This window comes from Candidatus Nitrosotenuis uzonensis, from assembly GCF_000723185.1.
Taxonomy (GTDB): Archaea; Thermoproteota; Nitrososphaeria; order Nitrososphaerales; family Nitrosopumilaceae; genus Nitrosotenuis; species Nitrosotenuis uzonensis.
This window is the reverse complement of the sequence record NZ_CBTY010000008.1, coordinates 57,672-169,864: the sequence shown is the minus strand read 5'-3', so window position 1 is coordinate 169,864 and position 112,193 is coordinate 57,672. Positions and strand designations below refer to the sequence as shown.

General features: G+C 43.3%; 131 protein-coding genes and 1 tRNA gene (2 of these 132 cut by a window edge). 64 read left to right on the top strand and 68 right to left on the bottom strand.

Going from position 1 to position 112,193, the window contains the following annotated elements; genetic code table 11:
- The 3 genes from NITUZ_RS03480 to NITUZ_RS03470 form a co-directional block, all read left to right on the top strand.
- Window positions 1-149, top strand: partial view of a menaquinone biosynthesis family protein gene (locus tag NITUZ_RS03480; protein ID WP_048195344.1) — the final stretch only. The gene continues 682 nt to the left of window position 1, outside the view; only the last 149 of its 831 coding nucleotides appear in the window; its start codon lies beyond the left edge, outside the window; the stop codon is at window positions 147-149.
- Window positions 150-408: 259 nt separating this feature from the next.
- On the top strand, window positions 409-693 hold the full coding sequence (locus NITUZ_RS03475) for a hypothetical protein (RefSeq protein WP_048195337.1): 285 nt from the start codon (window positions 409-411) through the stop codon (window positions 691-693).
- Window positions 694-724: 31 nt separating this feature from the next.
- Entirely contained in the window at window positions 725-1,027 is a 303-nt protein-coding gene (locus NITUZ_RS03470) for an MTH1187 family thiamine-binding protein (RefSeq protein WP_048195335.1), read from the top strand.
- On the opposite strand, the gene NITUZ_RS03465 is transcribed toward NITUZ_RS03470, so the two are convergent.
- From NITUZ_RS03465 to NITUZ_RS03455, 3 genes are all read right to left on the bottom strand, one after another.
- Window positions 1,024-2,121 carry a radical SAM protein gene (locus NITUZ_RS03465; RefSeq protein WP_048195333.1) on the bottom strand — a complete coding sequence of 366 codons (1,098 nt, stop codon included), beginning with the start codon at window positions 2,119-2,121 and terminating at the stop codon, window positions 1,024-1,026. The two genes, NITUZ_RS03470 and NITUZ_RS03465, sit on opposite strands and share 4 nt — an antisense overlap.
- Window positions 2,122-2,187: 66 nt before the next feature.
- Window positions 2,188-2,802, bottom strand: a complete 615-nt coding sequence (locus tag NITUZ_RS03460; RefSeq protein WP_048195331.1) for a hypothetical protein — start codon at window positions 2,800-2,802, stop codon at window positions 2,188-2,190.
- A gap of 93 nt (window positions 2,803-2,895) precedes the next feature.
- Entirely contained in the window at window positions 2,896-3,546 is a 651-nt protein-coding gene (locus NITUZ_RS03455) for a hypothetical protein (protein ID WP_048195330.1), read from the bottom strand.
- Window positions 3,547-3,648: 102 nt separating this feature from the next.
- On the opposite strand from NITUZ_RS03455, the gene NITUZ_RS10125 reads away from it, so the two are divergent.
- Both NITUZ_RS10125 and NITUZ_RS03450 read left to right on the top strand, forming a co-directional pair.
- Entirely contained in the window at window positions 3,649-3,819 is a 171-nt protein-coding gene (locus NITUZ_RS10125; protein WP_177309448.1) for a hypothetical protein, read from the top strand.
- Window position 3,820: 1 nt separating this feature from the next.
- Window positions 3,821-4,405: a tetratricopeptide repeat protein gene (locus tag NITUZ_RS03450; protein ID WP_048195328.1), complete on the top strand. Its 585-nt coding sequence runs from the start codon at window positions 3,821-3,823 to the stop codon at window positions 4,403-4,405.
- On the opposite strand, the gene NITUZ_RS03445 is transcribed toward NITUZ_RS03450, so the two are convergent.
- Both NITUZ_RS03445 and NITUZ_RS03440 read right to left on the bottom strand, forming a co-directional pair.
- A complete protein-coding gene (locus tag NITUZ_RS03445; protein ID WP_048195326.1) occupies window positions 4,392-4,874 on the bottom strand; it encodes a tetratricopeptide repeat protein in 483 nt (160 codons plus the stop codon). The two genes, NITUZ_RS03450 and NITUZ_RS03445, sit on opposite strands and share 14 nt — an antisense overlap.
- Window positions 4,875-4,932: 58 nt before the next feature.
- Window positions 4,933-5,157 (bottom strand): tetratricopeptide repeat protein, encoded by a 225-nt coding sequence (locus NITUZ_RS03440; protein ID WP_048195324.1) that lies wholly within the window; start codon window positions 5,155-5,157, stop codon window positions 4,933-4,935.
- Between the two features lie 98 nt (window positions 5,158-5,255).
- On the opposite strand from NITUZ_RS03440, the gene NITUZ_RS03435 reads away from it, so the two are divergent.
- Window positions 5,256-5,639, top strand: a complete 384-nt coding sequence (locus tag NITUZ_RS03435; RefSeq protein ID WP_052370056.1) for a response regulator — start codon at window positions 5,256-5,258, stop codon at window positions 5,637-5,639.
- Here NITUZ_RS03435 and NITUZ_RS03430 read toward each other — a convergent pair.
- Window positions 5,636-5,881, bottom strand: coding sequence for a hypothetical protein (locus NITUZ_RS03430; protein ID WP_048195315.1), 246 nt, complete (start codon window positions 5,879-5,881; stop codon window positions 5,636-5,638). The genes NITUZ_RS03435 and NITUZ_RS03430 overlap by 4 nt on opposite strands.
- A 107-nt stretch (window positions 5,882-5,988) precedes the next feature.
- Between NITUZ_RS03430 and NITUZ_RS03425 the strand changes: the two genes are divergently transcribed.
- Together NITUZ_RS03425 and NITUZ_RS10395 are read left to right on the top strand one after the other, a co-directional pair.
- Complete coding sequence (locus tag NITUZ_RS03425) at window positions 5,989-6,432, top strand: Lrp/AsnC family transcriptional regulator (RefSeq protein WP_048195313.1); 444 nt, start codon at window positions 5,989-5,991, stop codon at window positions 6,430-6,432.
- 50 nt (window positions 6,433-6,482) lie between these two features.
- On the top strand, window positions 6,483-7,085 hold the full coding sequence (locus tag NITUZ_RS10395) for a DnaJ domain-containing protein (RefSeq protein WP_048195308.1): 603 nt from the start codon (window positions 6,483-6,485) through the stop codon (window positions 7,083-7,085).
- On the opposite strand, the gene NITUZ_RS03415 is transcribed toward NITUZ_RS10395, so the two are convergent.
- Together NITUZ_RS03415 and NITUZ_RS03410 are read right to left on the bottom strand one after the other, a co-directional pair.
- Complete coding sequence (locus NITUZ_RS03415) at window positions 7,074-7,448, bottom strand: hypothetical protein (protein ID WP_048195302.1); 375 nt, start codon at window positions 7,446-7,448, stop codon at window positions 7,074-7,076. The genes NITUZ_RS10395 and NITUZ_RS03415 overlap by 12 nt on opposite strands.
- A 38-nt stretch (window positions 7,449-7,486) precedes the next feature.
- Window positions 7,487-7,693, bottom strand: coding sequence for a hypothetical protein (locus NITUZ_RS03410; RefSeq protein WP_048195300.1), 207 nt, complete (start codon window positions 7,691-7,693; stop codon window positions 7,487-7,489).
- 186 nt (window positions 7,694-7,879) lie between these two features.
- Between NITUZ_RS03410 and NITUZ_RS03405 the strand changes: the two genes are divergently transcribed.
- From NITUZ_RS03405 to NITUZ_RS10240, 4 genes are all read left to right on the top strand, one after another.
- On the top strand, window positions 7,880-9,205 hold the full coding sequence (locus NITUZ_RS03405) for an HD domain-containing protein (protein WP_048195298.1): 1,326 nt from the start codon (window positions 7,880-7,882) through the stop codon (window positions 9,203-9,205).
- Between the two features lie 66 nt (window positions 9,206-9,271).
- Window positions 9,272-9,697, top strand: coding sequence for a hypothetical protein (locus tag NITUZ_RS03400; RefSeq protein WP_052370055.1), 426 nt, complete (start codon window positions 9,272-9,274; stop codon window positions 9,695-9,697).
- Window positions 9,698-9,737: 40 nt separating this feature from the next.
- Window positions 9,738-11,015 (top strand): NRAMP family divalent metal transporter, encoded by a 1,278-nt coding sequence (locus NITUZ_RS03395; RefSeq protein WP_244443800.1) that lies wholly within the window; start codon window positions 9,738-9,740, stop codon window positions 11,013-11,015.
- 125 nt (window positions 11,016-11,140) lie between these two features.
- Entirely contained in the window at window positions 11,141-11,284 is a 144-nt protein-coding gene (locus NITUZ_RS10240; RefSeq protein ID WP_048195293.1) for a DUF5679 domain-containing protein, read from the top strand.
- Window positions 11,285-11,305: 21 nt separating this feature from the next.
- Here the strand turns inward: NITUZ_RS10240 and NITUZ_RS03385 are convergent, their stop codons facing one another.
- Window positions 11,306-11,557 (bottom strand): hypothetical protein, encoded by a 252-nt coding sequence (locus tag NITUZ_RS03385; RefSeq protein WP_048195290.1) that lies wholly within the window; start codon window positions 11,555-11,557, stop codon window positions 11,306-11,308.
- Between the two features lie 215 nt (window positions 11,558-11,772).
- Between NITUZ_RS03385 and NITUZ_RS03380 the strand changes: the two genes are divergently transcribed.
- On the top strand, window positions 11,773-12,036 hold the full coding sequence (locus NITUZ_RS03380) for a hypothetical protein (protein WP_048195288.1): 264 nt from the start codon (window positions 11,773-11,775) through the stop codon (window positions 12,034-12,036).
- 92 nt (window positions 12,037-12,128) lie between these two features.
- On the opposite strand, the gene NITUZ_RS03375 is transcribed toward NITUZ_RS03380, so the two are convergent.
- Window positions 12,129-14,318 (bottom strand): SNF2-related protein, encoded by a 2,190-nt coding sequence (locus tag NITUZ_RS03375; RefSeq protein WP_420887309.1) that lies wholly within the window; start codon window positions 14,316-14,318, stop codon window positions 12,129-12,131.
- A 420-nt stretch (window positions 14,319-14,738) separates the two neighbouring features.
- On the opposite strand from NITUZ_RS03375, the gene NITUZ_RS03365 reads away from it, so the two are divergent.
- The gene (locus NITUZ_RS03365; RefSeq protein WP_048195286.1) at window positions 14,739-15,620 is read left to right on the top strand and encodes a DMT family transporter; all 882 of its coding nucleotides are present in this window, start codon (window positions 14,739-14,741) and stop codon (window positions 15,618-15,620) included.
- 41 nt (window positions 15,621-15,661) lie between these two features.
- Window positions 15,662-16,360, top strand: coding sequence for a PAC2 family protein (locus NITUZ_RS03360; RefSeq protein ID WP_048195284.1), 699 nt, complete (start codon window positions 15,662-15,664; stop codon window positions 16,358-16,360).
- 164 nt (window positions 16,361-16,524) lie between these two features.
- Here the strand turns inward: NITUZ_RS03360 and NITUZ_RS03355 are convergent, their stop codons facing one another.
- Window positions 16,525-17,184, bottom strand: a complete 660-nt coding sequence (locus tag NITUZ_RS03355; protein WP_048195281.1) for a hypothetical protein — start codon at window positions 17,182-17,184, stop codon at window positions 16,525-16,527.
- 58 nt (window positions 17,185-17,242) lie between these two features.
- Window positions 17,243-19,366: a PKD domain-containing protein gene (locus tag NITUZ_RS03350; RefSeq protein ID WP_155991302.1), complete on the bottom strand. Its 2,124-nt coding sequence runs from the start codon at window positions 19,364-19,366 to the stop codon at window positions 17,243-17,245.
- 265 nt (window positions 19,367-19,631) lie between these two features.
- On the opposite strand from NITUZ_RS03350, the gene NITUZ_RS03345 reads away from it, so the two are divergent.
- From NITUZ_RS03345 to NITUZ_RS09645, 4 genes are all read left to right on the top strand, one after another.
- The gene (locus NITUZ_RS03345; RefSeq protein WP_155991299.1) at window positions 19,632-20,537 is read left to right on the top strand and encodes a carboxypeptidase-like regulatory domain-containing protein; all 906 of its coding nucleotides are present in this window, start codon (window positions 19,632-19,634) and stop codon (window positions 20,535-20,537) included.
- Window positions 20,538-20,620: 83 nt separating this feature from the next.
- A complete protein-coding gene (locus NITUZ_RS03340; RefSeq protein ID WP_048195278.1) occupies window positions 20,621-20,857 on the top strand; it encodes a hypothetical protein in 237 nt (78 codons plus the stop codon).
- 18 nt (window positions 20,858-20,875) lie between these two features.
- Window positions 20,876-21,475, top strand: a complete 600-nt coding sequence (locus NITUZ_RS03335; protein ID WP_048195276.1) for a hypothetical protein — start codon at window positions 20,876-20,878, stop codon at window positions 21,473-21,475.
- 60 nt (window positions 21,476-21,535) lie between these two features.
- Complete coding sequence (locus NITUZ_RS09645; protein ID WP_052370053.1) at window positions 21,536-22,477, top strand: cupredoxin domain-containing protein; 942 nt, start codon at window positions 21,536-21,538, stop codon at window positions 22,475-22,477.
- On the opposite strand, the gene NITUZ_RS03320 is transcribed toward NITUZ_RS09645, so the two are convergent.
- A complete protein-coding gene (locus NITUZ_RS03320; RefSeq protein WP_048195274.1) occupies window positions 22,474-22,716 on the bottom strand; it encodes a hypothetical protein in 243 nt (80 codons plus the stop codon). The genes NITUZ_RS09645 and NITUZ_RS03320 overlap by 4 nt on opposite strands.
- A gap of 107 nt (window positions 22,717-22,823) precedes the next feature.
- Between NITUZ_RS03320 and NITUZ_RS03315 the strand changes: the two genes are divergently transcribed.
- Window positions 22,824-23,141 carry a hypothetical protein gene (locus NITUZ_RS03315; protein WP_048195272.1) on the top strand — a complete coding sequence of 106 codons (318 nt, stop codon included), beginning with the start codon at window positions 22,824-22,826 and terminating at the stop codon, window positions 23,139-23,141.
- Here the strand turns inward: NITUZ_RS03315 and NITUZ_RS03310 are convergent.
- Window positions 23,138-23,974 (bottom strand): hypothetical protein, encoded by an 837-nt coding sequence (locus NITUZ_RS03310; RefSeq protein WP_048195269.1) that lies wholly within the window; start codon window positions 23,972-23,974, stop codon window positions 23,138-23,140. The genes NITUZ_RS03315 and NITUZ_RS03310 overlap by 4 nt on opposite strands.
- A 100-nt stretch (window positions 23,975-24,074) precedes the next feature.
- On the opposite strand from NITUZ_RS03310, the gene NITUZ_RS03305 reads away from it, so the two are divergent.
- Genes NITUZ_RS03305 through NITUZ_RS03290 form a run of 4 tightly spaced genes read left to right on the top strand, consistent with a single transcriptional unit; the run spans window position 24,075 to window position 27,320 of the window.
- Window positions 24,075-24,500, top strand: coding sequence for a type II toxin-antitoxin system VapC family toxin (locus NITUZ_RS03305; protein WP_048195267.1), 426 nt, complete (start codon window positions 24,075-24,077; stop codon window positions 24,498-24,500).
- Window positions 24,501-24,504: 4 nt separating this feature from the next.
- Complete coding sequence (locus tag NITUZ_RS03300) at window positions 24,505-24,876, top strand: response regulator (RefSeq protein ID WP_048195265.1); 372 nt, start codon at window positions 24,505-24,507, stop codon at window positions 24,874-24,876.
- Window positions 24,877-24,905: 29 nt separating this feature from the next.
- Window positions 24,906-25,952, top strand: a complete 1,047-nt coding sequence (locus NITUZ_RS03295; protein ID WP_048196010.1) for an ABC transporter permease — start codon at window positions 24,906-24,908, stop codon at window positions 25,950-25,952.
- A complete protein-coding gene (locus NITUZ_RS03290) occupies window positions 25,953-27,320 on the top strand; it encodes an ABC transporter permease (RefSeq protein WP_048195262.1) in 1,368 nt (455 codons plus the stop codon). It begins immediately after the preceding gene.
- On the opposite strand, the gene NITUZ_RS03285 is transcribed toward NITUZ_RS03290, so the two are convergent.
- Genes NITUZ_RS03285 through NITUZ_RS03270 form a run of 4 tightly spaced genes read right to left on the bottom strand, consistent with a single transcriptional unit; the run spans window position 27,317 to window position 29,681 of the window.
- On the bottom strand, window positions 27,317-27,640 hold the full coding sequence (locus tag NITUZ_RS03285) for a hypothetical protein (RefSeq protein ID WP_048195260.1): 324 nt from the start codon (window positions 27,638-27,640) through the stop codon (window positions 27,317-27,319). The two genes, NITUZ_RS03290 and NITUZ_RS03285, sit on opposite strands and share 4 nt — an antisense overlap.
- 3 nt (window positions 27,641-27,643) lie before the next feature.
- A complete protein-coding gene (locus tag NITUZ_RS03280; RefSeq protein ID WP_239654967.1) occupies window positions 27,644-27,964 on the bottom strand; it encodes a hypothetical protein in 321 nt (106 codons plus the stop codon).
- Between the two features lie 55 nt (window positions 27,965-28,019).
- The gene (locus NITUZ_RS03275) at window positions 28,020-28,409 is read right to left on the bottom strand and encodes a Mov34/MPN/PAD-1 family protein (protein WP_048195259.1); all 390 of its coding nucleotides are present in this window, start codon (window positions 28,407-28,409) and stop codon (window positions 28,020-28,022) included.
- Window positions 28,410-29,681, bottom strand: a complete 1,272-nt coding sequence (locus tag NITUZ_RS03270) for a coiled-coil domain-containing protein (RefSeq protein ID WP_048195256.1) — start codon at window positions 29,679-29,681, stop codon at window positions 28,410-28,412.
- 71 nt (window positions 29,682-29,752) lie between these two features.
- Between NITUZ_RS03270 and NITUZ_RS03265 the strand changes: the two genes are divergently transcribed.
- Window positions 29,753-30,238, top strand: coding sequence for an SRPBCC family protein (locus NITUZ_RS03265; RefSeq protein ID WP_052370085.1), 486 nt, complete (start codon window positions 29,753-29,755; stop codon window positions 30,236-30,238).
- A gap of 7 nt (window positions 30,239-30,245) precedes the next feature.
- The gene (locus NITUZ_RS03260; protein WP_048195252.1) at window positions 30,246-30,563 is read left to right on the top strand and encodes a hypothetical protein; all 318 of its coding nucleotides are present in this window, start codon (window positions 30,246-30,248) and stop codon (window positions 30,561-30,563) included.
- Here the strand turns inward: NITUZ_RS03260 and NITUZ_RS03255 are convergent.
- On the bottom strand, window positions 30,560-33,211 hold the full coding sequence (locus tag NITUZ_RS03255) for a polysaccharide deacetylase family protein (protein WP_177309446.1): 2,652 nt from the start codon (window positions 33,209-33,211) through the stop codon (window positions 30,560-30,562). The genes NITUZ_RS03260 and NITUZ_RS03255 overlap by 4 nt on opposite strands.
- Window positions 33,212-33,284: 73 nt before the next feature.
- Between NITUZ_RS03255 and NITUZ_RS03250 the strand changes: the two genes are divergently transcribed.
- Window positions 33,285-34,076 carry a hypothetical protein gene (locus NITUZ_RS03250; RefSeq protein ID WP_048195250.1) on the top strand — a complete coding sequence of 264 codons (792 nt, stop codon included), beginning with the start codon at window positions 33,285-33,287 and terminating at the stop codon, window positions 34,074-34,076.
- 2 nt (window positions 34,077-34,078) lie between these two features.
- Here the strand turns inward: NITUZ_RS03250 and NITUZ_RS03245 are convergent, their stop codons facing one another.
- From NITUZ_RS03245 to NITUZ_RS03225, 5 genes are all read right to left on the bottom strand, one after another.
- A complete protein-coding gene (locus NITUZ_RS03245; protein ID WP_048195248.1) occupies window positions 34,079-35,968 on the bottom strand; it encodes a glycosyltransferase family 2 protein in 1,890 nt (629 codons plus the stop codon).
- 313 nt (window positions 35,969-36,281) lie between these two features.
- Window positions 36,282-37,001: a hypothetical protein gene (locus tag NITUZ_RS03240; protein WP_048195246.1), complete on the bottom strand. Its 720-nt coding sequence runs from the start codon at window positions 36,999-37,001 to the stop codon at window positions 36,282-36,284.
- Between the two features lie 87 nt (window positions 37,002-37,088).
- Entirely contained in the window at window positions 37,089-37,859 is a 771-nt protein-coding gene (locus tag NITUZ_RS03235; protein WP_244443799.1) for a ParB/RepB/Spo0J family partition protein, read from the bottom strand.
- A gap of 156 nt (window positions 37,860-38,015) precedes the next feature.
- Entirely contained in the window at window positions 38,016-38,981 is a 966-nt protein-coding gene (locus NITUZ_RS09640; RefSeq protein ID WP_155991293.1) for a hypothetical protein, read from the bottom strand.
- A 155-nt stretch (window positions 38,982-39,136) separates the two neighbouring features.
- Complete coding sequence (locus tag NITUZ_RS03225; protein ID WP_048195243.1) at window positions 39,137-39,487, bottom strand: hypothetical protein; 351 nt, start codon at window positions 39,485-39,487, stop codon at window positions 39,137-39,139.
- 160 nt (window positions 39,488-39,647) lie between these two features.
- On the opposite strand from NITUZ_RS03225, the gene NITUZ_RS03220 reads away from it, so the two are divergent.
- Window positions 39,648-40,322: a DNA processing protein DprA gene (locus NITUZ_RS03220; RefSeq protein ID WP_048195241.1), complete on the top strand. Its 675-nt coding sequence runs from the start codon at window positions 39,648-39,650 to the stop codon at window positions 40,320-40,322.
- A gap of 5 nt (window positions 40,323-40,327) precedes the next feature.
- On the top strand, window positions 40,328-40,978 hold the full coding sequence (locus NITUZ_RS03215) for a phosphoribosyltransferase (protein ID WP_155991290.1): 651 nt from the start codon (window positions 40,328-40,330) through the stop codon (window positions 40,976-40,978).
- A 72-nt stretch (window positions 40,979-41,050) separates the two neighbouring features.
- On the opposite strand, the gene NITUZ_RS10340 is transcribed toward NITUZ_RS03215, so the two are convergent.
- Both NITUZ_RS10340 and NITUZ_RS03210 read right to left on the bottom strand, forming a co-directional pair.
- On the bottom strand, window positions 41,051-41,176 hold the full coding sequence (locus NITUZ_RS10340) for a hypothetical protein (protein WP_275040822.1): 126 nt from the start codon (window positions 41,174-41,176) through the stop codon (window positions 41,051-41,053).
- Between the two features lie 44 nt (window positions 41,177-41,220).
- Window positions 41,221-41,316 (bottom strand) — tRNA-Ser (locus tag NITUZ_RS03210).
- Window positions 41,317-41,409: 93 nt separating this feature from the next.
- Here NITUZ_RS03210 and fen point away from each other — a divergent pair.
- Both fen and NITUZ_RS03200 read left to right on the top strand, forming a co-directional pair.
- Window positions 41,410-42,438, top strand: coding sequence for a flap endonuclease-1 (fen, locus tag NITUZ_RS03205; RefSeq protein ID WP_048195237.1), 1,029 nt, complete (start codon window positions 41,410-41,412; stop codon window positions 42,436-42,438).
- 266 nt (window positions 42,439-42,704) lie between these two features.
- Complete coding sequence (locus NITUZ_RS03200) at window positions 42,705-43,061, top strand: hypothetical protein (RefSeq protein WP_048195235.1); 357 nt, start codon at window positions 42,705-42,707, stop codon at window positions 43,059-43,061.
- A gap of 2 nt (window positions 43,062-43,063) precedes the next feature.
- Here NITUZ_RS03200 and acs read toward each other — a convergent pair whose 3' ends face one another.
- Together acs and NITUZ_RS03190 are read right to left on the bottom strand one after the other, a co-directional pair.
- Entirely contained in the window at window positions 43,064-44,965 is a 1,902-nt protein-coding gene (gene acs / locus NITUZ_RS03195; RefSeq protein WP_048195232.1) for an acetate--CoA ligase, read from the bottom strand.
- Between the two features lie 57 nt (window positions 44,966-45,022).
- Window positions 45,023-45,970 carry a CdvA-like protein gene (locus NITUZ_RS03190; RefSeq protein WP_155991287.1) on the bottom strand — a complete coding sequence of 316 codons (948 nt, stop codon included), beginning with the start codon at window positions 45,968-45,970 and terminating at the stop codon, window positions 45,023-45,025.
- A gap of 127 nt (window positions 45,971-46,097) precedes the next feature.
- Here NITUZ_RS03190 and NITUZ_RS03185 point away from each other — a divergent pair, with 127 nt between their 5' ends.
- The 6 genes from NITUZ_RS03185 (at window position 46,098) to NITUZ_RS03160 (ending at window position 50,521) form a co-directional block, all read left to right on the top strand.
- On the top strand, window positions 46,098-46,373 hold the full coding sequence (locus NITUZ_RS03185; RefSeq protein ID WP_048195230.1) for a hypothetical protein: 276 nt from the start codon (window positions 46,098-46,100) through the stop codon (window positions 46,371-46,373).
- 31 nt (window positions 46,374-46,404) lie between these two features.
- Entirely contained in the window at window positions 46,405-48,018 is a 1,614-nt protein-coding gene (locus tag NITUZ_RS03180; RefSeq protein ID WP_048195228.1) for an FAD-dependent thymidylate synthase, read from the top strand.
- Window positions 48,019-48,052: 34 nt separating this feature from the next.
- Window positions 48,053-48,448 (top strand): peptide-methionine (R)-S-oxide reductase MsrB, encoded by a 396-nt coding sequence (gene msrB / locus NITUZ_RS03175; protein ID WP_048195226.1) that lies wholly within the window; start codon window positions 48,053-48,055, stop codon window positions 48,446-48,448.
- 97 nt (window positions 48,449-48,545) lie between these two features.
- Window positions 48,546-49,556 (top strand): homoserine dehydrogenase, encoded by a 1,011-nt coding sequence (locus tag NITUZ_RS03170; protein ID WP_048195224.1) that lies wholly within the window; start codon window positions 48,546-48,548, stop codon window positions 49,554-49,556.
- Window positions 49,553-50,029, top strand: a complete 477-nt coding sequence (locus NITUZ_RS03165) for a PUA domain-containing protein (RefSeq protein WP_048195222.1) — start codon at window positions 49,553-49,555, stop codon at window positions 50,027-50,029. The genes NITUZ_RS03170 and NITUZ_RS03165 overlap by 4 nt, the downstream gene beginning before the upstream one ends.
- A gap of 204 nt (window positions 50,030-50,233) precedes the next feature.
- The gene (locus NITUZ_RS03160; RefSeq protein WP_244443798.1) at window positions 50,234-50,521 is read left to right on the top strand and encodes a toxin-antitoxin system YwqK family antitoxin; all 288 of its coding nucleotides are present in this window, start codon (window positions 50,234-50,236) and stop codon (window positions 50,519-50,521) included.
- A gap of 108 nt (window positions 50,522-50,629) precedes the next feature.
- Here NITUZ_RS03160 and NITUZ_RS03155 read toward each other — a convergent pair whose 3' ends face one another.
- From NITUZ_RS03155 to NITUZ_RS03115, 9 genes are all read right to left on the bottom strand, one after another.
- Window positions 50,630-51,223: an Ntn hydrolase family protein gene (locus NITUZ_RS03155; RefSeq protein WP_420887306.1), complete on the bottom strand. Its 594-nt coding sequence runs from the start codon at window positions 51,221-51,223 to the stop codon at window positions 50,630-50,632.
- A 50-nt stretch (window positions 51,224-51,273) separates the two neighbouring features.
- Window positions 51,274-52,632 carry a M20/M25/M40 family metallo-hydrolase gene (locus tag NITUZ_RS03150; RefSeq protein WP_048195220.1) on the bottom strand — a complete coding sequence of 453 codons (1,359 nt, stop codon included), beginning with the start codon at window positions 52,630-52,632 and terminating at the stop codon, window positions 51,274-51,276.
- Entirely contained in the window at window positions 52,632-53,495 is an 864-nt protein-coding gene (locus NITUZ_RS03145; protein WP_048195218.1) for an NAD(P)H-hydrate dehydratase, read from the bottom strand. Before NITUZ_RS03145 ends, NITUZ_RS03150 begins: the two co-directional genes overlap by 1 nt.
- Before the next feature lie 32 nt (window positions 53,496-53,527).
- Window positions 53,528-54,049 carry a hypothetical protein gene (locus NITUZ_RS03140; RefSeq protein ID WP_048195212.1) on the bottom strand — a complete coding sequence of 174 codons (522 nt, stop codon included), beginning with the start codon at window positions 54,047-54,049 and terminating at the stop codon, window positions 53,528-53,530.
- Window positions 54,050-54,122: 73 nt separating this feature from the next.
- A complete protein-coding gene (locus NITUZ_RS03135) occupies window positions 54,123-54,917 on the bottom strand; it encodes a tRNA (adenine-N1)-methyltransferase (protein WP_048195209.1) in 795 nt (264 codons plus the stop codon).
- Window positions 54,918-54,957: 40 nt separating this feature from the next.
- Complete coding sequence (locus NITUZ_RS03130; protein WP_048195995.1) at window positions 54,958-55,455, bottom strand: response regulator; 498 nt, start codon at window positions 55,453-55,455, stop codon at window positions 54,958-54,960.
- A 40-nt stretch (window positions 55,456-55,495) separates the two neighbouring features.
- Entirely contained in the window at window positions 55,496-55,876 is a 381-nt protein-coding gene (locus NITUZ_RS03125) for a response regulator (protein ID WP_177309445.1), read from the bottom strand.
- A gap of 210 nt (window positions 55,877-56,086) precedes the next feature.
- Window positions 56,087-57,964: an arginine--tRNA ligase gene (locus NITUZ_RS03120; protein ID WP_048195205.1), complete on the bottom strand. Its 1,878-nt coding sequence runs from the start codon at window positions 57,962-57,964 to the stop codon at window positions 56,087-56,089.
- Between the two features lie 2 nt (window positions 57,965-57,966).
- Window positions 57,967-58,659: a phosphoglycolate phosphatase gene (locus tag NITUZ_RS03115; RefSeq protein WP_048195204.1), complete on the bottom strand. Its 693-nt coding sequence runs from the start codon at window positions 58,657-58,659 to the stop codon at window positions 57,967-57,969.
- A 76-nt stretch (window positions 58,660-58,735) separates the two neighbouring features.
- Between NITUZ_RS03115 and NITUZ_RS03110 the strand changes: the two genes are divergently transcribed.
- Window positions 58,736-59,839, top strand: a complete 1,104-nt coding sequence (locus NITUZ_RS03110; protein ID WP_048195202.1) for an OBG GTPase family GTP-binding protein — start codon at window positions 58,736-58,738, stop codon at window positions 59,837-59,839.
- Between the two features lie 488 nt (window positions 59,840-60,327).
- Here the strand turns inward: NITUZ_RS03110 and NITUZ_RS03100 are convergent, their stop codons facing one another.
- A complete protein-coding gene (locus NITUZ_RS03100; protein WP_048195198.1) occupies window positions 60,328-60,609 on the bottom strand; it encodes a hypothetical protein in 282 nt (93 codons plus the stop codon).
- 15 nt (window positions 60,610-60,624) lie between these two features.
- Entirely contained in the window at window positions 60,625-62,196 is a 1,572-nt protein-coding gene (locus tag NITUZ_RS03095) for a collagen-like domain-containing protein (protein WP_048195196.1), read from the bottom strand.
- A gap of 114 nt (window positions 62,197-62,310) precedes the next feature.
- Between NITUZ_RS03095 and NITUZ_RS03090 the strand changes: the two genes are divergently transcribed.
- On the top strand, window positions 62,311-63,396 hold the full coding sequence (locus tag NITUZ_RS03090; RefSeq protein ID WP_048195190.1) for a tetratricopeptide repeat protein: 1,086 nt from the start codon (window positions 62,311-62,313) through the stop codon (window positions 63,394-63,396).
- On the opposite strand, the gene NITUZ_RS03085 is transcribed toward NITUZ_RS03090, so the two are convergent.
- Window positions 63,397-64,200 (bottom strand): sulfurtransferase, encoded by an 804-nt coding sequence (locus NITUZ_RS03085; RefSeq protein WP_239654972.1) that lies wholly within the window; start codon window positions 64,198-64,200, stop codon window positions 63,397-63,399.
- Window positions 64,197-65,828 carry a nitrite/sulfite reductase gene (locus NITUZ_RS03080; RefSeq protein WP_244443815.1) on the bottom strand — a complete coding sequence of 544 codons (1,632 nt, stop codon included), beginning with the start codon at window positions 65,826-65,828 and terminating at the stop codon, window positions 64,197-64,199. The genes NITUZ_RS03085 and NITUZ_RS03080 overlap by 4 nt, the downstream gene beginning before the upstream one ends.
- A gap of 390 nt (window positions 65,829-66,218) precedes the next feature.
- Between NITUZ_RS03080 and NITUZ_RS03075 the strand changes: the two genes are divergently transcribed.
- From NITUZ_RS03075 to NITUZ_RS03055, 5 genes are all read left to right on the top strand, one after another.
- Entirely contained in the window at window positions 66,219-67,037 is an 819-nt protein-coding gene (locus NITUZ_RS03075) for a sulfide-dependent adenosine diphosphate thiazole synthase (RefSeq protein WP_048195178.1), read from the top strand.
- A 5-nt stretch (window positions 67,038-67,042) separates the two neighbouring features.
- Window positions 67,043-67,834 carry a DUF6775 family putative metallopeptidase gene (locus NITUZ_RS03070; RefSeq protein WP_048195176.1) on the top strand — a complete coding sequence of 264 codons (792 nt, stop codon included), beginning with the start codon at window positions 67,043-67,045 and terminating at the stop codon, window positions 67,832-67,834.
- 17 nt (window positions 67,835-67,851) lie between these two features.
- Entirely contained in the window at window positions 67,852-68,835 is a 984-nt protein-coding gene (gene trxB / locus NITUZ_RS03065; protein WP_048195174.1) for a thioredoxin-disulfide reductase, read from the top strand.
- Between the two features lie 77 nt (window positions 68,836-68,912).
- Entirely contained in the window at window positions 68,913-70,337 is a 1,425-nt protein-coding gene (locus NITUZ_RS03060) for a sensor histidine kinase (protein WP_155991284.1), read from the top strand.
- 59 nt (window positions 70,338-70,396) lie between these two features.
- Window positions 70,397-70,786 (top strand): response regulator, encoded by a 390-nt coding sequence (locus NITUZ_RS03055; RefSeq protein WP_048195172.1) that lies wholly within the window; start codon window positions 70,397-70,399, stop codon window positions 70,784-70,786.
- 3 nt (window positions 70,787-70,789) lie between these two features.
- Here NITUZ_RS03055 and NITUZ_RS03050 read toward each other — a convergent pair whose 3' ends face one another.
- The 4 genes from NITUZ_RS03050 to cofE form a co-directional block, all read right to left on the bottom strand.
- Entirely contained in the window at window positions 70,790-71,776 is a 987-nt protein-coding gene (locus NITUZ_RS03050; RefSeq protein ID WP_244443797.1) for a PLP-dependent cysteine synthase family protein, read from the bottom strand.
- Between the two features lie 15 nt (window positions 71,777-71,791).
- Complete coding sequence (locus NITUZ_RS03045; RefSeq protein ID WP_048195164.1) at window positions 71,792-72,025, bottom strand: sulfurtransferase TusA family protein; 234 nt, start codon at window positions 72,023-72,025, stop codon at window positions 71,792-71,794.
- 118 nt (window positions 72,026-72,143) lie between these two features.
- Window positions 72,144-73,061: a PHP-associated domain-containing protein gene (locus tag NITUZ_RS03040; RefSeq protein ID WP_081844846.1), complete on the bottom strand. Its 918-nt coding sequence runs from the start codon at window positions 73,059-73,061 to the stop codon at window positions 72,144-72,146.
- Window positions 73,062-73,106: 45 nt separating this feature from the next.
- Entirely contained in the window at window positions 73,107-73,835 is a 729-nt protein-coding gene (gene cofE / locus NITUZ_RS03035) for a coenzyme F420-0:L-glutamate ligase (protein ID WP_048195990.1), read from the bottom strand.
- A gap of 153 nt (window positions 73,836-73,988) precedes the next feature.
- On the opposite strand from cofE, the gene NITUZ_RS09975 reads away from it, so the two are divergent.
- Window positions 73,989-74,165, top strand: a complete 177-nt coding sequence (locus NITUZ_RS09975; protein ID WP_155991281.1) for a hypothetical protein — start codon at window positions 73,989-73,991, stop codon at window positions 74,163-74,165.
- Window positions 74,166-74,172: 7 nt separating this feature from the next.
- Here the strand turns inward: NITUZ_RS09975 and serB are convergent, their stop codons facing one another.
- Window positions 74,173-74,823 (bottom strand): phosphoserine phosphatase SerB, encoded by a 651-nt coding sequence (gene serB / locus NITUZ_RS03030; RefSeq protein ID WP_048195162.1) that lies wholly within the window; start codon window positions 74,821-74,823, stop codon window positions 74,173-74,175.
- A 103-nt stretch (window positions 74,824-74,926) separates the two neighbouring features.
- Between serB and NITUZ_RS03025 the strand changes: the two genes are divergently transcribed.
- On the top strand, window positions 74,927-75,217 hold the full coding sequence (locus tag NITUZ_RS03025; RefSeq protein WP_048195160.1) for a hypothetical protein: 291 nt from the start codon (window positions 74,927-74,929) through the stop codon (window positions 75,215-75,217).
- A 2-nt stretch (window positions 75,218-75,219) separates the two neighbouring features.
- On the opposite strand, the gene NITUZ_RS03020 is transcribed toward NITUZ_RS03025, so the two are convergent.
- The gene (locus NITUZ_RS03020) at window positions 75,220-76,440 is read right to left on the bottom strand and encodes a PEFG-CTERM sorting domain-containing protein (protein WP_155991278.1); all 1,221 of its coding nucleotides are present in this window, start codon (window positions 76,438-76,440) and stop codon (window positions 75,220-75,222) included.
- A gap of 113 nt (window positions 76,441-76,553) precedes the next feature.
- Here NITUZ_RS03020 and proS point away from each other — a divergent pair, with 113 nt between their 5' ends.
- The gene (gene proS / locus NITUZ_RS03015; protein WP_048195158.1) at window positions 76,554-77,999 is read left to right on the top strand and encodes a proline--tRNA ligase; all 1,446 of its coding nucleotides are present in this window, start codon (window positions 76,554-76,556) and stop codon (window positions 77,997-77,999) included.
- Between the two features lie 32 nt (window positions 78,000-78,031).
- Complete coding sequence (locus NITUZ_RS03010) at window positions 78,032-79,000, top strand: oligopeptide/dipeptide ABC transporter ATP-binding protein (RefSeq protein ID WP_048195156.1); 969 nt, start codon at window positions 78,032-78,034, stop codon at window positions 78,998-79,000.
- Here the strand turns inward: NITUZ_RS03010 and NITUZ_RS03005 are convergent.
- The gene (locus NITUZ_RS03005; protein WP_048195154.1) at window positions 78,986-82,510 is read right to left on the bottom strand and encodes a chromosome segregation SMC family protein; all 3,525 of its coding nucleotides are present in this window, start codon (window positions 82,508-82,510) and stop codon (window positions 78,986-78,988) included. The two genes, NITUZ_RS03010 and NITUZ_RS03005, sit on opposite strands and share 15 nt — an antisense overlap.
- A gap of 130 nt (window positions 82,511-82,640) precedes the next feature.
- On the opposite strand from NITUZ_RS03005, the gene NITUZ_RS03000 reads away from it, so the two are divergent.
- From NITUZ_RS03000 to NITUZ_RS02985, 4 genes are read left to right on the top strand one after another with little or no spacing between them, the layout of a single operon-like run.
- The gene (locus NITUZ_RS03000) at window positions 82,641-83,378 is read left to right on the top strand and encodes a carbon-nitrogen hydrolase family protein (protein WP_048195152.1); all 738 of its coding nucleotides are present in this window, start codon (window positions 82,641-82,643) and stop codon (window positions 83,376-83,378) included.
- Between the two features lie 40 nt (window positions 83,379-83,418).
- Window positions 83,419-84,357: a deoxyhypusine synthase gene (locus tag NITUZ_RS02995; protein ID WP_048195150.1), complete on the top strand. Its 939-nt coding sequence runs from the start codon at window positions 83,419-83,421 to the stop codon at window positions 84,355-84,357.
- A 29-nt stretch (window positions 84,358-84,386) separates the two neighbouring features.
- Window positions 84,387-85,118, top strand: coding sequence for a proteasome assembly chaperone family protein (locus NITUZ_RS02990; RefSeq protein WP_244443796.1), 732 nt, complete (start codon window positions 84,387-84,389; stop codon window positions 85,116-85,118).
- The gene (locus NITUZ_RS02985) at window positions 85,119-85,757 is read left to right on the top strand and encodes a LysE family transporter (protein ID WP_048195148.1); all 639 of its coding nucleotides are present in this window, start codon (window positions 85,119-85,121) and stop codon (window positions 85,755-85,757) included. It begins immediately after the preceding gene.
- Here the strand turns inward: NITUZ_RS02985 and NITUZ_RS09970 are convergent.
- From NITUZ_RS09970 to NITUZ_RS02970, 3 genes are all read right to left on the bottom strand, one after another.
- Window positions 85,728-85,967: a hypothetical protein gene (locus tag NITUZ_RS09970; protein ID WP_048195146.1), complete on the bottom strand. Its 240-nt coding sequence runs from the start codon at window positions 85,965-85,967 to the stop codon at window positions 85,728-85,730. The two genes, NITUZ_RS02985 and NITUZ_RS09970, sit on opposite strands and share 30 nt — an antisense overlap.
- Window positions 85,948-86,277, bottom strand: coding sequence for a DNA-binding protein (locus NITUZ_RS09800; protein ID WP_420887308.1), 330 nt, complete (start codon window positions 86,275-86,277; stop codon window positions 85,948-85,950). Before NITUZ_RS09800 ends, NITUZ_RS09970 begins: the two co-directional genes overlap by 20 nt.
- Window positions 86,278-86,356: 79 nt before the next feature.
- Entirely contained in the window at window positions 86,357-86,605 is a 249-nt protein-coding gene (locus tag NITUZ_RS02970) for a hypothetical protein (protein ID WP_048195144.1), read from the bottom strand.
- Window positions 86,606-86,684: 79 nt separating this feature from the next.
- Here NITUZ_RS02970 and dinB point away from each other — a divergent pair, with 79 nt between their 5' ends.
- Window positions 86,685-87,779, top strand: a complete 1,095-nt coding sequence (gene dinB / locus NITUZ_RS02965; RefSeq protein ID WP_048195978.1) for a DNA polymerase IV — start codon at window positions 86,685-86,687, stop codon at window positions 87,777-87,779.
- Here the strand turns inward: dinB and artG are convergent.
- From artG to NITUZ_RS02940, 5 genes are all read right to left on the bottom strand, one after another.
- Window positions 87,776-88,693, bottom strand: a complete 918-nt coding sequence (gene artG, locus NITUZ_RS02960; protein ID WP_081844844.1) for a thaumarchaeosortase — start codon at window positions 88,691-88,693, stop codon at window positions 87,776-87,778. The genes dinB and artG overlap by 4 nt on opposite strands.
- A 58-nt stretch (window positions 88,694-88,751) precedes the next feature.
- The gene (locus NITUZ_RS02955; RefSeq protein ID WP_048195142.1) at window positions 88,752-89,756 is read right to left on the bottom strand and encodes a magnesium transporter; all 1,005 of its coding nucleotides are present in this window, start codon (window positions 89,754-89,756) and stop codon (window positions 88,752-88,754) included.
- 83 nt (window positions 89,757-89,839) lie between these two features.
- Window positions 89,840-90,385, bottom strand: a complete 546-nt coding sequence (locus tag NITUZ_RS02950; protein WP_048195140.1) for a hypothetical protein — start codon at window positions 90,383-90,385, stop codon at window positions 89,840-89,842.
- 12 nt (window positions 90,386-90,397) lie between these two features.
- Window positions 90,398-91,789 (bottom strand): FtsZ/tubulin family protein, encoded by a 1,392-nt coding sequence (locus NITUZ_RS02945; protein ID WP_048195138.1) that lies wholly within the window; start codon window positions 91,787-91,789, stop codon window positions 90,398-90,400.
- A gap of 182 nt (window positions 91,790-91,971) precedes the next feature.
- Window positions 91,972-93,132, bottom strand: a complete 1,161-nt coding sequence (locus tag NITUZ_RS02940) for an Nre family DNA repair protein (protein WP_048195136.1) — start codon at window positions 93,130-93,132, stop codon at window positions 91,972-91,974.
- Window positions 93,133-93,223: 91 nt separating this feature from the next.
- Here NITUZ_RS02940 and NITUZ_RS02935 point away from each other — a divergent pair, with 91 nt between their 5' ends.
- Complete coding sequence (locus NITUZ_RS02935; RefSeq protein WP_048195135.1) at window positions 93,224-94,150, top strand: cobalamin-binding protein; 927 nt, start codon at window positions 93,224-93,226, stop codon at window positions 94,148-94,150.
- A gap of 299 nt (window positions 94,151-94,449) precedes the next feature.
- Here NITUZ_RS02935 and NITUZ_RS02930 read toward each other — a convergent pair whose 3' ends face one another.
- Window positions 94,450-94,932, bottom strand: coding sequence for a hypothetical protein (locus NITUZ_RS02930; RefSeq protein WP_052370047.1), 483 nt, complete (start codon window positions 94,930-94,932; stop codon window positions 94,450-94,452).
- Window positions 94,933-95,135: 203 nt separating this feature from the next.
- Here NITUZ_RS02930 and NITUZ_RS02925 point away from each other — a divergent pair, with 203 nt between their 5' ends.
- Window positions 95,136-95,429 carry a hypothetical protein gene (locus NITUZ_RS02925; protein ID WP_155991275.1) on the top strand — a complete coding sequence of 98 codons (294 nt, stop codon included), beginning with the start codon at window positions 95,136-95,138 and terminating at the stop codon, window positions 95,427-95,429.
- Here NITUZ_RS02925 and NITUZ_RS02920 read toward each other — a convergent pair.
- Complete coding sequence (locus tag NITUZ_RS02920) at window positions 95,420-95,782, bottom strand: hypothetical protein (RefSeq protein ID WP_048195970.1); 363 nt, start codon at window positions 95,780-95,782, stop codon at window positions 95,420-95,422. The two genes, NITUZ_RS02925 and NITUZ_RS02920, sit on opposite strands and share 10 nt — an antisense overlap.
- 116 nt (window positions 95,783-95,898) lie before the next feature.
- Here NITUZ_RS02920 and NITUZ_RS02915 point away from each other — a divergent pair, with 116 nt between their 5' ends.
- Complete coding sequence (locus tag NITUZ_RS02915) at window positions 95,899-96,498, top strand: hypothetical protein (protein ID WP_048195133.1); 600 nt, start codon at window positions 95,899-95,901, stop codon at window positions 96,496-96,498.
- Window positions 96,499-96,515: 17 nt separating this feature from the next.
- On the opposite strand, the gene NITUZ_RS02910 is transcribed toward NITUZ_RS02915, so the two are convergent.
- Window positions 96,516-97,796, bottom strand: coding sequence for an MFS transporter (locus NITUZ_RS02910; protein ID WP_244443795.1), 1,281 nt, complete (start codon window positions 97,794-97,796; stop codon window positions 96,516-96,518).
- Window positions 97,797-97,886: 90 nt separating this feature from the next.
- Window positions 97,887-98,402, bottom strand: a complete 516-nt coding sequence (locus NITUZ_RS02905; RefSeq protein WP_048195131.1) for a hypothetical protein — start codon at window positions 98,400-98,402, stop codon at window positions 97,887-97,889.
- Between the two features lie 76 nt (window positions 98,403-98,478).
- Here NITUZ_RS02905 and NITUZ_RS02900 point away from each other — a divergent pair, with 76 nt between their 5' ends.
- The 5 genes from NITUZ_RS02900 (at window position 98,479) to NITUZ_RS02880 (ending at window position 101,934) form a co-directional block, all read left to right on the top strand.
- Entirely contained in the window at window positions 98,479-98,868 is a 390-nt protein-coding gene (locus NITUZ_RS02900) for a hypothetical protein (protein WP_048195129.1), read from the top strand.
- A 37-nt stretch (window positions 98,869-98,905) separates the two neighbouring features.
- The gene (locus tag NITUZ_RS02895) at window positions 98,906-99,778 is read left to right on the top strand and encodes an NAD(P)-dependent oxidoreductase (RefSeq protein ID WP_048195127.1); all 873 of its coding nucleotides are present in this window, start codon (window positions 98,906-98,908) and stop codon (window positions 99,776-99,778) included.
- 160 nt (window positions 99,779-99,938) lie between these two features.
- Window positions 99,939-100,145, top strand: a complete 207-nt coding sequence (locus tag NITUZ_RS02890; protein WP_048195125.1) for a hypothetical protein — start codon at window positions 99,939-99,941, stop codon at window positions 100,143-100,145.
- Window positions 100,146-100,637 carry a tetratricopeptide repeat protein gene (locus tag NITUZ_RS02885; RefSeq protein WP_048195123.1) on the top strand — a complete coding sequence of 164 codons (492 nt, stop codon included), beginning with the start codon at window positions 100,146-100,148 and terminating at the stop codon, window positions 100,635-100,637.
- A gap of 79 nt (window positions 100,638-100,716) precedes the next feature.
- On the top strand, window positions 100,717-101,934 hold the full coding sequence (locus tag NITUZ_RS02880) for an NAD(P)/FAD-dependent oxidoreductase (protein WP_048195121.1): 1,218 nt from the start codon (window positions 100,717-100,719) through the stop codon (window positions 101,932-101,934).
- Here the strand turns inward: NITUZ_RS02880 and NITUZ_RS09635 are convergent.
- Genes NITUZ_RS09635 through NITUZ_RS02865 form a run of 4 tightly spaced genes read right to left on the bottom strand, consistent with a single transcriptional unit; the run spans window position 101,931 to window position 107,693 of the window.
- Complete coding sequence (locus NITUZ_RS09635; protein ID WP_052370045.1) at window positions 101,931-103,088, bottom strand: hypothetical protein; 1,158 nt, start codon at window positions 103,086-103,088, stop codon at window positions 101,931-101,933. The two genes, NITUZ_RS02880 and NITUZ_RS09635, sit on opposite strands and share 4 nt — an antisense overlap.
- Window positions 103,076-104,902: a hypothetical protein gene (locus NITUZ_RS09630; protein WP_155991272.1), complete on the bottom strand. Its 1,827-nt coding sequence runs from the start codon at window positions 104,900-104,902 to the stop codon at window positions 103,076-103,078. Before NITUZ_RS09630 ends, NITUZ_RS09635 begins: the two co-directional genes overlap by 13 nt.
- Before the next feature lie 60 nt (window positions 104,903-104,962).
- A complete protein-coding gene (locus tag NITUZ_RS02870) occupies window positions 104,963-105,187 on the bottom strand; it encodes a hypothetical protein (RefSeq protein ID WP_155991268.1) in 225 nt (74 codons plus the stop codon).
- Between the two features lie 49 nt (window positions 105,188-105,236).
- The gene (locus tag NITUZ_RS02865) at window positions 105,237-107,693 is read right to left on the bottom strand and encodes an ABC transporter substrate-binding protein (RefSeq protein WP_048195119.1); all 2,457 of its coding nucleotides are present in this window, start codon (window positions 107,691-107,693) and stop codon (window positions 105,237-105,239) included.
- 111 nt (window positions 107,694-107,804) lie between these two features.
- Here NITUZ_RS02865 and NITUZ_RS02860 point away from each other — a divergent pair, with 111 nt between their 5' ends.
- On the top strand, window positions 107,805-108,437 hold the full coding sequence (locus NITUZ_RS02860) for a restriction endonuclease (RefSeq protein ID WP_048195113.1): 633 nt from the start codon (window positions 107,805-107,807) through the stop codon (window positions 108,435-108,437).
- Here the strand turns inward: NITUZ_RS02860 and NITUZ_RS02855 are convergent.
- The 3 genes from NITUZ_RS02855 to NITUZ_RS02850 are packed head-to-tail and all read right to left on the bottom strand — an operon-like array spanning window position 108,421 to window position 110,712.
- Window positions 108,421-110,160: a DUF2070 family protein gene (locus NITUZ_RS02855; protein ID WP_048195107.1), complete on the bottom strand. Its 1,740-nt coding sequence runs from the start codon at window positions 110,158-110,160 to the stop codon at window positions 108,421-108,423. The two genes, NITUZ_RS02860 and NITUZ_RS02855, sit on opposite strands and share 17 nt — an antisense overlap.
- A 6-nt stretch (window positions 110,161-110,166) precedes the next feature.
- Window positions 110,167-110,340, bottom strand: coding sequence for a preprotein translocase subunit Sec61beta (locus NITUZ_RS09795; protein WP_081844843.1), 174 nt, complete (start codon window positions 110,338-110,340; stop codon window positions 110,167-110,169).
- 48 nt (window positions 110,341-110,388) lie between these two features.
- Entirely contained in the window at window positions 110,389-110,712 is a 324-nt protein-coding gene (locus NITUZ_RS02850) for an Sjogren's syndrome/scleroderma autoantigen 1 family protein (RefSeq protein WP_048195105.1), read from the bottom strand.
- A 101-nt stretch (window positions 110,713-110,813) separates the two neighbouring features.
- On the opposite strand from NITUZ_RS02850, the gene yciH reads away from it, so the two are divergent.
- Both yciH and NITUZ_RS02840 read left to right on the top strand, forming a co-directional pair.
- Entirely contained in the window at window positions 110,814-111,122 is a 309-nt protein-coding gene (gene yciH / locus NITUZ_RS02845) for a stress response translation initiation inhibitor YciH (RefSeq protein ID WP_048195103.1), read from the top strand.
- A 2-nt stretch (window positions 111,123-111,124) separates the two neighbouring features.
- Complete coding sequence (locus tag NITUZ_RS02840; RefSeq protein ID WP_048195101.1) at window positions 111,125-112,096, top strand: CPBP family intramembrane glutamic endopeptidase; 972 nt, start codon at window positions 111,125-111,127, stop codon at window positions 112,094-112,096.
- On the opposite strand, the gene NITUZ_RS02835 is transcribed toward NITUZ_RS02840, so the two are convergent.
- Window positions 112,085-112,193, bottom strand: partial view of a transcription initiation factor IIB gene (locus tag NITUZ_RS02835; RefSeq protein WP_048195099.1) — the final stretch only. Its footprint extends 800 nt past the window's final position; the window shows 109 of its 909 coding nt (coding positions 801-909); its start codon lies off the right edge, out of view — the gene reads right to left on this strand; its stop codon occupies window positions 112,085-112,087. The two genes, NITUZ_RS02840 and NITUZ_RS02835, sit on opposite strands and share 12 nt — an antisense overlap.

Sequence of the window (112,193 nt, the reverse complement as noted above, 5' to 3'; positions counted from 1 at the left end):
TTATCAAAAAATTTGTCAAAATGTACGTAAACGATGTCACGGTAGAGATGGGCAGATCTGGTGAAGAGTCAATAAGGAAACTGTTCAGCATGGCATCTGAAAGCGGAATCATCAAGCCATTTGAATTGAAGATAAACCCGATGAGATAGGACGGAGCTAAACACAGTTCGCACACGAACAGGTCAAGGCTGCCTGCAATGTCAACCACCACTGACATTACAAGTGTGTTAGCTCCATAACGGAATAGGGCTCACAGAAGATAAAGCTGATCAGGACAATCCCACAAAAATGTACAGTTTGAAATCCTAAACTAAACAGCTGTTTTAGAACAATGCTGCAAAATCTCTCATTCTGAACAGCTGTTCAACCAAGAGATTTGTATAATAATTACAAAGACCAACCATAACCATGGTGCTAATCGACAAAAAGATCCTAGCAGGCGGCATTGCCCTGCTCTCAGTTGGCCTTGCACTTTTGATTTATTTTAGCTCAACTATGCCAATAGGCAATGCGGGTATGAGTGAGGAGGAAGCGCTCAAGCTTATGATTGCCGAAAGGGAGAATCGCGACTATTCCACACTGGCATCAATAATGACAGGGATCGGGTTTTTGCTTGTTCTTATCAGCTTCGGAGCAAGAAGGAAGAAAAAAGGTGGAGCTACAAAGCCTGTAGAGGAAAAGCCCCCGGCCTAAAGATTTTAAGCAAATTTTGTAGACATGCCCCATGATACACGCTGAGATAAGCATCTACCCCATAGGCACCGACAACACAAGTCTTAGCTTTTACATTGCAAAGGCAGTTGATTCTATAAAAGAATTCAAATTGGTAAAACACCAGTTAACCCCGATGGGAACCATTCTAGAATCTAACAGGCCGGAGAGCATCTTTGAGGCGGCAAGAGCCATGATGGAGACAGTACACATGCTTGGAGTCAAGCGTGTTGAAGTTGTTCTGAAAATAGACTCACGGCAAGACAAAAACCAGACCATGCAGGAGAAGGTTGACTCTGTCAGAAGACAGCTCTAAAAAGATCTAATCTCTTTGAAGAATGTGTCGCGCTGGACAGGCTTGCGACCGATCTCTTTTACCATTGTTGCAAGCTCCAGAACGGACGAGTTTGTAGGCTTGCCGGCAGCCTTGTATATTTCCTCTGAGAATGCAGTGCCTACAAGGTCGCTACCGCCGTTTGAGAGTGCTACCTGCGCAAGTTTCTTGCCGAATGCGACCCAGTATACAGAAATGTTGTTAAGTACGCCTGCAAGCATCAGTCGCGAGGTCGCAATTATCTTCAGATCGTAAATCGATGAGCATTCGTGCTCTACTTTGTGTTGCTGCTCTAGCTCTGTATTATCAAGACTGAACTTGAGCGGAATGAACGTGATAAATCCACCCGTCTTTTTTTGCAACTCTCTTATCTTTACCAGATGATCAATTACGTGCTCTGGTTTTTCTATGTGCCCATATAGCATAGTCACATTGCTTTTGATTCCAAGCTTGTGTGCCTGCTCTATCGTATCAAGCCATTCTTGGCCAGTGCATTTGCCACGCACTATCTGGGCCCTTACCTCAGGATGGAACAGTTCAGCTCCGCCCCCTGGCATCGAATCAAGTCCGGCATCCTTGAGCCTACTTAGAATCTCTTTTACAGAGTTTTTCGTAAGCTTGGAAAGATAGAATATCTCGGCGGCCGTGAATGCCTTTATCGACATTTCCGGATGGTTCTTTTTGATAATCCTCATCATGTTCTCATAATAGTCAAGTTGAAGTTTGGGGTGGAATCCTCCCACAATGTGTACTTCTGTTGCGCCCATCTGCTTTGCTATTGCCACCCTTTTTTCAATCTGCTCCGGCGTCAGCGTGTATGCGTCAGACTCGTCGCCTTTTCTATAAAATGCACACATCTGACAGCTTGCTGCACATACGTTGGTGTAATTCATGTAATAGGATGCTGCGAATGTTACCTTTTCGCCCACAAGTTTTTTCCTTACAAAATCGGCTGAAGCACCAACCAGAAACAAGTTCTCATCTTTCATTAGCTCAAGGCCGTCATTGTAAGAGAGTTCCTCTCCAGCTAGCGCTCTTTCCACTGCCTTGGACTCTTTTATCAGATCACGTAACAATACATGTTGCGCGGAATTTGTAAATATAAAAGAAACTAAACCGCATCGGCATCTCTTGTGATTTGCCTATTTGCGGTTGTAGTGGATTTCACCGTATTTTTGCTTTTTGAGCTCTTCTGCCTTCTTTTGCTGCTCTAGTGCAAGCTTTTCTTTTGCTGCCTGATCAGATGCGCCCAGTTTTTTGAGCGTGTTCATGCGATTCTGATTCTCCTCTTTGAGGTATTTCAGATCCTTCTCAGGAGTTGTCGGGAGCGTCTTTTTGTACTCTTGGATTCGCTTTTCGTGATCAGCCCTGTCCTTCTCAAGCGCCACTTGTACCTTGCTTGGGCCGACTGCTGCCTTTTTGGCTGCAATTTCTTCAGCTGCCTTTGCCTTCAGTGCTGCAAGATATTCTGCTGCTCTTGGGATTGACTGTTGTTTGGTTTCCGAGCCAGACATCTTCTCTAGCTCTTTTGCGGCTTCCATTTTCTTGGCTTGCATCTTTTCCCGGATTTCAGCAGCCTTTTGCTTTTGTGCTTCAAGTCTGTCTGCTCTTTCCTGGTCAAGCTTTGCCCTCAGTTGCTCATGCTTCAGCTTTGCCTCTTTGTGGGTGTCAACTGTTTGTGCATAAGATAGTCCAACTGGGCCAACTACTGCGGCCGTCAAAAGAAGTATCGAAGTTAGGATACCTAATTTTTGCATGTCTGTTAACCGATTATCTGCATATAAAAATAATGCGACTAAACTCTACAATTGCAATATTAAAACCAAGATACACTAACTAAAAACCCAAGATTACTTTGTGGGCGGGATTGATTGCTTGGCCTTTTGCTCTTCAAATTTTTGCTCTTCTTTTTTGGCCTTTTCTTCTAGCATCTTACGCATTTCTTTGATTTCTTGCTCTGCCTTTTTGCGCTTTTCCTCAAGCTGCTTTTGGTACTGTTTTTGCTCCTCAAGTGCTTTTTCTTTTGCCAGTTTTGCCTTTTCCTGGAGTTCCTTTGCCTTTCTTTCAATTTCTTCTTTTGTATTGGTCTGTTTTTTTGTCTCTAGATTCTGTTTTCTTTGTTCATTTTGCTCTTCTGACTGCTGCCTGAACTTTTCTTTTATCTCGTTGATAATCTGAAGTTGCTGTGTCCTCTTTTCAAGAATCTGCTGCCTTTTTGCCTCCTGTTCCTCCTTGAGCTGTTTTTGTTTTGCTTCAAGCTCCTGCTGCTGCTTTGCGCGCTTTTCCATAGCCTCTTTCTTTTTTGCCTCTATCTCGTTTGCCATGGCCTTGCGCTTTTCCTCTACCTGTTTTGCCTTTTGGGCCTGCTGTGCCTCGTATTCCCTGATTTTTTCTGTCACGGTCTGTTTTTTTGTATCAGTCTGGGCAAACGAGTCTCCCATCGGAGCCAGCACTGCAGAAGCCACTAGTGCTGCTGCAAGAAAAAGTGCCAGCTTGTTCATATTTTGAATCTGTCCAAATCCAGTTAATAACGTATCTTATAGTGTATTTAAAAATAAAAAACAGCCATCAAAAGTTAAGTTAGGCAATCGGCAAATACAAGCATGGTAATGCCTCTTGTCGATGAGCACAAACCAAAATGCTATTTGTGCAACAACTCCTTTGACAGTATAGAAAAGCTAAGGGAACACCAAAAAGCAGAACACCGTGAATTCTTTGAGCACCATGAAAACCTAAAACGAGAGCCAGCCCCGGGCGATGTAACCGTGTTTTGATATGCCAGACTTATTTGAGAGCGCAAACAAGCTGTTCGTTGAGAAAAAGTTCCATGATGCGATTACCCTGTACGACCGCATTCTATTGGAAGACCCAGACAACATTGAGGCACTCAACAACAAGGGCTACGCCCTAAGCAAGACAAAGAATTATTCTGAGGCTCTTGCCTGCTATGAGAAGGCACTACTCATCAAAGCAGATGACAAGACAGTTTTGATAAACAAAATATCTGCTCTGCGCAAGACCAAAAGATATGATGAAGCTTTAAGATACTGCGAGTACATACTCAAATTATTCCCACACGATAACATCACACTATACCATAAAGAACGCATTTTGTACTCGCTTGGCAGATATTCCGAATCAATAGATTGTTGCAATAAAATTCTAAAATCCTACCCGAGGAACGAGGAGGTTCTACTGGACAAAGCATCATGTCTTGCAAGGATCAACGCGGATGATGCCATGTCTGTCCTTGAAGAATGCATATCAACAAACCCGAAGCTGCGGTACAAAATAAGAAATTCTAGCGCGTTTGCAGAAATTTCATCAGATGAACGATTTTTGAAAATCATTTCTGAGTAAAGTTTTCTTTCAGAATTTTCTGTGCAATATCTTTGCTGATTAACGCAATGTCATAGTCTTTATCTATGCTCAGTGCCTTTTTGAAGTTCTTTAGCGCATCTTTTATCTTTCCTTTCTCGCCTAGCGAGAGTCCTTTGTATGCAAGTGCCATGGCGCATTTTTTATCAATTCTTAGCGCCCTATCATAGCATTTTATTGCCTCATCGAACATTCCAAGACTGTGTAGTACTGAGCCGGTATTTACAAGCGCGGTGATGTTCTTTGTGTCAACTGCAAGCGCCTTCTGAAAGCATCGCAATGCCTGTCTTAGCCTTCCGAGATTTTGTAGTGCCACCCCCTTGTCTATCAGTGCATCAGTGTTCGTTGGGTTTTTTTTCAATATCTTCGAGTATATCTTCAGTGCTCCGACAAAGTCTCCGTCTTCACACATGTCTGCTGCCTGACTAAGCATTCTTTCAGCGTCTGCCAATTCCTTGTTTACAAGTTAGTTTGATTATAAGCATAGTTATGATTTTGCAATTGGACTTTCATGATGCGAACCTGTCAGCAGGGTCAATTTCCAGAGCCTTGTTAAAGCATTCTAGTGCCTCATCATACCTGCCAAGACTTCGCAGTGCAGCCCCTTTTTTGTTCCAAATATCGGCATTTTTCTGATCAAGTAGGAGCGCCTGCTCAAAATATGATAGTGCTTCCTCTAACAATCCTGCTTGGAGCAATTCGGTGCCCTTTCTGAGCAGTTCCTGTGCATTCATACATTATACCTGCATTCATTGTTTTTATCCTATGAGGATGTCTGTTCGTATAGAACAGACTAGTGTTAATGCGACGGAGGAGTATAGCTTTATCGGCCTTGAGAATACTAATTGCGGAAGACAATCAGTTTACTGCGTCCCAGTACGAGCGCATCTTGCGCAAGTATGGCCACGAAGTCATCGTTACGCGTGACGGCCAGGAATGTCTCAAAAAATACAAAGAAAGTCTAGGCAGAACCGAATTTGACTCCATAGACAAATCCCCATTTGATGTAGTCGTGTTGGATCAGTCGATGCCAAAAAAGAACGGCTCAGAGGTTGCCACCGAGATTCTAAGCGTAAGACCGGCCCAGAAGATTGTATTTGCCTCAGCCTATGCCCTATCAGCTAACAAGGTCTCAGAATCTCTGGAGGAAAGGGTAGAATATCTGCAAAAACCATTCTCACTTAATGCGCTTGTGAGTAAGATTGAGGCAGCCTAGGCCTCTGCCCTCTGAAACCTCTGACACTTGCAGTCACCTACAAGGCACGACTGGTAATTTCTCAGGTGGTCATACAGTAAGTGCGAACAATCAGAGTTCTGGCACGTCCTCAATCTCATCTCCTTTCGTACCACGCTCTGAGCTATCATGTTTGCTTTTTCCTTTGTGTAGTGATGTTTTGTAAGATAATACCGAACTATTTTCCTATAAAGCCGGCCAAAGTCAAATCCCTTTTCTATCATAAAACTAGTATGCTCGTGGATGAATTTATTGTACGTTCAACGCACGATAAAAATTCATTTGAAAATCCATGACAACTTTTAATATTTGTAAAGACGTAACAATATAGATGAATCTTGATAAGACAGATGTAAAGATCCTAAAGAACTTGCTCGTGGATGCTCGTCTTTCATCCAGACAGCTTGCGCTAAAGCTTGGCATGTCCACTGTGACAATACTGACGAGAATAAAAAAACTAGAACAGGAAAAAATAGTCAAAGGATACACTGCGATAATAGACCATGAAAAACTAGGCTATGACCTTACTGCCATAATCGAAATTTACACTAAAAAAGGCAAAATGGTAGAAATTGAAAATGAGATTGCAAGCCTTGAGAACGTTTGTGCAGTATATGACGTTACTGGTGAATCAGACACCGTACTGGTCGCAAAATTCAAGAATCGTGAAGAGTTAAGCAAATTTGTCAAGATGCTATCATCAAAGCCGAATGTAGACAAGACTGTGACAAACATTGTTCTTAACACTGTAAAGGAAGACTTTAGGCTCGTCTAGGCAGCAATATGCGAAAATTAAATAATATTTTCTGACAAACTCTAACTAAAATGCGCCTCATTTTTGCAGCACTTGCATTGGCATTGCTTTCAACCATAGTATTACAGAGCCAGAGCGCATATTCACAACAGGGTGGCCTTGTGGTAGAAAGACCCACGCGCGGCTCCGAGGAGATATCAGAATACTATAACGTAAACGATGTAAGACTTGCTATGGCAATAGTGGGAGCTGCTGTAGTAGGTGTATTCCTGTATTTGGCAAGAGAGATAATTTTACGACGCAAGACTGAATACGAGAAAAAAAACTATGCATCAAAACAAAATCGCGATTATGAAAAGTATCACTCAGATTGGAATGCAGATGATGAGGACTTTATTGGCCCAAGAAAAAGAAAAAGTGCGGATGAATTTAGGAAAATGTTTGATGAGGCAACACTGCCCAACTATTACAACGTACTTGGAGTCTCAGTTGATGCAACACTTGAGGAGATTAAAAGAAAATACAGGCAGCTTGTAAAAGAATACCATCCAGACAGAACAAAAGACGCCAAGAGTGCGGAAAAGTTTGCTGAGATCACAAGCGCGTACGAAGTTCTCTCCGATGAGGAGCAACGAAAGATGTATGATTCTTATTTTAAGACATCAGTTGGGTAGTTCAGTGCCGACCACGACCAGGTTTAGCTCAAGTTCGTCATTTTTTTGTACATAGTTTGTCAGATGCGCAAATATTTTTAGAACAGATCCATCTATTCTTATTTCTATTTTCTCAAAATCCGAGTTCGGGCCTAACATCGCACTTGAGAGCATACATATAAGAGATTGGTCTTTTGTATGTGCCTTTATTTTGAATGCCATCTTGTCTGCAAAGTACACCCCTCCACGTGTTGTCGGTTTTGTTACCGGGACATCAGAGTATGTCATGCTCGCAGTTGCTCCATACTGTCTGCCGTGCAGCAACAGATTGCATGCAAGAAGCCTTTCTGTCAGCTTCAATAGCTCGTCAGGATGTAGCTGCATGAATTTGCATTAAAAAAATATTTTATTGAGTGTTTTGCCTATAGCTGAACAACTCCGGACTGCAAGGCTTTTAGTTTGAGCATCAGGTCGATCTTGGCTTCCTTGCATGCAAGCCTTGCCTCAGACTGTGAGAGCCCGTATTCTACCTGTAGTTTTTTATGAATCAACGCCTTGTCAGACCAACCTTCGTCCAATAGCTTCAAAACGGCCATCTTTATCTTTGACTTGTTTTGTTTTGCGCTCATATACTATGATCAATATGGTTTGAACTAGAATGCTTGTGTGTACGCAAAAAGTGAGTGATTGTTTGTATGAATTAAAAACACATGCGGATTGTCCATTGTAAAAATCGCAAAAAACTACATAAATTACATAAAAATTACGCAGCCCACAGCTACAGATTTAAAACTGAGCTGCTCATCGATAGACTAATGCAATTATTTGCCAATACGCAGTCGCTGCGAGATGAGATCATCAATTTGGCAGCATCATGCGGGTTGGACAAGCCTTGCTATGTCAGAATGCTAGATTATACCATATCACTGTTCGAATCACAGGGTCTTGGAAAAGACTACTATGGATACCACAACATATCGCACGAGCTTGAAGTCACCTATGTCTCTCTCATAGTCCTAAAATGGAAGAGCATACTAAATAACATAAGAAAAGAAGACTTCAAGTACCTCTATGCCGCAGCCTTGTTCCATGATTTTGATCCACAAAAAAGTGTGGACAAGCCGCACGAGGACAATGTAATAAAATTCCTAACTTGCGATAACAACGTAAAGCAGCTTTGTCGTGATGCAGACCTTGATATCGACATAGTAAAAGCGCTCATACTGAGAACAACATATCCATGGAAAGGAGTATTGAAAGAAAATGCAGAAAGACAGATTCACGAATTCTTTTCTGCCTCACCAATAACAAAGAACGATAAGAAAATGCAGGAATACTATATGCAGCTTGGCTGGCTTCTTTCGGTGGTCGACAGGGTGAGCGGATACGCGCTTGGTGATTTTGTAAAGGCCATGGACATGGCAAAAAAGAATGCGCATGCACTTGCATGGCATCCATCCTTCATAGTGAAAAGATCTGTTGCGTATTTTGAAGACCTGCTAAACGATGAATCCGTCATGTGCGAGACAGTATTGCGAGCCCTGCCAAAGCACATGAGGAAAAACTTTATGGATGTAGTCACGGGATTTTTGAATTTAAGACAGCAGGAAATAAAAATTCAATCAGAGTACATTTATGAAAATCTCAGACTTGTTCCGAGAATTGAATCAATGAAGATAAGAGATGACCCACAATTTCTTGAGATGCTGCTTGAAATTTACAACGAGCTTCCAATACCTTTACAGTTTGACAGAATGCACTTTGAGAAGACGATGAAAGATCAGAAAACAATTCTTAACACGTTAAGGCTTGGAAGTGTAGACGGCCCTATAATCGGATTTGCCAAAGGCGGGCCGCTTGAGAATTATACTCTAAGACCAGAAATCACGGATGAAAACTATGGCAAATTCAACACGGTATTCCTCGAGCCGATTGCACTCAAGATGGGATACTGGGGTCTACACGGAGGAAGTGAGATGAGACACTTGTTTACAATGCAGGCTCATTCCATGAACTACAAGTACCTGACAAGCTTTGCTCTGCGAGACGTCATTCAAAAAAGAATAGAAAAGCATGAAAAGGCCGAGTTTGTTGCAAAGTTCGATCCTGAAAGATGGGACTATTACAGAGTAGAGCTCTAATTTTGTCACTTGCTCAACGATTTTAATATCCAAACTCTTTAGTAGTGCAGATTTTTTTATTCAAGCGTGTTAAAATATGCCATATTTTTTCTTGCCATGGTCATGCTTTTTGTCCCGTTTGGAAGCGCTTTTGCCCTCGACGGAGTTCAGAGGGCCGAGCTAAAAAACGCACGCCTTGTAAACACGTTTGGCGAGCCGCTCTCACAGAACATAAACACCAACCAGCAAATACAAGTCTCTGCAGATATTACCAACAAGCAGAACACTCCGCAAATATTCGTCTATATCGTGGTAATTCAGGACTCGAACAGCATAACTCAAAAGCTGACATGGATATCAGGCTCGCTTAATCCCCAGCAAACATTCTCGCCGGCAATTTCCTGGCTCCCAAACACGCCTGGCACGTATACTGCCCACATATACGTCTGGGACAGCATACCGAATGCAAGCGCACTGACAAGGTCGCTTGAGCTAAAATTCATTGTAAGCTAAATACCTACGATTAAAATGCCAACACTTGGTAACTATGGCGTTGAGCGGAAGGCAACGAGACTTTCTTAGGACTTTTGGTCCGGGTATGCTTTTTGCGAGCACCGCGATCGGTGTATCCCATCTGATCCAATCTACAAGAGCAGGTGCCGAATACGGTTTTTTGATGATTGGCGTAGTTTGCATAGCAAATCTACTCAAGTATCCTTTCTTTGAGTTCAGCTCGCGCTATTCCAATGTCACTGGAACAAGTATCATAGACGGATATGGTAGGCTTGGTAGGCATTTTTTGATCATGTATCTTGTGGTCACTCTTGCGTCCATGTTCATCATCACAGGGGCAGTAGGTTTTGTCACGGCGGGATTTTTTGAGAATCTTTTTGGTGTGCAGTTTCTTGGAATTTGGTCAATTGTTATACTCTTTGGTGTATGCTTTGTCATATTATGCACTGGAAAATACAATACACTTGATGGTGTAATCAAAACAATTAGTGCAGTCATGATAGTATCCACTACGGCTGCGTTTCTAATAGCTCTGACCAACGGACCTGTCCATCAAACAGAGCAGCACATTATGCCGGAGATATTCACGCATGCAGGAATTCTGTTTCTTGTGGCACTGATTGGCTGGATGCCTATGCCAGTAGATATTTCAAGCTGGCACGGCCTGTGGACACTTGAGAGGATAAAACAGACAAAGTTCCGGCCCAGCCTAAAGTCGACGCTGCTTGACTTTAACATAGGATACCTTGTCACGTCCGTTCTTGCAGTATTTTTTGTGGTGCTCGGAACCTACTTGTTTTTTGGTTCCAGCGAGGCACTGCCAAATAACAACGCCCAGTTTGCCGAAAAGGTAGTCACCATGTACACCCAGACAATAGGCAGCTGGAACTATCTAATAATTGCAGCAGCTGCTTTTAGCGTCATGTTTGGGACCATAGTCGCAGTCTTTGACGGATACTCTAGGGCCGTGCAGAGGACAGTACTGCTTTTAAAAAACAATTCCAAAGACGTGCAAAATGCCTCAGAATATAGAAAAATCTACTTTATAGTTCTAGTGTCACTTGCAATTGGCTCATCAATACTTGTTATTCCGTTTGGCCGTAACCTAAAAGAGCTTGTAGATTTTGCCACGGCAGTATCATTTGTCATAGCTCCAATTATTGCAGTCTTTAACTACAAGCTGGTATCAAGAAAATATCTCAACGACGGCGTGCCGCCAGTGTGGCTCAGAGCGCTTGCAGTTGCAGGAATAATATTTCTCACAGGATTTGCAGCATTCTTTTTACTCATACACTTCCTTCCAGGATTTGTGATCTGAGGGAAAGGTCAGTTTATCTGGAAATCATGGTCAAAAATCAATGACACGACAGGCGTGCCAATCTACCTTGGTGTTAAATAATTTTCACAGCCTTTCGCTAATATCAGATCTGACTAGTAGAAGGCATCATGATAGGCTATTGCGTAAAATGCAGAGCAAAACGCGAAATGTCAGGCATCAAGCCAGTCACACTAAAGAACGGCAAGCCTGCAACGAAGGGAACATGCCCGGCATGTTCTACAGCTATATTTAGAATCGGAAAGGCATAAGGGCCTTTTCTTCCTTTTTTACTAATAGTCCCACTCAGGAGTATTACCGTTCCACAAGGACCTTAGTGGTCTTGGATCCTTGTTAATCTCCTCTTTTATGCGATTCTCAAGGGCAAAGAACATGTTCTCAAGTGCGTCAACCCCTCCATCTAGAAAGAGCTCTTTTCCTATTTCGATTATTCTCTCCTTTTTGGCCTGAACCTCGGGGGTATTGGGATTCTGCAGGCAGAATGTCGCAAGATCAATCATTTCTTCTTCTAGCATGAAATCCATTGCAAATTCTCCTCAGATGCCAGATATAGCCATTTTGCTAAGAACCGATTTTAATTGCACAATATTTAGTTGCAGTACAGTACTGTTTTTTAATCGTCTTGTGATTTCTTTAGGCGATTAGATTGTTTTCATAATTTGTCCAGAGTACGAACGTATGCAACAGATCTGAAAGGTAATACTAAAGCCTTTTATGAAGTTATGAGTGGTTAGCAGATATGAGACTTTTTGCTTTGACGGCAGCTATAATTCTTGTACTGTCAATTGGAATTATTCCACCACATAGCGTCGAGGCAGCAAAGGATGAAATTCTGTCAAAAGACAGGCAGGAAAAAGCAAAAGATGAGATGAAGGAAAAGAAGATCAAGTCCAAGATTGATGGCGCGCCAAAAAACATTGAAAAAATTTGTTCAAAAAAGATAGATTCGAAAAGTTCTACATACAGCCAAACACTGAAAAAAATTCAGAAGCTTTTTTGCTAGATTGTGATCAATTATTTCAGCTCAAACACATATTACATACTTGCCAAATGTAAGGAAATTTTGTATGAAAAATTAAATTTCTAAAACGCTAACTAGACAGATCTCAGTACGGATTTTATCCTGTCCTGGATTTGTGCCAGTATGAGCTCTGCCTTTTCTTTGTTTTCAAATGATTCTACCTTGTTGTCCATTATTGCATCAATCTCGTAGCTTTTATCTACCAATATCTTTGCCACATGCTCATCTAGCGTACCATTGCCAATCAGATAATATGCAAAGACGGTATTTTTTTGCCCGAGCCTATGCAATCTGTCTTCTGCTTGCAGATGTATTGCCGGACTCCAATCAAGCTCTGCAAATATCACATATTTTGCTCTGGTGAGATTAATTCCTACATTGCCAGCTCTCAGTCCTGCAATCATCAGTTTTGTCTCTCCATTCTGGAAAGAGTCTATTTGCTGCTGCCTTTCCTTGTCAGTTTGTCCTCCTATTATTGACGCGGGCTTGAACTCGCCAAGACTCTGATGTAAAAGTGTGTGTATTGCTTTGTGGTGGCAAAATACTACAACGCTTTCCTCAATTTCCATTATGTTCTTAACAAAGTTGATCACATGCGGCAGCTTGGCAATTCCTGCTGCCTGCCTTTCACTCTGAATTGCACGTTGGTATGCAGTCGAGGCGTCAAATGCAGTCTGCGCCTCCTTTCTTTCGTCTTCGAGTTTTTTCCAGATTTTTGCAAGCTCGCTGTTATAGTATGTAATGTCTGCATCGATTATTTCCTTGTAACGTATCTTTTCTTTTAGCTCAGCCAGCACATCTGTTTTTTTCCTTCTTAACATCACGTGTTTTTGAAGCATGTTTCGCAATGACTCGCGCTTGTTTTCAAGCACTATTGCCTTGCCTTTCTCGTTGATGTAGCAAAAATACTCACAGAACTCTTTGAAGCTGCCTAGTAGGCCAGGCCGCAGTATATCTACAATCGGCCATATCTCAGAGCCTCGGTTATAAATTGGTGTACCAGAGAGACCGATTCTGTATTTTACGGATTCGAGTGCAGAGAGCTTTTTTATTGCCTGGTATTTCTGTGTAGTTTTTGAGCGAAGGTTCTGTACCTCATCGCACACTATTGTGCGCAGATTCAGCTTTGCAAGATCTTTGTATCTTTTGAAAAGCAGTTCATAATTTATTATGTAAAAATCATATCTTCCAAGATCTTCTGATTTCCCAACGCGTATTATAGTAGAAGTCGGCACCTCATCATCAATTATTCTGCCATTTCTGCTCTTTCTTTTCATGAATTTCTCAATTTCCCTCTGCCAATTCTGTAACGTTACCAGAGGGGCAACAATTAGTGCAGGGAACGTGTTTTGTTCTGTTGCAATGTATGATAGTGTTTGTACTGTATTATGGGCAATCATGCCATTAACGATATAGTTATGCGTTTTCGGCACTGAAAGATCATACACAAATCCAGAATAGTATTTTGTTTTGATTTCTTTAATTGGGCACCAATGAATTGATTCCAATTTTAGATTTTGCAATTCAGGGGCAAGTTGATCAGATGACGTATTTTGCGACGCAGTGCGAGTTGTCTTTTTACTCATTCCTTGTGTGTGTTTATATGGTACGAGTAGATTCAATGTACGAATGTACGTCCCAGCATATGCAGTTTGAGTAATCTGAGTTGGTATGGATGGTTTTTTCTGTGCAACAGGTAGTGTTCTTGACGGAACTGCGATTTTGTCATCGAGTGTTAGGCTAGCGGCATGCTTCCAACCATACTTGGTAAGAAATCTGTGTTTTTTTGTACATTCTACACTAGAGCCATCCCATAAAATCAACTCTACTATCTGTTCATTTATTCTCTGTCGAAATACTCGGTCTACTTTCTTTCCTATTATTTTTTTACCATCAAATGTTTGAACTATTATTGGAGATTCTAGCTCTCCCCATGCCTCATCTTCATTTTGTTCGATTATTGAAGATCTTGTCCAAAGATCCAGAATTCGTATTGGCCCAGTAGCTGTCTCAACTAGTGATGTACCGGTCACGCATTTTCCAAGTCCCATCTCGTCGGCAAGCAGTGCATTGCCAGAAGATTTTATCAGAAAGTCAAGGCCCTCCCTCTGAAAGTTGAGCAGGTTTCCACGGAACTGTTTTCCCGGATTTGCAAGGTTGAGCTTTTCGATTCGCTTTGGTTTTTGTTTTACCTGTTTTGCAGAAGGCGGCAGCTTTCGTTGCCATATGTTCTTGGAGAGTATCTCAAGAGGGTATCTGTCCATTATCCATTTGATCTGCTGAATGTTTTTTGGATCGTCTGGGACGATCGCCTCATGTTCTCCGTCGCCATACCATGCCTGAGGAATGATCCGCGATACCATGGCAACGGCCCGCTCGCCGGTCACTTTCCAGCTCCACGTGCCAGAAAACTTGTCCATTACATATTCCAGAGTACCAAAACTGGTCATGGTATTGATTATCTCCGTTGGGTAGTTTTTTCGATTTATGAATCTTAGTTTGTAAACATTTGATCGTCGCACTTAGCTATGAATAATTATAGAAAAACGCTATAAACACGATAAATATTGAATAAACCCTTATCTTGTAAGCTATTTTTTCAACTAAACAGCCAAGTTTACAGAATTTTAGATGATAGCAGTGTATTTGCTTTGAATTTTATTTTGCGTAGACGGATTTGGTGCATGTTACGAACGCCTCTTAGCAGCAGAAATACCGGGTACGTCTTTGCATTCATCTCAGCTGCACTATTTGGCTCGATCTCCACTCTTGCCAAGCCGTCAGTAGAGTCGACTGACCCGCTGCTCCTTGCAGCCATTGTTTCTGCAATCGCATCTATCGCATTTACACCGCTCACAATAAGACGCAAATCTCCAATAAGTAAAAGGGATATGAGACTGATAATCCCAATAGCAATACTGGGAGCAATTATTGCCCCAAGTCTGTACTTTGTGGGCCTGAAGACTGCGGCCGCATCAGATGCTGCAATACTTTCAAACTCTGAGATAGTGTTTACAGTGCTTATTGCCATAATCGCATTCAAAGAAAGACTCAGGCCACTTGGCTACGCATCGATGGCAATAGTAATGATAGGAGTTGTTCTCATCACCACCAAGTTTGACATAACAAACCTTGCAATTGATGCAACTAATCCTGGCACCATACTAATAGTATTCACCATGCTTTGCTGGGCAATTGATAACAATCTCAGCAGGATTGCGACAAGAACCATAGACGTGAGCCGCCTTGTACATCTAAAATCTACTATAGGGGCAGCCGTAATAGCAGGGATCGTACTTGCCCTTGGCATACCGCTTGAGGTGCCACATGAAAGACTCTTTCACATTATACTATTAGGCGTTGTCGGCTTTGCAGCACCAATGCTGCTATTTTATCTTGCGTTAAAAAGCATCGGCACAGTTAGGACCATCTTGGTGTTTTCTACATCATCAATATTTGGAGTAATATATGCTGCCGCCTTTCTTGGCGAGCATCTTGGCACGCATCAGATTATGGCATTGAGTCTTATGCTGGCAGGCTTATTCTTATTAAAAAGATCCGACTAGTTCTACTCAACATTTTAATCGCTTGCACGTTCAGTGAACGTATGAAGTTCACCCAGATACAAGAGCCATCACTTGAAAAGCCCCTCATGATAGCAGCTCTACAGGACATGGGAAATGTGGGCAGCATAGTCATCGATTTTGTCAACAAATCAAAAAGGACCATACCATTTAGGACCGCAGAGGCAACGCATCCATCATACGTGCTAGACAATGGCGGGTACATAGAGATTCCAAAGGAGATCTGGGAATACAGGTATGATCAGAACATCATAGTGTTTGGCGGTGGCGTAGGCCAACCAAAGACGGATGAAGATCTGCACGCATTATGCCAAGACGTAATCGATGTCGCAAAAAAACACTCTGTCAAGTTCATCTACACGCTTGGTGGATTTCACACCATGCGCCAGATAAGAGGCGACCACCAAACGTTCATCACAACTACATCAAAGGAGCTCACAGCACAGCTACAAAGGCTTGATGTGAATATGACGCCTTCAAAGTCAGTCATTACTGGATTTAACGGGCTCATACTAGGGTATGCAAAACAAAACGGTATCCATGGCATAGGCCTGTACGGCGAGCTTGATGAGCCGTCAATTCCGCAGTATAAGACGGCAAAGAGTGTAATCACAACGCTTGCAAAGCTTACATACCAGAACTTTGGCGATACCATCGAGCTTGACATCATGGCAGCTGATATTGAAAGGAAGTTAAAGTCAGGCTGGAATTACGATATCTGATCAGTTGTGCTTGTGCATGTCTGCCTGTATGTGGCAGTCACAGGAGCATAGCTCTGTCTTGTGGTCGTTCTGGCAGTCAATACACTCATAATGCTTGTGTTTTTCACAGCTTGAGCAGATCATCTACGTATAGACTTGGGTCAACGTCATATTTTAGGACTGTGCTAAATGTCAATTTCGCTCTTTTCAAGTATGGACAAAGTAAGATTGTAATACGATACTGGGTCTATTTCCTTTGCAAAGTCCTTGTCTATATTGATAAGATATATTGAATTCAGCTTTGCGTTGAGTATCTCATCATATTCTATTGGCGGATTTTTGTAGAACCTATCGCACAGTGACTTTATCTTTTTTATCTCCAACTCGTCCCTCACCTGGGGCGGATTGAGAAAGATCTGGTGTACTGGCAGGATTCCAATCACAGGGGTTGCAAGCGCAAAGTTATCACAATACTTGCTATATCTTGCAATCTTGCTCACAATCCTGGACACATAATAGTCAATTGTATCAAGTGCGTGCTCTGGTGGGGTAAATCCAGTTTCTATCTCTATTATCGAGACATGATGGTCTTTTTTGGCATAAAGGTCACATACAAGCGAGTCTGAAATCTGTTTTTCAACGTCTACTGTGTAACCTCTTGCTACAAGGTTTGCAGCGCAGATAAGCTCCAAAACAGAATGGTTTATCTTCACAAGGTTCTGCGTATACAGGTCAATTAGCCTCTGTCTTACATAATTGAGTTTTGGCATTTCGTCTTTGTCAAGTTGAGATGAGAGGCGGTTGGTTATCGTATAGACATCATCACGGAATTTTTCTAAATCCAAAATCCATTACCACTTGGTTATTGCAATAGATTAGTGTATTGTTAAAAGATGAGTGTGTCTAGATTGGCTCTCTGACACTCTTTACCTTGGCAATTGCTGTTGGGTCACCGTTGATTGGTGTAACAGTAACTGTAACCATGTCCTTGGCTGTTCTTCCAGTGCTTGGGTCAGTTACAGTAAGCTCGAATGTCAGTATCTTCTTCTGACCGTTTGCTACCTCTGGTGCCTCAAATGATGGCTTTGCAAGTGTTGTAGATGAGAGTGTTACGGTCTCACCTGTGATTTGTTTCCAGCTGTATGAGAGCTTGTGTCTGAGTGGATCTTTTCCAGAACCGGATAGAGTCACTGTGCTGTGTTCTTCCACAGTTTGATCAGGTCCTGCGTTGGCAGAGATTGCCTTTGTCTCCTCACCCTTTACTGTGATTGTGACAGTTGACGGTTCGCTGTCTGCCTGACCGTCATTTGCAATTAACTGGAATGTAAGCTGTGTTGTCACTGCAACTTTGGGTGCTGTGAATGATGTCTGCAATTCGGTGTTGGTTGACATTGTTACTGATGGTCCTGATACTTGGTTCCACAGGAATGTCAATGGGTCATCATCCTCATCGAATGCTGAGCCAGACAACACCACTATTGCTCCAAAGTCCACTTCTTGGCCGCTACCTGCATCGACAGTTGGAGGTGTGTTTACTGGTAGTACTGTGACTTTGACTGTATCCTTTGATGGATAGCCATTTTCATCTGCTACTCTGAGCTCAAAGACAAGCACTTTGACCTTGCCGTTTGCAACAACAGGTGCAGTGAATGTCGGCTGCGGCTGGTCAACTGCTGATAGCTCGACTGCCTCGCCTCCTATTTGTTTCCAAGAATAGGTCAGTACGTCGCTGTCTGGGTCAGAGCCTGAGCCAGATAGCGTTACCTCGGTTTGCTCGTCTACGACTTGGTCAACGCCTGCATCAGCTGATGCACGTACGTTATCAGACATTACGTTAACTGTGACCTTGTCAGAATCAGAGCCACCATACGGGTCAGTAACTGTTAATTCAAATTCAAGTGATGTGGATGCACCACCAGAAACCTCTGGAGCAAGAATTCTAAGTTCTGGTCGATTCTCGTTGATTAATTCAACTGTAGTACCCTTTGTCTGTTTCCAAGAGTATTTCAAAATATCACCATCTGGATCAGAGCCTGAGCCTGTCAAGTAGACAAGTCTTCTTGGAAGTGTGTTCTTATCAGGGCCTGCATCGGCAGAAGGATCATCGTTGATTGGTTTTACTCTAACTATAACAATATCAGTTGCCGAGCCGCCGCCTTCAACATAACAAGTAAGTCTGAATGCAGTTGGAATTATCGAACCGTTTGGAATCTCTGGTGCGACAAATGTTGGGTCTGCATCAGAAGTTGATGATAAGAGCACAAATGGTCCGAGTGTTTGAGACCAGCTAAGTTGTGTTTCTCTGTTCAGTTTGTCGTTGCAAGAGCCAGACAGTTGTACATTGGAGCCCTCATTGACAGTCTGGTCTGGGCCAGCGCTTGCCGTAATCAGCGTTGGTTTGCCCGCAGTCATCTTGATTACTACTGCATCTCTGGCAATTCCGCCAAAGCCATCAGCTACTGTAAGTTGGAATCTCAAAGTAGCAGTGCTTCTTGTGATAGTACTAGTATCAAATGTCGGGGTTTGTGAGTTTGGATCATCCAAGTCCACAATTGGACCGTCAATCTGTGACCAGTGGTAAATTAATGGGTCACCGTCAGGATCAAAGCCATCACCTTGAAGTGTGACCTCATCTCCCTTTTCCACTGATTGGTCTGGACCAGCATCAGCAGTTGGAGGCTGGTTTCTTGGCATAACAGTAATCTTGATAATATCAGTATCAGTTCCGCCGTACGGGTCGGTAACTCTAAGCTCAAAGGTAAGGATTTTCACTTTGCCGTTTTCAACCTCAGGGGCAACAAAGGATGGTTCCGGATCTGTTGTAGATGAGAGTTTTACTGTCTCTCCGCCAGTCTGTTTCCATTCGATTGTAAGCGAGTCCTCATCTGGGTCAATTCCTTCCCCGGTAAGCGTTACATAGTCGCCAGACTTTACAATATTCTGGGTTACAGTAGCTGCAAACGCCATAGGCATTACTGCGCTAAAAACAATTACAGATAGCAGTATTGTGTAGAATTTTAATTGCAACGTTTCTACGTTGAAAATCACACTGATTAAAAGCTTTCGTTCAATTTGGGACAATTTTTAGATCAAATTTGTTGTCTACGATCATTTGTTAGCTGATCCAGCTGATCTATGTAAGTTCGATCAATTATCAGTGATCCTTTTTTCACAAATCGATCTGATCATGATGCAAATGATCAAAAGGTGCAAAGTTACTCAAAAATAACTGATTTTTGGCTGTTTTCATTTTGATATTGGTGGTTAACAGAAAACAGTAGGAGATATGATGTTGAAAAACATCGTGCTGATTTTAGCCGTACTTGGGCTAGTCCTATTTGGCGCAACTACTGCGTACGGGGCTACCTTGTGGGACTTTGTGGTTTCTGCAAAGTTCGATAGCGAGAGAATCAGCCTGTACGAAAAACCAACCATAACAGGCAAGGTCTTAAACCATGCGATGAAACCTGTTCCAGGTGCAGATGTCCAGATCAGATTTGCAGGCGCCTCTGTTACAACCACTACCAATGCAACGGGCGTCTTTTCACACCAGTTTGCCGAACAAACAATTCCAGGCACATTCATAGTCAACATTTACGTAAAGGACGGCGAGAAGAGAGCTGTCGCCAAGACCACATTAAGGGTTGGAGAAGAGCAGGTCACCTTTAACGAGTTATACTACAAATCAGAGGATGTTGTAAATGGGCAGGACAACCCATACAGGGCCCTGCAGTTAAAGCATTATCAAAAACATCTTGAAGAGCAGCAAAAGCGCTTGCAAAAGCAGATTGAAATAGAATCAAAAAAGCTCATACTTGAAGAAAAACGCCAGATAGCACAATTAAAGCTTGAAGAGGCAATCAGGCAAAAACAGCCAGGATACGGGATTTATTCAGGGTACAAGTACGACGACTATATATCAAGCCTGAACCCGAAGGCAAAGAACACAATTACCAGTCAGCTAAACTACACAAAGAACGCATTTGAGGAAGCCCAGTACGCAATGAAACAGGTGCTAGATAACGGTGGCACATTACAGGAGGCAAGAGAAGCATACTTTGCAAAACTTGCAATAACAAAGGAACAGTTAGAGTCATTTGATAACTCGACGGCAAAGAACACCTCCGAAGTAAAAAAACAGGATCCGAAGAGCCCAAAGAAAGTAGTCGGACTCTCAGTGAAGGGCAAAAAACAGTAAACCGTTGCGATGCCAAATTGGAACTGCTAAAAGCGATCAATTTCCGAGATAGATATAATCAAAGCTAAAGAAACGCCGGCATGATGTCCACTAGCATCAGCCTTGGTAAGGGAATAGGCAAGCATCTATCTTCAATACTAGTTGACGAAGACGGAGTCTCACTTGAGAACATATGGCAGACCATAACGGACTTTGGGATAAACAGGGAGGATCTGAAAAAGCTCAACCCGACATACCAGGAGCTCTTTGAGATCTATTCTGCGATAAGGGCATACAGAATAAGCGTCAAGTACCTAAAGGAACTCAAAAACAAGTTCTAGCTGGCATAGGGAGAAAAAATGCTGGATATATCAGACCTAAAAGAAAAGATGATCCTATTAGGGATAACTGCGGTAGTATTCCTACCGCTCAGGCTTTTGGCAAGCCATTATCTGTTTGATCACTGGCTTGGCAACCTAGGAATAGCTACTCTAATCTCAGTTACACTCATAGTCCTAATCAAAAAGGAAAAACTTGGCAGGCTTGGCATTATTTTTAAAAAACAGATAACAAAGACGCTATGGAGCAGGTCTGCTAAGATAATCGTCTGCACGCTGGTCATCTTTATGGTGTATTTTGGCACAACCATACTACTAGTAGACAGAGGAAACACCATATACTATGAGGATAAGTTGATCCTCTCAGATGCAATAGCGCAAAAAGATGTGGATAGAGTAACGCTTGAAGGACTTAGTGGGCCAGCAATCGCACACGAGGTGCCACTGCTTGCGTATTTTCATTATATGGAGTATATTTTTTCAATCTCATACGCCATGTTAAATGACGCAACCAGTGGGTGGCTTGTCAACCTGCACCTAATCATGTTCATGGAGCAGGTGGAAATACTTGGGTTACTCTGGTTCTTTAAAAGATACTTTAGACCTGCAATTATCAGTTAATCCGTGTTTGTCTATTTTAGACAGACAAATTCAGAATATAGTTGCAGATAAAAGCAGATCATGCGTGTGTTTGTCATTGCGACGCTTGTTGCTGCAGCGATACTGCTATCATATGTAATGCCAGTTGATGCAAGTGGCAAGAATCTAGAAATAACAATACCAAACGGAGCATCGGTGCAGGATGAGCTTGTCACGTTCCATCCAGAAATACTGCCATTTGATCCTCACGATACCATAACATGGAAAAACAAGGACAGTACAGTGCACAGTGTCACTAGTGGAATTCCCGCACATCCTGACTATTCTGGAATATTCTTCAAAACAGGCGACATCGAGTCATCCAAGTCATCTACTATAGGAACTGAAAACCTGACAAATTTTGCATATTATTACTTTTGTCAGATTCACCCATGGATGACAGGAAAACTCGTTCTTGCGACAGCTCCAGAGTCACTGCCGGAGACGGTCAATGCCATAGTTGCAGAAAAAGAGTATTGGAAGGGTACCGACATAGTAATCACAGGCACTGTGGCATCCGATTTTGCAAAGACCCCGTACCAGTTACTAGTTTACCAATACCCAGACAGGTTAATCGATGTGCTTGACGCAAAGTTTGATGATGATGCATCATACTCGCAGACGATTCAAACTGACGGACTTGTTGCATCAAAATATACAGTAAGACTTGTCTATGGCCTTCCAACACAGATTGCCACAAAGACGTTTGAGCTGAGTGAGACAAGCACAAGCATACCAAAATGGATAAAAAATGAAGCTAGATGGTGGGCCTCAGGTACCTTGCCAGATTCAGAGTTTGCCAAGACAATAGAGCATCTTGCAAAAGAAAGGATACTCACATTACAAAAAAATGATTCAAGTGCAAGCATCATTCCTACATGGTTTAAGGTAAATGCAAGTTGGTGGGCGGAAGGCCGCATAACAGATTCAGAGTTTGCCAAGGGCCTGCAATATCTTGTGAATGCAGGAATAGTGCAGATTTAGGACTTGGTTTTCAGATAGAGTCTAACTGCCTCAAGGTGAGAGCAATTTGCCTTTATGCCCTTTCCGTGGTGAAACTTGTAAAAGTTCTTGAATCCAAGGCAGTCACATGAGTCATGTGTGACCATATACGATTTCTGCGGATCAGATGAGGAACGCACCTGAAAGAGATCATCGTCTACCTGTACCACGTTTCCCTCATCTACGAGTTTTTGCGCCTTCTTGATTGTGCCTGCGCTCAATACAGAGTGTATGACTTTGCTCCTAGAATAGATTTCGTTATTCGTTAATTTGTAGAAATAATTTATGCAGATAACACATAAGTCGAATCTGACAAATTTTGTTTTAGTTGGAGCGAAAATTCAATCAAACGCCCGGTGATACCAACATAGCTATACTGGGTTATCTAACAAAGGTAGGTACTTGGATGAATCTGCGGCAGATCACCACCGGGACACCCGGTTCCGATCTTAACAGGGAAAGACTGCGAACCATACTTGAGAGTTTTGCTAAAAAGGGGTTTGTCGAGATTCGTGAGAGTCAGAATCCAAAAGCAAAGTTCGAGTACAAGATAACCGAGAAAGGCAAGAACACATTCCAGAGATGCGTCAACTTTGATCCCGATGTAAGATATGTCATTGGCCTGCGCGAGTTTGGCGAGCCCTAGTTTATCCACAGCATCGAATAGCCCTGCTCGTCCTCAAATATAAGATCCATGTCAAAGTCAAGATTGAGTCTTTGCATAATCGAGGATAGCTGTGATGATTGTAGCTGCTCGTCGTAGTTTTTTGATATACATAGAACCCGAAAGATTGCTTTGCCGCTCTTTCCAAGATCATCTGTAAACTGTTCCAAGGTCTGAACCGATACATAGTCAAAGAACTTTACTATAAAGTCCCCACGCTTTGTTGATACTATAACGTCAATTTTTTGTCTGCCTATTGTCTGGTCCACCCTATATGGGAGTTTTTTTCTGTCCGTCTTGCCACCAAGCAGTGATTGAAGTTCTGGGAAGACAAGACAGGAGTGATTGAGTATCTTGTCTATTCTGTCGTTCCCCTCTGGTATCGAAGTCTCAAAGTTCACCAAATATGACTGCCTTATCAGCTGATTCTCGATTGCGCGTAGTTCCTTGCGGTATGCATGACCGCGGTATGTAATCCACAGAAACAGAAATGAGAGCAATCCTATCACAAGACCGTTGCTTGCCATCAGCCACACTTGTGTGGTGTAAAGGTTCAGTATGCTCTGCGTGGAAAATATCTCATCAGAGTTAGGATCAAAGACAAGTTCCACATTCCCAGACTCGTCTTTGATTTCAATTATCTGTCCATGCTTGCCTATTTCCTGATGAAAATAATATTGTGAAAGTGAGATGACCACTGAAAGTGAGAGAAGCCCGATTATCACCATGACAAGTGTAACCCGATGCCATACGCTCAGGTTCTCTATTGCAATGTCTAGTTTTTCTGCAAGCGATTTCTCGCCGTTATCGGACACAAAGCTCAGATTTTCCCGTTTTTATTTAACCACTTGTTACAAATTGTAACATGATACAATTTTTGCAAAATTCCTTTTATAGCCAATTCCAAGTATACTCATGGAAGCAGGACGTGTACAAACGGTAGTTTTAGATTCGAACGTATTCATCAAGGAATTCCAAGAAGGCAGAGTATTAAGACCAATTGCAAGGCGAATGAAAAAATACAGATCAAAACTTGTCATACCAGAAACGGTTCTGGGCGAGGTAAGCAGAATTACTGGAACCGATCCGATTGCCACCATGGAACATGTGTACCAGTATTGCAAACAGCCCATCACAATAGACAGGACAGACGAAATAATAGAAGAATCAAACAGAATATCCCAAAAATATTACGAATGTCACAGTCCAGACAATATGATTTTGGCCACGGCAAAAATCACCGGTTCGACTCTGGTTAGCTTTGACAGGGACTTGCTGCAAACTGCAAAAATGGAAGGGGTGCAAGCATTCCTTCCACGTAACTTTATTCGATGGGGATAATTGCATGAAGGCGCTGGTACTAGAAGATAATGGCAGAGTTGTTGAACTGTACAAGAAAATATTTGCAGAAAAAGGATGCGAGGCGGACTTTGCACGCAATTCGGCACAATGCCTCGAATATGTCCGCGCCAGAAGCTGTTACGACTTTGTCATCCTAGAAAACCCTACCGAAATGGGCGAAGCTAATCTTGAGGACAAGCTCAGAGACACAAAGCCCCAGCAAAGAGTGTTCTTCCTCTCTCCATACATGAGTATGCGTAAGGAAGGCTTTGAGCACCTAAAGGATACCTTGGATCTCATAGACAAGCCGTTTGCCATGATAAGTCTATTATCTTACATTGAGATAAAGGAAGATAACACACCAAATACATTATAAGCAATTTTTCGCAGAATTTTGCAATGGGCATCAAGCGCTACTTTGCCACGAGAGTTGCAATCTTGTTTGCCGTACTTTTGGCAACTTTATTTCTCACCATACTTCTTGTTGGCTCAAACATGGATACCATAATGAAAAAAGGAATTGCAATACAAGTAAGGGCCGAGATTGTTGAGAACAAGGCGCTTGCCTCAAGCTTCAAGGACACAGTAGAGCTTGACGCATATGTACAGACACAGATAGAGCAGCGCATGCGGAATCTTGGACTTGACAGTCCATGGTATTCCCCAAACAGAATCGGACTTGCCATGTATAAGATTTTGATTTTAGATTTTGGCCATGCTACATTTTTGACAAGCGATAGTGGCTCATCAGCTGTGGGCGAGATAATACTTGAAAAACTTCCAAGGACAGTGCTTTTGTTCACCACTGCCACAATAATAATTTCAGTCATAGGGATATTCATTGGTGCTGCGGCAGGAAGCAAGCCGCGCTCAAAGACGGACAGACTCACATCATCGTTTGCCATAATTAGCAGTAGCTTTCCTGTGTGGTGGGTCGGCATGATAATGATATTTGCATTTTCATTTTCCTATAGTATCTTTCCTGCAAGGGCAACACCTCTCATCGCCCCCTCCGATCCAGGCTATGTGCCCGCACTGTTGTATCACATGATGCTGCCACTAATCACCATAGTGTTAATCGGGTTTGGCACCTGGGCCTATCTTGTCAGGAACTTTATGGTTGGGATAATGCAGGAGGACTTTGTATTTGTCAAGAAGGCAATAGGAATAAGCCAAAGAAAGATACTTTTTGGCAGTGCTCTGAAAAACGCTGCCCCGCCCATTGTCACAGTTCTTGCGCTCAGTCTTTCAGGCTCGCTTGGTGGTGCAATAATTACAGAGGCAGTATTTGACTGGCCCGGCATGGGAAGGCTTTATTTTGAAGCAATAAGTGTGATGGACCTGCCGGTGATAATTGGCGCCACGTATGTACTCACCGCATTCTTCCTTGTAAGCATATTCATCTCGGATCTACTTTACGGGTATTTGGATCCAAGGATAAGGACAGGTTAGATATCGATGCTCACTTCCTCTCAGCTAAAAGAGAGTTTCCTGAAAAACAGAATAGGTCTTGTTGGCATAGTAATTCTGGCAGGGCTGATAGTAGTTTCTGCACTTACGGTAGTGTTTGTGCCGCTTGAGACATATAGACAGTGGAACAACCCTGCAAGCTGGACATTGATGCCAAAATCTGCGCTTCCTGCATGGGTAAACTATTTTTCGGACAAAAAAATTCCTGAGCATCAAATAATTGAGGGCTCACAGACAATACTGCAAAAATCGCAATCCACATACACTCTCATACAAAGTTTTGAATCAGATTACGCATTCGATTATTTTCCTGACGATCTCATACTGCAGTACAAGGTGGCGTATTCTGGCTCATCAATAATTCAGATTCACGTGATAAGACCCGACGGCATTCAGATTGACCTTTACAGGGCCTCGATACCTTTTGCGGAATCTGAGACAGTCTTTTCCGACAGGGTCTTTTCGGCAAATGAGATGATAAGAAAAAACCTACGATTGCAAACAGCAGCATTTTCGTTTCCAACAGAAGGATTGTCAGCTAGCGAGATAGTTTTCTCAAAGACGGATTTAAATGAGGTGTTAAAAGGCAGGTACGTCTTTTTAGTCAAGATAACGGGCACGGATGAGAATAGCATACTAGGCTCCCAGATGATTATAGGTGGAAAAGTCTTTGGCATTATAGGTACGGATGAGCTCAGACGCGACTTGTCAATAGGTATTTTGTGGGGCATACCGGTGGCATTATTCATCGGTATAGTAGTTTCTGTAGGATCTGTAGTTGCAGGGCTAGTCTTTGGAGTTTATGCCGGATACAAGGGTGGAAAGACAGACGAGTCTATGATGAGATTTAATGACATAATCTATGCACTGCCAGCACTGCCTTTTCTTATCATACTTTCTGTCACGACATCAAATAGCATATTTTTGCTCATAGGATTCCTGATGATTTTTGGTTGGGTCGGTGTTGCCAAAGTCTCTCGCAGTATGGCGCTACAGATAAAGACAAGGCAGTTCGTGGATGCTGCCAAGGTAATGGGTCAGAAGGATTCAAAGATAATCACAAGGCACATAATTCCGCAGATTCTCCCCTACGCCCTTGCAAGTATAGCAATATCGGTTCCTGCGGCAATCACGACCGAAGCGGGTCTGAGTTTTCTGGGGCTTGGTGATCCCTCTTTCCCAACATGGGGCCAGATATTGCACGATGCAAAATCATATGGTGCTGCGGCAAGAGGCCTGTGGTGGTGGATAATGCCTCCAGGAATAATGATCGCTCTGACAGGCCTTGCTTTTGTCTTTATTGGAAACGCACTGGAATCAACTGCCAATCCTAAACTTGGGCGCCGCTAGTTGGCAAAATCAAAACTACGTATTATTTGAACTGCTTGGTCGTTTAATTTTATAGTGTATGCAGCTGCATTTGGATCAGTCATCTGTGAGAGTGTTTCGGCAAATGCAGTTTTGTCCTTGCCCCTCTCATACATTCCGCCCGTTTCCTTGATGCAAAGGGGGAATTTTTTCAGGTTGAGCCCGTTCTGCACAAGATATGCGATGAACCTGCGGTAACGGTCGGTCTCATACCAGTCCACCTGTTTTTCCTCGCATGCAGCTATCCATGTGTCAATCGAGTTCTGATAAATTGCCTTTTGCCTTAGCTTATCAAGCGACATAACTTAGAAATCTGCGCGTTTCATCTTTGAGCCGCATCTTGGGCATGTAGCTCCCTTAAATCGGTGGTTGCACGTAAGGCAGACATATTTTACTCCAGAGCCTCCCTCGGAATTGAATCCAAAGAATCCTCCGCCGCTTCCGCCCCCATCACCGCCATATCCTCGCATTCGACTCATGTATCGTCTGCGTATCAAAAGCGGAAGCGCTATGAATATTGCAAGTGCAGCTGCAAGTCCGTATGGAAACGGCAATATCATTTGGAGTCCGATGCTAACAGCAAGAGAAGCGAAAAGAACAATCAGGTAATTTTTGTAGCTGTACAACACAGTCAATCGCTTAAAAAACCTTATAAAGTTTTGTAGTCATTTTTCCAGCTTGTCATTCAAAAATTATCGGTAGTGCGTTTCCGGCACTATCCCACGCAAAGATGTCCTCGTCCTTCTCGTACGGGGACTGTACGATGATTGCTACTAGTCCAAAGAAGTTGTGCATGTCAGTAACTGAAGGGCTGGCAGAGCCACTAGGATGCGAGTGAGCTATTCCCACATATGAGAGATCAAATGGCAGAAACGATTGCGGAAATCCTGCAAACGTCTGGTCGCTGTATGAGAATGGAGGTATTACAAGCCCATCTACTGTGATCGTCCCCTTCTTTGATTTGCCCCTCAGTATCAGTATGCCTTCTGAAGGATGTTTCATTTTGCAATAAGATAGGATGCTGTCCTTGACATCTTTTTTCAGCACTACCTTGCGCTCTATTTTGCCCATTCACTTTACCACCACGTACTTTCTTCCGAGAGTCTTGTATAAAATCTCGGAGAGTTCTTCAAGTAAATGCTCGCTCTGCCTTGTTTGCTGCTCGATTTCCGATTCTAGGCTGCGTATTTTGGATGTAGTGTTGTCCAGATCCTCCTTTGCATCTGATAATCTTTTTTCAAGATCTGCAAAATGATTTTGGTCAAACGATCCTGCCTGCTCTTTTGCAGCGCGTATTTTCTTTTCGTGTTCTTCTTTTCTCCTGATAAGCTGATCAAGTATCGATATGAGATGAGTTATTTGGCCTACAGTTTTTTCGCTCTCCTTGACCGATACAGTTCCAGAAATCACTCCTTTCATGCACGATTCTAAAATTGTGATTATCGCGTCTTTTTTTGTAGCCTCAAGTGTTCCGGAGGGGGTTTGAATAAGTGACTCTAGCAGCACCTTTAGTTGTTTGTCAAGCGATGTGACGTACACATACTTGCCCAACGGACGCGATATCTTGGAAAACTCATCGTCGATTTCCTTGTAGGTGCGATTTCTTTCCTCATCCAGTCGTTTCAGGTTACTCTGCAGGCTGAGAAATTGTGCGTATTCTTTTGACGATTTGAGTTCTTGTAGTTTTTTCTCAGTGCCTGCAATTAGATTTTCGTATTGTTTTAGTGACTCTTTGTGCTTTGCAAGGCCTGATATTTTTGTAAGTAGGTCTTCAGATAGCGACGTCAGACTCGCTATTTTTTCTTTGATTATGTTTTCGGATGACTCAAAGTCTTTTATCTCCTGTATCATTTTCAGAATTATTTGGTGATTTGTAGTAACTGTTTCAAGATGCGCTTTTAGATCATTTGCATATTTTTTTGCAAAAATGTGAACTATGCGACTGTTCTTTCCAAGTACATCTCCGATTTTTTTAAGTATGTGCGAGCACACCTCGGTAGACTTTAACATGGACTCGTAGTTTCGGACATCCGGAATCGTGGTTTTTGCCTCTTTGGTGATGGTCTCGACTATTTCGGCTTTGCCCCTAACGGCAATTACTTTGATCCTGTTGTCCACATCATCAAGATTCAGATCATCGTCTTTGAGATTATTAATTATCCGAAAGATTGACTGTATTTCTTTTTTTATTGTCTCAAAGCGAGGTTTGCTCTCCTGAGCTGCTATGTCCTGTCTTGATTTTTTGTGTTCCTCAAGGGCGTGCATAATTTCAGATATTTGTATTTCCTGCGCCAGTGTTGCCTTTTCGGTTTCCTCTTTTTTCTTGCCCCATCCAAACACCATAGAGTGACTAGAGTCTTAACAAATGTATATCTGTCGCCTTAAAATTTAAGGAACTTTGCCTTGATGTGGATGTGAGTCATTTAGTTTATGGGGCCAGCAAGGACGGACACTATACAGGAACGGTAACGCAGTCAGTCATCGTAGCGGTGTCTGTACCTGCAATTTGGCAGGAAATAAGTAATATTGCAGGCCTTGCAGGATGGGTGAGCGATGTGAAAAAGACAGTGTTTCTATCGAAGACAAAAAAAGGCCTAGGCGCATCAAGAAAAATATTCTTTGCAGACGGCAGCCAAGTTGTAGAATACATAGTGGGTTGGCAAGAGGAAAAATATCTCTCATACATTGCAACATCCGGCCTGCCTCTTGAGGGATATCATGCTACCATATCTATTGCAGCAAAAGGGAAAAAATCATCCATAACATGGACTTCGTTTTTGATAAGTCGCGGATCAGACAGGAAAGAGTTTGAAGAGTTCCTGTCCTTTATGGACTCGTTCTACAGAGATTCGCTCAAAAACCTCAAGGAAAAGCTAGAAAAGCAGCACGCATCAATATGATTGTAAGATGAGCGATACCAGATTTACTTTGATAGGCATAGGACTTATTTTTGCTGGATTTATTGTGCTCGGAGTCTTGGGCCAGCATCACTACAACCTTGCCATACAATCGCAGCAGTTTGGCGAATGTTTTGAATACAAAGATGGAACACAGGTACCAGTCGATTGCAATGTTGCAATGCAGGATAGAAACTGGTTCTTTGCACTGGTCATAGCACTCATAGGTGGAGGAATATTCTTTCTGGTAAAGGGAGTTAGGGGAAAATGGGATCAAGACGTCAAAGAAAAAGACAAGGTGGGCCCAGATAGTTCTTTTCCAAGTTAGACCCTGATTATTCCATTCTCAATCAGATATTGGATTCCTTTTACAAAATCAGCATCAGTTATCTTTCCCTCAGACCACCAGCCCGCGTTGTTTTTTATCCAGCTTGGAATGTTTTTCGTTCCACCAGTGCCTGCCTGGGTTGGAGGAATCTTGAGTACTTTGTGCTCTATTAGAAATTCCAATCCAGTTGTAAACTCTGAATCAGTTATCTTTCCCTCAGACCACCAGCCCGCGTTGTTTTTTATCCAGCTTGGAACTGAAATCATGCTGTCATCTAGCATAGATGGAATCATCTCAAGAAAGACAATTGACATTCCGCTTGACCTCATATCAGAGATGAGGGACTTTAGCAGATCAATTTTTCTCTGATCAACCTCATTTTGGAATGTTTGATGCTTTACTGCAAAGTCAGATGCCTGCAAGCTTATTACTGCAAAGCCATGCTGCTTTACCACCATCTGCACTTTGGTGAGTGCCTTTTGTTGCACTGTGCCGCTAAGGAACGGATCATCGCTTATGACGTTCTCAAAGTAAGCCGTACTTGGAACATGTCGGATGGAAGAGTCCTGATATGGGGGCTTGTCAACCACAATACTTGCACTGAAGAACTTTATCCCTGCCTGCCGAGCAGCCTCGATTGTTTGAGACGAGAACGCATCGTAGGGAGGTGCAAAAACGCTTGCCCTGACCCCAAAGACGTCTGAGATCTTTTTATTTGTCTGTAACACGCTCGCAGCCTGCCTCTCCGCATCAAATGCAGAATGGTCCAAGTATTCCCATCCCCGGCTACCAATTCTGACGGAGGATGTGTTCAGTTTTTCTTTGATTGCATTCACAGTCTTTGGGTCATCTCCGATAAATTTGCCTATTACCGTAAGTGTCAGAGGTGTTTTGCTCTCAGCAAACGTGTTCATAACTGTATTCTGTACGTCGTTTAGCCAGAAGTCTTGCACGTTATCAAGCCGGAATGCCACGCAGTTACAGTTAGGTATCTGTTCTGGTTTGTCATCATTTGGTTTGACAGCTTGCGGTGCATCATAATCCTGAATTGAGCCTATTGGCAATATTTTGATATTCTTTGATTTTATTGTGTCAATTAGCGCTCCTAGTCGCTCTACGCTTGTAGAGTTGACCTTGTTAGTATACCCATTATCGTATAGTGAAAACTCGTATGGGTGCATCATCACCACGGCATATCCATAATCAAATATGCTCTCATCAATTTTGTTTAGGATTTGCTCATTTGGAACATGCTCCCATATTCCGGTGGCAGTGTTCAGTATTGCAGTGTAAGGCACTATTGGAAACTGGTAAAACTTGGACTTTGTAAATGGGGTCGGCTCCTTTACTGTAGCAGCTGAGCTGATGTGTGTAAAACCGTTGTCTTTGAGTATCTGAATTGTAGTCTCATCAAAAACGTTTTCTGGAGGTATGAATGTGGTGGGAGTAACGCCAAAAACGGATCGAATTCTCTGGTTGGTGTCTCCAATTAGTTTTTCCTGATCTGGCTTTGGCATCTGCGTCATTACCCTGTTGTTCCAGCTGTGGCTGGCAAGCTCCAGATTGCCGTTAGCAAGACCGAGCTTTATCGTGTTTACCAGATTTTGATCAGTACCAATTAGGCTGCCAATTATCCCTATGGTCAATGGTACCTGTTTTTTCTCAAACGTAGACATTACCGCAATTTGTGCAGGTGCTAGAAAAAAGTCCTGCACATCATCAAGCCTGAATGCCACGCAATTGCAGTTAAGATGATCAGAGTTCAGCTCAGGATTGTTAATGTATACCTTGACGATGCTGGTGGACTCTGTAACAGGCATCAGTTTTGTGGTAACTGTCTTGAGGCTTCCAGAAGAATCTTTTGATTTTATGTAGAGCTGGTAATTGTTCACTTTGAGCTTTGAAAAGTATGCAAGCCCCCTCTCAGTTACTTCAGATTGTGCCACTTTGTTTTTTTGTCTGTCATACAGCTCTGCCACAAATGAGCCGTCTTGCTTTGTTACCTTGTTTGTCGTACTGTTGTATACTTCTACAGTTATCAGTTTGTCCACTAGCACTGGCCATGCAGTAGTTATCTTGAATTCCTGCGCCACATTAGGTTGAAGTTTTATCGGGGCAGTTTTGAATAATATGTCTTTTGCAAGAGAGACTTCAGCATAATAGTGATCACCGTCTCGAATGGAAGGATGAAGCCAGACTCTTAGCGTATTCCCGTTAATATCAGTTTTAGAGTATGACCAAGCAATTCCATCATGCGACTTTATAGTGACAGCGGCGCCGGCAATAGGAGTCTGGCCGTCTTTGTAGAATATGTTAAGACGCATTCCTCCCGTGTTTTTGATTGTGATCTCAAGGTCTTCTTGCGCTTTTTTCATGTCAATGAATCCGACGCCTGCATACATGCTGTTCATGTAGACTTCGACTTTGTATCGGTGGTTTAATGGCAGTGAGCTTATTGCCAGAGGATTCTCGTTAAGAGGAGATAATTCTCGAAGTGGAAGTGTATCAAGTCCTCTGAACACTTTGAGTACAAGTCCCTGAGGAACAACTCTATCCCCGTTCTCGCTTTTTATTGAAACGTTCAGTGTGCCAGTACTTTGTGAGAACGCCTCATGTGGTACTGCAAAAATGCAGGCAGATAAAATCAAAATAAACGCAAAAAGGAAGTGTTTATGTGAATGCGATATCATGTTTTTATATGTCAATTTCTAATTAGTAGGATTGAAACGCATTACAATATTTCTCTTGCTAAGCTTTGTGGCGTTGGCAACGATAATTGATGCTGACGCAGCTATATCAAAGACGGCAAAAAAGATCTGCGGAGACATGCTATGCTCCGAGGTCAAAGCGTGCCCCAAGGATCAGATCCGTGATCCGATTGACAGAAAGTGCTATCCAGGCTCTGCAGGCTGGAAGATAACAGGATACTTTTTACCGCTCGAGAAGGATTACCCTGCAGACAGGATGGTTTGGACGTATGTCAGCGGCCAGAAGCGAGGAGGGTCGTTTGATTATTCGGAGAATAACTCGACGTATTATCTAAAACAGTTCAAACAGACGTTTCTTAATGAAGTTGCAATTCAGGGCTCAGGAATGACAAGTGACGGCAGGATACTGCAGAGCTGGCAGAACGACTTTATCAGCCCAGATGGGCAGAGAACTCGATTTTACCATTATGGGAGCTGTGCTGCCACATTTACCGGTGTGTGCCTTCCAGTTTCTACAAGCTCACTGAACGAGCCACTCATAATGGTAGCAGTAACACATGGGAGTACCAATATGACAGACGGCGTGATTGAACATGGCACGCTTTTGCGCATACCTGACATACCATCTCCTTGGAATGCCAGAACGTATTGGGCAGTAGACATTGGAGAGTGGAGAGACAAACACATAGACATCTTTACAGGTTATGGCAAGTCTGCAAGGGATGCAGCATACAAGATAACAAAATTGCCTCCGCAGGAAGACAGTCGCGTTCTTGCAGTAGGATTCAAGGAAGCAAAGCCGTAGATTTACTGCTGCACTCTCTTTGCGCTTGTCCACTTTGCTTTTAGTTTGAATACTTCCTCTATTACCGCTTTTAGTTGCAGTATGTCAGTTAACTGCTTGTAGCCTATGACCATCAGCGTAGAGTATAGAATGAGTCTCTTGTCATCCTTGTCCATTCTAACTGCCATGGCAGAAAGAAGATGTTGCAGTATGATGTACAAGCCCAATGTATACGCTATGTAAAGATAGTTTCCAAGTATGATCTGATATACTGCAAAGCCCAGCACGAGCAAGCTTGCCGACGGTATTAGTAGCATGTGTATTGCCATCAACGGGTATGCAAACTTTTGCAGATAGCCAAATCTGGGGTTCAGCAGTATGTCAGAGTGTCTCCTTAGCACCTGCAGATTGCCACGATACCATCGTTTTCTTTGCTTGTAAAAATCTATGAGTGTATTTGGGCCCTGCGTATATGCAGTAGCCATATTGCTTCCGCTCACTATCATGCCGGAGCGGAGCACTTTCATTGTGGCATCAAAATCTTCTACCAGTGTTTCCTTGTGGTACGCTCCAGCCTCCTCAAGCTTGTCTTTTTTGAATGCGCCCAGTGCGCCAGGCACTATTGTTATTGCGCCAAAATAGTCAAGACCGCGTCTCATGATCTGTATGCCAGAGAGGTATTCAAGGGCCTGACACCAAGTCAAGATGTTAACTCGGTTTCTTATCTTGATGTTTCCTGCAACGGCTGCGACATTTTCGTTTGAAAATGACTTTGCAAGCTGTTTTAGCGACGAGTATCCTATGATAGTGTCAGCATCAAGTATTACTATTATAGAGCCCGTAGCGTAAAGCATCCCTGCGTTAAGTGCGGATGCCTTGCCACCGTTTTCTTTGTGGATTACTTTGATTTTATCTTTGTATTCGGACATGATCGAAAATGTCTGATCTTTGCTGCCGTCATCGATTGCAATTATCTCTTTGTCAGGATAGTCGGTCGCTATTAGCGACTCTATTGTTGTTCTGATCACTTTCTCCTCATTGTATGCAGGTATTAGAACACTCATCCTTGGATATTCTGTAGGCGCTTGCAACAATGATTCTCGTGCTATACTCCTTATTGCAAGAGGCACAAACAGCATTGTTTGCCAGAACGAGAGTGTGAGCCCCCAGATAAAGACCGTCTGTATTATTGACATAGCTCCGCTTGAATACCCGTCATATGCAATTATAGTTCCAAGTCCGAACGGCATTATCATCACGCTTATTGAAAATAATGATGCGCCCTTGCGTCCGTACTTGTACTGCACTTGCGGTGATGTCTTGGATACTATCTGAAAGAATACGAGGATTGCGGCAAGCGATATTGCGATTATACTAAGAGTGCTGAACATGCTATAGGCAGTAAATATCAAAAGCGAAAAGATTACAATTGCCAGTAGGACTAGTACCGGGTCCGTCTTGGCTTTTTCCTTGCTGTGTTTGTGCTGTTGACGTGCAATTGGTGATTTCGATGATTGAGATGGCTCTGGTACAAGTGTCGATTTTTCCTGTGCTTGCTGTTCTGGCGCAGTATTGCCAGCTTGTAGTTCTGGCATGGTTTTTAGTTTCCTATCAAAGCATGCAAGATGCATCCACTCATTTTGGTGCCTTACGACCCTGTCCTGAAGGTGAAGTTCATCATTACAAACATAACATCGATGTGGAGGAGCCTGTTTTGGAGCATTAGCCGGAATCTTTGGTACGGATAGCTGTGTTTTTAGCTGTTCTGATTTTGCCAGAACGTAACGAATGTCAGAGTTGTAGAGATTCTTTCCGCTTTTGATTGTCTTTTCTATATAGGATAGTCTACCAACATCCCCGATCCTGGCCTTTTGGAGGTGTTCTACTATTTTCAGTATGTTTTCAGCATCCACATGTTAAATTATATTGTTATTTTTAAGACGATTTGGAACTCTTTAATTTGACAATTATAAGCAAAATCGCAAATTAGTTTAATGGCACTATCAGTAGCAAACCAGTCTTTGATCTATAGAGTCAAAATTGATCGCATTCTCAATTACGGATAGCCGCAGGATATATGTGAACTATTGTGTATTTTTTTATTATCACAAAACGCGTAACTATGCTCATGAGAAAGGTAAGCCCATCAAAGGATGCATTTTACATAAGATGCATCGCGTTGGTAGTATCACAAATAAACTGCGATGGAATGGCCGATTCCGCAAATTAGGATTGCGTGTCTGCATTATCGTTAGACTTGTTTGCTAGCATCTGCAGTGCTTTGCTTATTTTTCCTGATTCATCGTTGATTCCCATCTTTTTTAATTCCATCTTTATGGTAAGCAACGGATCGTCAACCTGTTTTGCTGTTTGTTTTTGTTCAACATATTTTAGTTCCTCTCTTACCGCCTCAATTTGCTGCATTTTTGCCAACAGTTGATTTTTTGTCTTCTCTATTAGCGATTGTTGATACTCAAATTTTTCCTTGATTTTGCCATATTCGACTTCCAAATTGGAGAGAACAGCATGAATATCTTTCTCGCCTACATATTTTGGATTTAGCTTTTCAAGTTCGTGCCTGCTTTTTGGTGTGTCCTGAAAGCAATTCAGCTCTTCGGCAAAACGTTTTTCCTGCTCCAATATTTTCTTGATGTTTTCGGTTTTTTGCTTCAACAACACATTCACAAACTTCATGTATTGATTTGTATTGCTCATCTGATCTTTCATTTCTTCTGTTTTTTCTTGTACTATTTCCTGTTTTGTGACAGGTTTGATCTTGTTTGAGAAAAAAATCGTTCTATCGCTTACATTCATGGGATCGGCAGCTTCGATCTTGCTGCCAACTCCTGTTATGTGCGACCATTCATCTTCGGCTGAAACATTCTGATTGTATTTTTTCTTTACCTCGTCTTCGTTATTAGTAATCCTGTTGATGTGTTTTGCCAATGAGGTAATTCGGACTATCCGAATATGACACATATGTTATCTGAAACGAACAAACAGTTTATGGCGTCTTAGGCAGCTAAGGTAAGATTATCGCCTATGGTTTCGTTTGGCAAGCCACGAAACGACTATCTGCTGAGCAAGCTTTTCTGGCTCTTCCTCTCTGTATAAAGACTCTTTTTCAAGTTTTTTAGCATATGTTGATGGAAGCGTCACAGGGACTGTCTTGCGTATTGCAAGAAGCCTTGCTTGTCTGAGCAGTTTTTTGTGGTTGGCCGAAGGGTATCTTGCAAGAACCCTGAGGTATGCCTTTTGAGTTCTAGCGTCAAGTGCAGATATTCTCTGTGCTATTTTAATTGCCTTTGGAACATTTGGAATTATAGAATGAAGCTTTATTGCAACGCTGCTAGATATTGTGCCCGGAACCAAATTCTTTATTTTCTCAGGTAATGCTGCAAAGCCAACGTATTTTTTAAAAGTCTTGCGTGTTATCCCAAGAGATCTGGCACCTACTGTAATTCCCATCTTTTCTGCAAGAAAGCTGCACGATTTTGCCATATCTTTTGGATTCATATTTTTTCGGTGAAGATTTTCAATAACGGATGCAGCCTTGGCATTTTCAAGATCGTAGCCTTTTGTAAGTACGAGGACTGGGATTTTCTTTGCCTTTAGCAGTTTTAGCGCAGCAAGTCGGCGTTGACCAGACATTAGAAGAAATTGACCCCTACCATTCTTTTGAACCAGCGGAGGGTTTTGCAGGCCTTCATTTTTAATTGATCTGGCAAGCTCACGAATGCCTTCTCTGTCAAGCGAGCGTGCCTGTGCTTCATCCCACACATGGACTTGTTTGATCGGTACCATCTTTACTCGGTATTGGATTTTCTGGTGGAATCTTTGCGGCATCAGTCGACATAGTAATGAAAAACAAGATAGTAAATGGTTAGGTTAAATTGAATTTGCCATTGTGTGATTAATTTTTCTCTGTTTGGGTGACAAATTTGCCAAATGCAATATGCATCAGAACACGGTGCGGATGCCAGAAAGTAGTTTTGTTCTTCCTGTAATTCCAACCAAGCTCAAGAGCGCAATCCCCATCACTATCATAGTTATTGGTCCAAACTCTGGTGTAACATGTATAGGTATGACGTCATCTTTCGGTCCTGTCCACTCTGATTTCTTATCAGGAAGTCCGATTCCAAGTATTGTTATTTGTACGTCAACAGGCTCGTCAGATTTTAGCGCAGTTGTAGAATGTGTTGCGGTTCCATCATGCGTATGTGCCTCAGGCTCGCTTAGAACATTTACCCCAGATTGCATTGCGGTTAATGCATAATTTACATGCGCTACTTTGCCATTAGAATCGACAAAATCAATTGCAATCAACATTGACTGGTCTTGCGTTGGTGCAGTGGCAATCATATCTACGTTGATTGTGCCGTCAGATGATATTGCCTTTATCAGAGCCCCGTTCTCTACCTTTTCGGGATGAAGCGTTGTCTCTATTGGAGCGCCGTCGATTTCTGCAAAAAAACTCACAGTCGGATGCCCGGCTTCCTGCGGAGTGAATTTGCCATAATAAAGACCCGCCACATGCTCGTCTTCAACCATATCTAGTATTGTTTTTTTTCCGTTTAGTGTGATTGATACATCAAGGCTGTCTGCAAGACCAGAAATGCCTCCCATATGTTCTGAGTGATCCATCTTATTGTGTGAAGAGTCGTCCATTTCATGTCCAGAATGATCAGAGTTGTCATCATGTATAGAATGATCCTTATCAGAAGATGCTTTTTCCTCATCAGATGCATGTGTTATCATTACAGTTATCGCGTTTTCCATTCCTATGATAGGAGGCTCCCGGTCCCACCCAATCTCCATCTTATAGTCTCCCACCACTTCGGATTTGTGTGCATACACGGAGTCGAGCGGCATAGCATACATAGAAGCAATAACCGCGGCAAGTAAAAGCAAATATTTTCCGTTCAACAGATATGATTTAAAAAAATCTCTAATTAATCATATGGTAGAATCATCAAACATCATAAAACAAAACCGCCAGGTAAGGGATTTGCTGGGAAGTGGTAACACCCTACCAAATTGCAGATGAATTCCAGTCTGATTAAATGCCAGGTCATTGGGTTTCAGGCAAATCCGCTATGACATGAGGACCACTGTGGTAGATAATGCTGTGTAGGTTTGCCATTCTCAAAGTTCAGCCAATCCGGCATGTCTGCAATGTCATCCAAGGCCAAGCTTGCCCCCAAGCCGACAAGGGCTGGCTTTTCAGATAAGATGCCTGCCACCGTCAAAGCTGCTCCAACCAGACCATGATGAATTCTGTAGCCCCCAATGTAGACTTTGGGCGGGTTTGGCTTGGAGTTCCAATCTTTTGTCAATCGGCTGCCCAATCCGTAGCCGTCGTTAAATGTCCTGAACGGCCTTGCTTTGCGGCTGCCTGCATTCCAGACCTTGGTTTTTGCAAGTCTTTTCATATATAGATTAGTGGCTTATTTACAGATAAACTTGTATGTGCGATCCAAAATATGATCTACCGTGAAACGTGCTTTGCATATTGGCAAATAGAGTTGATAAAGCAAACTTTAATCGTAACAGTCAATAATAAATCAATTATGGGATGGAAGTGACGGAGTTATGAAAAGCATTTCCACATCAGATCTGCTTGGACGTCAACTAAATGATGTCGAAACAAAATATGCTCCACAAGTTCTATATGTCGAGGGGCCCCTGCAGATTCCGCTTCCCTGCCAAAGGGTGTCTATTGTAGGTTCAAGAAAGGCGTCCATACAGGGTACTGAAACTGCCAAATTTATCTCAAAAACTCTTGCCGAAAATCGAGTTGTGATAGTTAGCGGACTTGCAGAGGGGATTGATACTGCTGCACATGAGGCGGCAATACAGTCAGGTGGCAGCACCGTGGCTGTTCTTGGAACCCCGCTAGACAAGGCATATCCAAGAAAAAACCTCCAATTGCAACAACGTATAATGAGCGAACATCTGGCGATATCTCAATTCCAGGTGGGACATGCCACAAGACCAAAGGATTTTGTAATCAGAAACCGAACTATGGCGCTAATATCTGATGCCACCATAATAGTGGAGGCAGGCGATAGCAGCGGTTCGTTGCATCAGGGATGGGAAGCGCTAAGGCTTGGCCGCCCGCTATACATCTGGCAGTCTATTTTTGACATGCCTGGCTTGACATGGCCTGAAAAGATGCTAAAGTATGGCGCAATACCCCTTGCCGATCCTCAAGAGATATTCGAAGTTCTGCCTTCCTCTCTTAAAGTGCCACTGGTATTTCAGTAACCATCATGCGTATTTCCAGACTAGAGTTCTTTTCTCTCCTATCCTATTCCACACGTGGGACCTCACCTAAAGAACTGGATTCAAAGACTTGGAGAAATGCAGTAAAAAACGACTTGTTTGTTTCCAACAATTCTGATTCTAAATTAACATCTGAACTTATCGCTGATGAGATAGCAAAAAATTCTACCGTGTCACCGTTTAATGATTATTTCAAGCCAGATGTCATACTGGTGCCTATTCCACGCAGCACATTGATGCAGCCTGGAACCCTCTGGGTTCCCAAGCGTCTTGCCAGCGCATTGTCTGCAAGGAACTTGGGTAAGATATTCGAATGCCTGGAACGAGCAACGCCGTTACCTAGGACATCAAAAAGTAATGCTGCAGACAGGCCAAAAGCCGTTGATCATTACAATACCATGAGCGTTCAAACCATTTTGTCAGAACCGAGTGAAATTCTTCTTGTGGATGATGTTGTGACAAGAGGAGCCACAGCTATTGGTGCAGCAAACCGGCTAACTGAAGCATTTCCAAATGCCAGAATTCGCCTGTTTGCGGCATTACGGGCTGTGAGTCCGCCAGACATCTTCAAGAATATTTACGATCCTCGTCTTGGAATTATTGATCTCAGAGGAGATCAGACATATAGACGACCCTAATCGTCTTGACGGTTTTTTTTGGATCAGCATCCAAATTCCATGGATTTTATGCACCTGGTCACTGCGGCGAATCTAAAATGCGACAAGTTCCACAGTAGAACTAGGCAAGGCGTTTTCAATGCGTTTTAGGACTGATGCAATCCTCTGGTCATAGTTGTGAATGTCTATCTTTAGGCGGTTTTTGAGGGTCTGCTTCAAATCTAGCCATATTTGGCATGTAGGGTTTTAACCCTTATTGAAAGCGCCAGGTAAGGGATTCGAACCCCTGAGTGCGAATGCACAACCGCTGCCCTGTGTGTGATCTCGAGGCGGTCGCCGTACCGCTTGGCTAACCTGGCACTTGATCAGTATCTCATCTGCCCCTATATAGCACATCAATCCGCTTTCGCACAGTCACTAAATACAAAAACAAGAGGAACCACCATAAAATAATGGGCCTAGACTTGAAAGGTCTTTTATCATCAAGAGAAAAGACCAAGCTTGAATCATTCTCTTCAAAAGTGATTGCAGTGGACGCATACAATACCATATACCAGTTCCTTTCAATAATTAGAGGTCCTGATGGCACGCTTCTATCAGACAGCAAGGGTAGGGCCACAAGTCATCTTAGCGGCCTTTTTTACAGGAATGTCAATTTTTTATCGCTTGGCATAAAGCCAGTGTACGTTTTTGATGGGAGGCCGCCATCCCTCAAGTCTGCAGAAATCGAGCGCAGAAAACAGATAAAAAAAGAGGCCACAATCAAATACGAAAAAGCAGTAGCGGAAAGAAACTTTGAAGATATGCGCAAATATGCACAACAGACGACCGTAATGCAGGATGGAATGGTAGATGATGCAAAATATTTGTTGGAACTTTTCGGCATACCGTACATACAAGCTCCATCAGAAGGAGAGGCTACTGCGGCGCACCTAACAAAGACGGATCTGGCATATGCCGCTGCAAGCCAGGACTATGACTCTATACTGTTTGGTGCAAAAAGACTGGTGAGAAACTTTACCAACAGTGGGAAAAGAAAGCTGCCAAACCGTAATACCTACATCGAGGTAGAACCTGAGATCATTGACACACAGAAAGTGCTCACAGAGCTTGATGTTACAAAAGAGCAGCTAGTAGACATTGGAATCTTGATTGGTACCGACTTTAACCCTGACGGATTTGAAAGAGTCGGCCCCAAGACTGCACTAAAATACATAAAAGAACATGGCAGGCTTGAAGATATACCACAGATTCAAGACCAGCTTGAGAAAATCGATTACAATCAGATAAGAAGGATCTTTTTGGAGCCAAAAGTAGCTGAGATATCAGAGATAAAATTCAACACCCCAAATTATTCAGAGATAACCAATTATCTTGCAGGCGAGAGGGATTTTTCAAAAGACAGAATAGAGTCGTCTTTGAGCAGGCTGCAGAAGGCAACACAGAAGCGAAGTTACACACTTGAGCAGTGGTTCAATTAAAGAAATATCTGAAAATAATCATAAAACAGGTGAGCGCTAACTAGTCAATAGTTAGATCTAGGTCCAAACTTTCTCCTTTTTTAACTCTGACCAAATCCGTTTTAGATGACTTGAAAATAATCGTATAAGGTAGGAAAACATGTGAAGATAAACAATTTTTCTGCATTTTGAACATGACAACAGATAATGCTCACTTTGAAATCATTGTATTTTCCAGTTAGAATCATGCGTAAAATTTTTTAACACATTTCCAAGAATCAATTTAAATGAAAATTCAGCTAATTGCAATAGTTGCGGTTGCGACACTTGTCGCATCAATAGTTCTTACAGGTGACGCTTTCGCGCAAAAATCACAAAAAAACGACCTAAAGGCCATTTCCGACAATTATAAAAAGGCAGTTCAGAAAGCGCAGGCCGACTTTCAGGCTGCAGTCAAAAAGGCAAACGCAGATGCAAAGACAGCCATAGCTAAAGGAATACCGATAAACGAGATAAACGAAAACTCCAAGAATGCAATCCAGAAGGCAAGGATGGACCTAAAGGCTGCGATTGCAAAAGCCCAAGAGGATGCAAAAGCAAGCCTCATGAAGGCAAAGGCAGCAATCGAGGCCCGTGCAAAATAATCTTATCCCATCTGTTTTTTTAGATCATCAAATGCCGCTTGCACTTCATTTACCGCGGCCCCGTCCTCAAGCGTGCTTACATCGCCAATCTTTTCATTGCTTGCGATTGCCTTGAGAAGACGTCTCATTATCTTGCCGCTTCTAGTTTTAGGCAGCTTTGACACAAAGTACAGCTGCTGCGGCGTTGCAATCGCCCCAATATCATCACGAACTGCCTTGATTATCTCGGCACGAAGCTCGTCAGTTACCTTGACTCCCTCCTTTGGAACTACAAATGCAATTATCACTTCGCCCTTTACAGCGTCTGGAACACCACATACTGCTGCCTCTGATATCGACCTGTGGGAGACAAGGCTGCTTTCAAGCTCGGCTGTGCCTATTCTGTGTCCTGCCACCTTGAGTACGTCATCGGCCCGACCAAGCAGCCAAAAGTAGCCGTCCGAATCCTTTATTGAATAATCGCCTGTATAATAGCAGTCTTTGTATTTTGACCAGTAAACGGTGCGATATTTTTCATCATCACCCCACAGACTCAGAAGCATTCCTGGCCACGGCTTTCTGATTATCAAGTATCCCTTGGTATCAGGCGGAACTTCAGAACCATTCTCATCAACAACTGCAATGTCAACGCCAGGTATTGCAAATGCTGCAGAGCCAGGTTTGAGCGGAATTGTCTCAAGTCCTGGAAGAGGAGATAACATCATTCCGCCTGTCTCAGTCTGCCACCACGTATCAATTATCGGACACCTGCTTTTGCCTATTGTTTTATAGTACCACTTCCAGACTTCAGGATTAATCGGCTCTCCCACCGTACCAAGAAGCCGAAGTGAGGAGAGATCATACGAATTCGGTATTGCATCTCCGAACTTCATGAACATTCTAAGCGCAGTAGGCGTTGTGTAAAATATTGTGACTCGATATCTTTGCAGTATATCCCACATTCGTGCAGGGGTGGGATAGTCCGGCGCACCTTCATACATTACCATTGTTGCGCCGCAGATAAGAGGCCCGTATGCGACATAGCTGTGACCAGTAACCCATCCTATGTCTGCAGTGCAAAAATAAATGTCGGATTCTTTTATATCAAATGCCCACCTGAATGTCGAGTTGATATGTGTCAGATATCCTCCAGTATCGTGTAACACTCCTTTTGGTTTGCCTGTGGTACCAGATGTGTACAGAATGTAAAGCGGATGCTCGCTTGGTAGCTGTTCGGCATCGCATTTGTCTGTAGCATTTTTTACAAAATCATCCCACATGATATCCTTGTTGCCCAGAGTTATTTGGTTGCCAGCCCTTTTCAAGACAACCACTTTTTCTACAAAATTAAGTCCGTCTATTGCGCTATCTACGGTATCCTTGAGCTTTACAATAGAGCCTCTTCTGTACCCGCCATCAGCAGTTATTATGACCTTTGATTTAGAGTCAACCACGCGATCCTTGATTGAAGATGCGCTAAACCCTGAAAATATTACTGTGTGGATTGCGCCTATTCTGGCACATGATAGCATCGCGACTATGAGCTCAGGCACCATAGGAAGATAGATTGTAACCCTGTCCCCTTTGCCCACACCGGCTGACTTTAGTGCGTTGGAGAACCGTTGTACATGGTCGTGAAGCTGCCCATACGTTATCACCTTTCTGTCCTCGTTTTCGCCTTCCCACAGTATGGCAATTTTCTGCCTGTTTTGGTGAACGTCAAGCGCGTTGTACGAGGCGTTGATTGTACCTCCCACAAACCACCTTGCAAACGGCGGATCCCATTGAAGTATTTTATTCCATTTTTTGAACCAGGTCAGTTTTTGGGCTTCTCGTGCCCAGAAAGCAACATAGTCTTCGGATGCCTCTTTTCTAACAGCAGTATTATTGTTCCCAAGACCGATTGTGAAAGTCTCAGAATGCACGATATGATTTGTGAGTAGTTATTTGTAAATGTTATAAAAATAGGATGTGGGCCTTCTCTATTGGGCTTCCATTTTGGCGAACCAGTCTGATCCGGCATCAGGTGTGCTGACACTATTCACAGCAGGAGCAGATTGCGCGACCGCGCCACGCCATGCTACCACTTCTTTATTTTGTACGGCCGAAGAAGAGGCTGCACTTGGCTGTGCGGTTACCGGTTCAGGAGCAGATGTCGTATCTGCAGTCTGCGGTGCACCCTGCGATGATGCGCTTGCAGTCTCAGGAGTCTTTGTTTCGTCCACATAGGAAGGCACTGATGGAGTCTCCACCTGTTGGCCTGCCGTCGTGTCAGTTACCAGATATGATACTGCTGAATGCTGTATCTGTTCTCTCTGATTTACCTGTACTTGGGCGCCATCAAGCGATATGTCTGCGATTCTTCTTTGGATGTTAAGGATTTCTGCCTTTTCGTGGTCAATGTGCTCCATTATCTCTCCCGTATGGGTCTTGATAAGATCGTACTTTGACTCTGTGATCTCATTACTCTTGAACTGCACCTTTGCATCAAACAATAGAACCTTTACGGATTTGAGCTGTTCATTGAGTGCTTCAAGTCTTGCCGACAATCTAGTCGAGATGTCTTTCTCGGCTTCTTCGAGCGATAGCAGCTTTGACTTGTACTTCTCATGTATGATTTCAGCATCTTCCCGCATTTCGTCATTTTCGGATACGATGTCGATTAGAGCTTTGAGTCTTCGAATGGTCAGTCCTTTTTCCCTGAGGAATCTCTGGGCATCGAGCCTCCATTTCGGTATATAGATTACGACATCGCCTTGAACAACCAGTTGTTCAAATGGGACCTGCTTTAGTCCTTCAAGACCACAGTCGATTCCCACGGTCTGTATGCTTCCGTCAATGTCAGTTATCGTTCCGATAACCTTGCCGACGGCCGTTCCATACATGTCCTTGACGTTCTTGCCGATAATCTCTATCTCGTCCTTGTTCATTGACAAGGACTCTGGCGTTTTATATAACCGGGAAAATGTTAACAAGCTTTCTAGTTTTGGTAAGAACAATTTAACAAAGTCAGGATTTTTCGCAATTTTAAAATCCGGTCTTGGTCAAAATCAACTCATGATAGACAAAAGCGGTCTGGACCAGATATTGCACTTTGTCTCAAAAAGGTGGATAGAGATTAGCAAAGATCCAAACAATGCGGCACTGAGAGATCTTCCAAGCAACTTTTGGATGAACTCGGTTGGAGGAAAGGCAGGCAATGGCCATTGGATGACGATGCTCCTATACACCGAAAATGAAAGCGACGCGAACGCGCTAAAAGAAGTGCTCCTAAGATGGCAGGCAAAAGGAAGATCAGCCACGCCGGATCTAATCCAGATCAAACGAAAATAGTTTAATTACAATCCTCCAATTCTTGATTTCATTGACAGAATTCACACCGTCCGAAAAAGAGATCCTGCTCAAACACTTTTCAAATGCGGATGATTCTGTCTTTGCCATAACCACCCCACGCCAGGTGGATCGCGGCGCTCTCATGTCCAGATACAGTAGGACGGACAAGAGCATGCGACGAATTTTTCTTGATGAATTTCTTGCAAATGAAAACCGTGGCGACGAATTTTATAACAAAGTACTAATCGAGTACGGCGATGATTCTGTAGCCGAGCTGGGCATCGCACAGATAGCCATTGAGGGAATCTCTAACATTGCGGTAAAAAAAATTGAAGACAGGAGAATAGGCCTATCATATCTTGAAAAATCATCGCGCTATGTCGCGTGGGATAAAAAAATTGATGGCAATTACAAGTTCTACAGGGAGCCAACCATAATGGAATCAAGATTTGCAGATATGTATCTGGAATGCTGTAATTTTGATTTTGACACATATGCAAAAAGCATAGAGCCCATGCTCAAATACATAAGAGAAAGAGATCCTATCGAAAATCTCAAATTCAAAGACATGCGTTCTGGAACGGAGATTCCGTTTTCCAAGCTTAGCGACTCGCAAGACATCAAGTCTGCAACGTTCATCTACAATGCAACTACCAAGGCAAAGGCGCTAGACATTTTGCGTGGTCTGCTTCCTGCCTCCACTATCACCAACGTCGGCATTACAGGGAACGGACGTGCCTTTGAATACCTACTGACAGTACTTTTTAGCTCCGAACTAAGGGAAGAAAGAGAGCTTGCAGCCAAGATAAAACACGAGCTTGATACCACAATCAAGTCATTTGTGCGCAGATCCGACGACAAGTACGGAAAAGCCATGCAAGAATACCTCAGGTCTGTGAACAAGTACACAAAGAACATGGCAAGAAGACATGCATCCACAGCAAGATCCCAAGGCGCGGTTGTAAGACTTGTCGACTATGAGGGCGAAAGCTCGGCCCAGAACAAGATAGTCGCTTCGCTTTTGTACGAGCCTCAGACAGTCTCTTACAGGTCCATATTATCAGATGTAAAAAAGATGAGTAAAAAGGAAAAGTCGAACATAATAGAAGGCATTGCCAAGCTTCGCACCAACAGAAGACATCGGCCACCACGCGCCTTTGAGATGACAGAATATACGTTCGATATAATAGGCAATTTTGGCATGTTCAGAGATCTGCACAGACATAGAGTGCTGACAATGCAAAGGCAGCTTCTCACAACAGATCACGGATTTGCAATGCCCGATGAGATAAGCCAGATCGGACTAGGTAAGGAATACAATGAGTGCATGCAGAATACAAAGCACGTATTTGAAAAGATGAGAGCAAAGTATCCGCAGGAAGCGCAGTACGTGGTCAACTTTGCATACAATTATCCGTTTCTAGTCAGGCTCAACCTCAGAGAGGCCTGCCATCTAATTGAGCTTAGAACTATACCGCAGGGGCACGCAGATTACCGCCAAGTCGCACAAAAGATGTTTCTTGCGATAAAAAAGAGGCATCCGACCCTGTCCAGGATAATCAGATTTGCAGATATGAACACATATGAGCTTGAAAGATTCGAGTCGGAAAAAAGAATAGAAGAGAAAAGAAAAACCACAAAATAGCAAGAATCCTATAATACTGCTTTGCACATACTGCATTGTGGACAAGATAAAAAAGACAGATGAGGAATGGAAAAACATCCTCACAGAAGAACAGTATAATGTATGCAGAAGGAAGGCTACAGAGGCACCGTTTAGCGGAACATACAATTATTGCAAGGAAAACGGCACATACAAGTGCGCCTGTTGCGGCAACAAGCTGTTCGGCTCAGAGGCAAAGTTTGATTCTGGCACGGGCTGGCCTAGCTTCTTTGAGCCCATAAGTGAGGACAGCATCAAGTACGAGACGGACTCTAGCTTTGGCATGCTACGCACGGAGGTCATGTGTGCAAAATGTGATGCTCATCTTGGCCATGTCTTTGAGGACGGTCCAGCTCCAACGTTTAGCAGGTTTTGCATAAACTCAGTTTCTTTAAACCTTGAAAAATCATAATGTGAAAACCATCATCATTAATAAGATAGCATCAAGCCAATTCATCTTGATTGGAAACCACAAAACATGCAGTATTACAGACCAGGAGGTGTGATGTTTGAGAATAATAATTTGCGGATTTGGCACCGTAGCCCAGAGCCTAGCAAAACTTCTTGTATCACGCATGGATGATCTGTATGCAAAGTATGGGATAAAGCCAAGAATAGTCGGGGCGTTTGACAGCAAAGGCGGAGTATCTGATCCGGCAGGGCTTGATGTAAACAGGCTTATTGAAGTCAAAAAGAAATTCGGGACCATAAGAAAGTATGACAAGTCAAAAAAGAACATGGTAGGCCTAGACATAATCAACAATGTAGATGCAGATGTTCTTGTAGAGACTACCGCAAGCAACTACCGAGATGCAGAACCGGGGATGTCTCATATAATATCGGCCATGAAGCGCAGGATGCATGTCATATCGGTCAACAAAGGACCTCTTGCACTTGCATTTCCATCACTGATGGAGCTTGCAACTTACAACCAGGTTCTTTTCAGGTTTAGCGGCACTGTGGGAGGCGGCACCCCGATACTTGACTATGCAAAAAACAGCTTGAGAGGCGAACAGATAACATCTTTTGCTGGAATACTCAACGGCACGACAAACTACATCCTAACAAATATGGCAAGGGGAATGAGTTTTGAGGCAGCGCTCAAGGATGCAAAATCAAAAGGGTATGTTGAGGCAGACGAATCACTAGACCTTGACGGTCTTGATGCTGCTGCAAAGCTGGTAATACTTGCAAACTGGATAATGGGCATGAAGGTAACCATGCCAGATATCAAAAGAACTGGAATACGAGGAGTTACCACAAAGGACATCAAGGCGGCAGCAAAGAAAAAATGCGCAGTCAAGCTAATCGCATCTTGCAACAAGGAGTTGATTGTAGCCCCAAGGGAGGTTCCCGTTGATGATCCGCTGTGCGTCAACGGAACGCTAAATGCAATATCGTTCACATCAGAGCATTCAGGTACGCAGACCATAATAGGTAGAGGAGCTGGTGGCACAGAGACTGCAAGCTCAATACTCAGAGATCTTTTGGATATCCGCAAGGAGATATCAAGGGATTGAAATCAAATCTGATCTCCAAAACAGACACTGCAAACGTGTTAAGAGAGATATCCTCGCAGTGGAAAGTCGAGCTACCAAAAATAAAAAACTTGAAAATCTATGAAATTGACGAGAACTCACAGATACTGGTAGGTGAGGGCATTACCGCAATAAAGATGGGTCAATCATATCTGCCGTTTTTGAGCGATGTTAAAATTCTCCAGATGTTTCCGAGTGTAACAGTAGATATGGGCGCAGTCAAGTTCATGTGCGATGGGGCAAATGTGATGAGGCCCGGAATTAGAAGTTTTACAGAATTTGAGAAGGGCAGTATTGTGTGCGTAGTAGAAGAATCGCAAAAAAAATTCCTTGCAGTAGGCAGGGCACTTGTCTCAAGTCAGGAAATGGCCGCAATGAACAAGGGTGTAGTTGTAGAAAACCTCCATTACATCTCAGACAGATTCTGGGAAATCAAAAAGTCGCTAAAAGACTAACATACGTGAATCTGGTATTTTTCCAGTAAAACTCTTTATCTTGTCAGGATTAAACAGATTTAGATTATAGCTGGGATCTTTAATTCCTCTAGCGGATGGGTGTGATTTGAACACAGATATTTACAATATCTTCACAGCTTTGATCTGCTCGTGACTGGGTATGATCTGGTACAAGCTTTTCTAGTAAATTACGAAGAGGTTTTCGTGAGTGAGGAAAAGATTCAAAGAGCTTTTCTTATAAATCCAATAATAAAAAATTGTTATACTAAATCACAGATAGAACCAATCATGGGAAAAACCAAACATGTTGAATATCATAAAGATGGTTCAATCTTAGCAAAAGGCAATAAAATCAATGGAGTTCTTGTGAGATATTTGGAATGGTTCAGAAAAGATGGAAAGAAGATACGTTCTGGGCGTTTTAAAAATGGAGAAAAATCTGGAGAATGGATTACCTATGATAAAAATGGTAAGCCATACAAACTACTCTAATAAAAGAATGAAAAATTGAAGTTTTAGCGTTTAAAAATTTCCAACAAAATCAAGTCGTACAGCTTGCCTAGATACCGTCTGTTTTGATGCCTACGTGGGATTCTATTTTTAGAGTTTTTCTGTAAACTCTTTTGTGCCTTCTTTTGTAATTACAAGCACATCTATTCCGTCTCCACTAAAAGAATCTCGCATTGTTGCTGCACGAATTGATTTTATTGCAAGGTCTGTTGCCTCTTTTTCTTTCATTCCCGGCTTGTATTGCTGATCAAGCACACCAAGTGCCATTTCTGCGCCGGTTCCGACTGCGGCGTATTCATCTGGAAGGACTGAGCCGAGTGGATCCAGAGTGTAAATTGCAGGTTTGTCAACCACACCACCTACTATCACCTGTGTCAGCAGTGGAAAGAATCTTCTCTCATACATCAGATTTGACATCATCTTTGCAATCGAATTTGGCGGGATGTCTCTTTTTAGTTCCATCTTCCTTATCTTTGCAAGTGCCTTTATCTGGAGAACGAGTATTTGCATGTCTGCGACAAGACCGGCTATTGCCGTGCCCACCTGATCTGTTAGCGAGAACGTCTTTTTCGTAGTTTTGCTTACAAGAAAGTTTCCATAAGCTATTCTTTTCTCACTTGCAAACACTACACCGTTATCAAATGTTATTCCCACGGCTGTTGCACCTGGCATGTACATTGACATAATCTGACGTGCTTTGGATGCACATTAAAGCCTTTTCTACAAAAACAGCCTTAGTTGGCCTGTTTTGAGAAATTATCAATTATCAGGCACATGCATTTTGTGGTCTTCTTTAGAAGATCAAGTCTTGCATACTCGTTGGGAGAGTGAATTCTGGAAAAGACATGGGTAGAGCCGATCGACACACATGGCGCGCGCAAGACGCTTGCAAACGAGTGCATCGGCCCTGTTCCAGCATTTGATACGTTGACGACGTAGTTGCCAAAAGAGTCCTTTGCTGCATCTCTGACGCATGAGACGAACGGGTCTGTCGGATTGGTTCTTGACGCAGCCTCCCCATGATACCTCTTTATTTTGATGTCTGAAAACCCATTTCTTCTCAGATGGGATTTTAGTCGTGCGAACTGTTTTTTCGGATCCATTCTTGGAACGAGTCTAAAATCTATCTTTACCGTTGCCGATGCCGGCAGGACGGTCTTGGCTCCCTGCATAGTATACCCTGAGATCATCCCAGCTATGTTGCATGTCGGATCACCTGCAAGTGCTTTTTTTACCTCAATACCTCTTTTGCCTGCCACAAATTCGCGCACACCATATTCTGATTTGAACGCCCTCTCATCGAATGGCTCTTTTTGCAGCAATGCCAAGTCTTCTTTGCTAAACGGCTCGACCTCGTCGTACCAATTCCTTATCAATATCTTTCCACTGGGATCGCGAAGTGTATCAAGGGCCTCTATCAGGCGCCACGCAGGATTTTTTATTATCACTGCAAGACTCGAATGGGCATCTCGCACTGCTTCCTTTACCGACATTTCCACATACAGCAAGCCTTTCATTCCAAGGCCGATTATCGGTCTATTCTTGGAATCAACATATCCGAACTCCCAGATTACTGCATCGCATGCGAATTTTTTCCGATATTTTTTAAGGTATGATTCTATGTGCGCACTTCCAATTTCTTCTTCTCCTTCTATGACGAATTTGATATTGCATGGGACATCACCATGAACTTTTAGAAAGGATTCGACTGCCTTGATTCGTGTTATCAGCTCGCCCTTATCGTCGGCAGAGCCACGTCCAAAGATTTTGTTTCCCTTGACCTTTCCGCTGAACGGCTCGTCATCCCACAGCTCAAAAGGCTCCGCCGGCTGCACATCATAATGGTTGTAAAACAGGAGCGTTTTTGTCGGGTTTTTCTTTGAGCGCACCTCGCCGAACACTAGTGGTGTGGCATTACTAATTTTGAGTATTTGCGTCCTGATTCCGGATTTTCTCATTATTTTGCTGACAAGTCTGGCACATTCTTCAATTCCTTGGTTTTTTGCAGATACGCTTGGCTGTCGTATCAGTTTTTGAAGATCGGAAACAAGATTGGAAAAATCACTATCAACTTGTCTGAGAACTCGTCTCATCAAATCACTCTGTCAAATAATTTCATTACTGCCGGAATAGCGTCGATCAGATCAGTTGCCACTATGTGCAGTCCGTTCTTTCTTTGACTGGTCTTTCCGGCAAGGCCGTTTACAAACGATGCAGCCGCAGAGGACTCTAGCAGGTTGTGATTTTTTGCAAGAAGTCCTGCAACAAGGCCAGATAGTACGTCACCAGTGCCACCAACTGTCATTGATGCAAGATTTTTCGGGTTGAGAAACGTTCTCTGTCCGTCAGTTATTACGTCGGTGCTGCCCTTCAAAAGTATCACCACAGAGTTCTCCTTTGCAGCTTTTTCCACCATTTTTACTCTCGGAGTGGTGGCTGCAGGCGGCATTTCACCGAACATTCTTTTGAACTCACCGGCGTGCGGGGTCAGAACTACTTTTTTGCCGGACACTGACGGAAGTATGTATTTGACTAGTGCGCTTGCATCAAGTGAAAGCATTACGTTCTGAGAAGAAAGCGATGTAACTATGTTTTTGAGCCCCTCTTCATCTGCAATAGAAAGTCCCATGCCGATTGTTGCAGAATCAAGGTCTGGTGGAAGCTGGCCAAGTAGTTTGTTTGCAGAACCTCTTGTAAGTTTGTAGTCAACCATCGGAATTACAATAAGATTTGGCGAGATTGCCCTGACTGATTCTGATATTACTTTGGGCACGCATGTATATACGAGATCCGTGCCAGATCTTAGAGCTGCAAGCGACGATAAGACTGGTGCACCATGATACATGTAACTTCCTCCTATCACTGCGACCTTGCCATTGTCTCCTTTGCGCGAATCACGTTTTCTTGGCGGAATGAACTTTTTTACACTTGATGCTTGAAGCCGCTGTGCCAACAAACTACGTAAATTGTATGACGATAAATCTTCTTCTATTTGCTCTGTTGTTTGTTTTCTGATTCGATCATCTGTCGTATTGTATCTAGGACTTCCTTTGATCTTGCCTCCACCTGCTGGGCAAGCCAATCCCTCTCAAGCCTGAGTTGCTCTTCGGAGCTTTGCAGTTTCAGTAATGCTGTCTGCAGTTGCTTGTTGAGCTCATCTGAACGCGACTTTTCTGCAGCTATCTGCCTGTTTGCAGTCTCAAGTTGAGACACTTTTTCGTTTAATTCTGCATTAAGCTTTTGCAACATTGATTCTTTCCATTTGTCTTCCTGTTCTTTGCGCTCAAATTCGCGCACCTTATCGTTGAGCAGGTAAGAAAGCTCCTCAAGAAGTTTCTCTCTTTTGACAGACTTTATCTTGCCAATCTCGTCTGCGAAGCTTATCTTCTGAAGGTCTTCTTTTGTTATGTAATGTTCCGGGTGTAGCGTTCCGAAGCTGTTCACGTTCTTGCGTGCCTTGTTTAGCTCAGATATCGTGTATTTTTCCGGTTTTTTAGATTTGGCTAGCAAGTCTAGGTCGGTTTTTTTGCACTTAAATTGACTATTAGATTATGTTTGTGCGTCGCATACAAACACCGCGTAGTTATTTTTTCTCCTTCCTGTCAAAGAACGCCTTTCTTGCATATGCAAGGTATGTGGTGTGTCCTATGCCGTAAAATGAGTGCCTTGTCTTGCCTTCACGTGCATCTATTGTTCGTAGGATGTGCTCGCTGCATTCAATATCAGTAAACTCGTTTTCTATCAGAGCAATCGTCAGCTTTTCAAGCTGATTCATCGTAGGACAGATTGAGACAACAGCTCCGCTGCCTTTTAGCATTTTGCGCACCTGTGGAATGACTGTCCATGGATCCCCAAGGTCAATTATTGCCATGTCCGCCTCCGTAACTGGCATTTTTTTTGCTTCCTTGATGTTCAGATTTTCCATCGTCACGTACTTTATCATGCCTGCCCTTGTGATGTTTTTTTCCGCAATCTGCATGAATTTTGGTTCTACGTCAAATGTGTACACGTGACCACGCGGCTTTACTATGCTTGCAAGAAACGTAGTTAGCGCACCACTACCAGTTCCAATCTCTACTATCTTCTGCCCACTCTGTACTCCTGCCCTTGCAGCAATGTATCCAAGATCCTTTGGGTATACTATTTGTGTGCCGTGTTGGCTCTTCATTACAAAATCATGTATTGTCGGTTCCAGAAGATAGACGTACTTATCCTTGTTTGTACGGATTCTGGAGCCATATTCTTTGCCTATTGCGTCGCTGTGTTTTATCACTCCTACATGGGTATGAAGTGATTGGTCCTTTGATATCTTATTCAACCACTTTTTGGAGTCATTATAGAAAAACAGAACGTAAGAGTTGTTTTTTATCTTGGTCATGACTTTGCACTAGATTTTTTGGATAATAACCTAGCGAATTCTAGAAAGTCTTTGCTTTCTGTATCTTCCTTAGTGCCTCAAGATAATCACGGATTTGGGCGTGGGTTGGGTTCAAGTCGCGTAGATTTTGTATGTTGACGTTCAGCTTTGCAAGCTCATCATATATCGTCTTGTCTTCTATGGTATCAATTAGATCCTGCAGACTGAATGGCTTTTGGAGCAGTTCCACTATCTGTTTGAGATTCTGGATGGAATCTATGAGAGTTTCTTGCACGTATGCAGATGCAAATATTATCCTCTGGGATTTGTTCATTTCCAATATCTTTTTTGCAGCATCAAGGCCGTTCATCTTTGGCATAGAATAGTCAAGGACAACTGCATCAAATACATGATCTGGAGAACGTGCAAATTCTTCCTCGTATTTGGCAACACATGATTGGCCGTCACTTGTAGTCACAACCGTATGATTTCTGTCAGTTAGGACTGTACTATACTGCGATAGTAGGTCCGGCTCATCGTCGGCTATCAGGATCTTCATTGTTCTTATCAATTGCTGTGTCATTTATAGTGTTTTTTGCTTATGGCGTTAACGCCAGTGTTCCCTTGTGTACCTTGTGAATGATGTCTATTACGCTATCAATCTCGTACGGCTTGTAGATTACAGCGGAAGCGTCAAGTGCCTTTAATCTTTTTTCCGTATCGTATGTAAGATCGGCAGTAACCATTATTACTTTGGCGTCAGGGTTTATTTTCTTGATATTCTCTATTCCGTAAAAGCCATCATACTCGGGCATCATAACATCAAGTAGCGCTATGTCTGGCCTCAATTTCTCGTACAATTCAACTGCAGTCTTGCCGTTGTAGCCTCTACCAACGACAGTTATATCTTTGATTTCAAGATACTCGCAGAATACTTCAACTGTGTCTACATCATCATCAATTACTATTACTTTGACCAAACTGTTCACCATCTTTCAGAATAACCCAGCATGTTTTATGATACCACCTTGCATCGAAAAGTACGGTTCCTGGCATTATTTCCACTACATTCCTGCATACATCACACAATATCGTTGGCATAATCTTCTCAAGACACTCCATATCAGACATTGACTCTTATGGTAAAGTAATATTATCCGCTAGTCTGTTTATTTTAAACAAACATCTTGCTACATCCGCTGCGGCACTGATATTCCCAATAAGTCAAGAGCCTTTTGAAGACAAGATTTGAATGCGGCAAGAAGGCACAGTCTTGCATTAAGAAGGGCTCCATCATCACTGTCAAGGACCCGCACGTGTTCGTAAAATGCGTTGAATTCAACCGCAAGAGAATAGCAGTATCTTGCAATCACCTTGGGTGAGAGGTTGTTTGCAGCATCCCTGATATTTAATGAGAATTTGCCTATTGCTCTGATAAGACTTAGCTCATATTCGCTTGCAAGCAAGTCGTATGAGGCCTCAAAGTTAGGAACAGTTGCGGCCTTTTCCAGTATTCTTGTAGCCCGCACGTAAGAATATTGTATATATGAAGCGGTGTCACCTTCTAAACTTAATGATTTTGTGAGATCAAATGTGATTATCTTATCAAGATCCTGTTTTATCATCTCGTACCGAATTGTTCCAACTGCAATCTTTTCTGCAATTTCAGCTAGTATCTCGGCAGTAAAGTCAGGATTGCGCTTTTTTGTTTCCTCGATTGTTTTTTGCTCAAGCATGTCAAGTACAGAATCAGCGTTAACATAGAGTCCTTTCCTGCCAGACATCTGGGCATTCTTGCCTCCAGTATCGATTCCAAGCACTTTTGCAGTGTCAGAGCTTAGTGTGACGGATTCATAGCCAAGGTGCAAATATGATTTACTCCCGGAAAAGTCAGCTACAAGCTTTGTTATTATGTTCTGCAGTCTTGCCTGTCTTGAGTCTATTACAGTGATTACATTGTCAGCAGAAAAGTTTTGTTTAGGCAGATCACTAGGTTCAAGTGTTGTCTGCCAGAGTAGGCGGCCGTCGTGCTGTACTGCATATTTTTTGTAGTTGAACGGATCGTCGACTAGACCAAGCTTCCATGCAGCGTACGGTATGTCTTTTGCAATGTATGTCGCAGTGCCGTTACTTCGCACCAGAACCTTATCGTCTTCACCTTCAGCTGGTATAACCCAGCATCCAGCGTTTTTACCTTCCTGCTCAAATTTTATCTTCCCAAGTTCCTTTAGTTTCTCAAATATCTCAGACCATAACTGTGAGCGAACGATCTCGGATTCAAAATTAAGGCAATCATATGAAACGCCAAGCCGCCAGCATGTTTTTAGCTGCTCTGCTAGCACGCGAGCAGTTATTGTCTTTGCAAACTTGGCAATCTCAGAATGCCCATCCTCAATTTCTTTGAGTATTTTGTTGCGAATGTCTTGGAGTTCCGGCTCGCTTGTATACCTTTCTGTAGTCTTTACATATACGACATCGCCGCAATACTGATCAAATTTTTGCCCACTATCCGGCATTTGTGAAAATCCAAGTCGTGTGAATCCCACAAGGATGTCTGCCACCTGAAGGCCAGAGTCATCTACATAGTTGAGCACACTCACATCATAGTTCGCACTTTTGAGTATTCTTGCAACAGTATCCCCAATCACCACGTTTCTTACATGTCCTATGTGAAGTGCTTTGTTTGGGTTAACACTGGTATGCTCCACTACAATCTTTGCGCCCTTGCCAAGATCCACCTTGCCAAAGATGGGCTCTTGGGTCCCTTTTAGTATAATAGATGACAATAAGCTGTTGTTTGCAAAAAAATTCAAGTAACCTGATGAATGTGCCTCTACTCTTAAGACAAGTCTGCCAACAAATGCAGCATAGTGTTCTGCCAAGTCCTTTGCCACATCATATGGTTTTTTCTTGAGGTGTTTTGCAGCAAGAAATGCGATGTTGCATGTAACATCTCCATACCCTTCTTTGGCAGGCTCTAGGGTGTAGTTTGTCTGAGGTATGCCAAGTTTGGCAGTAATCTTGGTAAGATTGCCATTTATTTCATCAAGCAATACTTGTATGCTCATGATTATGACTCCGAAAGTGTTGGGGCAATTTTGTTTAACGCCTCCACGACACCATCGCCTGCATGTGACTCGACGTGCATGCTGGCGGCAGATTTTACTGTGTGATGCGCATTTCCAACCGCGATGCTCAAACCACTCAACTTAAAGAGTGGGACGTCAGTTGCGCTATCACCTATTGCGATCACATCTTCGCGTCGTATTCCCATTTTATTCATCACATGTTCAAATCCTGTTGCCTTGTTAATACCAGTCGAGTTGATATGTATTGCATACTGGCTGTCCGAGAGCACCACTCCCATTTTGCGCGCGTTTACTATTTTGACGGCATCGTCAACATCAAATGTCCTCTCAAGTACGACTTCGGTCATCCTTGGAAACACCGGCTTTTCAACCACGTTTATCTCAGAGCGTATGGCGTGTAGAGCTTCAATGCATGTTTCTTTGTTACCAAGCATGATGTGTTCGTTTGCCCCATATGTAATGCACCCGCCATTTTCCCCCACCGCAATAGTGTTCAGACCACCGAACACTGAAAGCAGATAACCTTCCACTGAAGAACGGCCGGAAACTAGTATGACATTGTGACCAAGCTTTTTCATGTATCGTAATGCGTTTAGTGCACCAAGGTGTATTCTGCCCCCGCCATTTTCAGTTATTGTTCCGTCAATATCAACTGCAAACGTTCTTCGACGCATGCTGTTGTCTTTGTAGACCTAGATAATAATCAATCAAGGAGGATTTTTATTTAGAAAATCAATTCCATGTTCAAGGATGGGAATTCCTGAAAAGATAAAGGCAATACAAGATGAAATACACAAAACGCAAATCAACAAAGCTACAGAGCATCACATAGGTCTGCTTAAGGCAAAGATTGCCAAGCTTAGAAGAGAGCAGGAAACGCGCCAAGCAAAAAAATCAGGAGTCTCTTCAGACGGTTTTGATGTAAGAAGGAGTGGTGATGCCACAGTGGTGTTCATCGGACTACCAAGTGTGGGCAAGTCAACCTTGCTGAACAAGCTTACCGGTTCGAAGTCAACGGTAGGCGCATACCAGTTTACCACGGTCACGGTGGTTCCGGGCATGCTGGACTACAGAGGTGCGAGAATTCAAGTTCTTGACTTGCCAGGCATTATCGAGGGTGCGTCTCAGGGAAAGGGACTTGGAAAGAGGATTCTCTCAGTTGCAAGGAGTGCAGATTTGGTAGTGCTAGTCCTAGACGTGTTTCAGCCATACCATGAAGAGGTACTAAGAACGGAACTTGGCAATATAGGAATAAGGTTAGACCAAAAGCCTCCAGACATTGTAATAGAAAAGGCTGCGATAGGAGGAATCTCCATAGCACAGCAGGTAAAGCTTACATCACTTTCTGAGAAGACCATAAAAGAGATTTTGCACATATATGGCATAACTAGCGCAAGAGTACTCATTCGTGAGGATATAACATCAGAACAGCTTGTTGACCATCTTACGGGGGATAAAAAATATGCAAGTTCGCTGACAGTCCTCAATAAAATCGACTTGGTAGATGAGAGATTCGTAAAAGAAGTCAAAAGCAAAGTAAAGTCCGAGGTGATTCCCGTTTCAGCAGATGGCGGAGTCAACATAGAGTTGCTAAAAGACAAAATCTACGACAAACTGGACTTTATCAGAATATACATGAGACCGAAGGGAGGAGAAACAGACTACAAGGAACCCCTGATTATCAGAAGAAATTCTACCATTGAGGATGTCTGCAACAAGCTGCACCGAAATCTCAAGAAAGAGTTTCGTTACGGTCTTGTTTGGGGCAAGAGTGTAAAGTTTGGCGGACAAAGAGTAGGCATCCAACACGTACTGCAGGATGAAGACGTACTCACAATAATCAAAACGAGGTGAATTACAAAATATGGATCATGAAAAAGAGGATCGATGGTGCAAATTTTGTATGATGAAAACGACACAACAGATAGTTTTCATTCCTCAGAATGCAACATACAAACGCAGACGGCAATACAAGTGCACAATTTGTAATCATACAAGCTGGTTGCAAGGAAAAAGACCGTCAGCTGAAAGTGTTTACTGAGATTTTTGCGATCAAAAATTTTTGAAATCGTTTACAAATTGTAATCAAATTGTGTAATTTTGTTTAGTTTAGCTATAGAAAAACAAGTAGAAGTTAACGTTGGTAATGGCTACTAAACGAAAATCAAAAGCTAAACGCAAAGCACCACGAAAAGCAGCGAAGAAGACAGCAGCTCGAAAGGCACCACGAAAAGCAGCGAAGCGCAAAGCTACAAAGAAGAAAGCTACAAAGAAACGACGTTAAACGCGTCGAACACTCGTCAATTTTATTGACGTTTTTTTATTATTTTTAGAGTTCGTTTCTAGCTGAACATTTGGCTTGGCGGAGGCGGTTGTTTGTCTTTAAGATTTTTCTCCACTGAGAATTTTCTGTCGCTTGGAATTATTGTCAGCTTCACCGATGTATTTATCGCATAATGCGGTGTGCCATCAGGATTTTTGTGATTCGTTGCAATACCAACGCGGTCCAGATCAACTTTGACTTTCACTATCGTACCGTCCTCTAATTTGAATGAGACAAAATCGGCCCCTACTCGTTCATAGTCGAGCATTTTGAATTCAATTTTGTTTTTTGGATCGCTCAAGTACCTCGCCCAGACTTAGTATAGATAGCTCATCAGCTTTATCTGTTCTTCAGTTGTTATGATGTTCTTATTTGTAAGAATCTCCAACATCTCTCTGAATAGTGCCTTTTGTTCGTCTGACATTCCTGCGGCTCCTGCAGGACCAGGCGTACCAGGTGGACCTCTAGGACCTTTGTCGCCGGGCGGGCCTTGCGGACCTTGTGGGCCTTTCTCTCCAGGTGGGCCCCTAGGACCCTGTGGGCCTCGTTCGCCTTGTGGGCCTTGTATCCCTTGCGGACCTTGTGGGCCTTTCTCTCCTGGGAGACCTTGTGGACCAGGTTCACCTTGTGGGCCTTGCGGACCGGGAACGCCTTTGTCGCCGGGCGGGCCTTGCGGACCAGTAAGTCCCTTCTCGCCGGGCGGGCCTTGCGGACCACGCGGACCGCGTTCTCCTTGCGGACCGGGAACGCCTGTCAATCCCTTCTCGCCGGGCGGGCCTTGCGGACCTTGTGGACCTTTGTCGCCAACCTCTCCAGCGGGTCCTCTTGGACCTTTCTCGCCTATAGGACCGGGCGGGCCTTGCGGACCCTTATCACCAGTGGGTCCCTGTGGCCCCCTTGGACCCCTCTCACCTATAGGACCTTGAATTCCTTTGTCGCCTTGCGGACCGGGAGGGCCGGTAGGTCCCTTATCACCAGGCGGACCAATTGGGCCTGTTACTCCTTTGTCGCCTTTGTCGCCTGGCGGACCGAGTGGACCTTTGTCGCCTTGCGGACCAATTGGGCCTGTTACTCCTTTGTCGCCTTGCGGACCGAGTGGACCTTTGTCGCCTTTGTCGCCTGGCGGTCCTGTCGGACCTTTGTCGCCTTTGTCGCCTTTATCACCAGTTAATCCTTTTTCTCCCTTGTCTCCCTGCGGGCCAGGAGGGCCTTTGTCGCCTTTGTCGCCTTTATCACCAGTTAATCCTTTTTCTCCCTTGTCGCCTTTGTCGCCGGGCGGGCCTGTGATACCTCTATCGCCCCTATCGCCTGGCGGTCCTGTCGGGCCTTTGTCGCCTTTATCACCCGGTGGTCCTGGTGGACCCTGTGGTCCCTTGTCGCCTTTGTCGCCTGGCGGTCCTGTCGGGCCTTTGTCGCCTTTGTCGCCTGGCGGGCCTGTCGGGCCTTTGTCGCCTGGCGGGCCGCGGGGGCCAGGGGGACCGCGTTCACCTCTTGCTGAAATGAATCGATCTTCTTGCATAGGTGCTGGAGTCTCTTCCATAGTCTCCCTTGTCCTTTTTTGTCGTACAGGCGGTGCAGCCTCCTCATGATGGCCACCCCCCAGAGAAACTTCAAAAACAGAATGAAGTGATGAGAACTGATCTCTTACCACAACCCAGATCGACGGTAAATCAAAAATCGATTCCGGGAGTGGGTTGGTGTTGCTACCTAACACCTGTGTGAATTTGTTATCTTTTACGTGTAAATGAAATCCATCCTGCCACAAAGAACTGAATCTTTTCTCGATAATCTCTTCCGTTGTGGGCTTGATATCGCATAGTATGATTTGAACTTCGTATACGCCTGCCTGCTTGAATGGTGCTGTGCCTGAAACCTCTAGTTTTTTCATATCGCTAGGCAATATACAACTTGTAATGTGCATGTATTTTTGTATTTTCCATCATTGTTCTCCTTCCAACGCACAGGAATAGTATTTATCCAAAAGACGCCGCAAAGCTCCTAAATGAAGGATCAGGAAAAAAACCTGCCAAAGAAGGTAGACGAGGGTGAGACCAGCCTAGTCAAGGCAGACTACCAGAAAAATAAGCTGATTAAAAAAGGCATCCACCTGATGGCAGACGAAAAGCTTGAGGAGGCAGTAAGGGTCTTTGACCAAGTCCTCAGATTTGATCCTGGTAACGTCGAGGCGTTGCTAAAGCTAGGTTATTCCAAGTTTCACCTTGATGATTATTCCGGTGCCCTAGCCGCATACGATAAAGTGCTAGACATAGATGTTGCCAATGCAGAGGCATGGAACCTCAAGTCGCTCGTGCACTACCAGCAAAAAAACTACGCAAAGGCACTGGACTGTGTTGAAAAAGCAATAGAATCAGATCCCACATTTGGGATGGCCTGGTACAACAAGGCTTGCTATCTATCATTACTGAACGAAGTTCCTGCATCATTAGAGTCGTTGAGGCGCTCAATTGAGATCGATGTCAAAAACGCCAAACGCGCAGTCAAGGACAAGGACTTTACAAACGTCAGAATCGAGGAAGGCTTCAAGAGAATAGTCGAGGTAGTGGTACTTGAATCTATAAGACAGGGGTATCATACCATAGGTGCAATAGTCTGGACCACGTTCATCAGTAAAGCAGATGCAGAACATGCACTTCAGAAACTTCTTGAAAAAGGTCTCATTGTGAGAAACGAAAAAAGACAAGGCCTCAACAAAATTGACACTTATGACATAGAGCCAGAGCTTGCAAACAAGGTAGGAGTCGAAAGGAGGAGTCTGCTTGGCACCACCAAAAAGCTTCCAGGAGTAATCAAAGGACTCAAAGAGATCAGTGACGCAATACAGACAACCAAAATCGCCATAGAGGAAGAAAACATAGAAAAAATTATTTCTAATTTTGACGACTTTATAGAACCTAACAAGCTTGGTGGTATGATGATAGAGCAATTTCTCGAAGAGCACCGTGAGATAAGATTGTTGAAAGTAAGACTTGAAGAAAAAGGTGCAGATTATCTAAGTGAGAATAAGGGTAAGATTCTCGAGCTGTTCGACAATTTGGAAGCTACGATAACAAAAAAAATCAGAGGCTAGCTATTCGGCCGAAAGATCCCAATAGTTTGCATTTTCCTGTTTTACTATTGGTTTGTTAAGTCCTTTCCATTCCTTAAATGAGCGTACATACAAGCGCACGTTTGGATAATCGGTCGACTTTAATGCATAATATGCAAGCCCCGAAAGCGTTCCAACACTACCACAGTATGTTATAATTTCCGAGTCTTCTGAAACGCCTCTGTTTTGCAGTATTCTTTTCAGCTCATTTCTTGGCCTAAGTATTTTTTCATCCGAAGCAAGAGTTCTGTATGGGATGTTGATTGCTCCGGGAATGTGCTGCTCAAGATAGTTGAGCCTTTCTCTGTTGTCAAGCACGATGACGTTCTTTTCATCCTTTTTCCTCTCAAGATAATCAGCCGTTGCAAGAATTTCAGGCCTTAGCTTTATTGAATGCTGTTTTGTTCCAAATGAGACCTCGTTCGAGTCAGTTTCAAGTCCGATTGACTTCCAGTTACTGTACGTCATATCAAGTAGCGAGACATCAGAGTGTCCCAGATATTCAAGTGTCCATGCCACACGTGATGCCAATGCGCCAAATGTGTCATCATATACTACAACGGGTGTCTCATCATCTATTCCCATTGACTGGGCCATCTTCAAGACGCGTTCTGGGCTGTCGTCTGCAAGCAGCTCTGCAAGAGGCAAGTTAACTGATTTTGGTATGTGATCCTTTTGATAGTCTTCTTTTCTTCTAACATCAATCACTCGCACGCTGTTATCACGCAGCTCAGAGCGCAGCGTATCTGCGTCAATTGTGGTTTTAACTGATCTTTGCTTGCTCAAGCTGCGCATTCGCCCTTGCCGGTTCTTGTGTGATAGCTAGAATCACTTCCATAATCTGCATAGAAATCCTTGTCGCTCTCAATTGGCGGTGCCGCAGTAAATGGCAAGAGAATTTTTTTAATATCATCTACTGACTTTAGCTTCGAGTCACTTTGTCCTGTCACTATCTTGTGAACCCAAGACTTTAGTGTCTCGCCTTCTCTCTTGTCGGTCTTGAAAGTCTCTATTATTTTCAGAATTGCCGGAATCACCCTTTTGGCAGGAATCCGCAGTACGTTTGTTCCAAGCATCGTGTATTCATCAGACCTGCCTCCCAACGACAGCTGGTATACAGGATACATGTCCTTGCCGTTTCTGCCGCCTCCACCAAAGAACCCTATTGTGGCAATCTCGTGCTGTCCGCATGAGTTTGGGCATCCGCTTATTTTGATTGTAGAGTCACGTAGATCGTCGTCCTCGTCAAGTCGCATCTCGATGAACTTTCTTTGTATTTCCTTGGCTAAGCGGTGCGAGTTCGTGAGTGCAAGATTGCACGATGTTGTGCCAGAGCACCCTATTGGATGAACCATTGTAAGCGCTCCGGGATTTGCAAGGCCTACTTCCAGCAGTCTGGAGTAAAGTAGCCGCAAATCTGATTCCTGTACCCATCTTATTATCACATCTTGAACGAATCCAGTCCTTGCGCATCCTTCAGCTGAGAACTCTCGCGAAATATCGGCTAACGCCCTTAACTGGCTTGCAGTGATATCGCCTGCTTCAAGTGTTACTGCGACACAATAGTAACCGTCCTGTTTTTGCTTGTACGTGTTACTCTTTTTCCATCTTGAAAATCCGTCTGGGACTGATTTGCCATCAGAGCCGCTGATCCTAACTGGCGATAGTAGCTTTTGCGGTGTAGTGTCAACATTGAGTCGTACTATAACTGACTGTGTGGCACGCACTATGGCCCTTTCCTTTAACACCAGATTTTTGAATTGTTCCCAACCTATTTGATCTACAAGATATCTCATTCTATTGCGCGCTGTGTTTTTCCTGTCGCCCAATCTGTCAAATATTCTGAGTGTGGCAATCGATGTGTACAGTAGATCTTCTTCCGGTGTAAAGTCTTCGAGCTGGTGACCTACAAACGATTTGTTTCCAAGGCCGCCGCCAAGAAATACCTTGAATCCGCGTTGCTCCTTGCCATCAATGATTCTTATTTGTGGAATCAGGCCTACGTCGGTCATCCTGACCATTCCGTGATTCTCACAACACGTAAAGTTAAACTTGAATTTTCTTGGCAGTGCTTGGTTTAGCGGATTCCTAAGGAGGAATTTTGCTGTAGCCATAGCATATGGAGTTGCGTCAAACTGCTCTTCGTTGCAAGTTCCGGCAAGCGGACTACACATGACATTGCGTACTGTGTTTCCACATGCCTCCCTTGATGTCAGGCCCACCTCGGCAAGCCCTGCCATGATTTCCGATACGTCCTCAAGTACGACCCAGTGTAGCTGAAAGTTTTGCCTCGTAGAGACATGTGCGCTTCCAATTGAGAAAGCTTCGCTAAGACTTGCAATTTTCTCTAGCTGTCTAGGATATATCTCGCCTGCTGGAATCTTTATTCTGACCATCGCATAATCATCAGTCATCCTGGTGCCATACGCACCGTGCTGTAGCCTGAATCTCCTGAACGAGTCAGAGTCAATTTTTCCCTGTCGGTACAGTTTGACAGTTTTTGCAAAATGCTCTGCTTCCTCAGCTCTTGCCCAGTTGATTTTAGGCGTCCTAGAATCCCTTTGTTTTTTCACCACAGTACTACTCAATTTCAAGTAGCTTCTCTCAAATTTGGATATAAATTTTTGAGAAACGGTATTTTCGCCTAGTTAAGCAAAATAACTGTCGTAATTTTCCATATACCAGATGTAAAATTAGTGTCACCTAATGAGAGGCAAAGCATGGAATGGAATTACCGCGTTTGAGCTCCAGTAAGGGTTGAAGCCGACGATAAACTATTAATGTCTTTTATCAGGTTTATCAATATGCAAAGCGCCTCAATTAAAGAGCAAACGAAAATTTTTGCAGATGTAAGTGAGGCGGAGATAACTCGCGCTATTGCAGACGAGTTTTTCTCAGTATTCAATGAGAGAATAACATCAGATGTGATAATAATTGGCGCAGGGCCAGCTGGCCTTACTGCAGGAAGGGAGCTTTCCCTAATGGGATACAAGGTGCTCATCATAGAACAAAACAACTATCTCGGAGGAGGGTACTGGCTTGGAGGATACATGATGAATCCAGTGACTGTCAGAGCACCAGCCCAGAAGATTTGGGACGAGCTTGGAGTGCCATACAAAAAAGTATCAGACGGACTCTACATTACTGCTGGCCCTCATGCAGTATCCAAACTTATTGCCGCAACCTGTGATGCAGGAGTAAAGTTTCTCAATCTCACCAAGTTTGATGATCTCATACTAAAGTATGGCAGAGTTTCAGGTCTTGTGGTCAACTGGATGCCAGTTTCTGCGCTTCCAAGAAACATCACTTGTGTGGACCCAGTAGCACTGGAATCCAAGATGGTAATTGACGCATCAGGGCACGACTCTGTAGCAGTAAAAAGACTAGTTGACAGAAAGCTGGTAGAATGGAAAGGAATGAATCCGATGTGGGTAGAAGACGGCGAGGACAAAGTTGTAACTCACACAGGAGAAGTCTATCCAGGTCTGGTCATAGCAGGAATGTCAGTTACTGAAACCCACGGATTGCCAAGAATGGGTCCTACATTTGGCTCCATGCTGTTCTCAGGAAAGAGGGCTGCCGAAATTACTGCTGCAAAGCTAAAAGAGCTTAACAGAAGCTAAGACTTGTGAGAATTTCCAGGATATTTCTTTACGACGAGCCTGCAGTACCCCAGATAAACCTAGAAAATCTTGTTACATTTCTTAAAAGAACATTCCGCGTAAGCGTCATCAGAAAAGAGAGTATTTTTGCACATGCGGACAGAGAAACCGCACGACAGCTTGCAGCTGCACGAGTATTCAACTATAGAACGCCTTTTGAGATGCATACCCCTACGGACGAGGAAATTAAAATTGAGATGCAGAGCTTCTCAAATTCTGCCAGCAATGATGGAATAGTCTTGTACGATGGATTTGAATTTCAAAAAATAATTGCAGGACTTGTTCCTGAGAAAGAGTCCACCATAGATAACTTGCATGTCGTATTTACAAACAAGCTTACTTGCACTTTTGATTACAATGACTACAGATACCACGGTAGAGCACTGATATGTGCAAATCCGTCTATCATATCAACTACTGGGATAGTAGAGGCCCCTGCAAAGCCAAAAGATTACTATATCGATATGATGAAAAACTACACGCAGGGCCTCAACGTAGACTCGGTAAAGGAAAAGTACCATGGACAGTATCTAGATTATGCTGATGAACGCCTTGAAACCATAGTAGAAGGTTACTGCATGCAGGCCATATTCTACCACATTACAGGCGAGCCATTCTGTGATCTTCTTAATTGTAGACTGCATAACGCGCACTGGCAAAGAGATCTGCTGTACTCGCAGATAGAGTTTGGCAAGATTTGCAGTAAACACGAGGACATTCTTAGGAGATGGACTGCCTTGAATGACTTAAATTGTTGAGCAGTCTAGCCTGATTCATGATGGCAGATGCCGGAAGCTCTGTGCTCGTAGAAAAAGAGTTTCCAAAGTCAGAGAGAAAAAAGACAAGTTATGATGTGATAATAATCGGAGCAGGGCCTGCAGGCTACACAGCGGGCATTTACTGCTCAAGGGCAAAATACGATACCCTGATACTCTCAGGTATCCTGCCGGGAGGCCAGCTTGTCAACACCACTGAGGTTGAAAACTATCCGGGATTTGAGAACGGCATAATGGGGCCGGATCTTATGATGACTATAAGAAAGCAGACAGAACGGATGGGCACTACCATCATAGATGATGAAGTGGTTAATGTGGACTTTAGACACAAGCCGTTTAAGATACTTACAGCATCAGAAGAATACGATTGCAGAGCAGTCATCATTGCAACAGGGGCATCACCAAGGAAGCTTGGACTTGAAGGAGAGATGACTTTCGGCGGAAGAGGCGTCTCGTATTGTGCAACTTGTGACGGACCATTCTTCAGAAATCAAGAGCTTGCCGTAGTTGGCGGCGGCGACTCTGCAATAGAAGAAGCCACTTTTCTGACAAAATTTGCAAGCAAGGTACACCTAGTGCATAGACGCGATACTCTTAAGGCAAGCAAGATAATGCAAGAGAGGGCCTTTGCAAACTCCAAAATACAATTCCATTGGGACAGCGAAGTAGTTGAGATAATAGGAGAGCAAAAAGTCAACGGCGTAACAATCAAGAATTTGAAAAATGAACAGAAAACATCACTTCCAGTAGGCGGCATATTCGTTGCAATTGGACACACCCCCAACACCAAAATATTTGAAAAGCAAGTAGAGCTTGATTCGCAAGGATATGTGGTTCTAAAAAATCACACCAGAACCAGCGTCGAGGGAGTATTTGCTGCAGGTGATGTTCACGATCACAGATACAGACAGGCAATCACCGCTGCCGGCTTTGGCTGCATGGCAGCAATAGACGTTGACAGATACCTTACAGAGAACAAATAATCTGTCTGTTCGATTCAGACAAACATTCACAGAAAGAATACGATATTGATTGGAATGCATGCCGCAAGGTGACAGACGTGTTGTTTGGTAGGACTAGTTTTAAGATAAGTGGCACTGTCGGGATCATCATCTTACTTCTTGGAATCACAGTACTGTTTGGAATGTACCAGATGTCCAAGGTGAGTAGTGAGATAGTTAACATATCTGAAGCATACGAGCCGCTACAAAACATACTAGGTGAAATCAGGTACCATCAGGCTGCACAGGTGGACAGTTTTGAGAAGGCAATGATTAGTCAAAGCAGAGCAGATCTTGACAGAGCCAAAGAAGAATTCTGGTCAAGCAACGTGCTGGTCAAATCAAACATCCAGCAGGGCAAGAATCTTGCAGAGACAGGATATACGGTGGCAGCCACGGAGGAGGCCATCAGTAGTTTTAGGACAATACACAGTAATTTTGTCGAGCTGGAGAAGGCGCACCTTGAGCTTGAGCAGATTACAAAGGATGCTATCAGTTCAGACAAATACGACCAGTTTGTCTTGGGGCAGGTTGCTGCAAAAAAATCGCATCTACAAAGTAAGATTGACGGTATAGCAGATCAGATTGCAACGTTCAATGATCAGTCAATTAGCGCCATAGAAGAGTACGAGCGCGGTTGGCTTTATGTTCAAATCGGAATAATAATCGCAGTAGGCATAATTGCACTGTTTATGAGGCAGTTCATAGGCCAGATAAATGGAGAGCTGAAAAAAGAGATCGATAGCAAGACAGAAGAGCTAAGAGAGGCCAACAAAAAGCTGCAGGAAATGGACAGGATGAAAAACGAATTCATCAGCATAGCCTCGCACGAACTAAAAAGCCCAATACAGCCCATATTCGGATTTGCAGAGCTAGCACAGTCAGGAGATATAGACCAGAAGGAGGCATGGGATGGCGTAACCACACTTGCCAAAAAGCTCCAGGATTTGGCAAACGATGTACTTGATGTCACGCGCATAGAAAGCAACAGACTAACTTTGTATCAGGAAAAACTGCCAATTAATGAAATAATCAAAGACACGATAAACATGATGAGAAAATCACTAAGTAAAGATTTGTCAATTGTTGAGGAGCTTGCCGACGATGCGGAAGTTGAAGTAGACAGAGTGAGAATAGAGCAGGTTCTACGCAATTTAATTGGGAACGCAATCAAGTTTACCGAAAAAGGCACCATTAGAGTAAAAACACACATAGACGCACGCACCGCAAGTCTGTTAGTCACTATTAGTGATACCGGATTGGGCATACCAAAAGAGATACTGCCCAACATATTTGGCAAGTTTGTCACAAAAGGACATGAGCGAGAGAATCAAAGCGGCAACGGACTTGGGTTATTTTTGTGCAAGGGAATTGTGGAGGCCCACGGAGGCAGGATCAGCGCAAGAAACAACGCTGACCGGGGTGCAAGCTTTGAGTTCTCGCTTCCGCTTGCGGAAAAGACGGTCGAGACCATGGCAAATTAGTGTTTGTGTGCTTTAGACAAACTCATCTTAAATTATTCACGGAATTCAACAGTGGATCGATGGCATTGAAGATACTTGTTGCAGAAGACAATGTGTTTACTGCTACCCAGTATGCACGCGTGTTGGAAAAAAGCGGTCACAGTGTTGTGATTGCAAGGGACGGACAGGAATGCATAGAAAGATATTCTGATGAGCTTATCAAGTCAGAATTCAACTCAATAGATAAGAATCCATTTGATGTGGTGTTGTTAGATAACAACATGCCAAAAAAAAGTGGAGTCGAGGTTGCAAAAGAAATACTGGATAAAAGGCCGAATCAAAGGATTATTTTTGCATCAGCGTACGATATTAACTCGCTTCTGAAGACGCCCGGTACGATACCTGAAAGCGTCGAAGTGCTAGAAAAACCGTTTTCGTTAAACACGATGATTAGCAAGATACAGGCCTAAGCATTACATGTAAACAATTTTGGATACGTGTTTTGCTTCCTTTAGGGCCCTATCAAAGTCTTCTTCTGTGAATACTTTTTGTTGAGCGTACAGGCTTTTGAATTTCCTTCCATCATCTGCAAAGATTCCAACTACGCATCCCTCATCAATTTTGTAGTTTTTCATTCCTGTATACACTGCGGCAGATGATGGGCTAACAAGCATCTTTTCTTTTTCAAATATTTCCCTTACCGATGCAAATGCCTGGTCATTTGTAACTGTGATCCAGTCATCAACTACCTTCTCGCGTCTGAGGAACAAGTCCGGTTTTGCTGACTCTTCAAAGTTTCTTAGACCTTGGATGAGGTGATTTTGCTGCGGCTGTACTGCGATCGTCTTGATTTTTGGGTTCTGCTCCTTAAGATACGATGAGATTCCAGTGATTGTACCGCCAGTGCCCACGCCAGTGAAAAAGTGGGTGACCTTACCCTCAGTCTGATTCCATATTTCAGGACCGGTCCCCCTGTAGTGACCAAGAAAATTTGCCTCGTTTGAATATTGGTTTGGCGAGAAATACTTGTCTGGCCTTGCCGATGCAATTGAGGTGGCAAGTGCGATGCTCTGGTCTGTTCCAGAGCCGACCTTCGGGCATAGATCGTCACTTGTCTCGTAAAGCTTTGCGCCAAGTGAAGAGATGATCTTTTTTGTCTCCTCGCTTGCCTTTTCTGGAATCACAATTTCCACCTGATATCCAAGAAGGTTTGCAATTCCAGTAAGTGCGATTCCCGTATTTCCCGATGTCGGTTCTATGATTATTGTCTCGCCGCGCTTTAGCCTACCTTTTTCTTCTGCATCCTTTATCATCCAGTATGCTGCACGGTCTTTGACTGAACCGAATGGGTTGTGCCCCTCTAGCTTTGCAAAATACGTGGTCTTGGAATTTGATAATGATTCTAATTTCACAAGCGGGGTGTTACCAATTCTTTTTAGGATCTCTTGATCAGTTAGCACTTTGGTTGCCAGAAGTTATTTCACCTTTTTAATTGAGAATTCCAGCTCTGAATCTCTTTTTTGCAATCCCAAAAGCTCATGACCGTTTCGCTTGACCCATCTTGATATGTCCTCTTCCGCATTTGGGTCGTCTGCAAGAACTGTCAGGATCTCACCAACCTGCATTTTTTCAACTTCAATCTTTGTTCTAAAGACAGGTTCGGGGCAAAACAGTCCCCGTGCATCGAGTTTTTTTGTGGTTGCACTCATAGATGATCTCCAGTGCCCGAATGCATATTAAAATCTATTTAACTTTAGTTAAAGCTAAAGCTGATTTTTATTTATTTTATCTTGAATACTGCGATTTGGTAGAATTTGATTACAGATCCTATATTGCCATCTTGAGCATTCTTGATAGATTTCTGCTGGCAATCTCGGACGGATCATAATCAAGCATGTTGATTTTTCTTGATACTCTTTTCATCAAAAACACTGCAAGCTTGTATACAAGAGACCACAGATAACTATTCTGATTTGCATCATATATTCTCAAGAGAAATGAAAGCATCCATTCTGAGTTCGGATAATGCTCCCGTATGTATTCTGCAAGATAATCTTTGGAATTGTTGATTTTGTACTTGATGTGTTCAAGTGTCTCCTTTTCTCTTGCGTATCCGGTGCTAAGTATTGAGATCTTTCCATGCCTCATAGAATACAGGGCATCATCTAGGTTGTTTTCCGCTTCCAACAGGTTCACACATCTTCCAAGAGTTGAAAGCACGTGAGAATCGCTTCCTGCGACGCCTATTTTGTTGTGTTCCATTGAGAATTTTGTTGCGCGAGCATTAGAGATCACGTCCACGTTATTGCTGTTGAACACCTCTATTAGGTCGCACATCTTGGCTTTTTCCCGCAATGCATCAAGCAGGCTGAACGGGTGTGGGGCGCAAGAGATGGCATCCTGACGCCTTATCTCATCAACTATTTCTTCAAGCGGCAGGCCTGCAGGTATCTCGTCATGTATTCCATACGCTATAACATGTGCTCCCGTGTCAGTAGTGATCTCCTCGGCAGGGTAGATCTGTATGTCTCTGTATTTTACATGATCATTTTTGTATTCCAGTATTTGCGTGTAACCGTTGAGCGTGTTATGATTTGTTACAAACATGGCTCCAAGCCCAAGTGTTCTACATCGCTCAAGCTGCTCTGTAATTGTAATGTTGCAGTCAAAAGGAGGCTCCTTCTCACCGACATGAAAGTTTGAGAACAGATTATGGCAATGCAATTCTGCTCGTATGTGATCCAAATCAACTGCAATCTTGCAGCTGCGATTATAATCTTTTTTGTATTTCTACCTAAACAGGTCAGAACTCTTGGGCCTAAGCAGTGATCGTATGCTCTCGTTGGCAGACTCGTAATCAAAGTTACGTATTATTGCAAATGGACAGTTTGCAGATTTTTTCATCACAAGCTCTGCCGCACCGCAAAGCTCGTCGGCCTGAGCAATTGCGGTAACTCGCAAAGTTTTGCCAAAAGAGTCCTTCTTTCCAGCATAGTCATTAATAGGTCTCATCCCAGCAATGCCTATTGCATGGTTTGTCTGTCCCTCTCTGAATGGCCTTCCAAACGTATCGGATATTATCACTGCAACCTTCTTGCCAGTAATTTCAGATATCTTGCTCTGAAAGGTTAACGCAGATCTATCAGGGTCGTCAGGGAGCAATGATGCAAAACCCTTAGGAAGATTACTTTCATCAACTCCGGAATTTGCACACACAAATCCGTGCTTTGTCTCCGTGATTATCACTCCACCCTGCATACGTACGATCCTCTGCGCTTCTGAGAGTATGACCTCCACCAATTTCGGATCCTTTCCGTATTCTGCCGCAATTCCGACTGCAAGTATCGATGGGATTACTTGGGAGAGATCAACTATCTTTCCCTCCTGTTTGGAGATTGCTTTTTGTGCCACCACTATGACGTCGCCTTCCTGAACGCCCTTAAAGTTTGATAGAAAGACTTTTGCCAGATCGTCCCCTTTTTGAATTTCTTTTTTTATGATAATTGGGATTATTTCCAAGGCCATCTGGTTGTATTTTATCAGGTCTGTTTAATTGCTTAACGCTTTTGCAGTTTTAAAATCCTGAACAGATTTTTGAGCTTATCCACGTTTGGACGAATTGAACGGATAATTTTTGGATAAATTTACATTATTTTTCTTCTATTATACGCCATGATGCAGATAAGGTTAAACCGGGAACAGCTCAAAAAAGTTCACGGGGAAATATACGGACTGCGCAAGAGTGATGCCCCAATATGCATACAGCTTGAAAAACTTGACAGGTACATACAGCAGCACTCAGGCAAAGGCTTCAAGCCAGACACGTTCGATACGTTCGATTACGTATGATTGCTAGCTAGGCAACAGTCTGTAACTGTAGATTCAGTTTGTAATGTTTGTTAATGATCTCGATTAGGTGAGTCAGGTTTTTTTCTTCAATTGTTACTGTCGCTTTTTCTTTCACTATGTCTTGTGCGCGAAATGCCACACCTAGGCCGCATATGTCAAATAGTGTAAGATCGTTTGCGCCATCCACTGTGACAACTATGTTTTCCTTTTTTTCGTTCCATTCTGCAATTTTTGCTCTAGCTGACTTTGCTTTATCTGATGTGACGTTAATTTTTACATCATCAAGCTTGCCGTCCTTGAAGATTAGCTCATTAGAGTAAACATAGTCAAGACCTAGTTCTTCTTTTAGTCTGTCAGTCATTATGGTGAATCCGCCAGATACTGCAAGTATCTTCCAGCCTGCAGATTTGAGAACCCTGCAGGTTTCTTTTGCGCCAGTCATTATTGGGAGCTCATCAGCCACTTGTTTGCATGTTTCATAGCCAAGTCCGCGCAAGGCTGCGACTCTAGTCCTTAGTCCATCCTCCCAGTTTATCAGTCCCTGTATTCCCTTTCTTGTTATTTCCCAGATTTCTTTTTCTTTGTTAACTTTTTCTGCAAGAATTGGAAGATATTCTGCGTCAAACAGTACTCCTTCTACATCGAAAATTGCAAGCAACTGATTCCAATTTTTGGGGAAAATGCTATCAATATAAAAGTTGAAGTTTGTTTTTAGATCGCTCAACGCTAATATTAAATCAAGGTAGTAGTGAATTCACATCATGGATGAGCTTGAGCACAAATATGAGGTAGAAGTCAAATTATCAGAAAAACAACAAAGACTTCCAGAGGATGTCAAAGATGAACTAAAGGCTTCTGGCATGATGGACGAGAAAGGCAAGTTAAAGCTGAAAGGAGTCAGTCCCAAGATGCTCAAAAAGATGAAGACTGAATTTGTTGACTGTCCTGTTCTCAAATCAAACATACAGTTCATCCAATGCTTTGTATGCCCTAATTTCCAAAGTAGGGTGATGGGCAAAGTGTTGTGCAAGGGCGATTTACTAAAAAAATAAAGTTATTGAGGTCTGGTTCCCCAGCCTAGTTGTATCAGTCTTTCTGCAGTTTCGGATTTGACGCATGCAGGCGATGAGTTACCAGTCTTTATGATGAGCTCCATTCCGGAATCGCAAACTACGTCTTCTGGTTCTATGCCGAACTCGACTTGTTGTAGTGGCGACATGTCTTGCTGTTCTTGTTCCTCGTGTTCTTGCTCTTTGTGTTCGTGTTCTGCGCCTATCAGCATTGCTGCTTCGTGGAGCTTTTCCACTATGGCGTCCACATGCGAGTCTATTTTGTCTGAAGTAACACCTTCGTTTATCATGTTACGCAATTCCTGCCTCAACATGACCTCTATTTCCTCCATCAGTTTTGTGTCGTGTTTTGCTATTGGACCTTCAAGGAATTCGTAGTTGTCAAGATACGCCTTTGTAGCAAGACTGAGCGCTTCTTCACTCATTCCATTTGCGTACTGTTCTTTTACCTGGTCTAGCAGACTCTCTATGTTCTCAAAGTAAGTTTCAGGTCCACGCATAACCGATTCAACTCCTGTGATTTCATCGATTTCAGCAAGTAGTCCGCCTACCAGTGTTTCGATATCCGAGGGGTCAGCTCTCTCATCGTATGCTTGCCAGAGCGTAGAGTAAAGATCATTTATCTCCATAGAGGCGTCTTCTGGTACATCTCCTTTTATCTCCTCAAAGATTTGCTGAGATCTCCATACGAATGCAGATCCGTCTTGGAATTCTGCCATCTCGTTTATGGTTCCATTCTCTACGGCCTCAGCGTATTCTGCGGCTGAAGTTTCAAGCAGTGTCTTCATGAGTGCAAGCTTGAACATTGGATTGTTACTAAGATCTTGGCCAACGATTAGGATTCTTGCCTCCTCGATGATCATTCTTGCATCATCTAGTGCCTTTTGTGCATCTTCCCGTGTAGCGTTGACAGTGTTGGTGCGTAATTCCATAAGTGTGGTTTGGATCTTTGCATCAAGTTCAGGGTCGCTTTCTTGCAGGGTAGGCCTCATCAAATCATACAGCTCCGCTATTGGATGTGTTGCGTGCACCATTGCAAGTACTGCATTGTTCTCATCAAGGTTCAGCTCAAGTGCGTGAAAGTGCCCAAGTGTCTCTTCCAATGCCGACGCAAATTCGAGCTTCTCGCTCTGATCTGCGCTAGCCGAAGAAAATCCGACTGCAAAAAGTAACGTTGTAATTACTACACATGTTACCTTGTGCATATTTGACGGATAGGACATTCTCATTTAAAGGAGCGACCAGATTCCAAATCTTTAGAACGATGACAGGAACCGTTTAAGAAACGCTCATTAGTCAAAATCGAGGCCCAACTTTGTTGAATAAGGAAGAGGTAGGCATCACAGTATCAAAAAAAGAAGACTTTAGTGAGTGGTACACACAGGTGGTACTCAAAGCTCAGCTTGCAGATTATGCGCCTGTAAAAGGTCTCATTGTCCTAAGGCCTGACGGCTATGCAATATGGGAATCAATTAGAACAATACTTGATGAGAAACTCAAAAAGACAGGACATCGAAATGGCTTTCTTCCCATATTAATTCCAGAGTCGTTGCTTGGAAAAGAAAAGAGCCATTTTGCAGGATTTAATCCCGAGGTATTTTGGGTCACCCATTCAGGCGACACTGAGATAGGCGACAGGCTAGCACTGCGTCCCACATCCGAGACTTTGGCATATTCGCTTTACTCAAAATGGATACAAAGTTGGCGAGACCTGCCGTTGAAAATTAACTTTTGGAATACTGCACTAAGGGCAGAGATAAAGGCGACAAAACCGTTTTTGAGAACATCGGAATTTCTATGGCAGGAGGGGCACACTGTCCATGCTACACAGGAGGAAGCTGAAAGTGAAGTTCTGGCTATACTTGAGATTTACAAAAAGACTGTAGAGGAAGAGCTTGCAATACCAGTAATCACAGGAAAGAAAAGCAACAAGGAGAAATTTGTCGGCGCCGTATACACTACCACCATGGAGTCAATCATGCCTGACGGCAAGGCACTCCAGATGGGCACGTCACATTTTCTCGGTCAGAATTTTTCAAAACCGTTTGATGTCAAGTTTCTTGACAAGAATAACGTAGAAAATTATGCGTGGCAGACATCATGGGGAGTATCATGGAGACTAATAGGAGCAACAATAATGGTTCATGGTGATGACAAGGGACTTGTACTTCCTCCGCGGGTGGCCCCCATACAAATTGTAATCGTTCCAATATATTACTCCGATAAGGACGCTCAACGTGTAAATCAAAAAGCCGACGAAGTAGAAAGACTGCTTGTAAGCAAGGGTCTCAGGGTGCATGTAGACAGAAGGGACGAGCTCACTCCTGGATTCAAGTACAATGAATGGGAGCTCAGAGGAGTCCCCCTCAGAATTGAGATTGGCCCAAAGGATCTTGACAAGCAAAAGGTCACCGTAGCTAGGCGTCATAACAGGCAAAAATCGGATCTCCCATTCGATAAGATAGGCTCAGAAATTGGGACCATACTGCAGCAAATACAAGATGAGATGTTTACTGCTGCAAAGAAAATGCTCGATGATAGAACTGTTACGCTAACAGATTATTCCAGATTCAAGCCGGAGCTTGAGAAAGGACATTTTATCAAGGCACCATGGTGCGGTAATGCAACCTGCGAGGAGAAGATCAAAGAAGAGACGATGGCGGACATAAGGGTCATACCTTTTGGAAGCGAGAACAGTACTGGAAAGTGCATCTACTGCGGTCAGCAAGGTAGCGCAGATGTCATATTTGGTAGAGCATACTAATTCTGATATACTCATCAATACAAAAATATGCATTGAGTGAGATACTGCGAGTTGAGAAGCTGGTAAAGCATTTTGTCAAGAAAGGCTGGCTTGGAAAGCAGAGCGTAGTCAGGGCCGTGGACGGAGTTTCCTTCTCACTTAATGCCGGACAGATACTAGTACTTGCAGGCGAATCAGGATCAGGCAAATCTACTGTAGCAAAGATGATTCTCAGAGCAATTAGGCCTGATTCTGGAAAAGTGTTCTTTGATGGAGATGAGATTACAGATAGCACTGAATCATTAAGAAAAATACGAATGGGGTGCCAGATGGTTTACCAGGATCCGTATGACTCGATAAACCCACAGATGAAAATAAGAGACATTGTTGCAGAACCAATTGAGATTCATAATGTTGGAAATGCAAAAGAGCGTGAGCAGATGGTAATAGAGGCCTTGCACGAAGTCAGGTTGGAACCGGCGCTGGAGATAATGGAAAAATATCCGCACATGCTATCAGGAGGACAAAGACAACGCGTTGTGCTTGCAAGGGCGCTTGTACTCAGACCAAAGATGATAATCGCAGATGAACCAGTATCCATGCTTGATGTGTCTGTGAGAGCAGAGATTCTTGAACTCATGGAAAGCTTGAGGCAAAAGCATGGAATCTCCTTCATATACATCACACATGATCTTGCAACAGCCAGATACTTTGGACATGTAATTGCCATCATGTATTTGGGAAAGATAGTCGAAATTGGCCCAATCAACGATGTTTTGACAAACCCGATGCATCCATACACCCAGGCATTAATTGACGCGATATCAGAACCCGACCCAAAAAATCTGCATCGTAAAAAGACAATCAGAATAAACGAGCCATCAGATGCAGATGTATACCAAGGGTGCAGGTTTATTGCTCGGTGCCCCTATGCGTTTGATAAATGTACGGTAGAGCCTCCCCTTGAGGAAAAAGGTGAAAGAAAGGTAGCGTGCTTTGCAGTAAAATCATCCGGTGATTGATGGCATTCGTTTGTCCTTGTATGTGACCACGTGCGAGACGCCGTTCTTTGGATACACACCGTAGATGAGCTTTGCTTTCTGGACTACCGAGTCTTTTAGTGAGACCATTATGAACTGGCTACCTTCGGAGCGTTGTTCGATAATCTTGGCAAGCTTTTCAGAGTTTGGCGCATCAAGGTGTGCGTCAACCTCATCGAAAAGGTAAAAAACTGAAGGTTTTAGCTTCTGTAGCGCTAGTACGAATACTATTGCAGCGAGTGTCTTTTCTCCGCCGGAAATAGAGGTCGATTCTCTTTTCGGTTTGTTTGGGAACTGGATAAGATAAGATATTCCGGAATTGAATATATCGTCCTCATTTTGTAGCTCAAGCCATGCCTCGCCGCCAGTCATAGTGTTAAATGCTTCACGTATCTCCTTGTCGACTTTGTCAAATGCCTCAAGGAACGTCTGGCGCTTGTCCTTATCTATTTCCTCAATGAATGCAACTATAGCGTTTCTTTCTGCTTCCAGTTCGTTCTTTCTATCAGACATTGAGCGGTATCCGCTAGACACTTCTACATATGTTTCTGGTGCAGTTGCGTTGAGTTTGGATGTAAGCGAGTTCATTTCGGATTCCAGCGAGCTGAGAATTGAATCAACGTCAAATGTTTCAGTAATTTCTTCGTAGCCGTATTTTTCAAGAATTTTTTGTATTTTGACTTCGTTTTCCGTTATATCTTTTATGTCCCTTGCAAGTGAATCAGATTGTCTTTCGTATGCGTTTATCTCCTTGGTGATCGAGCGTTCTTGTTCGTTGAGCTCCGATAGTCTTTGGTCAAACTCTTGGAGTTTGGAAATTGATGTGCCAGATGTTGCAATTAGTTGCTGTTCCTTTTCTCTTAGCTTGACCAGATTTTCGTTCGCAATCTCCTTTTCCTTGGCAATGGCGTTGATGCGCGATTCGATTTCGTGTCTTTCTCGGTTCAGTGTTGTTTGTTCTTCATGCAGGTTTCGCATCTTTGCCTTCTCACCAAGCTCCTGGGCTGCAAGTGTGGCAAGCTCAGATTCTTTCTCTCTGAGATCGTTTACTATCGTAGATTGTTTTGTCATAAGATCAGATCGTCGTTGATTAAGCCTGGAAAGGTCAGATGCTATCCTGCTTGTCTCGCCGTCAGCATAGTTATCATGCATCATCGCTATCCTTTCTTCAAGCGATGCGATGAAGGACTCTTCTTTTGCACGATCCGCCCTTAGTTTTTCAACATGTCTTTGCAGCTGAGATATTCTCGAATGTAGTTGGTCGCGCGTTTTTGCAATAGTTGCAAGTTTTACCTTCAAATCAGAGTAGCTCATCTCCGCATTCGTAAGACCGGTTTCAGATATCGTGAGACGTTCTCTGTAGCTTTCCACTATTCCTTCGATTTTTTTGAGTGTAAACCTCTTCTTTTGAATGAATTTTTTGAGCAGGTTGATTGACTGGTTGAGCCCGTCAACAGACGTGCTCATTGAGATTATTTTTGTCAGTTTGGATATCTTGGAGTTGATATCTATTATTACAGCGCTGCCCTTTGATTCAAAGAACTCTCCTTCCAGCGTGACTGTTTTGTAGCCAGATTTAGAGATGCGCATGGCAGACTCGCGCGAGTCTACAAGGACGATATTTCCAAACAAGAATGTTTTGAGTGATGCAAACTTTTCCTCACATCTTACATAATCAGACAGTATGCCAATTACGCCATGGTCCTGAGGTAGTGAGAGTGAGAATTTCGGTATTGCCTCAAGTGGGATTATTTTCAGCTTTGGTAGTTTTTTTGTACGGGCTATCTCTGCAAGGCTAAGAAGCGTTGTAAAGTCTTTTACCACAAATGACTTTATCCAGTCGGATGCAGCTGCTAGCACTGCTCGTTCGTGTTCCTTATCCCAGCTTATCAGCTCATAAACAAGTCCATCGATTCCAAGCTCCGCGCCGTGCTCTTTGAGACTTGCGATGGTGTAATCTTCATGCATTATTCCTTTTACGACCTTGATTTTTGCATCGTATTGAGCGGCAGCCCTTGAGGCCTTTTCCAATATCTGCGTTATCTCCTCAATATCGCGCTCGACTCTTTCATGCTTGGATGTCTGCTCAGTTATCCTTGATTTGAGCTCTGCAACAGCATCCTTGTGATTTGTTCTGATTGACTCCAGTCTTATTTTTAGCTGATCAAGTTTTGTTGCCTCTTCCAGAAGTTCCGAGTGTCGTTTTTGGTTATTCGCGATTTTAGTTTCAGAGTCCTCGATTTCAGATTCTATTTTTCCAAAAGTGATTCTGGCGTTTGTCAACTTTGATGTCAGACTCTGTATCTTGCTGTCCACCTCCTTTCTTTGCGCTATTACCTGAGCTTGCTGCTTGTATACCTGAGATATTTCCGATTCCAGTATCTTGATTTCTTGAAATGACTGATTCTTTTGTTCCCGTATTTGGGCCAGAATTGTCTTTTGTTCCGCAATCTTTGCTTCTATCTCAGAACGAGTTTGATGAAGACGTTCAAGTTCTGCCGATATTTCAGGTAGTCTTGCAAGTATCTGTTCCAACCGCCTCGTTTTTGTTATTGTTTCAGTGTTAGCGCTCTCATAGATTTGCATTGCAGCGCTTATCTCCGAGTCGATTGATGCCTTTGCTTGATTGTATGCGTTGGCTTCTGCCATGAATGCGTTCTTTTGGGACTCTAGCTCGGCGATTTCTTTTTTCAGCCTAGCCCGTTCCTCGTCAAGTTTTTTTGCCTCTGAGACAAGCGAATGCATGCTTCTCTCCTTTGAGATTTTTTCTGCTTGAATCACCTTCATCTTGTTGGATGCAGATATTGCATGGAATCTTCCGATTTCGCGGTTTATCAGTTCATACCTTAATTTTAGGTTACGTTCCACCTCAAGCTCGTCTATCCTTTTTTTGATCTCATCCATCCTTGCAAGCGCAACCTCAAGACGCCTGTCGGCATCCTCAAGTTGTTTTATAGACTCTGTCTTTTTCTCGTCAAAATAGGCAAGTCCTATCAGGTCTTCGATAACGGTTCGCTTTTCCTCGGCTGTAAACTCGGATATTCTGGTCACCGTTCCCTGCTGTACTGCGTTAAGCTGGTTGAGGCTTGCATTCGCAACCTCCAAAAGATCCAGAATCTGATTCCTGTTTGTCTGTTTTTGGTTGAGATAGTATATGTTCTCACCGTGCTCGTCCATCTCCCTTGTTATCACAACCGAGTTAGAGTCTACCGGGATCTTTCTGTCGGTGTTGTCAAAATGCAGGCTCACACGTGCCATCTTTGTTCCACGTCGAGTGCCTTCGATGTCGTGGATCAGAGATCGGAGCTTGTCCACCCTCATTATTTTTGGTCTGTTTTCGCCAAGAGCAAAGATTATCGCGTCAAGGATGTTACTTTTACCGGATCCGTTGGGGCCAGATATTGAGACGAGTCCAGGCTCAAAGTTAACTGTGGTATTTGTAAATCCGAATGATTTGAAACCGAAAATATCGACTTTTTTGATGTGAACCAATGCTTACCTTTGAAGATCAGGTTTGTTAATCAAATATTGACAAGTTTAGTTGACCAGTCAAACAATTGTTGTAATGCTATCAAGTTTGTCAGCGCGCATTTAATTACTGCTGGGATCCGATTCAAGCAGTATGACAAAGTTAGGCATAGTTCAGATGCAGGCACATGATAATGATGAACGTGCGATTGCAGCTGCTGCAAGAATGCTAAGGAGACTTGGTAAGAGTGAGACAGACATTGTATGTCTTCCCGAACAGTGGCTAAATGAGAACAGAATTGATGATTTTGATGCGCGTTTCTACGAGTTCAAAAAAATAGCAAGGGAATACAGCATGACTGTGATTGCGGGTGCGTTCTATCATAAAAAAGAACGCAGTCTCGTCATATCTGCGCCCATCATAGGCCCATCAGGAGACATTATTGGAGAACAGGACAAGATTCACCCCTTCGACTATGAGCGGAACAAGATTCAAGCAGGCACAAAGATAAAAGTCTTCAAATCTGGCTGCAGATTTGGTGTTTTAATATGCTATGATATGGTATTCTCTGATGTTGCAGAGATGCTTGGAAAAAAGGGTGCCCAAGTGCTCCTCTCACCGTCCAGAATAGTGAGGCGCGGAATTGTTCCATGGCACATGTACGTGCAGGTTCGATCACTAGAAAATCGCATGCCAGTTCTTGCTGCGAATATAGAGAGTTGGAAATACGGAGGAAAGAGCATAATAACAGACATGACTGAAAAAAACGGTGTGATGATTCCCAGCCGAACATTGCTTACAGGCCAGAGTGCCAAGTACGCAGAATTCGATCTCAAAAAATATGAAAAGCCAAGAAAATCAAGATATTCTGATCACCACAAGTTTGTCTGAGCGGCATCCAGTTTTATAACCGAGAAATGTTGATATCAGTATGATTGAGCCAGGAGGCCCCGTCAAGGATATCTCAATAACAGAGCAGACAAAAATCGAGGAGATATTTTCCCAGATGGCAAACTCTGGAGGATTTGAGGCAAGAAACCTCGCAGAAGGTCTCGAAATTCTAGCGGCCATGATACAAGACAAAGACTGCCTCAAGTTTCTCTCGTTTGTAGGTGCGATCGTCTCAACTGGCAACCGAGGCATAATAAAAGATATGATCAAGAGAGAATGGTTCGACGTGGTTCTAACTACATGTGGCGCACTTGATCACGATATCGCAAGACATTTTTCACATTATAAGCAGGGTTCGTTTACCATGGATGATGCCCAACTTGCAGACCAAAACATACACAGGCTAGGGAATGTTCTTGTCCCGATGGAAAGCTACGGTCCCCTCATAGAGGAAAAAGTCCAACACATACTTGAAGATGCATATAAGGAAGGCAGGAAAGAAATGTCAACTGCACAGATAACTGCAGAAATAGGAAAAAGACTTGGAGACGACTCGTTTCTTTACTGGGCACAGAAAAACAACATACCGGTAATAGTACCAGGCATAATGGATGGTGCAGTGGGTAGCCAAGTCTGGATGTTCGCGCAGAATCATCCCGATTTTAAGCTCAATATGATTGAGGATGCTAACTTTTTGTCAGGCCTTATCTTCAAAGCAAAAAAGTCAGGTGCGCTCATGCTCGGAGGCGGGATATCAAAACATCATACTCTTTGGTGGAATCAGTATCGCGATGGCCTAGACTATGCTGTTTATCTTACTACTGCCCAAGAATTTGATGGTAGTCTTAGCGGTGCGCTGGTAAGAGAGGCAATATCATGGGGAAAGGTTACCCAATCTGCAAAACAGACTACAATACATGCAGAGATCACAACAATGCTGCCATTCTTGTATAGAGCACTCTTGGCGAAAATCACGTAAAATTTCAGAAAGTATATCAGTTATAATAAATGAAAAAAAGTATGTTTCCCCGCCTCTGGGTAAGAGAGACGAAAAAATACAACATAGAGGGAGGATACCTAATAGACGGATTCCCATCGGTTGGGTTTACCAGCGCCATAGCAAGCGAATCGCTGATGCACACTGCCCAGTACGAGCTTGTCGGATTCGTTGACTCGATAGACTTTCCAACCGTATCTGTAATCAAGGACGGAACACCAAATTACGCTACAAGAATCTTTGTTAATTCAGACCTCAAAGTAGGGATATTTAGCTCGTACCTTACGATAAACGAACCATATCACCGCCCTATCGCAAAAATGATGCTAAGCTGGGCAAGAAAGAACAAGTGTGCACTAATAGTCAGTAGTGCCCCGATGAACCTTCCTGAAGGGGCGGAAAGCCAAGTTGTAGCTGCTGGAAGCACGGTAGATGCGCGTGAGAAGATAAAGTATGCAGGCATGACAGTATTGGAACATGGAACCATCCCAGGAATTCCAGGAGCACTGCTAAACGAGGGAATGTTGCACGACCAGAATGTGATAGTAGTCCTAGTAAATGTTGGCGGCAATGCAAGTCCGGACTTTAAGTCAAGCGTTCACCTGTGTATGGCAGTCTCAAAACTTCTTCCAGGCGTTTCCTGCGACTTGACCATGATGCAAAAGCAGGCACAGATAGCAGAAAAAGAAATCAGGGAGACCGAGAAGGAAACTAGGGCTTTGCGCGACTCGATGTACGGATAATTGCAAGAGATATACCAGCTGGTAGCCGCAGTAATAATAATTTCAGCCTCTGGCGTGATGGCCCCAGGACCGCTTTTTGCAGCCACTGTAAGCAGTGGTGCAAAAGAAGGTGCAAAAGCAGGTCTGAAGATAGCCCACGGTCACGCACTTGTAGAGCTTCCTCTTGTGATTCTGATCGGAATAGGAGTTCTTACGCTAGAGTCACTACCACAGTTCCGGGCCACAGTAAGCATCATCGGTGCGCTGAGCATATTTGCATTTGCTGCACTGCAAATTCGCTCATCGCTTAAGGCAGAGCAAAACACTGTCAAATCCAGGTACGGTTCATTGCTCACAGGCGTGTTACTGACAGGACTTAACCCATTCTTCCTTGTTTGGTGGTTCACAATAGGCATTAAGATAATCTCCGATGCATATTTGCTCTGGGCATTCTGGGGGATTCTGATCATGTTCGGCCTACACATATGGATGGATTATGCATGGCTCACACTCGTATCTTCACTGTCAGCAAAAGGAGCACACCTACTGTCAAGCAGAAAATATCGTGCACTTTTAGTAGGAATTAATATTGTGCTAGTTTATTTTGGTGTGTTGTTTGTGTTAGACTATCTATCCGCAATCCACAATTTCCAGATCTGAGCTGCACTCTGAGTTTAACTGGTGTATTTTTTCTACAAGCGAGATACATGAATTAGGATCAAGTGTTCTCTCGTATGCTATTATCTCATCAATTATTGCAAACTGTCGCGCTGGGCACGAGTTAAAGTTTTGAAACAAAATGAGCGAGGCGATTATCGCTATGCCTACAATTACTGAGAGTCTAAAGTAATTATGCCTTTGTAATATCAATTTCTATAGTTGATACATTCCTTGTCTTACCGTCTTGAGATTGGAGTGAGTCAGAGGCAATCCTGACATCTTTGATCTTGTATCCCACAGTATTCATTCGCTTTACAATCATTTGAGAAACATCCACTGCCTGTGTAATTCTCTGACCGCGCGCCTTTATTGTAACAAATGGCTGCGTAGATAGCTGCGTTAGCGTGGCTGTCACATACGTCATTATCGGCTTGGTACCTACAAAAATCACATCACGCGTCTTTTTGGAATCATCTTCATGTGTTACTCCAACATCTTTGAGTTGCTGGGATTCCGCAATGATTTGTTCTGCGTCTGTAGGGTTGTTTTGATCACTCATTACGTTAACCTATAATTTGATCTGAATATTCTGCGTTTATTTAATGTTTAATGTCCTTTTTTACAAGGAAAGCATTTAGTGCTTTCTCAATCTCATCAGGATCATTGCACTGCTTTACATTTTGAAGTATTTCTTGGTCTTCTATCTCATAACAGTTGAGAAATTCTTGTTCATCTTTGAACACCAAAAGAAGCTTTTCTTTGTGAAGACAGTAATACATTTTTTCTTTCTCCATGTATTCAGGCTTTATCTTGATACCTCCTTCATCGGCTGAAACAGGGTATGGCACAACTATAAGTTGTGAGCACGGTATTTAGAGTATCACGTTTTTCGATATGATAATAAGCATTTTTTGGATATTTGCTGTGTTGGACAAAAGGATTGTATTCCACATAGACTTTGATTATTTTTTTGCGCAATGTGAGGAGATACGAAATCAATCACTCAAGACCAGACCAGTAGCGGTTTGCATATTCTCCGATAGAGGTGGCGACAGTGGTGCAATTGCAACTGCCAACTATATTGCAAGAAAATATGGAGTCAAATCAGGTATGCCAATTAAATTTGCAAAGGCAAGACTTGCCACAATTGCAGATGCGGTATTCTTGCCAGCTGATTTTACATATTATTCTGACATTTCAGAACGGGCAATGGAAATAATAAGGAATCATGCCGATATTTTCGAGTACGTAGGAAAGGATGAAGCGTATCTTGACGTGTCTTTGTGTACTGACGGTGACTTTCAGAAAGCAGCGCATCATGCTCAGCAGCTAAAAAACAAAATCCGAGATGAGGTAAAACTTACCTGTTCTATAGGAGTTTCACCCAACAAGATTGTCTCAAAGATTGCATCAGGATTCAGAAAACCGGATGGGTTGACAGTGGTAGAGCCTGCAAACATAGAATCGTTTTTGAATCCACTAAAGATAGGAGACATTCCCGGCATAGGAAAGGTCACAGAGGAAAAGTTTGCAGAAATTGGAATTAAAACTATCAAGGAGTTAAAAGAGATCAACATATTTACACTCAACAAAATGTTTGGCCGCAAGATTTCAGCGTATATCTACAATGCTGCAAAGGGAATAGATGATGAGCCAGTAGCACAAAGACAACCCACCATACAATACAGCAAGATTACCACCCTCAAAGAAGATTCCAGAGATTTTAACTTTCTTGCAGCCAACCTGGACGAAATCTGCACTGAGCTCCACAATGTTGTGTTAAAGAACGGTAAGATGTTCAAATCAGTTGGAATTCAGTTCGTTCAGTCGGATCTTTCCAACAAGACAAAGTCAAGAATGTTACGAAACCCCACATCCAGTATTGACGAGTTGAAAAAAACAGCAATGCAACTTTTGCAAGAAGCGCTCACAGACCAATCAATCGATGTAAGAAGGCTCGGTGTAAAGGTATCTGAACTTTCAGATTTTGAAGGACAAAGCTCAATTACAAACTTTTTCTAGGCTGTCTGCTTTTTGAGGCGCTTTGTTTCTACCGCAGTCACAAGAAACAGATACGCAAACAACCACGGCAGGAACATTATCTCGCCTGCTATACCGTGAAATTCTTCAAACTTGACTGGATTTGCAGATACTTTGAGCACAAATATTGAAAGCGAGAATATTCGTATCATGTTCACTCCTATTGTTCCAAGTATTCCTATTCCAAAATAGATGAGCTTGCGCTTTCTCGGTATATTCATCTTAAGTAGAAACGCCATCATTACAAGCGAGTAAATTATCACGCTATGCACACCTGCCGACGGCCAGAATACCTGTAGTGCCATCGAGCCATGCTCTCCCCGGAGGAACATGAGGTTGTCTCGTGCTATGGCAGTTCCAAGATCAAAGAACTCAATTATTGAGACGTTTGCCTTTACCAGATACGGCACTACATACTGCAGCGGACCCAGCGTGTCATAAGGGAAGAATGCATCAAGTGAAAGTATTATTGCGCTGCCACACAGAAATATAGGACCTGCTGGAGCTATTCTTACCCATCTTTTCCCAAACAAAATGCTTACAGACGCGACAACGAATATTCCCATGACAATAAAATCCCACATCCATGTCCAAGAGTATATCAGATTGACGTTGTAGTGTTTGGCAGAGTCAGTAATGTAATCACGAAGGCCAAAATCAAGGCTCACAAGATATGCAATTACTAACGCAGCCAACGGAATGAGCGCAAGCAGTTTTGTCTTCGATATCTGAAGTCTCAGACCGATAAGCTCTGCGACTATGAACGCCATTGCAAACAGAAAACCTCCTCTTCCCTGATTCCAGCTTAGACTGAACGTATCAGGATATGCGACTAGTGCAAACATGGCCGGTCCGATTATTATCAGTATTGCCGCTACCAGAGTCTTGTTTTGCAATAGATTTTTGAAATTTGTTAGCGAATAAAAACCATCAGATGTAGTATCGCCGAATAGTTCAGAATATTTGTAGAATCATCATTGCTATTGCAAAGTACATAGCTATTGTAGTTACATCACTTATTATTGTGGCAATCGGACCTGATGCAATTGCAGGATCTTTTTTCATCCTCGATAGAGCGATTGAAAGATACGTGGAAAAGAATGCCTGAAAGATCATGCTAAAGAATACAGCCATACCTACAACTATTCCGAGCTTGATTTGCTGCCAACCAACGATCTCTGCTACAAACAACATCGCAGCAAAGACAAATCCGAGTATTATCCCAATTTTTATTTCTCGCAAGACATATCTTGAGACTGGAAATCCTGGCTCTATAGCAAGTAGTCTTACCACCAACGTTTGTGATTGAGTTCCTATTGCATCGGTAAGATATACAATGACGGGTATGAACGATGCAAGTGCGATGTAGGAGCTGAGCACATGCTCAAAATTTGTGACAATCGAGGCAGCTATTAGCCCTCCAAGCATCCCTATGAATAGTGACGGAAATCTCACTTTGACAAGACTGAACACTGGAGTATCCATTGATTCTATTTCTTTAACATGTTTGATGCCACTAGTTCTAAACAAATTTTTTCTGAATTCGTGGTGAAATATAGAAAGAATTGACTTTTGTGTGACCACCCCAAGAAGACGATGTTCCGAATCTACAACTGGAATTACTTTGAGACCATGCTTTAGTGCAACATACACAGCCCTCTCCTGATGCTCGTGTTGTTTGAGCGAAATTACATTGGTGTTCATTATCTCCTTAAGCTGCGTTCCATGTTTTGATTGCAGTATTTGTTTTAGCGATACAACACCTACAAGAATTCCATTTTCATCGATTGCATAAACATAGCCTATCGTTTCAAATTCTCTTGCCTTAAAATCAAGTACATCCTCAATCCTTTCAACAGTCTCGGATGGACTAAATGCAAGATACTTTCTTGTCATTTTTGTGTCCACTAAATGCTCATGATTGCTCTTTTCTTGATTCTCAAACTTTGATTTGGTCATAACCTAGTGTCAGTATAACGATATAAGACAATAACAGGAAAATCTCATTTTTGATAATATGGTTCCGCACCAAAAACCGGCGGTTATTTCTTCTTGATAGTAAGCGTCTTTTGTATCTCGTTCATAGACGAGATGAACTTTTGTTTTGCATCATACTCGTTTGAGACTTTAATTATCACTTCAGTTGAGGACAGCAGCACGTCTTTTACAACCAATGGCGCACTAAGGCCTAGTAGTTCACTTAGGAACTCAAACAGATTATGGAATTTTGTTGCGTCTTTGTATTGGAACATCACATTGCCGTTTTTGAACTGGGGTTTTGGGTCAAGCGGGATTACAAGATCTGGCGAGGTCATCTCCGAGATGAATTTAGAAGTGTCCGATTTTACCGCGTTTGTAAGCTCTTCTTTTTTTGCTTCAAGGTTTGCCTTTGATTTTTCAAGCTGCTCCTGCTGGTCCTCGTATTGTGTGCCAATCATCTTTGCAAATGTCGCTTCTGTTGGTTTTTTCAACGGAAGCTCATGTAGCTTCATGTTGATTATCTTGAGCTCTTCCTCGATCTGATTAAGATAGTTTCTGTTTGTCTTGATTTGTCGTGCTATTTCTTCAAGATAATTAAAATCGGCCATGATTCTCACCGACTAGCTGAACTGGTGCACTACATCCATGAGTGATTGCTTAAAGTCTTCAGTTGTAAGGCCCCATCGGCCATACTCTTCCTTGTATCCATCCCAAGATTCCTCTGCTTCTCTTGCTATCTCTAGTATCTTGGGGCCTATAGCTTTCGTGTTAACAAGGATCGTTACATTTGCCTGTTCCTTGTCCATTATCGGGATTTTAACGAATATCATTCTAGAATCTTCGATGTTGAATCTCTCCTTTATGACTCGCTTGAGAATTTCTCTTTCTTTGATGTCAAAGTCGCCCTTTACTTTCACAAGCGCACAGCAAGAGTCTTTTGGTCCACCGTAGTTTCGAATGTCTGTCTCGTCTATGTCAAACAGTATGGCATCCTGTTTTTTGTTGAGGTTTTCAATTATAGAGTCCATGGTATTGTGCTTGTTTCCAGTTATCTGGTTGAGGTTCCACTGATCTTCATCAGGAAGAACCGGTATGACCCATGGTATTGCAAATTTAGGCCTCTTTGTTGCAAGCCACGTTCTGTAGTTTGACATGTCCCATTCGGTTTCTCTTGCAAATGAAGAGATAAACATCGATATGGCATTTGCAGCAATAAGGTTCATTCCCTTGTAATCCTTCCAGCCTACCTCGTGTTCCTTTGGAAGATCGTCAATTATTGATGGGATCTTGTCTACACGTTTTTCGTATTTGTGCGCAAGCTCTCGCAGTCTTTTGTTCGAGAACAGGAATGAGCAATCAGAATACTTTATTTGATATTCAAGGTTCATGACGATGTTAATTGCCGCAGCCTCCAGTATGACAGGGTCCCAGCCAAATTCTGGCAATAGTCCAAGCGTAGCAATAGTTGCATGCTCCTTTGTGTTGCTTTTGACAAACTCGATAAACGAGCATGCAAATGAGCTTCCTGTGCCTCCACCCATAGCAAACGGCACGGTGTAACCCCTTACTGGTTCAGGGGACAGTGCGGTAAGCTGTTTTGCAAAATCCCATTTCTGCGTTACCTCGTTTTTGAATCGTGATCTTCCCTCCGCCCAGTTTCTTGCCGCTCCTCCGGCGCCATGAATCACATGCTTGTCTCGGAGTGCAAACAGATCAGGATAAGACTGTAAAATAAGATTGGCCGCTCTCGGGTCAAGATCCACGAGTAGAGCTCTTGGTATGAGTGGTGTTTCTCCTCCCGTGTATGCCCCGGGAAATCTCAGTATGGTACTCCCATATCTTTTTAGGATTCTTGATTCGTCTTTTGTGTCCTTCAATACTGGCTTGAGCGGGTCTGCCCCCACATCCAGCAGGAGACGTCTATAGGATTCTGCTCCAAGGCCTATTCCACAGTGACCAAAACAGGTCATCAGTACGGGGGCTGGTGGCAATGGTGCTGTAGACTGGGCCATATTACTTCACTTTTTCATCCATATGATGCGACTTTAACTCCACAGTATAAGAAAGTCGATCATCTGCGTAAGCCTTGTAGACACGTGATCGTCTCATGCAATAGCAATTGAGGATTTGGATTTAAGAATATGGTAGGAATGATCCGTGCCAATGCTTTCAAGGAGGTTTGCCAAAATTACGATTAAAAATAGTCCGTGATTGACTTTTGCTTTAGCATTTTGAGCAGGGTTCCCTTTGCAAGCCATTCACCCTTGCTGATACTCATTTTTTTGCATGCTTCATCGATCCCCTTCTCGAGTGTTTCCGTCCTGACCGGCTGGCCTTTCATTGCGGCACGTATAGCTTCCCTTACCTGCCACACCCCTACAGGAACCGCGTATTCTGGGCGTATTTCGCGCAAGACCAGTACTCCTGCTTGCCTTTTTTTCTCTCTTAGGTATTCTGCAACACCTAGTCTTGCCGCAAAGTAGGCTCCAGCTATCTCAGGATAGTGATCAAGACCATTTGCATCTTCCGCATCCGCCCCAAAACCTATCTGTCCTGACTCTGTATACCAGGCCTCCTCCATCTCAAATATCCACCTGTGGGGGAACAGCAATACTGAGAATGTGTTTCCGAGGTGTTCGTGTGAGAACACCTCATAGCTGTCGATGCTCGGATGATCCAGAATATCACTTATGATATTTTTTGATATTACATCATCAGTTGCAGTGATACTCCACCTTGTCGGCACCATCCTGCGTTTTTTTCCGAACATACCTATCGAGAGACATTTTTGTATCTTTGAGATCTCAATGCCAGAATTATACAGCGATAAAATTGCATCCTCTGCCTTCATGTCCCTGTCATAGTAGATTTTCTCAATTGGTTTGCTGGATGAGATGCCAGAGAATTTTGCACTCTTTATTTCTCCTATCGGTCCAAACGGTGCAGACTCGCCATCTATTGTTGTGACCGGAACGGTGTTTCTCTCAAACTTTATTTCAGAGTCTGGCGTGTTATTTGCCATCGCAATCTCCTGCAGGTCCTCAATGTATCGTCCCTTCGGAGCATGCACTGAGACTTTTTGTACTCCTCTGACAAGATTTAATCTAAAATTCACTATTTCCTCGAGTGTTTTTCCAAGCCATCGTTCAGGTGTATCAAGTAGGCTGGTATCACCGTGAATTGGCGGGACCATCGGTCCCACTCCCACTTTTGGATAACCAAAAGAGCCTACAAAGACAGATGGTGGGCTAGAGCCTGAGATCGAGTCAGAGGAGAAGAGGTTTGCGTATTTTGAGAGATATTCATTCCAGTTTTGCTCTATTGTTCTACGAACATCTTTTGCAGTTGGCCCCACAATACAATTACTATTGTGCGCTATTTAGCCTGATTTGTTGATGCACTATAGTGTAAAGATGAGTTAAATCTCGCATGACCTTTGTAACAGCATGGTTGCTGAAAGAATCGTCTCGTTTCTTCCAAGCGCAACTGAGCTGTTATTTGAGCTTGGGGCGCATGAGAAGATAGTGGGCGTTACTCATGAATGCGTCTATCCAGAGGCGGCCAAGAGCAAACCGCGTGTGATAAGATCAGTCTTTGATTCCGATAAGATGAGCTCAGCTGAGATCGACAGGACTGTATCCGAGCTTGCCCGCAACGGTGAGGATCTTTTTATTGTAAACGAGGATGCACTAAGAAATGCCAGGCCAGACCTGATAATAGCACAGGGAACATGTGCTGTCTGCTCAGCACATACTAACGAGCTGAATAAAGCACTGCAGATCCTAGGCTACAGACCGCAGATAGAAGTGCTTGATCCGCATTCTATACAAGACATACTTGAAAGCGTTAGAAATATTGCAAGAAAAATTGAAAGTGAAGAGCAAGGCGCCAAACTTGTCACAACACTGCAGAACAGAGTCAATACAATGAAAACAAGAAACTTTGCGACAAGACCGAAGGTTTTGTGTATCGAGTGGGTCGAGCCATTCTTTACTGCCGGCCATTGGATTCCAGAGATGGTTCAGATTGCAGGCGGGATTAACGCAATCGGTGAAGCAGGTAAACACTCAAGGAGAATGAGCATGGAGGAGGTAGCAGCCACAGACCCAGACATTATTGTGATGATGCCGTGCGGCTTTGATGCAGAACGCACGTCTGCAGAATGCGTCTCAAGTCTTGCCGAAAAAAGAACATGGAAGAATCTTAGAGCAGTCAAAGAAGATCATGTGTTTTGTGTTGATGCAAATTCCTACTTTTCAAAACCCAGCATAAGGACGATCACTGGAATAGAGATACTTGCAAAGATATTCCATCCCCAAGAAACAGAGGATCTTATCGTTCCAGCAGGCTCTTACAGACGCATGACGTTTTAGGCTGTGCCATCAGAGTCATCAGAATCTGGATGCAACGTGCGCTTGCTAGGCCTCGCTGGTACAAACAATACTGTCATAACAGTATGGCAGCACTGCAGTTCATAGAATATCAGGTCTGTAAAAACTAACTTTTTGGTAATTGTGGTTTGTTTGTCAAGACGTTCCAATATTAAGACATGGTTTGTTTATTCTCAACACACATTCTCTGATATTCAACATTCGCTCTGTAATATTAAGAACGCCTGAATCATCCTTTCAAGTCCTATCTCGCGACAACAGTCGTTTGTGATTCAGAGCGTTTACTTTATCCTGCATTCAGCTCGTATGGATCTTGATGCGGTATAGTAAACCACGCCAAGTATTGCAATAGATACAAGCCTCAGTGGGATCTCGTACGCCGTCAAAAACGACGTTGCCACTCCGCCTGCAGCACCAAATGTAGAGATTATCGCAAACCCAACAGGGCCGCAACTGCATGCGCCTGCTGAGACGCCAACTAGTGAGCCAATGAAGCTTCCTCCAATCTTGCGGGTCTGCACGTTAAGCAGTATGAGTCTGAACACACTAAGTGGAATGACAAGCCCGGACATTGCGGCCACTGTGACCAACGTTACAAACGAGACAGCTCTGTCAGCTGGAACGTACAAGACAAAATATGGCTCAAAGAAGACAAATTCTGACAGATATGCAAGTATGAAGAACATTGCCACAAAAACCACAGCTGCCATTCCGATGTATTCGGGCTTTGAGAACACTATTTTTATGGCGCCAGTCAATCCCATCAGCTTCACAGACGTGCCAAAAGATTTTTCCCTATTTGCGCCTAAACAGCCTAGCTATCTTTGAGATCGCACTATCAATAGGGCAGCTGTCACATTGAATTTCTTTGTCAGATTCTGTCTTGTCCACATTTGAGTATCGCTCAATTGAATATAAGACGTTTTTGTGCCCAGTATGCTTATAATTCGAGCTGCGAACTCTAGTTGTGGGCAGAGTAATTGAGACTATTATAACCATGATTTTTGTGGGTGTGTTCGGCTCCCTGTGGTTTTTTACAAGAAAATGCGAGGTTCCTCAACCATATAGGATAGCAGTATACGATAAACTCGGGTTCCAAGTTAGCATAAGTGAGTTGAGAACGGTGTTCAATACGCATTCTGCTGCAGTCTCATTTGCAAAGCATTATTCACAGATGTTTCCCAGTTACGAGTTTGTCCTAGAATCAAGGTTGCCGCTGACAAGAAGGTTTGCATTTACGGCATTTTGGGCTCAGAGATAGTGCATTTTCATGTGATTTTGCCATAGCACCTCGTACGGCGTTACGTATCCGCAGTGCACGCAAGAGAACAGCGACTGGACAGGTCTTGCCGTCTCTTTAGGCCTCTCGTGTAGAGCTTTTATCAGGATGTGGTTATCCTTTGGCAGAACAGCATAGTTACCTGTTTCACCAATTGATGCAAAAAACTCTCGTATTGCATTTACAACTCGCGCTTTGTCAAGCGGTTCACTCTCAATCGGGGATAGCATGAATTCATGCAGCTTGGTGCTAGGTATTGCACCTACCCAGTCGGAAACAAAAACTGCCATTTCGTGTTTGAGATGCTCGGCCTCCCTGCAGTCTACCGTGATCACGCTGGTCCTTGATCGGCAGGCATTTTTAATTGTGCTTCTTGGTTGATCAGGCACTTAAGCATTGCTACAAATTTCTGTCAAATCGCTAAATACGAAATCAGACTTTGCTCAGCTTAATGGCAAGAAGACTAGCTTTCTGCGCATGCATGATGTCACTTTTTGTGATCATAACTGCGGCAACGGAAAGCTTCGCAATTGATGACAGCACGATAAAGGCAACAGAGCAAATAAAAAAGAATCCTGCCGCCATGGAAATACTCAAGAAAATTGAGATGTCAAAAAAAATTCTAGCGGAGATACAGCAAACAAAAAAGATCCAAGAACAAAAATCACTCATGCTTCAAGAGGCAAAGAAGACAGCTCAGGCAAAGCTGAGCTCTGATTTGGAGAGGATGAACAAGGACTATCAACCATACACGCCAAAGAACGCGTTTGAGAGATTTGTAGCAGACAAGCCGGCGCAAATTCAATCCATATACTGGGCCATGTTCAACTACCAGCAAGACAAGGTGAAATCAGCGCAGGATGCGCGCAGTAAAGTGCTCTCAGGCGGAGGGACAAGCGAACAAGCATGGAAAGCCTATCAGACCGAATCTGCAATAAAAAGGATCAAGATGATAGAGCTGACCAAGGACTACAACGTCAAGTATGCAGGGGCCAGTGCCGCCACACAGCTGTCATTTGACAAAAACGGTAAGCTTCCAAGAAGCGACTAGTTTTTCTTTTTAATTTTTTAATTTCCAGTTCTACCTGAGAGTCGATGACGCAAATAGAGTCTGAATAGGAATAGCGAGCCGGCCAGTACAAATGACGCTATGAGAAATGTCTCTGTATATCCAAATGATTTTGTTATGATGCCTGTACTGAGAGCTCCGCCAAATACACCCATACCAATCATCGAACTGTTGACGCCAAGATACGTGCCCTCAAATCCTTTTGGAATTGTCTTGAAGAGTAAAACAGAGTTAGCAGTGCTATAAACTGAGAATCCCAGTACCATAAGACACATGGAGATTATAACAAAGATCAGAGAGTTAGGCATCAAAAACATGTTGACAAGAAATCCCGCAACCAATATGCCGCTGATTCTTGGGGCGTAAGCAAGTATCATGGATCGTTCCTCACCCAATCTACCAATTATCTTCGGGGCCAAGAAAAATATCATTGCCATCACACATGTCTGAATCAAGTAAAGCGTGAAAACGGTAGAGTCTGCAAGGCCAAGCTGCTTGAGGAATGGTGTGAGTGCTGTAAAATACATGTTACTGCCAAAGTAGAACATAAAATTAGTCAGAAACAAAAATCCTATCTCATGTGAGACCTTTCCTTTGAGAATTATTATGATATGCTTAAAGTCGTATAGTTCAGGAACCTTTGGAAATACAAAATGATTGTGGAACCTAAAATGACTGAATATATGCTGCATTCCATGGATGGAGTGAGCTATCATACTGCGCTCAATGTGAAAGTGTGTCTTTGATATCTGCAGACTGATTACTATTGCGATTCCAGTGGAAATGGCACAGATAAGAAAATACTGGCGTGTATCAAAGTAAAAGCTCCAGACTGCGCCTATGAGCATGGCGCCAAGGCTTCCAAATGTGGAAAGAATAGATGTTCTAGCAAAAAATTTGCTCCATTGATTGTTCGGACTAGTTTCCATTACGAGCATTTGTGTTACAGGCCCGCGTGCTACTAGAAACAGTCCTGTTAGTGCCGATATTGCGTACACTATAGGTATTTGGTCCGTATAGTAGAGCCACACACAGCTAAGAAGAATCATGGAAAACGCGACTAGCAGTACAGCTTTTTTTGCGTGATATTTGTCAAGAATCTTTCCCCAGAATATAGAGCCGAGTGCGGCAGTTCCATAATGAACAGATATTACCACAGATACCTCACTTATTCCACCGCCTAGTCGTATGACAAAGAGTGGAATCACGGTGTGCAGCCCCTCGGCTGCTATGTTAATAGGGAAGACGAACCAGATCCATCTTTTGCTAATAGGCTCCAAATCTAGAATTCGAGTATGGCACGCACTAATCTACAATGCATTAAAAATTCTTGTACTGAATTGTGTAATTGTTTATCAGATACGCCTTCACTAGTTTGCGCCCATTTCCATGTCTTCCCGAAGCTCAATTACGTGGCTTTTTGGTTCCTCCACAGTAGTGCCGTTAACTCCGGTCTGTCCATCTACTTTGATTTCTTCTTTTATGTCAACTTGGCCGTCATCAGTTTCTGATTCGTGTGGGTGGTTTTCCATATATTTTTCCATCATTTTTTCCAGATCGGCATGAGTTGGATCGTGTTGTGCGATCCAGCCACGTGCAGACAAAACTGAGTAGCTTGACTCGTTTATACATGCAGGTTGCCAGTTACTTGCCTTGAAGACCAGCTGTTGACCGTCGCGACATTCTATATCATGTGGATTCACACCAAGACTGAGTTGCTGCAATGGTGGAAGTATCACATCGTCTGCCATCGTCATCATCATTTCATCTTCCATCGTAGCATCCTCCATTGCTTCCTCGTTTTCCATTTGTGCAAATGCGGAATTCAAGTATAACGTCAGCAAACCAATTATTACAAATAGAAACAGCGATGCAAACTTTTGCATTGATTGATCTGATTTGACTTAGGATTTAACCTTTTTCAAGATGATAGAATAAGACCGGGTTAGGATCACTTCGGATATGGTCAAAAGCGATTCCGAAACATTTGCTGTGGAGAAAGGATATGGACAGCAAGCGGTTGACTGGCTCAACGAAGAGGCCAAGAAAAACAATTTCAAATTCGAGGCAAGGCTTTACGGTCAGGAGATCACCACACAGAATTTCGGCAGTTTTGAGATGTTTTCTTGGATAGGGGACATACAGGTTGCAAGAAAGCTCATCGTCAAAGTTAGCAAGCGATTTAAGATCAAAGTTATTGAGGGAAGCTACAAGACCAAAGAACGCATATTAAAGATAAGCAAGCAGGACTACGGCATGGTTCGCAAGGGAGACAAGGTAATAGGACACATAGCATTTACAGCATCAAGGCTTGGCGGCAAGTGGGAAGTCTCTGCAGAAGAATTGCGATAGTGCACAATACAAATAATCATTTGAAGAATAACACCGCATGAGGATTGGACTTGTTGGCACCGGGCTTCTTGGAAACGCCGTAGGGCTGAACATTCTGAGGTCAGGGCATGAGCTTTACGCCTTCAATAGGACAGAAAGCAAGACCGCGGAGCTTGAAAAAAACGGTGCACATGTAGCAGATTCACCAAAAGAGGTTGCAGAAAAATCAGAGATCGTATTTGTAGTAGTAAAGAATGCAGATGCAGTAAGAAAGGTCTCATTTGGAGATAGATGTATCTCTTGCGGCGCAAGAGACGATCTCGTAGTGGCAGATATGAGTACAATAAATCCCAACAGCGCAAAAGAGATTGCAGAACAGTTTGCGAAAAAAAACATAACATATCTTGGGACACCTGTCATGGGAGGGCCTAACGTTGCCATAAACGGGCAACTTGTCATGATGATAGATGGTAGCAAAAACGCATATGAGAAATACGAAAAGATCTTCAAGACGGTTGCAAGCAAAGTCTTCTATCTTGGCAATATTGGGACAGCACATTCAGTCAAACTTGCAATGAATCTTCAGATAGCAATGCTCGCACTTGCACTCTCAGAAGGCATTACCCTTGCCAGAGGGGCATCAATAGACCCTCAAATATTCTTACAGATACTCAATTCCACGTATTTTAAAACTGGAATGAGTGAGACCAAAGCTTACAAAATGATAAATGACTCTTTTGAGCCCACGTTCACGCTACGAAATCTCAAAAAGGATCTTGACACCATAAACGAGGCAGCCAGATCATTTGGCCTACACCTTCCCATGTCTGCCAAAGCAAACGAAGTATACCAGAATGCAGTCGATGCTGGGTTTGGCGATATAGACTATACCGGGATTTTGGCATACCTGAAGGATGCTGCCAAGCTTTAATCACTGCTCTTTCTTTTCTGCAGATACGTCCTGTATGCAAAAGCAGTTGCCGCAAAGACCGCGGCGGAGATCACAGACCAGATAATAAATGGTACTGGTTGGACCTCCATGCCTTACCACAGCTAGAATAAAATAAATAGATTCGATTTAGAGTAGCCATATGCCCGAGATAATTTGCAAGGACTGCGGTAAGAAAATGGCTCACGAAAACGAGGACACTCTAAAGGTGGAAGAGGCTGTCCATAAAAAGTTCTGCAGAAAAAAGCCAGGCGAGTCATACAGCTATATGCATAGAGACCCACAACACATGTCAACTTTTGACCAAGAAAGGGCGGCAGACCAGAAGGGCAAGCCGATAACAAAATAGTTGAATGACATAGAACGTCTTTACAACGCTGCAATAACAGAGCTAAACCTTGGAAGCCCCAAAAAAGCGCTTGCAATTTTCAAGCAGATCTTGCAGGTCGAACCTCTCCATTTGGATTCGCTTGTAAGGTGCGGCAACATTTATGGCAAGTTCGGTAGGTACCATGACGCGATATCATCATATGATAAAGTGTTAGAGAATTCCCCCCAAAACACTCTTGCCCTGATAAACAAAGGTCTGGCACTGCACTATCTTGCAAGATACGATGATGCCATAGCATGCTATGACAAGGTATTGCAGGAAAGGCCGAGCAGTACAGTAACTCTGTACAACAAAGCATCAAGTCTTGTCAGAGCTGGCAAAGTCCAAGAAGGCCTCAAAACTCTTGAGAAGGCAATTAGCCTTGATTACTCTTACAAGTACAAAGCAAGGGCAGACGTTGATTTTGAATTCGTTGCAAAGACTAACGAGTTCAAGCGCATCGTTCTCTAAATGAACTACTGCCGGACAAGCCGGTGTCCTCTTGCCTAGTCTTGATAATTTAAAATATTTCACAGACAGAGCGGAATAGTTGGTAAAACAGGTCGATTATGACATAGCTGTGGTCGGGGCAGGTCCAGCAGGTTCATCTGCTGCATATTCTGCTGCAAGAACAGGGCTAAAGGTGGCATTGATAGAAAAGGAACAGACGGTTTCCCAGACTGTAAGGACTAGCGGTGTCACATGGATTGATAGCATACACGAGTTCGGTATTCCCAGTGACTGTTACAATCCGATCCAAAACTATTCGTTTTGCTCTCCTAATAACGAGGCGACCATCTCGGACAGAGAGCCAAGGGCCGCAGTGCTAGATGTGCGCAAAACGTACAGATGGCTTGCAGGGCTTGCCCAAAAAGAAGGCGCGGAACTTTTCACAAACACTACAGTCATCGGTGCTCAAAGAGACCAGTACGGAATTCTTCTAAAAGCTGCATCTGCAGGTGAAGAGACCTACGTTAAAGCAAGATTGGTAGTTGATGCAAGTGGATTTCAGACTGTTGTAGCAAAATCACTTGGGCTTGTTTCTCAATGGAAAAGATTCGGAGCAGGTGCAGAGTTTGAGGCACAAGTAGAAAATGTCGACAGGCACACATGGTGGCTGATGGTAGGGCAAGAGTACTCGCCTGCAGGATATGCGTGGATATTTCCGACTGGTGAGAAGACAGTACGGATAGGTGTCGGAATCGGCAAACCAGAATCACAAGTCGATCCGACAGAGCGCCTCAAAGAATTAATTGAGAAAAGAAAAGGCCCGATTGCAAGGCTTGGCAAAATAACACCTATAGAATTTCATTACGGACTAATTCCAAATGATGGACTGAGAAGAAAGACAGTCTATGACAACCTCATACTGGCAGGTGACACCGCTGGGCAGGCAAACCCACTGGTCTTGGAAGGAATACGTTATGCAATAAGATTCGGAAGGCTTGCAGGACAAATAGCATCCGATGCGGCGATAGGCGACAGACTAGATGAGAAGTCGCTTGCACGTTATGAGGAGAGTTGGAGAAAGGCAGTAGAATCAAAAATAAACTCGGCTGCAAGAGTTCAGGCTCGATGGATAGGCCTTGATGATAAACAGTGGGACGAAGAGATTGACATAATCAAGGAGCTAAATGCAGATGAGTTTCTTGACTTTATCAAAGCCGATTTTGGCCTATCAAGCATAATCAAGATGGCAGCACACCACCCAAAAGTAGCAGTAAGGCAGCTGTTCAACATTGTAAAGGGCGCAGCAAAACGCAACTAGTTGACTCTGAAGAAATCAGAGACAACGAGGTCGTGATATTGCAGCTGTACCACATACGTTCCGCGCGGATACTTTTTGTTTATTACCTGGTTAAATGAGCCAGATGCGGAATCCTTGAGCGGAATCTCATCTACCCGCTCACCCTTTTGATTAAAGATGTCTATGAAGATATCCTCGCTGAATGCAAGCGTCTTTTGTATAGCGCCTGAAATATAGAGTTTATCGTCTTGAATGGTAACATCAATTACCGCGGTGCGAGAACGGCTTGGCAGATACCTTTCTATCATAGATTGCAATTCAGTCATTTTTGATTTCGATGTGGAGAAGTCTTTTTTAGCAAGCGCAGTTTCTATTTGCTTCATGGTAGAGTCGAATGTGGCCTTATTTGCCTGATAGTTGTTGCCTCCGAACGTATTGATGAAGGACTTTAGTTCCTCATACTCCCTTGCATAGTCTACGGTCTTGAGATCGGTTGAGCTGAACACGGGTCGAGTCTTGTCAGGCACGTCTACAATCTGCGATGCCTGGTATGCTTGGTATTCTAGCAGTACCACATACATTCCCGGCTCGGATGGTGCATACCATTGCGTGAATATTTCTCCGTGTTTTGTGTCGCTGAATTTTAATGTGCTATACTTGCTTCCTTTCATATCGTATACTGTCAGATACAGGTTCTCCCTCCTATCCATTATCTGCTTGTCGACAGCGCCACTCATAACCCATATCTGCTTTTCAGGATTATACGATATGTCAAAGATGATCTTTTTGTTTTTCATCTCAAGCTTGTCTGCAAGAAAGTTTCGTATTTCATTTATCTTGGAATCGGCGTCGACAAAGTTGCCGTACTCTACAAGCTCATATGCTTTTTCCTTGAGTTTGTTGAACTCGTTGGCATTTTCAGCAAAATCAGCGTTGTAAAATTGGGTAGCAAAGTCTGAGAGATCGCCAATCTTTTTACGATACTCTATTTTCCTGATTTCACCCGCAGAATATCCAACCTCTGAGCCAAATGGGTCTTCAGAGTATTTCTGTGAAACCTGCTGCCATTCTGCAAACGATTCTCTCACTATAATATCTGCCCCATCAAGGTCTCCTTTGATTACAAGGTTCCTTGCCGTTGAAAGCTTGTCTTTTAGCGAATTTACATAGTCCACGATCCTGGAAGGAATCTATTGTGGATTATTCCAAGGTTGGCAAGGTTCTCAAGTGATTGTGCACGCTGTAAAATATCAGATGCTCTTATCTTGTATGCGTCCTTGCTGTAGGATGCAAGTTTTGCCTCAATTATTGGCTCTTGTTGAGAAGCCCATGCTAAAAGTACCTCGATTTTGTCTATTTTACTCACAGTTGGACTTCCCTTCTCAAGCTCGATTGCAGTGTTTATTGCCTTTAGCGCATTATTGATTGTGACAAGACTTTCATAGTCTGCTTGCAGTTCGGCCTTTGTGCGCAACTTTTCGTAATCGAATTTGAGTACTGAGAGAGGACTTCGCTTTTCCCTCAATTCGTTTATCACTCCATCAAAGTCCGCCACAACTTTCAGTATTTCTCCCACCGTAGTTGCAGCCCTTACCTGCTCCAGCATCGTTTCGAATGAGGAAATTAGTTTTGGATCTGCGTTGTTTGCCCTTGAAAACTCGATCGTAGTTGAAATTCTAGCTGATATGTCTATGACATTTTTCATGTCAAGAATGTCCTTCTTGAGTAAGACTATCTGTTCCGGAGATGACGCAGTGCGGAGATTCAACATCAGCTCGTCCAGTCTTGGTTTGATTACTTCAGCCAGTTCAGGCTGTGGATCTCTTGTTATGAACCTATCAACTCTGTCAAGATTTCGAAGTAATACTATAGCATCAAAGAGTGTGTCTACACGGTCCTTTTGCTCAAGAAAATCAGACAATGTTTCTTTTGTCAAGAGCGATTCGCGTAACGTGCTCCATTCGTTTCGTATTGTAAGTGTGAGGACATCATCCTGTCGTAGCGTTGTATCAAGCGTTCTTGCTTTTGTGATCATATCAAGAAGATCTCTGAGATCCTCAATGTAAAGCGGTCCTGTCCCGCGTGCAAATATGAAACCAATCTCTTCCTTTAGCTGCCTGTTCATAATTGAGTTGGACTTGGTCATCATGTTAAGTAGTGTCTGATTAATTTCCTCATACGTTGGTGGCTGCTCCGAAGGAACTTTTTGCGGCGTAGCATTTGTTATTTGCACATATACGTCACTTATCGTGCTCAGTGCCTCCCGGTTGTTACCTATGTGGGCATAAAACATGGCAGCATACACCTGCTCCTTTATTTTTTTGGCTCCTGACTGATCAAGTACTGACGAAGTCACCATTTTATCTACAATTTCAAGCGATGCATCAATAGCAGGCCTAAATGTAGGATTTAATCCGAATGTGTCAGACTCTTCAAAATCAGATAGAAGTACATCGGTGTAAAGATCACGCATCTGTATTATGGCAGTAGAAGATGCAGAGATCGCCCTTATCTGGTCAAGTCTATCTGCAAACTCTGTTGCGGCACTCTCACTGTCAAGCGAGTTTATTTTTGATTCAAGAAGCGATGTTGCCGCGGAAATGTATTCCACGTCAGTACTTGCCTTGACCCTTTCGCTTTTCAGTACGAATTTGTCAGATGCCGTAAAATCGCCATAAAACACGCGCACTGCATACTCGCCAGGTATTCCACATATGCTCCCAGAAAGAGTTCCAGGCTCGGTGATAAAGTGGCCATCAGACAATGGCTTTAGCTGCTGGACTTGGCAGAGATCCCCACGCGGATTTAGTATCTGCACTACGATGAACAGGTCAGGTGAGATTTGCGATACTTGGCCAAAGACGAAAATCTGTTCATCGCGCTTGAACTCTCCGAATGTGTCAAGCAGTGTAATCTGTAATGTCTGTCCATGCGCTATTGCAGGCACAAGAACGATTAGCGCGAATGCTGCCAAACCAATCCGTCGCATAGAAATTAAAAAGTCTGAATTTACTACTTAAGTCTTGGGTATCTTTGTTCCGCAGTGTGCTCATGCCACCAGAATCTGTCTTGCAAATATCCCGCTTGGAGTTGCGTTCGGTTCTTCTATTTTTGGAATGTTTGTCATAAAGCAGAGAGCATGAACCTGTTCTCCAGTACGCTTGCCACATTCAAGGCAGATCATGCTCACAGGCATTCTACATTCTGCACACACGGTGCATTTTGTGAGCTTTCCACCGCAATTTCTACATGATTCATCTGGCATGTTTCTCATTGTCGCTGTTCCAATTTTGCATATAAGATTTGAGTAGAAATTGTTCGTATCAAAGCTCAGTACGCTTCTTTTTGCGTAAGCGCACATACAGCACAGATGCTAGCACTATAACACCTACTGCTATAGAGACAAACCAAGTATTGTCCGCAATATTGGACGTTTTTTGCTCAAGCATAGTTTCTATTACATCCCCGCTGTCCTGTCCGACCACAAGAAAGCTAGTTGAGTAGATATCAGGTCTGAGCACTGAGTCGGAAACGGCATATAGTTTCAAATCCACTGCGCCTATTTCCATCTTTTTTGTTTCTTCGCCAGTTAGTATCAGCTTTGAGGTGTTATCTATCACTGGCAGCACTCCACCTGCCACCTGCTCACCGCGGGCATCCGTGATAAAATAATACAATACGGATGTGTTAGATACCACAATTGGGATCTCAATTGAAGAGCCGGATTCAATCTTCTCTGGAACGCTAATGCTTGTGATTTGTGGCAAATCCACACTCTCAAATTCTGACCAGTGCCCTGCGGCGAACGGATAATTCTCACTCACAAATGCTTTTATTGTGATTGTTCTTGCCTCAGGAGAGTAACTCTGCAGATAGAACGGCCCATTACTAATCACGGCATGATTCTTCTCCTTTATCCACTCTATTGCAGCCAAATATCTTGATTCATAGTACTGCCAATCACTGCCTTCCAATGCCGGTGGAACCTGTTTTTCGACTATAAACTGCTCAAGATATTGCTTTATGAGAGACGCATCACGTGGAACTATGAGTGAGAGCCAATTGAGGCTCTTTGCCTGTGCATCAGTTCTTGAAAACGAAGCCTTGCCGTCCACCACTGCCTGTTCCATGGCATACATAATTTCCCAAGGCATTGTCACCCATACTCCGCCCCAATCAGCAATGTCTGATTCATCAAAGTGCCAATAATTCACGTAAACTTCTACAGTATCCTCATCAAGAGGCCTGAGCGCAACTAATGTGCTAGCCCCTGGCGCGGCCTGCGGTGAGTATTCCGGGTCAAATGTCTTGTCATTTTCCTTCTGCGTTGCCCATTCCTGCGTAAAGTAGACAGAGTATAATACGTCGTTCAAGTCGATTTTCTGACCATGGTGCCAGTCCCCTAGCAACAAATCATATGTTATCTTGCTTACTGCCCTTGCGTTGGGTCCAACTAACTCCCACTCTTGCAAATCTGGATTCCACCTTATTGCATCGTCAGGCACATCCAAAGTTCCTTCAGGTCCTGCACTCTGGACACTCCAGCTCTGCCGCACCGCAAAATTTTCTCCAGAATACGGATTTTTGAAAATTCCTGGATCATATAATGTGTCCCAGACATTTTTGCTATACATGTCTGAGAATCCCCTAATTGGGTTCCATGCCCCCTGATAGATCTGCTTTACTCCGATTTTCAGATCAGCATCTCCTGTCCTTGAGTTTATTGCGGTAAACCTTGTTGTGATTCCTCCGCCAAAATCGTTTATGACACCTTCGACATTTTTGTTTGTCACGTACGGGTCTATCTTTGCCGCAAGGAATATCCTGACAGACTCGTTTACTCCCTCCTTTGTTGCAAGCTTGATTAACGCCGCCCGTTCATCTGAGGATGTAAAGTTTGCCGAATAGATTTTCTGTGTTATCTCATCGAGCTTTGCGTTCTTGTAGTTCCAGTATGACGGATTGTTAAGCCCAGGCATATTTGAGAACCATGGTGCATACATCTGCGCAAGTCCCAACGGATCATACTTTACAAAAGCAGATCTTCCGGCATATCCTTCCGTGTATATGCTCCATCTTAGTTCCGCAGGATCAGAGCCATACACTATAACAAACGCCTTGTTCAAATCACCAAAATCTTTGCTGACAACAAATCCAGATTTTTCAAGCTCAGATGAGATTATCTCGCCTATAGATTTTCTTACCGCATCATCATTTCTGATAAACACTGTAACTTCTACAGGCTTGCCCATGTATGTCCACACGCCATTGATTTTCTCTGCACCGTTTTTTTCAAGAGTCTCAGATATCACTTGGCGGGCGTACTCTGGATTGTATCTAAAGCCGAACTTTTCAAGCTCGTCTACAATTAGAAGATAATCAGGATCAAAAGGCCCATAGTTAGATACCATTGGGACCCCGTATCCACCCATAAGCTCGTCTACTATCAGGTTTCGGTCAACAAGGTAATTTAGTGCAAACCTAACTTCTTGAAACGCAAACGGATTGAATTTTTCTCCTTGTGCAGGATTTAACAGAAGCGAAAACGAGCCGCCCGTAGTGTAAAACACCTTCAGGTTTGTCAGCGATTCTTTTTGTTCGAGCAGCTCAAACGGCATACGAGAATAATACATGTCCAAATTGCCCTTTTTTACCTCCTCAAGAGCAGTACTTTCTTCAAGATATTGAATGAATTGCACTGTATCAACATATGTTCCCTTTTCTGCAAACGCCGGACTTATTCCGGACGAGATGATAAGAAACAGGAAAAAAATCCTCACACAAGTACTTGCATGACATCCAATTTAAAGCTCCAAGGATGCCACAGTATATTCCAGCACATGATGCAAATTATCTGCAACATTTAAAATTAAAAACAAGACAGATTGTTCATGAGCAGCAGGATATGGCTTGGAGGAATAGATGGCGTGATTCCAGGAGGGATAACTGCCAAAGATTTTTCAATCGTAGCCAAGGTGGACAGTACCACTGCCAAGAAAATGCTAACTGAGATGGCTCAGAATCAAATTGGGCGAATGGATGGCGAGACCATCGAATTTACAGATGGGGACAAGATAAAAGCCGCACTCTATGCCGTACTAAAGGGAGCTACGATAGATGATGCTGCAGCACACCTGTCATGGAGGGATTTTGAAGGTCTTGCAGCCCAGATACTTGAAGAAAAGAATTTTTCCACTGTTAGAAACCACATCATGACAAACCCACGCATGGAAATAGACATTATAGGAATAAAGCTTGGAATTGCCCTGCTCATCGACTGCAAACACTGGCAAAAACACAGTCCCTCTGCCCTAGATGCTGCCGTACAAAAGCAGATAGAGCGCACAAAACATTATGTAGCAAAGACCAAGGGAGCGGTTGCGGCTCCTGTGATAGTCACGCTATACCAAGACAGGGTGAATTTTATCAACAAAGTGCCCATAGTCCCTATTTTCCAGCTTTCCTCATTTATCGACGAGTTCTATGGAAATCTTGAGGACATTAAGACTATAAGAAAAGAGTAACAACAAAGTATGCCACGCTGCCAGCCATGAACGCCTTGCTGATGTTTATGCATCGGTCAAGTGCTCTGGAACAGTCCTCAAATACGGACATTCCCATAAGATTCACGTTACTTTTTTGCTCCAATATTTCAAACTTGCCCGGCTCCAGCTGCCTTTCTGCTTTTTTTGCAATCTCAAGATACCATGCAGATATCTGTTCAGGAGGCGTTATCTTGCCAAAATAATAGTAGCCATCCCTTGTCCTGACTATCTGGGATGAATAGTGAGTATCCGAGGTGCACACTTCAAGCAGCGTCATGTTGTTTTTTGCAAATTCCTCTACGATCTTCTCTCGGAGTCCGTTTTCCATATTGTTTCCATCCGCCCATGCGATATAGTATTTGGAGCCCATAATTTTCAGACACAGCACTCCAAGACCGCCAGGACCTAGGTCTTTGATGTTAAGATTCATTCCCTCTGAATTGGCATAACCAAACTCTATCGTACCTCCTTGTTTTGTTATCAGCGTCTCAAGGGCAGTCTTTGCTGCCTTGAGCAGATCTTGCGAATCATGCTCTGATATTTCCTTTCCCATCGCGTTGTGGCAGTCAACCACAAAGAGCCTCTGAAAGTTCCTGTTGTTTGCAAACTGTTCTATTTCTTTTTTGATATAGTCTGGAACATCCTCCATTCCATGTGGAGACAGTGAGAGAAACAGGACGGCCGTCTTCTCAAATAGCAGCCCCACCACCCGGGCCCTGTTAACTTGTATTGTGACTGGTTCGGTGCATGTCGTGCCCTTACCAATGCTGGATTCCACTGACAGTCCCTTCAGATAGTTTTCGACCTCTTCTTGGGATGGCAGGTTAAGTGCGTGATCTGATATACTGTGCATTACCATTGCAGACGAATTTAACGTCTTGTATATTCTATACGTGATGTTACTTCCGCCTATAGGATAGTACGGTCCAGGATGTATATCTGGAAGAATCATCCTAAAATCACGGCTGCTTGATTGCAGCTTTATCTGTGTGGTGATCACAGTAGACGGTTTTGCTTTTGATGATAGGATTGACTCGACCTCATGAAAGTTTGACTGAGAGCGTGATGCAAGATATCCCTGAACAAGCTTGTGTGTGCTTTCAATTCCAGGTCGTCCTGCCCTGTCGGTGATCACCGACCAAACTGATGCCACCACAATGAAGACTGCCCCCATAGCCACCGTAGCAGGTGCAAAGCTTTCCGGCCACATTGCAACCGGAACCAGTGCAAGAAACATTCCAAGTGGTTGCATAAAACAAAGCGAGAGTGCCTTCCTTAGTGAAAGGCCCAAAGTGGTTGTCAGCAGACCAAGTCTAAAGCTTGCAAAGATCATCATTCCTTCCGTCAGATAGAATAGGGAAAGCGATTCTTTTGAGAGCACTACTGATGCTGCGATACCACATAAAATTATTCCAAGCCAGAGGAAGTTTCCAAAGAACGACATGTGAAGTGCTTTTGAGTACTCTTTGTTCTTGATCATCCTCGAATCGACATACTGTGTTGCAATGAGCACTGCTATTGCAGCTGGGATCCTAAACGCCATCTCATCTGCCCTGCCAAGGTAGACTGCCACGACTATCGCAGATGTAATGATTGCCGTAATAATCGAGATTATAAGGGATACCTTGTGCGAAGATGGTGTTAGCAGTGTTAGCGAATACCGCCTGTGGATATTAGATACATTGTCATTTGATTCTGTCATTTGACTCTACTTTATCAGGAAGATGTCTAAAAGCCAAGATACTACAATCAGTCCGACAGGAATTGAAACTACAATTCTTGGATCCAGTCTGTAGCCTTTTGTTTCGTCTTCAAAGAAGCGCAACAGGCCAGCGCTTGATGCTGGAAGTGGGGCTCCTTTTTTCTTGCCGCTACTGCTCATTTAATGAGAAGCCCGGGGGATAAAATAAATACTTTTTGTCAACTGAGGTCACTTTTTGATCTTCTGAATAGTCTCAATAAGCGCATTAATTGACTGGAGAATTTGCTGTTGTTTTTGATAGTCTTTTTCTGCGTCCAGCTCTTCTGTAAGCTTGTCAAGTTTTTTCTGGAGTGTCTGCAGAAGCGGATCAGAGTCGTCCTTTTTCTTGGCCTGTTCCATCTTTTCCTTGTCAGGTTCCCTTCCACAGCTGACACATAGTGCGTTTCCGTCCTTTAATACCCGCACTCCGCTGCAATATGGACACGGCTCTGCAAGAAGCGTGGCTCCTTTTAGCAACATCTCCACTGCTTTTTTTCTTAATGCGTCAGACATTTGGGTTAATTTGTGATCCGCATTGTTAAAAGTTTGTTGCGGTGTAAGACATCTCCTCAATAAGGCTTAATAGACCGTTTGAGGTGATCATAGTGTAACCAATGGCGGTAATTTGCAACACTTGTGGTCTTCCTGAAGATTTGTGTGCCTGCGGTGATCTTAACAAAGAATCATCAAAGATTGTTGTTCGTTTAGAAGAAAGGAGATTCAAAAAGAAAGGCACCATGATTGAAGGTCTCAATTCAAAGCTGAATGACATTCACGGTACCCTCTCTGAGTTGAAAAAAAAATATGCTTGCGGTGGAACTGCAAAGGATGATTATATCTTTCTGCAAGGCGACCACCGCGAGACCATGAAAGAGACATTGGTCAAGCTAGGATATTCTGAATCAAGCATCGAAGTTCATTAGGCTTGCAATCATACAAGATATTTCAGGGCATTGCGATTCCTTATTCTGCCCTAGTATCGGTAGTTTTTGGCCTGATGATTTTCTCGTTTCCCATAGGGGCATATCTTTTCTTTAATTCAAATCTTGGCGGCAGTATAGACTACCAGTACCCACTATATGAGATAGAGTTTATCAAGGCACTAGACCTCCAGTGGACCTCGGAGATCCAAATTGGCGATGTATTCATAGCAGTATGGATTTTCTTTCTTGTCATTTTCGTGATTGCAAGCCTTGGGCCAAGCAGAAATTTTATGCGCGTCCTCTCCCCAATAATGTCAGGCACTGCAGAGCACCAGGATGGCAACTATCTTGTCCACACGATAAAATGGTTCTCAGTTATAATCATACTATCGGCTGCAATAGATGTAGTACAACGTAGCTTTGGAGTAAACATCACGCCTCCACCGTTTGGAAATGATCTTGTACAGCTTCTCTCAGTGACATTTGCGCCAATAATAGAAGAGATAGGATTTAGAATCATACTTGTTGGCATTCCCGTCTTTTTGCTGTACGCAAAAAGAGCATCAGCCAAGGACTTTTTCAGATCTTTGTGGAATCCATCGGCAGTACTTTCGATATCAGATGTAAGAAAAGCTTTGATAGTAATCATAGCGTCGGCCGCCCTGTTCGGCCTTGCACACGTAATGAGTGAGCAGGGGTGGACCTCAGGCAAGATGGCACAGGCCACTATGAGTGGCATCATAATAGGTTGGGTGTACATAAGATATGGCTTCGTCTCCGCCCTGCTTATACACTGGGCCACAAACTATATGGTTTTCTCATACGGATATCTTGTTGCAAGCGTCAATGATGTAAAGATAATGGACGCATTCTCCCACTCACTCATTCAAACAATAGAGATTCTTCTTGTGGTAACAGGAGTACTCTCGCTTGCGATGATTTGGCTTGGTCGCAGAAAAGCACTAAATGTTTAACGCCATCTTCAGTCCTTTGTAGCGGTTCCTGATGGTCACTTCTGTGACGCCTGCGGCCTCGGCAACATCTCGCTGCGTTTTGTTTTCTCCGTTTGAG

What these genes read in the sequence shown, in the direction of transcription:
- NITUZ_RS03475 (WP_048195337.1), top strand. Translation starts at nt 409, where the DNA reads ATGGTGCTAATCGACAAAAAGATCCTAGCAGGCGGCATTGCCCTGCTC.
- NITUZ_RS03470 (WP_048195335.1), top strand. Translation starts at nt 725, where the DNA reads ATGATACACGCTGAGATAAGCATCTACCCCATAGGCACCGACAACACA.
- NITUZ_RS03460 (WP_048195331.1), bottom strand. Translation starts at nt 2,802, where the DNA reads ATGCAAAAATTAGGTATCCTAACTTCGATACTTCTTTTGACGGCCGCA.
- NITUZ_RS03455 (WP_048195330.1), bottom strand. Translation starts at nt 3,546, where the DNA reads ATGAACAAGCTGGCACTTTTTCTTGCAGCAGCACTAGTGGCTTCTGCA.
- NITUZ_RS10125 (WP_177309448.1), top strand. Translation starts at nt 3,649, where the DNA reads ATGGTAATGCCTCTTGTCGATGAGCACAAACCAAAATGCTATTTGTGC.
- NITUZ_RS03450 (WP_048195328.1), top strand. Translation starts at nt 3,821, where the DNA reads ATGCCAGACTTATTTGAGAGCGCAAACAAGCTGTTCGTTGAGAAAAAG.
- NITUZ_RS03440 (WP_048195324.1), bottom strand. Translation starts at nt 5,157, where the DNA reads ATGAATGCACAGGAACTGCTCAGAAAGGGCACCGAATTGCTCCAAGCA.
- NITUZ_RS03430 (WP_048195315.1), bottom strand. Translation starts at nt 5,881, where the DNA reads ATGATAGAAAAGGGATTTGACTTTGGCCGGCTTTATAGGAAAATAGTT.
- NITUZ_RS03425 (WP_048195313.1), top strand. Translation starts at nt 5,989, where the DNA reads ATGAATCTTGATAAGACAGATGTAAAGATCCTAAAGAACTTGCTCGTG.
- NITUZ_RS10395 (WP_048195308.1), top strand. Translation starts at nt 6,483, where the DNA reads ATGCGCCTCATTTTTGCAGCACTTGCATTGGCATTGCTTTCAACCATA.
- NITUZ_RS03415 (WP_048195302.1), bottom strand. Translation starts at nt 7,448, where the DNA reads ATGCAGCTACATCCTGACGAGCTATTGAAGCTGACAGAAAGGCTTCTT.
- NITUZ_RS03410 (WP_048195300.1), bottom strand. Translation starts at nt 7,693, where the DNA reads ATGAGCGCAAAACAAAACAAGTCAAAGATAAAGATGGCCGTTTTGAAG.
- NITUZ_RS03405 (WP_048195298.1), top strand. Translation starts at nt 7,880, where the DNA reads ATGCAATTATTTGCCAATACGCAGTCGCTGCGAGATGAGATCATCAAT.
- NITUZ_RS03385 (WP_048195290.1), bottom strand. Translation starts at nt 11,557, where the DNA reads ATGGATTTCATGCTAGAAGAAGAAATGATTGATCTTGCGACATTCTGC.
- NITUZ_RS03380 (WP_048195288.1), top strand. Translation starts at nt 11,773, where the DNA reads ATGAGACTTTTTGCTTTGACGGCAGCTATAATTCTTGTACTGTCAATT.
- NITUZ_RS03375 (WP_420887309.1), bottom strand. Translation starts at nt 14,318, where the DNA reads ATGGACAGATACCCTCTTGAGATACTCTCCAAGAACATATGGCAACGA.
- NITUZ_RS03365 (WP_048195286.1), top strand. Translation starts at nt 14,739, where the DNA reads ATGTTACGAACGCCTCTTAGCAGCAGAAATACCGGGTACGTCTTTGCA.
- NITUZ_RS03360 (WP_048195284.1), top strand. Translation starts at nt 15,662, where the DNA reads ATGAAGTTCACCCAGATACAAGAGCCATCACTTGAAAAGCCCCTCATG.
- NITUZ_RS03340 (WP_048195278.1), top strand. Translation starts at nt 20,621, where the DNA reads ATGTCCACTAGCATCAGCCTTGGTAAGGGAATAGGCAAGCATCTATCT.
- NITUZ_RS03335 (WP_048195276.1), top strand. Translation starts at nt 20,876, where the DNA reads ATGCTGGATATATCAGACCTAAAAGAAAAGATGATCCTATTAGGGATA.
- NITUZ_RS09645 (WP_052370053.1), top strand. Translation starts at nt 21,536, where the DNA reads ATGCGTGTGTTTGTCATTGCGACGCTTGTTGCTGCAGCGATACTGCTA.
- NITUZ_RS03305 (WP_048195267.1), top strand. Translation starts at nt 24,075, where the DNA reads ATGGAAGCAGGACGTGTACAAACGGTAGTTTTAGATTCGAACGTATTC.
- NITUZ_RS03300 (WP_048195265.1), top strand. Translation starts at nt 24,505, where the DNA reads ATGAAGGCGCTGGTACTAGAAGATAATGGCAGAGTTGTTGAACTGTAC.
- NITUZ_RS03285 (WP_048195260.1), bottom strand. Translation starts at nt 27,640, where the DNA reads ATGTCGCTTGATAAGCTAAGGCAAAAGGCAATTTATCAGAACTCGATT.
- NITUZ_RS03275 (WP_048195259.1), bottom strand. Translation starts at nt 28,409, where the DNA reads ATGGGCAAAATAGAGCGCAAGGTAGTGCTGAAAAAAGATGTCAAGGAC.
- NITUZ_RS03270 (WP_048195256.1), bottom strand. Translation starts at nt 29,681, where the DNA reads ATGGTGTTTGGATGGGGCAAGAAAAAAGAGGAAACCGAAAAGGCAACA.
- NITUZ_RS03260 (WP_048195252.1), top strand. Translation starts at nt 30,246, where the DNA reads ATGAGCGATACCAGATTTACTTTGATAGGCATAGGACTTATTTTTGCT.
- NITUZ_RS03235 (WP_244443799.1), bottom strand. Translation starts at nt 37,859, where the DNA reads ATGGTACCGATCAAACAAGTCCATGTGTGGGATGAAGCACAGGCACGC.
- NITUZ_RS03225 (WP_048195243.1), bottom strand. Translation starts at nt 39,487, where the DNA reads ATGAAAAGACTTGCAAAAACCAAGGTCTGGAATGCAGGCAGCCGCAAA.
- NITUZ_RS03220 (WP_048195241.1), top strand. Translation starts at nt 39,648, where the DNA reads ATGAAAAGCATTTCCACATCAGATCTGCTTGGACGTCAACTAAATGAT.
- NITUZ_RS03215 (WP_155991290.1), top strand. Translation starts at nt 40,328, where the DNA reads ATGCGTATTTCCAGACTAGAGTTCTTTTCTCTCCTATCCTATTCCACA.
- fen (WP_048195237.1), top strand. Translation starts at nt 41,410, where the DNA reads ATGGGCCTAGACTTGAAAGGTCTTTTATCATCAAGAGAAAAGACCAAG.
- NITUZ_RS03200 (WP_048195235.1), top strand. Translation starts at nt 42,705, where the DNA reads ATGAAAATTCAGCTAATTGCAATAGTTGCGGTTGCGACACTTGTCGCA.
- NITUZ_RS03190 (WP_155991287.1), bottom strand. Translation starts at nt 45,970, where the DNA reads ATGAACAAGGACGAGATAGAGATTATCGGCAAGAACGTCAAGGACATG.
- NITUZ_RS03185 (WP_048195230.1), top strand. Translation starts at nt 46,098, where the DNA reads ATGATAGACAAAAGCGGTCTGGACCAGATATTGCACTTTGTCTCAAAA.
- NITUZ_RS03155 (WP_420887306.1), bottom strand. Translation starts at nt 51,223, where the DNA reads ATGTCAATGTACATGCCAGGTGCAACAGCCGTGGGAATAACATTTGAT.
- NITUZ_RS03150 (WP_048195220.1), bottom strand. Translation starts at nt 52,632, where the DNA reads ATGAGACGAGTTCTCAGACAAGTTGATAGTGATTTTTCCAATCTTGTT.
- NITUZ_RS03135 (WP_048195209.1), bottom strand. Translation starts at nt 54,917, where the DNA reads ATGACCAAGATAAAAAACAACTCTTACGTTCTGTTTTTCTATAATGAC.
- NITUZ_RS03130 (WP_048195995.1), bottom strand. Translation starts at nt 55,455, where the DNA reads ATGAAGATCCTGATAGCCGACGATGAGCCGGACCTACTATCGCAGTAT.
- NITUZ_RS03120 (WP_048195205.1), bottom strand. Translation starts at nt 57,964, where the DNA reads ATGAGCATACAAGTATTGCTTGATGAAATAAATGGCAATCTTACCAAG.
- NITUZ_RS03115 (WP_048195204.1), bottom strand. Translation starts at nt 58,659, where the DNA reads ATGCGTCGAAGAACGTTTGCAGTTGATATTGACGGAACAATAACTGAA.
- NITUZ_RS03110 (WP_048195202.1), top strand. Translation starts at nt 58,736, where the DNA reads ATGGGAATTCCTGAAAAGATAAAGGCAATACAAGATGAAATACACAAA.
- NITUZ_RS03095 (WP_048195196.1), bottom strand. Translation starts at nt 62,196, where the DNA reads ATGAAAAAACTAGAGGTTTCAGGCACAGCACCATTCAAGCAGGCAGGC.
- NITUZ_RS03090 (WP_048195190.1), top strand. Translation starts at nt 62,311, where the DNA reads ATGAAGGATCAGGAAAAAAACCTGCCAAAGAAGGTAGACGAGGGTGAG.
- NITUZ_RS03080 (WP_244443815.1), bottom strand. Translation starts at nt 65,828, where the DNA reads ATGACTGATGATTATGCGATGGTCAGAATAAAGATTCCAGCAGGCGAG.
- NITUZ_RS03075 (WP_048195178.1), top strand. Translation starts at nt 66,219, where the DNA reads ATGCAAAGCGCCTCAATTAAAGAGCAAACGAAAATTTTTGCAGATGTA.
- trxB (WP_048195174.1), top strand. Translation starts at nt 67,852, where the DNA reads ATGATGGCAGATGCCGGAAGCTCTGTGCTCGTAGAAAAAGAGTTTCCA.
- NITUZ_RS03055 (WP_048195172.1), top strand. Translation starts at nt 70,397, where the DNA reads ATGGCATTGAAGATACTTGTTGCAGAAGACAATGTGTTTACTGCTACC.
- NITUZ_RS03045 (WP_048195164.1), bottom strand. Translation starts at nt 72,025, where the DNA reads ATGAGTGCAACCACAAAAAAACTCGATGCACGGGGACTGTTTTGCCCC.
- NITUZ_RS09975 (WP_155991281.1), top strand. Translation starts at nt 73,989, where the DNA reads ATGATGCAGATAAGGTTAAACCGGGAACAGCTCAAAAAAGTTCACGGG.
- NITUZ_RS03025 (WP_048195160.1), top strand. Translation starts at nt 74,927, where the DNA reads ATGGATGAGCTTGAGCACAAATATGAGGTAGAAGTCAAATTATCAGAA.
- NITUZ_RS03020 (WP_155991278.1), bottom strand. Translation starts at nt 76,440, where the DNA reads ATGCACAAGGTAACATGTGTAGTAATTACAACGTTACTTTTTGCAGTC.
- NITUZ_RS03000 (WP_048195152.1), top strand. Translation starts at nt 82,641, where the DNA reads ATGACAAAGTTAGGCATAGTTCAGATGCAGGCACATGATAATGATGAA.
- NITUZ_RS02995 (WP_048195150.1), top strand. Translation starts at nt 83,419, where the DNA reads ATGATTGAGCCAGGAGGCCCCGTCAAGGATATCTCAATAACAGAGCAG.
- NITUZ_RS02990 (WP_244443796.1), top strand. Translation starts at nt 84,387, where the DNA reads ATGAAAAAAAGTATGTTTCCCCGCCTCTGGGTAAGAGAGACGAAAAAA.
- NITUZ_RS02955 (WP_048195142.1), bottom strand. Translation starts at nt 89,756, where the DNA reads ATGACCAAATCAAAGTTTGAGAATCAAGAAAAGAGCAATCATGAGCAT.
- NITUZ_RS02950 (WP_048195140.1), bottom strand. Translation starts at nt 90,385, where the DNA reads ATGGCCGATTTTAATTATCTTGAAGAAATAGCACGACAAATCAAGACA.
- NITUZ_RS02945 (WP_048195138.1), bottom strand. Translation starts at nt 91,789, where the DNA reads ATGGCCCAGTCTACAGCACCATTGCCACCAGCCCCCGTACTGATGACC.
- NITUZ_RS02935 (WP_048195135.1), top strand. Translation starts at nt 93,224, where the DNA reads ATGGTTGCTGAAAGAATCGTCTCGTTTCTTCCAAGCGCAACTGAGCTG.
- NITUZ_RS02930 (WP_052370047.1), bottom strand. Translation starts at nt 94,932, where the DNA reads ATGGGATTGACTGGCGCCATAAAAATAGTGTTCTCAAAGCCCGAATAC.
- NITUZ_RS02915 (WP_048195133.1), top strand. Translation starts at nt 95,899, where the DNA reads ATGGCAAGAAGACTAGCTTTCTGCGCATGCATGATGTCACTTTTTGTG.
- NITUZ_RS02905 (WP_048195131.1), bottom strand. Translation starts at nt 98,402, where the DNA reads ATGCAAAAGTTTGCATCGCTGTTTCTATTTGTAATAATTGGTTTGCTG.
- NITUZ_RS02900 (WP_048195129.1), top strand. Translation starts at nt 98,479, where the DNA reads ATGGTCAAAAGCGATTCCGAAACATTTGCTGTGGAGAAAGGATATGGA.
- NITUZ_RS02895 (WP_048195127.1), top strand. Translation starts at nt 98,906, where the DNA reads ATGAGGATTGGACTTGTTGGCACCGGGCTTCTTGGAAACGCCGTAGGG.
- NITUZ_RS02890 (WP_048195125.1), top strand. Translation starts at nt 99,939, where the DNA reads ATGCCCGAGATAATTTGCAAGGACTGCGGTAAGAAAATGGCTCACGAA.
- NITUZ_RS09630 (WP_155991272.1), bottom strand. Translation starts at nt 104,902, where the DNA reads ATGCGACGGATTGGTTTGGCAGCATTCGCGCTAATCGTTCTTGTGCCT.
- NITUZ_RS02870 (WP_155991268.1), bottom strand. Translation starts at nt 105,187, where the DNA reads ATGAGAAACATGCCAGATGAATCATGTAGAAATTGCGGTGGAAAGCTC.
- NITUZ_RS02860 (WP_048195113.1), top strand. Translation starts at nt 107,805, where the DNA reads ATGAGCAGCAGGATATGGCTTGGAGGAATAGATGGCGTGATTCCAGGA.
- NITUZ_RS02855 (WP_048195107.1), bottom strand. Translation starts at nt 110,160, where the DNA reads ATGACAGAATCAAATGACAATGTATCTAATATCCACAGGCGGTATTCG.
- NITUZ_RS09795 (WP_081844843.1), bottom strand. Translation starts at nt 110,340, where the DNA reads ATGAGCAGTAGCGGCAAGAAAAAAGGAGCCCCACTTCCAGCATCAAGC.
- NITUZ_RS02850 (WP_048195105.1), bottom strand. Translation starts at nt 110,712, where the DNA reads ATGTCTGACGCATTAAGAAAAAAAGCAGTGGAGATGTTGCTAAAAGGA.
- yciH (WP_048195103.1), top strand. Translation starts at nt 110,814, where the DNA reads ATGGCGGTAATTTGCAACACTTGTGGTCTTCCTGAAGATTTGTGTGCC.